Source organism: Micromonospora sp. NPDC048999 (assembly GCF_040649295.1).
Classification (GTDB): domain Bacteria; phylum Actinomycetota; class Actinomycetes; order Mycobacteriales; family Micromonosporaceae; genus Micromonospora.
On record NZ_JBEZFI010000022.1, the window covers coordinates 1 to 99719 of the forward strand.

72 protein-coding genes, 2 pseudogenes and 2 CRISPR repeat arrays are annotated in these 99719 nt (G+C 72.1%); of the genes and pseudogenes, 53 read left to right on the forward strand and 21 right to left on the reverse strand.

What is annotated here, in order from left to right; all coding sequences use genetic code 11:
* Nucleotides 1-17: 17 nt before the first annotated feature.
* The 3 genes and pseudogenes from AB0C02_RS21325 to AB0C02_RS21335 form a co-directional block, all read left to right on the forward strand.
* Nucleotides 18-134 (forward strand): annotated as a pseudogene (locus AB0C02_RS21325) (copper resistance protein CopC); the annotation flags it as partial.
* A 228-nt stretch (nucleotides 135-362) separates the two neighbouring features.
* Nucleotides 363-1481, forward strand: a complete 1119-nt coding sequence (locus AB0C02_RS21330; protein WP_357550496.1) for a CopD family protein — start codon at nucleotides 363-365, stop codon at nucleotides 1479-1481.
* A gap of 74 nt (nucleotides 1482-1555) precedes the next feature.
* Nucleotides 1556-2251, forward strand: a complete 696-nt coding sequence (locus tag AB0C02_RS21335; RefSeq protein ID WP_357550428.1) for a hypothetical protein — start codon at nucleotides 1556-1558, stop codon at nucleotides 2249-2251.
* Nucleotides 2252-2260: 9 nt separating this feature from the next.
* Here the strand turns inward: AB0C02_RS21335 and AB0C02_RS21340 are convergent, their stop codons facing one another.
* Nucleotides 2261-2389, reverse strand: coding sequence for a hypothetical protein (locus tag AB0C02_RS21340; RefSeq protein WP_357550429.1), 129 nt, complete (start codon nucleotides 2387-2389; stop codon nucleotides 2261-2263).
* A gap of 18 nt (nucleotides 2390-2407) precedes the next feature.
* On the opposite strand from AB0C02_RS21340, the gene AB0C02_RS21345 reads away from it, so the two are divergent.
* Complete coding sequence (locus AB0C02_RS21345; protein ID WP_357550430.1) at nucleotides 2408-3580, forward strand: glycoside hydrolase family 3 N-terminal domain-containing protein; 1173 nt, start codon at nucleotides 2408-2410, stop codon at nucleotides 3578-3580.
* A gap of 56 nt (nucleotides 3581-3636) precedes the next feature.
* On the opposite strand, the gene AB0C02_RS21350 is transcribed toward AB0C02_RS21345, so the two are convergent.
* Both AB0C02_RS21350 and AB0C02_RS21355 read right to left on the reverse strand, forming a co-directional pair.
* Entirely contained in the window at nucleotides 3637-4095 is a 459-nt protein-coding gene (locus AB0C02_RS21350; RefSeq protein ID WP_357550431.1) for a DUF1801 domain-containing protein, read from the reverse strand.
* Between the two features lie 59 nt (nucleotides 4096-4154).
* Nucleotides 4155-4610: a carboxymuconolactone decarboxylase family protein gene (locus AB0C02_RS21355; RefSeq protein WP_357550432.1), complete on the reverse strand. Its 456-nt coding sequence runs from the start codon at nucleotides 4608-4610 to the stop codon at nucleotides 4155-4157.
* Between the two features lie 164 nt (nucleotides 4611-4774).
* Here AB0C02_RS21355 and AB0C02_RS21360 point away from each other — a divergent pair, with 164 nt between their 5' ends.
* The 8 genes from AB0C02_RS21360 to AB0C02_RS21395 all read left to right on the forward strand — a co-directional run bounded on the left by AB0C02_RS21360 (nucleotide 4775) and on the right by AB0C02_RS21395 (nucleotide 14625).
* On the forward strand, nucleotides 4775-7039 hold the full coding sequence (locus tag AB0C02_RS21360) for a tetratricopeptide repeat protein (protein WP_357550433.1): 2265 nt from the start codon (nucleotides 4775-4777) through the stop codon (nucleotides 7037-7039).
* A gap of 93 nt (nucleotides 7040-7132) precedes the next feature.
* Nucleotides 7133-8524 carry a hypothetical protein gene (locus AB0C02_RS21365; RefSeq protein ID WP_357550434.1) on the forward strand — a complete coding sequence of 464 codons (1392 nt, stop codon included), beginning with the start codon at nucleotides 7133-7135 and terminating at the stop codon, nucleotides 8522-8524.
* A gap of 55 nt (nucleotides 8525-8579) precedes the next feature.
* On the forward strand, nucleotides 8580-9824 hold the full coding sequence (locus AB0C02_RS21370) for a MoxR family ATPase (protein ID WP_357550435.1): 1245 nt from the start codon (nucleotides 8580-8582) through the stop codon (nucleotides 9822-9824).
* Nucleotides 9821-11071, forward strand: coding sequence for a VWA-like domain-containing protein (locus AB0C02_RS21375; protein WP_357550436.1), 1251 nt, complete (start codon nucleotides 9821-9823; stop codon nucleotides 11069-11071). Before AB0C02_RS21370 ends, AB0C02_RS21375 begins: the two co-directional genes overlap by 4 nt.
* A 559-nt stretch (nucleotides 11072-11630) precedes the next feature.
* Nucleotides 11631-11990: a hypothetical protein gene (locus AB0C02_RS21380; protein WP_357550437.1), complete on the forward strand. Its 360-nt coding sequence runs from the start codon at nucleotides 11631-11633 to the stop codon at nucleotides 11988-11990.
* Between the two features lie 37 nt (nucleotides 11991-12027).
* Nucleotides 12028-13401 (forward strand): pyridoxal-dependent decarboxylase, encoded by a 1374-nt coding sequence (locus AB0C02_RS21385; RefSeq protein ID WP_357550438.1) that lies wholly within the window; start codon nucleotides 12028-12030, stop codon nucleotides 13399-13401.
* Nucleotides 13401-13793, forward strand: coding sequence for a hypothetical protein (locus AB0C02_RS21390; protein ID WP_357550439.1), 393 nt, complete (start codon nucleotides 13401-13403; stop codon nucleotides 13791-13793). Before AB0C02_RS21385 ends, AB0C02_RS21390 begins: the two co-directional genes overlap by 1 nt.
* 64 nt (nucleotides 13794-13857) lie before the next feature.
* Nucleotides 13858-14625, forward strand: coding sequence for a hypothetical protein (locus AB0C02_RS21395; RefSeq protein WP_357550440.1), 768 nt, complete (start codon nucleotides 13858-13860; stop codon nucleotides 14623-14625).
* Between the two features lie 66 nt (nucleotides 14626-14691).
* On the opposite strand, the gene AB0C02_RS21400 is transcribed toward AB0C02_RS21395, so the two are convergent.
* The 5 genes from AB0C02_RS21400 to AB0C02_RS21420 all read right to left on the reverse strand — a co-directional run bounded on the left by AB0C02_RS21400 (nucleotide 14692) and on the right by AB0C02_RS21420 (nucleotide 18494).
* Nucleotides 14692-15864: a hypothetical protein gene (locus tag AB0C02_RS21400; RefSeq protein ID WP_357550441.1), complete on the reverse strand. Its 1173-nt coding sequence runs from the start codon at nucleotides 15862-15864 to the stop codon at nucleotides 14692-14694.
* Nucleotides 15861-16391 carry a SigE family RNA polymerase sigma factor gene (locus AB0C02_RS21405; RefSeq protein ID WP_357550442.1) on the reverse strand — a complete coding sequence of 177 codons (531 nt, stop codon included), beginning with the start codon at nucleotides 16389-16391 and terminating at the stop codon, nucleotides 15861-15863. The genes AB0C02_RS21400 and AB0C02_RS21405 overlap by 4 nt, the downstream gene beginning before the upstream one ends.
* 156 nt (nucleotides 16392-16547) lie before the next feature.
* On the reverse strand, nucleotides 16548-17222 hold the full coding sequence (locus tag AB0C02_RS21410; protein WP_357550443.1) for an NADH-ubiquinone oxidoreductase-F iron-sulfur binding region domain-containing protein: 675 nt from the start codon (nucleotides 17220-17222) through the stop codon (nucleotides 16548-16550).
* 271 nt (nucleotides 17223-17493) lie between these two features.
* Nucleotides 17494-17778, reverse strand: coding sequence for a hypothetical protein (locus tag AB0C02_RS21415; RefSeq protein ID WP_357550444.1), 285 nt, complete (start codon nucleotides 17776-17778; stop codon nucleotides 17494-17496).
* Nucleotides 17779-17912: 134 nt separating this feature from the next.
* Nucleotides 17913-18494, reverse strand: a complete 582-nt coding sequence (locus AB0C02_RS21420; RefSeq protein WP_357550445.1) for a hypothetical protein — start codon at nucleotides 18492-18494, stop codon at nucleotides 17913-17915.
* A 393-nt stretch (nucleotides 18495-18887) separates the two neighbouring features.
* Between AB0C02_RS21420 and AB0C02_RS21425 the strand changes: the two genes are divergently transcribed.
* From AB0C02_RS21425 to AB0C02_RS21435, 3 genes are all read left to right on the forward strand, one after another.
* Nucleotides 18888-20693: a hypothetical protein gene (locus tag AB0C02_RS21425; protein ID WP_357550446.1), complete on the forward strand. Its 1806-nt coding sequence runs from the start codon at nucleotides 18888-18890 to the stop codon at nucleotides 20691-20693.
* Nucleotides 20694-20870: 177 nt separating this feature from the next.
* Nucleotides 20871-21419 carry a hypothetical protein gene (locus tag AB0C02_RS21430; protein ID WP_357550447.1) on the forward strand — a complete coding sequence of 183 codons (549 nt, stop codon included), beginning with the start codon at nucleotides 20871-20873 and terminating at the stop codon, nucleotides 21417-21419.
* A 205-nt stretch (nucleotides 21420-21624) separates the two neighbouring features.
* Complete coding sequence (locus AB0C02_RS21435; RefSeq protein WP_357550448.1) at nucleotides 21625-22407, forward strand: AfsR/SARP family transcriptional regulator; 783 nt, start codon at nucleotides 21625-21627, stop codon at nucleotides 22405-22407.
* A gap of 129 nt (nucleotides 22408-22536) precedes the next feature.
* Here AB0C02_RS21435 and AB0C02_RS21440 read toward each other — a convergent pair whose 3' ends face one another.
* The 3 genes from AB0C02_RS21440 to AB0C02_RS21450 form a co-directional block, all read right to left on the reverse strand.
* A complete protein-coding gene (locus AB0C02_RS21440) occupies nucleotides 22537-23208 on the reverse strand; it encodes a response regulator transcription factor (protein WP_357550449.1) in 672 nt (223 codons plus the stop codon).
* Nucleotides 23205-24290, reverse strand: a complete 1086-nt coding sequence (locus AB0C02_RS21445) for a histidine kinase (RefSeq protein ID WP_357550450.1) — start codon at nucleotides 24288-24290, stop codon at nucleotides 23205-23207. Before AB0C02_RS21445 ends, AB0C02_RS21440 begins: the two co-directional genes overlap by 4 nt.
* 92 nt (nucleotides 24291-24382) lie before the next feature.
* Complete coding sequence (locus tag AB0C02_RS21450; protein ID WP_357550451.1) at nucleotides 24383-24958, reverse strand: DUF3995 domain-containing protein; 576 nt, start codon at nucleotides 24956-24958, stop codon at nucleotides 24383-24385.
* 285 nt (nucleotides 24959-25243) lie between these two features.
* On the opposite strand from AB0C02_RS21450, the gene AB0C02_RS21455 reads away from it, so the two are divergent.
* Genes AB0C02_RS21455 through AB0C02_RS21490 form a run of 8 tightly spaced genes read left to right on the forward strand, consistent with a single transcriptional unit; the run spans nucleotide 25244 to nucleotide 32987 of the window.
* Nucleotides 25244-26452, forward strand: a complete 1209-nt coding sequence (locus tag AB0C02_RS21455; RefSeq protein ID WP_357550452.1) for a beta-ketoacyl-[acyl-carrier-protein] synthase family protein — start codon at nucleotides 25244-25246, stop codon at nucleotides 26450-26452.
* Nucleotides 26449-27570 (forward strand): beta-ketoacyl synthase N-terminal-like domain-containing protein, encoded by a 1122-nt coding sequence (locus tag AB0C02_RS21460; protein ID WP_357550453.1) that lies wholly within the window; start codon nucleotides 26449-26451, stop codon nucleotides 27568-27570. The genes AB0C02_RS21455 and AB0C02_RS21460 overlap by 4 nt, the downstream gene beginning before the upstream one ends.
* The gene (locus tag AB0C02_RS21465) at nucleotides 27548-28675 is read left to right on the forward strand and encodes a beta-ketoacyl synthase N-terminal-like domain-containing protein (protein WP_357550454.1); all 1128 of its coding nucleotides are present in this window, start codon (nucleotides 27548-27550) and stop codon (nucleotides 28673-28675) included. Before AB0C02_RS21460 ends, AB0C02_RS21465 begins: the two co-directional genes overlap by 23 nt.
* A complete protein-coding gene (locus AB0C02_RS21470; RefSeq protein WP_357550455.1) occupies nucleotides 28665-29597 on the forward strand; it encodes a beta-ketoacyl synthase N-terminal-like domain-containing protein in 933 nt (310 codons plus the stop codon). Before AB0C02_RS21465 ends, AB0C02_RS21470 begins: the two co-directional genes overlap by 11 nt.
* Nucleotides 29594-30406, forward strand: coding sequence for an alpha/beta fold hydrolase (locus AB0C02_RS21475; protein WP_357550456.1), 813 nt, complete (start codon nucleotides 29594-29596; stop codon nucleotides 30404-30406). The genes AB0C02_RS21470 and AB0C02_RS21475 overlap by 4 nt, the downstream gene beginning before the upstream one ends.
* On the forward strand, nucleotides 30403-31305 hold the full coding sequence (locus AB0C02_RS21480) for a thioesterase (protein ID WP_357550457.1): 903 nt from the start codon (nucleotides 30403-30405) through the stop codon (nucleotides 31303-31305). Before AB0C02_RS21475 ends, AB0C02_RS21480 begins: the two co-directional genes overlap by 4 nt.
* Nucleotides 31302-32021, forward strand: coding sequence for a DsbA family protein (locus AB0C02_RS21485; RefSeq protein WP_357550458.1), 720 nt, complete (start codon nucleotides 31302-31304; stop codon nucleotides 32019-32021). The genes AB0C02_RS21480 and AB0C02_RS21485 overlap by 4 nt, the downstream gene beginning before the upstream one ends.
* Before the next feature lie 21 nt (nucleotides 32022-32042).
* On the forward strand, nucleotides 32043-32987 hold the full coding sequence (locus AB0C02_RS21490; RefSeq protein ID WP_357550459.1) for a beta-ketoacyl-ACP synthase 3: 945 nt from the start codon (nucleotides 32043-32045) through the stop codon (nucleotides 32985-32987).
* Nucleotides 32988-33401: 414 nt separating this feature from the next.
* On the opposite strand, the gene AB0C02_RS21495 is transcribed toward AB0C02_RS21490, so the two are convergent.
* Entirely contained in the window at nucleotides 33402-33911 is a 510-nt protein-coding gene (locus AB0C02_RS21495) for an NUDIX hydrolase (protein WP_357550460.1), read from the reverse strand.
* Between the two features lie 196 nt (nucleotides 33912-34107).
* Between AB0C02_RS21495 and sbnA the strand changes: the two genes are divergently transcribed.
* The 15 genes from sbnA to AB0C02_RS21570 all read left to right on the forward strand — a co-directional run bounded on the left by sbnA (nucleotide 34108) and on the right by AB0C02_RS21570 (nucleotide 67770).
* Nucleotides 34108-35097 carry a 2,3-diaminopropionate biosynthesis protein SbnA gene (gene sbnA / locus AB0C02_RS21500; RefSeq protein WP_357550461.1) on the forward strand — a complete coding sequence of 330 codons (990 nt, stop codon included), beginning with the start codon at nucleotides 34108-34110 and terminating at the stop codon, nucleotides 35095-35097.
* A gap of 10 nt (nucleotides 35098-35107) precedes the next feature.
* On the forward strand, nucleotides 35108-36130 hold the full coding sequence (gene sbnB, locus AB0C02_RS21505; RefSeq protein ID WP_357550462.1) for a 2,3-diaminopropionate biosynthesis protein SbnB: 1023 nt from the start codon (nucleotides 35108-35110) through the stop codon (nucleotides 36128-36130).
* 17 nt (nucleotides 36131-36147) lie between these two features.
* Nucleotides 36148-37110 (forward strand): ATP-binding cassette domain-containing protein, encoded by a 963-nt coding sequence (locus tag AB0C02_RS21510; RefSeq protein ID WP_357550463.1) that lies wholly within the window; start codon nucleotides 36148-36150, stop codon nucleotides 37108-37110.
* Nucleotides 37107-37895: an ABC transporter permease gene (locus AB0C02_RS21515; protein WP_357550464.1), complete on the forward strand. Its 789-nt coding sequence runs from the start codon at nucleotides 37107-37109 to the stop codon at nucleotides 37893-37895. The genes AB0C02_RS21510 and AB0C02_RS21515 overlap by 4 nt, the downstream gene beginning before the upstream one ends.
* A gap of 117 nt (nucleotides 37896-38012) precedes the next feature.
* Nucleotides 38013-47216, forward strand: coding sequence for an amino acid adenylation domain-containing protein (locus AB0C02_RS21520; protein WP_357550465.1), 9204 nt, complete (start codon nucleotides 38013-38015; stop codon nucleotides 47214-47216).
* Between the two features lie 5 nt (nucleotides 47217-47221).
* Nucleotides 47222-62191: an amino acid adenylation domain-containing protein gene (locus tag AB0C02_RS21525; protein ID WP_357550466.1), complete on the forward strand. Its 14970-nt coding sequence runs from the start codon at nucleotides 47222-47224 to the stop codon at nucleotides 62189-62191.
* The gene (locus AB0C02_RS21530) at nucleotides 62188-62421 is read left to right on the forward strand and encodes an MbtH family protein (RefSeq protein WP_357550467.1); all 234 of its coding nucleotides are present in this window, start codon (nucleotides 62188-62190) and stop codon (nucleotides 62419-62421) included. The genes AB0C02_RS21525 and AB0C02_RS21530 overlap by 4 nt, the downstream gene beginning before the upstream one ends.
* Before the next feature lie 9 nt (nucleotides 62422-62430).
* Entirely contained in the window at nucleotides 62431-63168 is a 738-nt protein-coding gene (gene fabG, locus AB0C02_RS21535; RefSeq protein WP_357550468.1) for a 3-oxoacyl-[acyl-carrier-protein] reductase, read from the forward strand.
* A gap of 73 nt (nucleotides 63169-63241) precedes the next feature.
* Entirely contained in the window at nucleotides 63242-63658 is a 417-nt protein-coding gene (locus AB0C02_RS21540; RefSeq protein WP_357550469.1) for a hypothetical protein, read from the forward strand.
* Entirely contained in the window at nucleotides 63651-64130 is a 480-nt protein-coding gene (locus tag AB0C02_RS21545) for a 3-hydroxyacyl-ACP dehydratase FabZ family protein (RefSeq protein ID WP_357550470.1), read from the forward strand. Before AB0C02_RS21540 ends, AB0C02_RS21545 begins: the two co-directional genes overlap by 8 nt.
* A gap of 49 nt (nucleotides 64131-64179) precedes the next feature.
* Nucleotides 64180-64425 carry an acyl carrier protein gene (locus AB0C02_RS21550; RefSeq protein WP_357550471.1) on the forward strand — a complete coding sequence of 82 codons (246 nt, stop codon included), beginning with the start codon at nucleotides 64180-64182 and terminating at the stop codon, nucleotides 64423-64425.
* 81 nt (nucleotides 64426-64506) lie between these two features.
* Nucleotides 64507-65322: an alpha/beta hydrolase gene (locus AB0C02_RS21555; protein WP_357550472.1), complete on the forward strand. Its 816-nt coding sequence runs from the start codon at nucleotides 64507-64509 to the stop codon at nucleotides 65320-65322.
* A gap of 20 nt (nucleotides 65323-65342) precedes the next feature.
* Nucleotides 65343-65966, forward strand: a complete 624-nt coding sequence (locus tag AB0C02_RS21560; RefSeq protein WP_357550473.1) for a DsbA family protein — start codon at nucleotides 65343-65345, stop codon at nucleotides 65964-65966.
* Nucleotides 65963-66430 (forward strand): cobalamin-dependent protein, encoded by a 468-nt coding sequence (locus AB0C02_RS21565; protein WP_357550474.1) that lies wholly within the window; start codon nucleotides 65963-65965, stop codon nucleotides 66428-66430. Before AB0C02_RS21560 ends, AB0C02_RS21565 begins: the two co-directional genes overlap by 4 nt.
* Nucleotides 66427-67770, forward strand: a complete 1344-nt coding sequence (locus AB0C02_RS21570; protein WP_357550475.1) for a methylaspartate mutase — start codon at nucleotides 66427-66429, stop codon at nucleotides 67768-67770. The genes AB0C02_RS21565 and AB0C02_RS21570 overlap by 4 nt, the downstream gene beginning before the upstream one ends.
* Here the strand turns inward: AB0C02_RS21570 and AB0C02_RS21575 are convergent.
* The gene (locus AB0C02_RS21575) at nucleotides 67760-68572 is read right to left on the reverse strand and encodes a hypothetical protein (RefSeq protein ID WP_357550476.1); all 813 of its coding nucleotides are present in this window, start codon (nucleotides 68570-68572) and stop codon (nucleotides 67760-67762) included. The genes AB0C02_RS21570 and AB0C02_RS21575 overlap by 11 nt on opposite strands.
* A gap of 214 nt (nucleotides 68573-68786) precedes the next feature.
* Between AB0C02_RS21575 and AB0C02_RS21580 the strand changes: the two genes are divergently transcribed.
* Together AB0C02_RS21580 and AB0C02_RS21585 are read left to right on the forward strand one after the other, a co-directional pair.
* On the forward strand, nucleotides 68787-70385 hold the full coding sequence (locus tag AB0C02_RS21580; RefSeq protein WP_357550477.1) for an FAD-binding oxidoreductase: 1599 nt from the start codon (nucleotides 68787-68789) through the stop codon (nucleotides 70383-70385).
* Between the two features lie 23 nt (nucleotides 70386-70408).
* The gene (locus AB0C02_RS21585; RefSeq protein WP_357550478.1) at nucleotides 70409-70960 is read left to right on the forward strand and encodes a GNAT family N-acetyltransferase; all 552 of its coding nucleotides are present in this window, start codon (nucleotides 70409-70411) and stop codon (nucleotides 70958-70960) included.
* 8 nt (nucleotides 70961-70968) lie between these two features.
* Here AB0C02_RS21585 and AB0C02_RS21590 read toward each other — a convergent pair whose 3' ends face one another.
* The 3 genes from AB0C02_RS21590 to AB0C02_RS21600 all read right to left on the reverse strand — a co-directional run bounded on the left by AB0C02_RS21590 (nucleotide 70969) and on the right by AB0C02_RS21600 (nucleotide 75922).
* The gene (locus AB0C02_RS21590) at nucleotides 70969-74139 is read right to left on the reverse strand and encodes a tetratricopeptide repeat protein (protein WP_357550479.1); all 3171 of its coding nucleotides are present in this window, start codon (nucleotides 74137-74139) and stop codon (nucleotides 70969-70971) included.
* Nucleotides 74136-74585, reverse strand: coding sequence for a hypothetical protein (locus tag AB0C02_RS21595; protein ID WP_357550480.1), 450 nt, complete (start codon nucleotides 74583-74585; stop codon nucleotides 74136-74138). Before AB0C02_RS21595 ends, AB0C02_RS21590 begins: the two co-directional genes overlap by 4 nt.
* A 110-nt stretch (nucleotides 74586-74695) precedes the next feature.
* Nucleotides 74696-75922 (reverse strand): helix-turn-helix domain-containing protein, encoded by a 1227-nt coding sequence (locus tag AB0C02_RS21600; RefSeq protein WP_357550481.1) that lies wholly within the window; start codon nucleotides 75920-75922, stop codon nucleotides 74696-74698.
* 84 nt (nucleotides 75923-76006) lie between these two features.
* Here AB0C02_RS21600 and AB0C02_RS21605 point away from each other — a divergent pair, with 84 nt between their 5' ends.
* On the forward strand, nucleotides 76007-77089 hold the full coding sequence (locus tag AB0C02_RS21605; protein ID WP_357550482.1) for a ferredoxin reductase: 1083 nt from the start codon (nucleotides 76007-76009) through the stop codon (nucleotides 77087-77089).
* Between the two features lie 16 nt (nucleotides 77090-77105).
* A complete protein-coding gene (locus tag AB0C02_RS21610; RefSeq protein WP_357550483.1) occupies nucleotides 77106-78242 on the forward strand; it encodes an acyl-CoA desaturase in 1137 nt (378 codons plus the stop codon).
* An 11-nt stretch (nucleotides 78243-78253) separates the two neighbouring features.
* On the opposite strand, the gene AB0C02_RS21615 is transcribed toward AB0C02_RS21610, so the two are convergent.
* Nucleotides 78254-78967, reverse strand: coding sequence for a VOC family protein (locus AB0C02_RS21615; protein ID WP_357550484.1), 714 nt, complete (start codon nucleotides 78965-78967; stop codon nucleotides 78254-78256).
* Between the two features lie 258 nt (nucleotides 78968-79225).
* Between AB0C02_RS21615 and AB0C02_RS21620 the strand changes: the two genes are divergently transcribed.
* The 7 genes and pseudogenes from AB0C02_RS21620 to AB0C02_RS21650 all read left to right on the forward strand — a co-directional run bounded on the left by AB0C02_RS21620 (nucleotide 79226) and on the right by AB0C02_RS21650 (nucleotide 93034).
* Nucleotides 79226-80992 carry a CocE/NonD family hydrolase gene (locus AB0C02_RS21620; protein WP_357550485.1) on the forward strand — a complete coding sequence of 589 codons (1767 nt, stop codon included), beginning with the start codon at nucleotides 79226-79228 and terminating at the stop codon, nucleotides 80990-80992.
* Nucleotides 80993-81090: 98 nt separating this feature from the next.
* On the forward strand, nucleotides 81091-81492 hold the full coding sequence (locus tag AB0C02_RS21625; RefSeq protein ID WP_357550486.1) for a hypothetical protein: 402 nt from the start codon (nucleotides 81091-81093) through the stop codon (nucleotides 81490-81492).
* A gap of 450 nt (nucleotides 81493-81942) precedes the next feature.
* A CRISPR array of direct repeats spans nucleotides 81943-82722; the repeat unit is 37 nt; unit sequence CCTTCACCGACCCGCGGCGGTCGGTCTCCATTGCGGC.
* Nucleotides 82723-83037: 315 nt separating this feature from the next.
* A complete protein-coding gene (gene cas3 / locus AB0C02_RS21630) occupies nucleotides 83038-85440 on the forward strand; it encodes a CRISPR-associated helicase Cas3' (protein WP_357550487.1) in 2403 nt (800 codons plus the stop codon).
* On the forward strand, nucleotides 85437-87617 hold the full coding sequence (gene csx17 / locus AB0C02_RS21635) for a type I-U CRISPR-associated protein Csx17 (RefSeq protein WP_357550488.1): 2181 nt from the start codon (nucleotides 85437-85439) through the stop codon (nucleotides 87615-87617). The genes cas3 and csx17 overlap by 4 nt, the downstream gene beginning before the upstream one ends.
* Nucleotides 87614-88537, forward strand: a complete 924-nt coding sequence (gene cas7u / locus AB0C02_RS21640) for a type I-U CRISPR-associated RAMP protein Csb1/Cas7u (protein WP_357550489.1) — start codon at nucleotides 87614-87616, stop codon at nucleotides 88535-88537. Before csx17 ends, cas7u begins: the two co-directional genes overlap by 4 nt.
* Entirely contained in the window at nucleotides 88534-89955 is a 1422-nt protein-coding gene (gene csb2 / locus AB0C02_RS21645) for a type I-U CRISPR-associated protein Csb2 (RefSeq protein WP_357550490.1), read from the forward strand. The genes cas7u and csb2 overlap by 4 nt, the downstream gene beginning before the upstream one ends.
* Nucleotides 89956-90270: 315 nt before the next feature.
* Nucleotides 90271-91654: a CRISPR direct-repeat array (repeat unit 37 nt; unit sequence CCTTCACCGACCCGAGGGGGTCGGTCTCCATTGCGGC).
* Between the two features lie 181 nt (nucleotides 91655-91835).
* Nucleotides 91836-93034, forward strand: a pseudogene (locus tag AB0C02_RS21650) (helix-turn-helix transcriptional regulator).
* A 275-nt stretch (nucleotides 93035-93309) separates the two neighbouring features.
* On the opposite strand, the gene AB0C02_RS21655 reads toward AB0C02_RS21650, so the two are convergent.
* On the reverse strand, nucleotides 93310-94059 hold the full coding sequence (locus tag AB0C02_RS21655) for a GntR family transcriptional regulator (protein ID WP_357550491.1): 750 nt from the start codon (nucleotides 94057-94059) through the stop codon (nucleotides 93310-93312).
* Nucleotides 94060-94329: 270 nt separating this feature from the next.
* On the opposite strand from AB0C02_RS21655, the gene AB0C02_RS21660 reads away from it, so the two are divergent.
* From AB0C02_RS21660 to AB0C02_RS21670, 3 genes are all read left to right on the forward strand, one after another.
* On the forward strand, nucleotides 94330-94524 hold the full coding sequence (locus AB0C02_RS21660; RefSeq protein ID WP_357550492.1) for a hypothetical protein: 195 nt from the start codon (nucleotides 94330-94332) through the stop codon (nucleotides 94522-94524).
* A gap of 67 nt (nucleotides 94525-94591) precedes the next feature.
* Entirely contained in the window at nucleotides 94592-94930 is a 339-nt protein-coding gene (locus AB0C02_RS21665; RefSeq protein WP_357550497.1) for a hypothetical protein, read from the forward strand.
* Between the two features lie 211 nt (nucleotides 94931-95141).
* The gene (locus AB0C02_RS21670) at nucleotides 95142-95315 is read left to right on the forward strand and encodes a hypothetical protein (RefSeq protein WP_357550493.1); all 174 of its coding nucleotides are present in this window, start codon (nucleotides 95142-95144) and stop codon (nucleotides 95313-95315) included.
* A 216-nt stretch (nucleotides 95316-95531) separates the two neighbouring features.
* On the opposite strand, the gene AB0C02_RS21675 is transcribed toward AB0C02_RS21670, so the two are convergent.
* Entirely contained in the window at nucleotides 95532-96188 is a 657-nt protein-coding gene (locus tag AB0C02_RS21675; protein WP_357550498.1) for an HAD family hydrolase, read from the reverse strand.
* 196 nt (nucleotides 96189-96384) lie between these two features.
* Between AB0C02_RS21675 and AB0C02_RS21680 the strand changes: the two genes are divergently transcribed.
* Nucleotides 96385-96561, forward strand: coding sequence for a hypothetical protein (locus tag AB0C02_RS21680; protein WP_357550499.1), 177 nt, complete (start codon nucleotides 96385-96387; stop codon nucleotides 96559-96561).
* A gap of 35 nt (nucleotides 96562-96596) precedes the next feature.
* Here the strand turns inward: AB0C02_RS21680 and AB0C02_RS21685 are convergent, their stop codons facing one another.
* Complete coding sequence (locus AB0C02_RS21685; RefSeq protein ID WP_357550494.1) at nucleotides 96597-97025, reverse strand: hypothetical protein; 429 nt, start codon at nucleotides 97023-97025, stop codon at nucleotides 96597-96599.
* 309 nt (nucleotides 97026-97334) lie between these two features.
* Nucleotides 97335-99719 (reverse strand): S8 family serine peptidase (locus tag AB0C02_RS21690; RefSeq protein ID WP_357550495.1); only part of this gene is annotated, 2385 nt, incomplete at its 5' end.

The window sequence follows — 99719 nt, forward strand, 5'->3', positions numbered from 1 at the left end:
TCGGTACGCCTGGTCATGTGGAGGGGAAGGCCAACACGGCGCGGGTGAGTCTGCCCGCGGATCTGGCCGAGGGCACCTACGTCCTGGCGTGGCGGGTGACGTCTGCGGATTCGCACGTGGTGGCGGGTGCGTTCAGCTTCAGCGTGGGCCATGCGAGCGCGGTGGCGGCTCCGGTGCGGCAGGACGTCAGCCCTGTTGTCCCGGTGGTGGACGGGGTCGGCCGGGCGGTGGCCTTCCTGGGTGTGGCGCTGGCTGTCGGTGGTGCGCTGTTCGTGGTGGTGCTCTGGCCTGCCGGGCGCGGTAGCCGGCGTGGCCGGCGTGTCGTGTGGTCGGGATTCGGCGCGCTGACCGCCGGCACTCTGGTGGTGCTGCTCGTGCAGGGGCCGTACGCCGCCGGCACGTCGTTGGCCGGGGTGTTCGATCCTGACCTGCTCGGCACCACGTTGTCGACGCGGTTGGGTCATGCGTTGGTGGCGCGGCTGGTGATCGTGTTGGCCCTGGGTGTGGTCTTCGGGATCGCCGTACGTCCTTCCGATGGGGTCGGCCGTGTGGGGCGGATGGTGTTGTCCGCGGTCGCCGCGGTTGGCGTTGTTGGCTTGATGTTGACGTGGACGTTGGCGGATCACGCGCAGACCGGTGTGCAGACGTGGTTGGCGGTGCCGGCGGCGGGTTTGCATCTGTTGGCGATGGCGTTGTGGCTGGGTGGTCTGGTTCTGCTGGTGGCGTGTGTGCTGGTCCCGGGTGGGGGGAGCGTTGTCTCTTTGGAGCCGGTGCTGCCGAGGTTTTCCCGGCTTGCGGAGATCTGTTTCGCGGTGATCGCGGTGACGGGTGGGTATCTGGCGTGGCGGCAGGTGGGGTCGTGGGCGGCGTTGGGCGCGACCGTTTTTGGGTGGTTGTTGCTGGGCAAGCTTGCTGTGGTGCTTGTTGTGGTGGGTTTGGCCTCGGGTGCGCGGCGGTTTGTGCGGCGGCGTGGTGGTGGGTCGCTGGATGCGCGGCCGTCGGTGGCGGTGCGTCGGTTGCGCCGGTCGGTGGTGGGTGAGGTCGTGCTCGGGGTGGTCGTCGTGTCGATCACGGCGGTGCTGGTCAACACCGTTCCGGCCCGGACCAGCTACGCGCCGCCGGTGCACGTCACCGTTCCGGTTCCCGCCGGGGACGGGGACGGGGACGGTGCGGGCGTCGGGCTGCGGGGTGGCTCGGTCGAGGTGACGATCGAGCCGGCGAGGTCGGGTAGCAACGTGGCCGACATCTACCTCACCGGGCAGGACGGTTCACTGGTCGCGGTGCCCGAGATCTTCGGCGAACTCCAGTCGCCCGATCGCACCGTCACGGCCCTGCCCGTCAAGATTTCCGCCGCCGAACCCGGCCATTACGTGGCGTACTCGATGTCCGTCCCGTTCCCCGGGTCGTGGGTGCTGCGGCTGGACATCCGAGTTTCCGACTTCGACGAGACACCCGTGCGTGTCCCCTTCACGGCACGTTGAAAGGCTGGTTGACACACATGCGAGGCGCTGACCGCAAGGCGTCCCGGAGCCGATCGACCGCAGCCGCCGCCGGCATGCTTGCCCTCGGCGTCCTGACGGGCTGCTCCAGCGGGACTCCGGAACCCCTGACCAAGCCGCCCTACACCGTGGACTCCATCCGGCTCGGCCTCGTCCGCGCCGGCGACCTGGGCGACGGCGCGACCGAGATCAAGGACAACGGCCACTCCTCGCACGTCGTCTACACGCCCCCGAACAGCATCCCGACCTGTCCCTACAGCCAGCGCTCGGAGGACGTCGGGGCCGATGTGCAACCAGCGGTCGAGCCGGTCGGTGGGAACCCGACCGGACGAATCATCGTCGCACCAGAGCTCTTGGGGCCGTCGTCGCTCCCGGTCGTCACGCAGGGCGCGGTGGTCTTCCAAAGCTCCTCGCTCGCGGACAGCACGATGAACACCGTCGTGGCCGAGTCCGCCAAGTGTCCGGCAACGTTCAGCGTGCTCGGCGGACCGCCGTCGGTCTTGGGCGAATACACGGTCGGCAGCCGGCCGATCGAGATAGGCGGATGGAAAGGGTTTGCCCAGCATCTCGTGCACACCTCGCCCCCGGACGTGAACCCGGACACCTACGACGATCTGGTCACCGTCGTGGTGCACAAGGCGAACGCCGTCCTCTACGTCGGCTACGCGCAGATCAAGGCCGTCGGCCAGCGTGCCGACTCCGACGAGAAGGTCAAGACATTGCTGAAGACGACGCTCGCCCGCCTCGGATAGCATCGAAGATCATCCCCGCGCCCCAGCCGGTACCTCGCCGGCCGCGGCCGGTCCCGCCTCCGGCCGGTCGGCGTCGTAAAGGTGCGGGTTCCACCGACGGATGACGTCGCGCCGGTCCGCGTCCAGGGGAGAGGGCATGGGCCATAGCGTGCGGGGGTGGACAGCCTGCATCTGCCCCGCCGAGCGTTCCTAGCCGGCATCGGCTCAGCCGCCGTGGCGGCCGTGACCTCCTGCGAGTCGCCCCGTGCGACATCCGCGACGCGGACCACCACCCCGCGGCCGTCAAGTCCATCACCCGCCGGTGAAGCCGCGCTGCGGCGCAAGATCGCCAGCCTGTTGGTGGCCGGGTTCCGCGGCACCCAGGTCACCAACGACGACTGGATCGTGAAGGCGATCAAGGGTGGCCTGGGCGGTGTCATCCTGTTCGACCAGGACCTGGAAACCAAGTCGGTGCGCAACATCCAGTCACCGCAACAGGTGACCGCACTGGTGAAGAGCCTGAAAGATGCCGCCCCCGGGCCGCTCATCGTCTCCATCGACCAGGAGGGCGGAAGCACCACCCGGCTCAACCCGAGCAACGGCTTCCCGGCTTCCAAATCCCAGGCCGAGATCGGCGCGGAGAACTCCCCGTCGGCAACCCGCGACTGGGCCCGCGGGCTGGTCGCCGACCTGACGCGCATCGGAGTCAACTTCGACTACACCCCGGTCGTCGACCTGAACATCAACCCAGAGAGCAGGGCCATCGGAAAACTCGGCCGCAGCTTCTCCGCCGACCCGAACGTGGTGGTCAGCAACGCCACCGAGGAGATCCAGGCCTTCCGCGCGGCTGGCGTGAAAACCAACCTGAAGCACTTCCCCGGCCTCGGTAGCGCCGCCGGAAACACCGACTTCGAGGTCGTCGACGTCACCGACACCTGGCAGGAAGTCGAACTCGAACCCTTCCAGCGGCTGATCCAGGCCGGCCTCGCCGACTCGGTCATGGTCACCCACATCCTCAACCGCAAGCTCGACCCGACCTACCCGGCGTCGCTGTCGACCGCGACCGTGACGGACCTGCTGCGCGGCCGGCTCGGCTGGAAGGGCCCAGTGGTCAGCGACGACATGCAGGCCGTTGCGATCACCCAACGCTACTCCGCCGCGGACGCGGTCACCCTGGCCTTCCAGGCCGGCCTCGACCTGCTCGTCTTCGGCAACCAGCAGGTGTACGACCCGCAGGTCGTCGACCAGACCATCGACACGGTCGTCAATCTCGTGCACGCCGGCGGCCTCACCGAGAACCACATCGACCAGTCCGTCGCGCGGGTGAACACCCTCCGCCCGAAACGCTGACCCCAACTGGTCAGCCGGCCCGATCGATGCCGGCTGACCAGCCGTACGTCCCGTCCTCAGCTCACCGCCTGCCGCACGAGCGCGCCGATCCTCGCCTCGTCGTCGGCGGTCAGCTCGGCCAGGGCGTACGAGCTCGGCCACATGGTGCCCTCGTCGAGGTTCGCCTCGTCACTGAAGCCCAGCGTCGCGTACCGCGTCTTGAACTTCGCCGCACTCTGGAAGAAGCAGACCACCTTGCCGTTACGGGCATACGCGGGCATGCCGTACCACAGCTTCGGGGCGAGGACCGGCGCGTTGGCCTTGATCACCGCGTGCAGCCGCTCGGCGATCACCCGGTCCGAATCCGACATCTCGGCGATCTTCGCGAGCACGTCACTCTCCGGGTCGGTCTTGGCGCTCCGCCGAGCGCGCGTCTTCAGCTCCTTGGCGCGCTCCTTCATCGCATCGCGCTCCTCCTCGGTGAAACCGTCGTACTTCTCGCTGTTCGCGGCGGTGGTCTTGGTGGTGGTCGACATGAGGACTTCCTCTTTCTGAGACGGGTGGCTACGGGCGGTACCGGTCGGTGGAGCTGAGGTCACCACTTGCCGGCCTGCTGGCGGGTCGGCGCGTTGAGCCGGTTGAACGCGTTGACGATCGCGATGTTGAGCAGCAGCGCGGCGAGCTCCTTCTGGTCGAAGTGCTTGGCGGCCACGTCCCACACCTGATCCGGCACCGGGTCCGGCTGGTCGGCGAGCCGAGTCACGGCCTCGGTCAGGGCCAGCGCGGCGCGCTCCTCGTCGCTGAACCACGGCGTCTCCCGCCACGCGGCGACGGCGTGCACCTGGTCCGCGGTCGCGCCGTGCTGGCGGGCCTGGTGTGCGCCCCCGGCCACACACGGGCCGCAGCCGTTGATCTGGCTGACCCGCAGGTGGCTCAACGCCAGCAGCTTGCCGTCCACCCCGGCGCCCGCGATGGCCCGGTTGACGGCCATCAGCGCCTCCATCGCCTCGGGGATCAGAACCGCCGGGTTCGGCATGCGCTCGGTCGACATCGCTTCTCCTTGGTCGCGGGTGTTTCTGACAGGAGTCATCCGACCATCGGCGCACCGGGGACCGCGCGTTCCGTGGGACACCGTGGGACACGAAGAGCCCGGCTGAGCAGCGCAAACGCGTCGCCGATCCGTTTCCGCGGGCCGGGACGGGTACGGTGTTGCACGTGTCCAGCCCCCAGGAGCGACTGGTGGCTCAGCTCGCCCGGATCAAGGAGCTGAGCGGGCTGAGCCTGCGCGCCCTCGCCCGCGAGGCGGGTCTGAGCAGCTCGTCGCTGTCGCGGTACCTGACCGGTCAGCTCGTGCCGCCGTGGGAGGCCGTCGTGGCGCTGAGCCGGGCTGTGGGCCGTGACCCTCGGCCACTGCGGGCGGCGTGGGCCGAGGCGGCCAAAGCCGGCGCGGCACCCGCCCCGCGCCGCAACGATCTGCCGGCCGACCTGTTCGACTTCACCGGCCGGGAAGCGGAGTCCGCGCTGGTCGAAGAGCTGTTGGGCACCGCTGGCGCGGTCGCCATCGACGGCATGGCCGGCGTGGGCAAGACCAGCCTCGCCGTGCGCGTCGCCCATCGGCTCGCCCCGACATATCCGGACGGCGGGCTCTACCTCGACCTGCACGGCTTCACCCCGGGCCAGGAGCCGCTGCCACCGCACGCCGCGCTGGGCCGGCTACTGGGCGCGTTGGACGTCACGCACCCCCCGGCCGGCGGCGCCGAACGCGCAGCGCTCTGGCGGTCGGAGCTGTCCCGCCGGCGGGCGCTCGTCGTGCTCGACAACGCGGTCGACGCGGATCAGGTGCGCCCGCTACTCCCCGGCGCGGGCAAGTCCGCGGTCCTGCTGACCAGCCGCCACCGGCTGGTCAGCCTGGACGGGGTGCCACCGGTCTCCCTGGAGCCACTGGCCGACGCCGACGCGGCGCACCTGTTCGGCCGGGCGGCCGGGCTCGCGCCCACCGACGAGGAAGCGGTCGGCCAGGTGCTGCGGCAGTGCGGCGGGCTCCCGCTCGCGCTACGCATGGCGGGCGCACGGCTTCGCCACCGCCCAGGATGGACCGTGGCGGTGCTGGCCGAGCGGCTGGGCGCCACCCCCAACCGATTCGACTCCGCGTTCGGCATGTCGCTCCGGCAGCTCGACGCGGTCCAGCGCCGCATGTTCCGGCTGCTGGGCGTCCTGCCGGGCGCCGATTTCGACGCGGCGGTGGCGGGCGCGCTCACCGACATGCCAGCCGACCAGGTCGGCACGGCGCTGGAGGAGCTGGTCGACGCCCACCTGGTCCAGGAGCCCTCGCCCGGGCGGTACCGGACGCACGACCTGATCCGGCAGTACGCGGCGGACCTCGCCGCCGACGAGGAACCACAGGCTGAAGCCGCCCTGCGTCGGGTCCTGAGGCACTACCTGGCGCAGGCCGTCGCCCACGATCAGACGCTGCCCTCACCGCACCGTAAGGAACCCGCCCCGGGAGATCCGGCGAAGGCCATGGCCTGGTTCGACCACGAGTACGTCAACCTGGTCGCCGGCTTCGACGCCGCCGTGCGGCTCGGCATGGACGAGGTGGTAGCCGAACTGCCGCAGGCCATGCGGGTCTGGTTCTTCCGGCACCGCGGCACCGACGACCAGGCACGCCTGCTCGAAGCCGCCGCGGCCGCCGCGGCACGTCTCGGCCGCGACCAGCAGCGCGCTTCGCTGCTCGCGGACCTCGGCTACGCCCGTGCCGCCGCCGGACGCGTCACCGAGGCGCTGTCCGCCTACGAACTGGCCGAGCAGGCCGGGCCGGATGACGATGGCCTCGCAGCTGCTCTGGCCCTGCGCATTGGTCTCGCCCGCCGGGATCTCGGCGACCTGAAAGCGGCGCAGACGCAGTTCCGGCGGGCACGCGAGCTGTTCGAGAAGATCGGAAACCACGCCGGGCAAGCACAGGCGCTGGCCTTCGACGGATGGGTGGCACTTCACCTCGGGCAGCACGGCGAAGCCGTCGAACTCGCCCGGGCATCCGTCGCCCTGGCCAACGGGCCTGCCCAGATCACCGGGCTGGTCACCCTCGGTGTCGCACTGGCATCGCACGACCCAGCGGAGTCGCTGCGAACGCTGCAGGACGCGTTGCGGCTGTCCGAGCAGAACAATCTGCAACACAACCAGGCGTGGTGCCACAACTATCTCGGCGTCGCGCTGCGGATCATGGGTTCACCCGAGGAGGCGCTCGAACACCACCGACGCGCCTTCGAGCTGCTGGAACCGCTGGCCGAGGTGCAGCTGGAGATCGACTTCCGGCACACCTACGCCGAGACGTGCCGCGCGACGGGCCGCTACGACGAGGCGCTGGCGCTGCTCGACCGGACCATCGAGGTCGCGCGCGAGCTGGGCCGGCCGCACGACGAGAAGCGCGCCCGTGCGGCGCGGGAGACCGTGCGCGCAGCCCGCGTGGACAGCACCGGTTAATGCCCTTGGCGGAGCGCACAACGGGGCGCTACGCTCCGCCGCGATGAAACCTTCTCTCAGATTGGGGGCCCGGTTCGCGCAAGGTGAGTGCTGATGCGCTCCCCGACCGCGAATGCGGATTCCCGCCTTTCCCTCTGGCAGCACGTGCGCGCGTACGCCGTGCCGCCCTCCATGATCGAAGCCGCGACCGCTCGTCGTCGCGTCGGTGACTGGGCCGGCGCGTGTGCCGCCGCTCGCGTTGACGTCGACTTGGACCTGCGCGCCGTGGCTCGTTGTCACGGCCGGGACCTGACCGCCCGGCTGCGGGCCGATCTCCGGCACCTCGCGCCAGACCTGCTGCGCTGGCACATGCCGAGGATCGCTCCCGACGGGCTGCTGCGTCCGGGCCTGACCCTCTCGCTGGCCCGGTACGACCCGGCGGACCACGGCTGTGCCGAGCTGGTGCACCTCGTTGCCCGGACGCCACCGGCTTGGGCGGACGCGGGGCAGCGGATCAGCCTGGCGTTGTGGGCCGGCTCCCGCGACGAGGGCGGCTGCCCGCACCCGCATCCCGATCGTCGGTTCCGCCTCGACCTGCACCGCCACCTGTGGGACACCCGGAGAACCGACGAGCTCCGAAGCCGGTCGGGCGCACCGGAGTTGACCTCCGACGACGCCGCTCCGATGCACCCTGATCCGCCGTGGGACGCGCTGCGGGAACGCGGCTACGCGGCGCACCGGTGGGCGGCCGAAGCAATGCTGCTGCTCCAAGCCGAGGGCCGGACCAGCGGTGCCGTGGTGGTGCGGCTCGGGCCTCGACGTCGTCTGGTCCTGGACATCGCGGCGGCCGGAACGGACCTGCGGCCTGCGGCGCGGATCGCCGGAGCGTCGCGGGCTGGTCGTGTCGCCGGGCTGCCGGCGTTGCCCGACGCGGCGACCTGGATGGTGCCTGACCTGGAGTTGCTGCGTCGTGGGCTGATCGAGATCGACCGGCTTCACCCGTTGGTGGCCGCCGCGCTCGCGCCCGGTCATCCGGTGGCCGCCACCCCGGCATCCCCGCACCCGGCGGCAGCGCCACGTCTCGTGGCCTGCCGGGGAGTCTGGCACCGCATCGGCCTGGTGAACGGTGCGCTGACACCAATGGACCACGACCCGGCGGAAATCCGCCGGGAGGAACTGCTGGCCGCGCTGACCGGCACCCCGCTGCCCTGCCTGCGGGCGATCCGCGAGGCGCACCGCCGTCCGGAGTGCCTTCCCGACATCCGCGCCCGCCTGGACCACGGTGACACCGCCGGCGCCCTGGCCGTCGTCGAGGCCCTGCTCGGACCCGATGCGCTCCTGCGCAGCGGGAACCTGCGGGAGGAACTGGAGAACGCCGCGCTGCGGCGGGTCTCGTACGGGCTGTTCCGAGCCGGGCTGACCGGACACGGACCTGCTCCCTGCTCCCGGGACCGGCAGTCCAAGCGTGACGGCCGCTCCCACCCACGTCACGCGATCGCCCCCTGACCAGCGGGAACCCCTACCCCTCGCCCAGCCCCCACGACCACACAGGTGATCTCATATGCCTACCACCCGTACCTCGATCAACACCCTCCCGACGCCCCAGCTCGACGTCGCCGCCGAGCTGCTCGCGCTGCTGTCCGACACCACCACCGAGGCCCGACCCGACCCGCAGCTGGAAGCACTGACCCTGACCGTGGCGGCCGACCTGCCGGTCCTGCTGTGGGGCGAGCCGGGAATCGGCAAGACCGCCGCGCTGACACAGCTCGCTGCCTCGCTGGACCTGCCGCTCACGACGGTGATCGCCAGCGTCCACGAGCCGTCCGACTTCTCAGGGCTGCCGGTCGTCGGCGACGACCCGGCGACCCAGGGCGTCCCGATGGCGCCGCCCGACTGGGCCGTGCGCCTGGTACGCGTCGGTCGCGGACTACTGTTCCTGGACGAACTCTCGACCGCCCCACCGGCCGTGCAGGCCGCCCTGCTCCGCCTCGTGCTCGAACGGCGGATCGGCAATCTGCACCTGCCGGCCGGGGTCCGCATCGTGGCCGCCGCCAACCCACGATCCTCCGCCGCCGACGGCTGGGAGCTGAGCCCGCCACTGGCCAACCGCTTCGTCCACCTACAGTGGACCCACGATCAGGAAGTCGTCGTACGCGGCCTGGGCGGAACCTGGCCCCGGGCGACGCTGCCCCGGCTCGATCCGCAGCGGCTGCCGGAGGCCGTCGCCCTCGCCCGTCGCGCGGTGTGCGGGCTCCTGTCGGCGCGCCCGGGGCTCGTGCACCGACTGCCCACCGGCGAGGCCGGCCGCAGCGGGCCGTGGCCGTCGCCCCGCAGCTGGGAGATGACCCTGCGCCTGATCGCTTTCGCCACCGCGGCCGACGCCTCCCGGGAGGTCCTGTCGATGCTGGTCAGAGGCACCGTAGGCGACGGGCCGGGACTGGAGCTGCTGGCCAGCCTGGACCGGATGGACCTTCCCGACCCCGAGGCGCTGCTCGCCGACCCGGCCGCCGCCGTCCTGCCCGAGCGGGGCGACCTACGCCAGGCCGTCCTGGACGGTGTGGTGGAGGCGGTACGCCGCCGTCCGGAGCGACCCCGCTGGGACGCGGCCTGGGCGCTGTTGGTCCGGGCGCTGGAGACCGGCGCCCCGGACCTGGTGGTCGTCCCCGCGTCCACCCTCGCTCGGCTGCGCCAAGAGGACTGGGACGTGCCCGCCTCGATCGAGCAGCTCGCCGGGGCAGTCTCCCTGTCCCGGCGGGCCGACGAGACGGCGGCCCGGGTCGCGGCGGTCGCGGGGACCCGCCGATGAGCGCCGATCCCGCCGGGACACTGGATCGGGACAAGCTCTTCACCGCCCGACTGCACGCCGCCCGAGTCCGGCCCTACCTGGCGACGGCGCTGTTCGCCCTGCACGTGGTGGAGTCGCTGCGGGTGCCGACGATGGCGGTGGACCCGCACTGGCGATGCTACGTCTCACCGGTGTTCGTGGACCGGACACCCGTGGAGGAACTCGCCGGAGTGTGGGTGCACGAGGTCTCGCACCTGCTGCGTGACCACCACGGGCGCGGCGACCGGGTCGCGCGGGAACGGGGGCTGACCGGGCCGGGGGAGCGCCTGCGAATGAACATCGCCGCGGACTGCGAGATCAACGACGACGTCTTCGGCGACGGGTTGGCCCGCCCGGCAGGAGCCGTCGAGCCGAACTCCCTGCTGCTGCCCGAGGGGCAGCTGATGGAGGACTACCTGCGACAGTTCCGGCTCGGGCCGCGTACCCAGCAGCTGGCCTGGCTGGACTGCGGCAGCGGCGCCGACGGGCTGCAGCGGGAGTGGGACGTCGGACCGGACGGTGCGCACGCCCTCAGCCCACAGGAACGAGACGCGGTGCGCTTCCGGGTGGCCGAGGGCATCTCCGGCCGACCGGGAAACGTCCCACAGGGCTGGCGGCGGTGGGCGGAGCAGGCGTTCCACCCACCGCAGCCGTGGCGGGAACTCCTGGGAGCGGCAGTCCGTTCGGCGGTATCCGCGCCCGGCGTGGGCGAGGACTACACCTACGGCCGGCCGTCGCGCCGCTCCGCCGGCACACCCGGCATCGTCCTGCCGGCGCTGCGGCGCCGGCCCCCACGGGTCTGCGTCATCATCGACACCTCCGGCTCGGTCAGCGACGCCGAACTCGGCAGCGCCCTGCTCGAGGTCGCCGCGATCTCCCGGGCCGTGGGCGGCCGCCGCGACCTGGTCACCGTGCTGCCGTGCGACGCGGCAGCCCAGGTCGTACGCCCACTGTGCCGAGCCGAGGACATCCCACTGATCGGTGGTGGGGGCACGGACCTGCGCGCCGGTTTCGCCCGAGCACTGCGAGACAGACCACGCCCGGACGTCATCGTCGTGCTGACCGACGGCCAGACGCCCTGGCCGACCTCACGACCGCCCGCCCGAACCGTCGTGGGACTGTTTCCCCAACCCGGCCGGTGCGACGAGAACGATCCCCGCTACGTGCCGGACTCACCGCCCGGGTGGGCGCGGGTGGTCACCATCGGCTCAGCTTCCGCCGCTCGATAATCCCAACCCGCGTCGACAGATCGGCGGCGCTGTCAACCTTCGAGTCGACCGCCTCGCGACCGCCGGAGGCGGCTCGTGGCTTGCTCAACGCCTACTGGAAATCAACAGGCATGCCCGCACGGGCAGATCGCGGAAGGTGCGCATACTTGCCGGCATGACCAGTCAACTCCGCCAGTTGGCCAAGGGAGAGGAGTTCCCCACCGACCTGACGGGGCACTTCTGGGCTACATCGGAATACTGTCCCTCGCTCGATCGATGGGTTTTCAAGATCTTCGACTAACGTCCTCCTGAGCGGCTTGGCCTTCAGCGAGCGGCAGGCCGCAGTGATCGTCAACGCCTGGGACCAGGTGATAGCCGCATCTGACGATGAAGAGGATCCCAGCATGGACGGGGTGGACTGAAGGCGCCGGTCACCGAATCCGCGGGCCACGCAGCGTTACGTCCGATGCCATCTGTGGCAGCATCAGGATCGTGTGACGGGTGAAATCGGCATGTTTGGTGACTCGGGGCTGCGCGGGCCACGCTGCCGGGGCCAGACCTTCGTGGGAAGGAAGAACGCATGGCGCTGGGACGGGTACTGGTGGTCGGTCTCGACCCCGTCAGGATTCCAGGCTGGGATCCTGAGCCGGTCGTGGCGGCGATAACACGCGGTCAGGCCCGTTTCGGCGATCACGGTATCGAGGCCGACTTGTGCTTGGTAGCACCCGACGAAAACGCCGAAGGAGCGATCGTGGAGGCGCTGACCGGAAAGGACTACGCCTGCGTAGTGATCGGGGGCGGTATCCGCAAGCACGAGCCGTTGCTCGAACTCTTCGAGAAGGTGGTCAACCTGGTCCGGCAGCATGCGCCCGGCGCGGCCATCGCCTTCAACAGCAGCCCCGAGGACTGCGCCGATGCCGCACTGCGGTGGCTGCGGTAGCCGGGGGCGATGAAAGCCCTGGCGATAGGGTGCGCCGGTGGAGGAACTGAGCCGACTGTTTCATTTGGCCGCTGACCACGCCGCCGACTACCGGCGGTCGTTGCCGGACCGGCCGGTAGGGGTGCCGATCGACCAGGCCACGTTGGCCAAGGCGTTCTCCGGCCCGTTGCCTGCCGCGCCGTCCCCACCGGAGCAGGTGCTGGCGGATCTGGTCGCGGCGGCCGAGCCGGGCCTGGTCGCGAGCGCTGGGCCGCGGTACTTCGGGTTCGTCGTGGGTGGTGCGTTGCCGGCGGCAACCGCGGCCGACATCCTGGCCGCGGGTTGGGACCAGGTCGCGTTCAACGCCGTCATGTCGCCGGCCGCCATCGCGGCCGAGGCTGCCGCCGGCACCTGGCTGAAGGAGCTGCTGGGGATCCCGGCGTCGGCGTCGGTCGGTTTCGTCACCGGCGGCCAGGCGGCGAACACGGCAGGGCTCGCCGCCGCCCGGCACCAGGTGCTGGCGGACGTGGGCTGGGACGTGGAACGGCGCGGGCTGCTGGGGGCGCCGCCGATCCGGGTGATCGCCGGCGAGGAACGGCACGCGACCATCGACCGGTCGCTGCGTCTGCTTGGCCTCGGGGTGGATGTGGTGGAGCCGGTGTCCGCCGGGCCGAACGGGGCTATCGACCTCGGGTCGTTGCGGGAGGTGCTGCGGGCCGGCCCCGCCGGGCCCACCATTGTGTGCCTGCAGGCCGGCAACGTGAACACCGGCGCCTGCGACGAACTTCGGAAAGCGTGCGAACTGGTCCACCGGCACGGTGGGTGGGTGCACGTGGACGGGGCGTTCGGGTTGTGGGCCGGGGCGAGCCCCGCGACCCGGCACCTGGTCGACGGGCTGGAGCTGGCGGACTCGTGGGCCTGTGACGGCCACAAGTGGCTGAACCTTCCGTACGACTCGGCCTTCGCGTTCTGTTCCCGCCCGGAGGTGCAGGCGGCCGCGATGTCCTACACCGCCGCGTATCTGGTCGGTTCCGGCGGTCTGCCAGCGGGAGCGGACCTCACCGCCGAGTCCTCGCGCCGGGCCCGCGGGTTCGCCGTGTGGGCCGGGCTGCGGGAGCTGGGCCGCGACGGGGTCGCCGCTCTGGTCGACCGCTGCTGCGCGCTGGCCCGCCGGTTCGCCGAGGGCTTGTCCGCGGCCGGGTTCGAGGTGGCGAACGAGGTGGTCCTCAACCAGGTGCTGATCGGCTGCGGCGACGACGCGCGCACCGACCGGGTGATAGCGGCGGTGCAGGCGGACGGCACCTGCTGGGCCGGCGGTACGACCTGGCGGGGACGGCGACTGATGCGGATCTCGGTGTCGAACGCCACCACCACCGAGGCAGACGTGGACCGGTCGATCGCCACGATCACCCGCCTGGCCGACCTGCCATGATGCGGTTGCTGTTGCTGGTCTCCGTGCTTGCCGCTCTGGGATGGGGTGGCCAGAGGGTCGTATGGGCGTGGCGGTCGCCCGGCGGTTGGGTCCGGCTCGCCCTGGTCGCTGCCGCCTGCACCCTGCTGATTTACGGCTACGGGCTGTTCAGCGCCGCCGCCTACGACATCGGCGAGACGTGCGTCCGGGTGGGCCAGGACTACGACTCCGCCTACCAGGACGACCACTGGCAAGAGACGAGCCAGTGGTTTCCCCTGCACAATCGGTGCAACGCCAGCTACGACCTGGTCCCGGCGTACGTTAACCCGCTGGTCGTGATCCTCGCCGTCCTCAACCTCGGCGGCGCGGTCATGGCGGCGACCCTGATGATCGCCGGTCGGCGGCGGCGTTGACCGCGTCGGCCCCCCGCCGACCTCACGGCTGGGGCATACTTGCCGTTCACCTCGGGAGGCGATCATGAACGTCAAGGTGCCGGCTGTCGCAGTACTGGCCCTCGCCCTCACCCTGACCGCGTGTGGCAGCGATTCGTCCGATGCCACCGTCGCTCCAGAGAGCACGACCGCATCGGCGGCCCCGCCGTCGGCGTCGCCGAGCCCGTCGCCGCTACCGGACGCAGGGCCGGCGCTGGCCAAGGCGGTGGCCGCGACGAGATCGCAGAGCTTCTCCTTCAGCCTCACCTCCGGCAGCGACAGCCTGCCGGGAGAATACGACGCGGCCACCAAGGGCACGCGGTTGCGCTCACCCGACCCGAGCGACACCGACGAGATGGTGGCGATCGGCAACGATCTGTGGGTCCAGGTCGAGCCAAAAACCTATCTGCACTACACGGTCACCAAATTCACCAAGGACCAGGGCCTGGTGGTCCTCGGCGCGCCGGTCGCGGCGCTGGACTTCCTGACCACGGCCCGCGACGTCACCATGCCCGGCGCCGACGAGTATCGCGGCGTGCTCGACCTGACCAAGACCCCGTCGGCGAACCCGGCCTCCGCGCACCTCGGCTCAATCCTGGCGCAACGCATCGGTGCGCCGGCAGCCGAAATCGTGTTCACCGCGAAGGTGGACGCACAGGGCCGCATCGTCCAGTGTTTGCTGACGCTGCCCAACGTGGACACCGACGGCAAAGACTCCACCTACACCTTCGCCGCCTCAGACTTCGGCAAGCGGGTGTCGGTAAAGAAGCCGACCGGCAACATCGTCAAGGCACCCGCGGGGGCGTACGGCTGATCGCCGCCGTCGCCGCGCAGAACGCGGCGACGGCGGGTCATGGGATTCGCCGTACGCGACGAGGTGTTACTGGTGCACGGGCGGCCAGTTGGCCGGGTCAGCCGGATCGGGCAGCAGTTCGACGTTGGCGTAGGCCGCCAACGCGTCGCCGTCACGATTCGAGTACTCGGCCATGGAGCGGGTGTCACCGGCACCCCAGACGACCACGGCCGCGCGGTCGGCCTGCAGCCAGGCCGGGTGGCCGTTGACGGTGGTGTTGGGCTTCTGGTCGCGTTCGATGCGGCCGGACGGATCACCAGGAACGAACATGGCGTCCACGACCAGGCCCTGGTACCCGTACTGCTGGACCAGCGTCGTGCCCGCCGGGACGAGGTCGACGGTGGCCGACCACGCTTCGCCGTACATGCCGCCGGGCGTGTCGTTGATCGAGACGAGCGTTTGGGCCACCGTCATGTCCGCTAGGTTTCCCTTGAGGCGGAACGGCATCCGAACCACCTCGCCGTCCGTCAGCGTCACCGACTCCGCGACCCGGCGGGCGACCGCCGCCGCCTGCTCGGGGGTGGCGCCCGCACTGCCCGCGTAGGACACCCGGGCCCACGCGTCCGGCGCGTAGCGCCAGCGGATGGCCGAGCAGGAGCCGGGTACGGCCGGGTCGGTGAGGCATTCGGCGGCCCCCCCGTTGATGGGTTCGGTGGGCTTGGCCACCGGCTCGCGCGGCAGGCCGAGCGCACCGCTGGTGAAGTCGGTGACCGGCCGCCCCTTCGCCAGCACGGTCACGACGAGGCCGATGTCCGGGCCACCGTTGACCCAGGCCGCGTCTTGACTACCGAACGTCTGCTGCCACGGGGTGATCTCGGCCCCTTGGCCGTTGAGGCCGGACGGAATCCAGCCGACGTTCAGCGTACGGCGCAGGGGATCGAACCGGCGGGGCGCCTCGGTGGCCAGTGGCGCGGTCGCCGCGACGAGGACCGCGTCGGGCGCGACACCGGTGATCGGTGCGGCACCGGCGATCGGTGGGGCACCGACGATCGGTGGGGCAGCCGTCCGGTCCGGTCCGCTCTGCGGCTGGAGCACCCCGACCATCCCGGCTCCGGTCGCGACGGCGACCACCGCAGCACCCGCCACGGCACGTCTGGCGGCCCGCCTGCGCCGGCCTTTGGAAATCATCCCAGCCGCGTCCGGGGTAGCGGACTGTGCTGGGTAGCGGAGCGCCGTCCGCAGGTCGTCAACGGTGTTCACAGCTGCTCTCCTGTCGACACGAGTGCGGGGGCGGACAGCTCCGGCGAGATTCGGAGCTTGCCCAGCGCCCGCGCGCACGTGCTCTTGACGGTGCCCGGTGCGATACCGAGCGTGTGGGCGATGTCGGCTTCACTGAGGTCTTCGTAGAAGCGCAGGACCACGACCGCGCGCTCGCGGGTGGTGAGGGCCGCGAGCGACCGTTGGACGGCGTCGCGGCCGACGACTTCGGCGGCGTGGTCGGGTGTGACGGCGTCGGGCGGGGTCTCCGTAGGCCGCTCCCGTCCGCCGCCCCGGCGCCACCAGTCGGTGCGCGCGTTGCTGAGCGCGGTGCGGACGTACCCGAGCGGGTTGTTCTGGCGAACCCTCGACCAACGCAGGTAGGTGCGGATCAGGACGGTCTGGAGGAGATCCTCCGCCCGGCCACGGTCGCCGATGAGGAGATCCGCGAGATGCAGCAACCGGCCGTGGTTGGCCGCCACGAACTCCGCGAACTCCTCCTCCGCGCTACGCCGGCCCACCCGCGTCACGGCTGCACCCTTGCTCCGGCTCGCCGGCGGGACCCGGTGGCCCGCCGCCGATCCGCTCCTTGGTGCGGTAGTTGCGTCATCATGCCCCCCAAGACGCGGCCCGCCGCCGGCAGGTTCTGTGCCCGACGCGCCTCGATGCCCTGACCCGACCCCGGATCACTTGGCGGGCAGCGGCGCTTCCTGACGCAGGGCGAGGGCCGGGCACATGGCGATCGCCTTGCGCGCACTGCTGCCCAGCCATGGTGGGACGGGCGACTCCGGCAGGGACGGATAGCCGTTCGGGTCCAGAGTGATCAGTTCGGGTGCGAGCTGGGCGCACAGCCCGTGTCCGTCGCACCGGGACCAGTCCACCATGAGCCGGCCGGCTGTCGATTCCTCGCCGTCCGGCAGCGGCAGCACACCCCGCACCGGCGCGTCGCAACCGCCACGGGCCAGGTGCGTCGCGATGTCCTCGATGAACGTGTCGATCGCGGAAAGCGCGAATCGGGCGGTGCCGTCCGGGTGGCTGCACGCGCCCCGCCCGCGGACGCCGCCGGCCGCCGCGCGGATGCGCTCCAGCGCGGCGGCACCGCCGCTGCCGTCGCTGAGCGCGCTCATCGCCCGGGCCAGGTCGGGCAGCCCCAGCTGACACGGTCCGCACTGGCCGGCGGACTGGCCGGCGAGGTAACGCAACACCCGGACGGCCTCGCCGAGCGGGCAGGTGCCGTCGCCGAGGGGCAGCATGATGCCCGCCCCGAGCGCGCCGCCGACCTCGGTGAGGCCGGCCCAGGACACCACCGCGCGGGCGGCCGCGGTCGCGCTGATCCATTTTCCCTGGAATCCGCCCGACAACTTACTCCGGCTCAGGATCGCTTAGTTGATCTGAGACGCTCTTGCGTCCGGGCGCGTCCCCGTGCATGCCACGGATCAGCGCGCCGCTTTCACCCGAGATGAACCGGTGTGGCATGGTGACGAGCCGGGTGCTGGCCGGCATCCGGCGCTCGGCGACGGCCGCGAGTACCGAGTCGCTGTACGGCCAGGTGCGCCCGGTGGTCCAGGCGTTCGGCCCGGTCTAGGCCGGCGGTAAGGCGTGGCGGGCCGAGGTGCCGGATGACGGGTACGGTCACCGGCCGACCTCGTTGCGGATGTACGCCCAGAACTCCTCGTCGATGATCTCGGCGCTCTCATCGAGCTGGCGCGCTAGGGCGGGTTGGCGCGGCGGCTCCGGGCGGACTGTGGGCTCCGGGCCCACCGGCTCGGCGTGCTGAGCGACCGCCGGGGCTGGGCTGTGCGGCGGGGACACCGGCCGTTCCTCGCGGAGTGGCCGGTACGGCCGGTAGCCGCTCGCCCGGCTGGATCGGGACGCGGCCACGCTGGGCTCGGCCTTGGCCGTCTCGTCCGGTTCCACGTCGGCCTACTCGGTTCCGCCCAGGTTGGGGATGAGAACGTTCGTGGCCAGTGGTGTGGCGGCGACCGTCTCCGGCCGAGCTGCCGGGCGCCTACGGCGGATGCTCTGCGCCGTGGCCAGGTGTGTGCGGCGGCTCAGCACCACGAAGAGGCGTACCAGCAGGGCCAGGGTGACGAGACCGATGCAGATGCTGTAACCCGCCAGCGGCCCGGCCGTGCGCTCCCGGCGTACGAGGCACGGGTGACACCGGTCCAGGTCGCCACGATCATCAGGTAACCGGCCAGCGTGCCGAGCCCGACCTCAACGGGCCGGTGACTGGCGAGGAACGGGACCGCCGGATCCCACAGGTGGGCGTGTCCCTCGATGAGCTTCGTCGCGACGTGAATCGCCAGGCAGACCATGGCGGTGGCCGCGGTGGCCCGGTGCACGATCTGGAGCAGGATCCGGTGGCGGATCAGCAGGAGCAGGCGGTCGGTCGCGACCAACCCGATCATCACCGTGATCGAGAGGCCGACCAGGCTGAACACGCCGGTGAAGAATTCCAGAAACGAGAAGGAGCTGGCGATGGCGACCCTGCCGAACGGTGTGAAAGCCGCCGCGGCGACCGCGACCACGGCCACGCCGACGGCGAGTCGCCGGGCGTCGCTGCGGCGGGTGGGCCGGGCGGCCAGGCCAGTGGTGCGGAGCGGCGACCGGGTCGTCCTCGCACCGTCCATGTCACCTCCGATATCGCGACGCGCTGCGCCGTTGTCCCCGGCGGTCGCCGCGGTGTCGAGCGTCCCGTCGCGCAGGCGGTCGGTCGGGCGTCCGGTGGGTTTCTACCAGTGCCGGGCATAGCAGGCAACAGACCTTTATGAGAACTTAAGGTTTGCCGCGTTCTCCACACAGGAGGCCACCGAGGCAGCAACCCGCCGGCGTCACCGGCGCGGACCTACGGCTGATAGCCGGGACGCCGCCGGCGCACTTACGCTGACCGGGATTGCTTGCTGTGACGTGCCTCGGAGGTGTTCTGCACACCGCCTCCCGACCGCCGGATGCCTGGTAGGGCGCGGTCACCATGGATGTTGGCTGTTCCGGAACGAGTCGCTGCCGGAGGGGAGTCGGGCTTGATGGGGCAATCGGGCATCGGTCAGATGGTCGGGGCCGCCCCGTCCGGGGTGCGGCGCATCGACTCGGAGGCTGAGGCCGGCGAGCTTGCGTACCGGTTGTTGATGCCCGGGCGGCGGTGGCCGGTCGTGGTGCTGACGATCCCGGGGGAGCACGACGAGCCGTTCGGGGATCCGGAAGAGATCAAGGAGGCGGTCGGCGACCTGGCTGAGGTGGTGCTGATGCCCACGAGCGACATCTCGTGGGCGTTCTCAAGAGCGATGCCGTCCCTGACTCAGGTGTACGGCGGCGCGGGCCGGGTTTACCCGGTCGACCACGCCTGGGTTTCTGATCCCGGGCGCAGCCGGTTGCGGTTCGCGTACTCGTCGCATGACCGCAAACGCATCACCGACCAGTTGATCAGCGATGCGCTGCAGGCGGCCCTGGCGGCCGGACTGGTCGAACCGCGGACTCGTTCCGGGATGCAGGAGCGGTCCGGTCGGGTGCAGGGCGTCATCGGGTCGCGCGCGCTGGTCACGTTGGACGACATGTCCCTGGCCACGGTGTGGGAGGAACTGACCCTTCCCGGCGTCGCGTTGGATCGGGTGCTGGTCAAGGGGCAGACGGTTTCGGGCCGCTACGACCCTGAGTCGCGGCGGCTGGATCTCCGCGCCGCGCTGCGGTTCACCGATGCCGCTGCCGCCGGGGCCGGCATCGACCAGGCCTACGGTGTCGGCGATGTCATTCTCGCTGAGGTAGCGGCCGTGGCCGACGACGCGGTAACCGTACGGCTACTGCCCGGCCTTGAGGTCGAGGTCGGCAGGGAGGCGGTCACCAGCAACCATAAGGACACACTGGGCAACCTCTTCAGCGTCGGCGAGATCGTCGCCTGCCGCCGCGTCGCGGCCGAACCGCTGCGGTTGCGATTGGACGACGTCGACGACGAGGAGGTGCCGAGGCCGGCACCGAGTCTGCTGCCGGGTGGGCCGCCGTGGCTGCGCCCGCCCGAGCCAGAAGCGCAGCCGTCGGCTGCGGCGGCGTCCGCGCCGTCGGTGGCCCCGCGGCCACTCGTCGAGCCGAGCGTGACACCTCGCCAGCCGACGCCGTTGGACCTGGCCCGGCGCCTTCCCACGCCGCAACGACCCGCGATGGCGCGAGCTACCCCGGCGGGGGTGGACCAGGCGCACGTGTCGCAACTGAGCAATGAGTTGGTGGCCGAGCGGGCCACCCGCAAGGCCCTCGCCGATGAGCTGAGCGGTCTCCGGGATCGAGCCGCCGAACTTGAGGCCCAGCTTGCCCAGGCGACCCTCTCCATCGAGCAGCTGCAGACCCGTTACCGGGGCGCCGACCTGGCTCGGCAGCGTCTGGCCAGGCAGCTCAAGAGCGCGCAGGGCCGCGCCGACCAGCCGGCCCGCGTGGCTGGCCAGCTGTTCCTCGATCCCGAGGAACAGTTCCGCTACGAGGTCACCTGTGAGTGGGCGCAGCGCATTCCCGCCGCGGAGAAGGACGACAAGCCCCTCGCCAGGTACGTGCTGTCTCCCGACTTCCTTGATTCCGTTGAACGGCTTGAAGGCATCAGCCGGGCAAAGGTCGTAGCCGTGGTGGTTGAGGTGCTGACCGGTCAGGTCCAGCACCTCGCGGGCCGTGACCTGCACCCACTGCGTACGGGTGCCGCCGGTAGTCCCAACGTTCGTCGATCTGACGGTGCGACCTGCTGGCGGGTGGCGCTTCAGCGAGAGGCGGCCTCCGCACGCCGGTTGCACTACTGGCATACCCGCGACGGGTACGAGTTCTCCCGCGTCGCCCTCCACGACGACTACCGACCGTGACCGTCGGCGTTCGCCTGCCGGTCAGTGGTCCGGCCAGCGGTGCGGACTGCCTTCGACCTGTCATCGATGTCGCCTCGACCCGTCCGTGGTGACGTCGGTGACGGGCGGAAGCCCCGGGTACGGATCAGGCGACCGGCGCTGGCGTTGGCCAGGCCGGCGGAGCAGAGGCGGTCAGCTGTGCTGCGAGAGACACTCCGGCGATGGAATCCTCGGGTCTGGAACGCGACTCCGGAAGAGGTGGCGGCCGACTATCCGTGCGACCGCCACCTGACTGTGCCGTTCCGCTCGTTCGTTCGGGCCGTCGACGTGGCCGCGCCGGTCCCTGTGGTGTACCGGTGGCTGTGCCAACTCAAGGTCGCGCCGTACAGCTACGACCTGGTCGACAACCTGGGGCGGCGCAGCCCCCGAGCCCTCACCCCGGGTGCCGAGGAGCTGACGCTGGGCCAGAAGTTCCTCATCTTCGAGGTGGTCGACTTCGTCCGCGACGAGCATCTCACCGGCCTGATCGCGCAGCGGCACCGGCGCAGCTACGGCGAGGTGGCGGTGACCTACCGGGTGACGCCGGGTGCGGGCGGCACCCGACTGGTCGGGCGACTCGACGTCGGCGCCACGACCGTCTTCGAGCAGGCCCGCCGGGCCGCGTTGGCGGTCGGTGATGCGCTCATGGGCCGCAAGCAGCTGCTCACCATCAAGGCGCTCGCCGAAGCTACCGCGCGTACGGAGTGAGGCGCGCTGGCAGCGGCCCGCGCATTCATTTCGGCGTATGCGATACGCCGGATGGGTGCCGCCCTGGGGCGCGGTGCCGTACCTCTAAAGTTGTATCGACGGACACCTATTGAGTCGACGGCGCTCTCCTTGGACGCAGAGGTATTGATGCTGGCCGGCGAACGGTTAGCGTCTAGGCCAGATGCAGAGAGAAGAGGGTCACAAAATGCTCCGCTTCAACATTCTCGGCAGCCTGGAAGTCCGGCAGCACGCCGTTGACTGCACGCCGACCGCGCCCAAGGTCCGTGCCGTTCTCGCGTTGCTGCTGCTGCGGGCGAACCAAACGGTGAGCCAGGACGCCATTTTCGACTGGCTGTGGGGGGACCGGCCACCACGAAGTGCTGCCACCACCACCCAGACGTACGTCTACCAGCTCCGCGCGCTGTTCGAGCGGGTGGGCGTCGCCGGCTCCGCCGACCAGCTCTTGATCACCCGACCGACCGGCTACCTGCTGTCGCTCGGCGAGGAACAGCTCGACGCGACCGTCTTCGCCCGCCTCTGTGCGGAGGGCAGCGCGTTGCTGGACAGCGATCAGCCGGCCGAGGCCGCCCAACGACTGCGGCAGGCGCTGTCCCTGTGGCGGGGGCCGGTGCTCGCCGACGTCCGCGTCGAGGACTCGATGGCCGCCGACATCGCGCACCTCGCCGAACTGCGGATGCGGGCGCTGGAGCTGCGCATCGAGGCGGACGCCCGGCTGGGCCGCTACCGGGAACTCGTCACCGAGCTGCGTGGCCTGGTCGCGGCGCATCCGTTCAACGAATGGTTCCACGCCCAGCTGATCACCGCGTTGAACCGGTGCGGCCGGCGGGCCGAGGCGCTGCACGCGTACCGGAACCTCCGGCAGACCCTTTCCGAGGAACTGGGCCTGGAACCGACGCCGGAGCTGCAGGAACTCCAGCGGCAGGTGCTCAACGGCACCCCCGTGCGGCTGCTCGCGACCGTCAGTTGACCGCAGGCCAGCGCCCCCGACTCCCGACCCGTGCGAGCGGATGCCGTGGAGCGGGGGCGTCGGCCGGTTCGGGCCAGCATTCTCAGCGACAGCGACAGCGACCCGGTCACGGCCGGCCGTCGAATGTGGTTACCCGCGCAGTCGCTGGGCCCCCGGCTTCTCCGGGCTGACCAGGTTCATCGCCATGGCCTTGTTCACCGCGTCGATCCGGGACACCGCGCCCAGCTTGGCGAACACGTTGCGCAGGTGCCGCTTGACCGTGCCCTCGGTGATGTCCAGCCGCCGGGCGATCTGCGAGTTGCTGTACGCCTGCGCCACCAGACCGACGATCTCCACCTCGCGGTCGGACAGAATCCTCGCGCCGGTGTCACTGACCTGCTCGAAGCTCTCCCGGGAGATCGACAACATGATGCGGTCGGGGTCGGCCCGTACGCTCCGCAGCGTCGCGACGAGATCGTCCCGGGTCACGCTCTTCAGCAGGTACGCCCGGGCGCCGGCACTGAGCAGTTCCCGCACCACGGTCGGCTCGTCGAACATGCTCAGGATGATGATGCGGGTGGCCGGCACCGCGGCGAGGGTCCGGATGATGGTGGTGGCGGCGTGGTCGCCGGGAATGCCGACGTCGAGCAGCATCACGTCCGGCCGGTGCGCGGCGACGAACGCCACCGCCTCGGCACCGGTGCCGGCCTCGCCGATCACGGTCAGGTCCGGTTCCATCGACAGCAACTCGCGAAGGCCGTGTCGGAACAGCGCGTGGTCGTCGACGAGCAGGATCCTGGTCGGCGCGGTGGACAGTGTCATTTCGCGGCTCCGGCCAGTGGGATGAACGCTTCGATCATGGTGCCGTGCCTCGGTGCACTGTGCAGGGCGAGCTTGCCGCCGAGCAACTCGACTCGTTCCCGCATCGAAGCCAGCCCGCCTCCGCCGCTGGCCGTGCCGGCGTCCGGATCGAAGCCGATGCCGTCGTCGCTGACCCAGGCCCGGATCTCGTGCGGCGCGATGTCCACGTGGCTCAGGATGGTGTTGGCCGACGAGTGGCGGAAGGCGTTGCGCAGTGCTTCCCGGACCACCAGGAACACCTCGGCCAGCACCTCGGGAGGCACCCACGCCTCATCGCCGCGGACGGCGAGGTCGACCGTCGCGTTGCCCTCGCCCATCACGTCGAGGAAGCCGCGCAGGGCCTGCTCAAGGTTGTCGAACTTGGACTCCAGCCGCAGGTCGGTGGCCACGCCCCGGACCGCCTCCAAGGTGTGCAGGCTGGCCCGGTAGGCCACGTCCATCTTGCTCCTGCTCCGGTCGGGATCGGCTTCCGCGTAGGCACTGGCCAGTTCGAGGTTGCGGCTGACGACGCTGGCGGATCCGCCGACCCGGTCGTGCAGTTCGCGGGCGATCCGGCGCCGCTCGGCGAGCTGGGCCTCCTGGACGCGGTCGAGCAGGAACGCGACGTACATCTCGGAGGCCCAACGGATCCGGGTCATGATGCTGCGCTGCAGGGCCTGGGTGGCCGTCCGGATGATGCAGGTGGCGTCCGGCTGGCCGGCCGCGGTTTCGATCACCGCGTCGATCACCGGTTCGAACAGTTCGTTGGCGGCTCGCAGGGACTCGACCGGGTGCTGGTTGCTCTGGACCCCCGCCGCCCCGGTCTGCCAGAGAAAGGCGATCGCCGTCTCGTCGACCTGAATCTGTCCGGTTCGGACACTGTCGGTGACGTCGACCAATACCTGGCGTGCCTGGGCGATCGCCTGGCTGAGGAGGGCTTCTTCCAGTCCCAGCGGGCCGCAAATCCCGATCAGACGCTTACGGAAAGTGTCCAGAACGCTTTCGTGACGGGCCTCGAACGCGCTCGCGATAGCGATTCCCGTAGCGAGCGCGCTTTGATCCATGAGTCTCTTACCTTCCGCCGAGCCATCCCCCCGACAGGCAAGTTTCCATGGCTTCCCGGCTGGCGTGCAAGATCCGCTGGTACATGAATCAACTAGTTCACCAATTTGTGTTGTTTCGTTGTCCGTCTGGTGAGCCGTGAGTAGCGGATTGCCGTGAAGGTGAACAGTAGGCCACCGGCGAGCCAAATCGGATCCCAGAGCAGCAGGTGCCACGGTAGCGCCGCGCGGCCCAGCCCGGCGGGGACGTCGACCACCCCGGCCACGATCAGCAGATGTTGCGCCAGGTTGGCCAGAGCGTACACGGACAGCAGGGTGGCGGCGCCCCAGCCAGGAAGCAGCAACAGCCAGCGTGGCGCCCAGCGCGGCAGTTGCCGGACCAGCGCTAAGGCGAGGGCCGCGGCGATCAGCTTGAGGACCGCGGTGGCCCACAACAGGGCCACGAACGCCGGCTCCCGGGCCAACGCCGGGCCCGCGACGGCCGGGCCGATGGTGGCCGCGCCGACCAGCCCCCCGGCCGCCCAGTAGAAGCTGAGCGCGGCGAACAACAACGACCAGACACAGGCCCCGTATCCGGCCCAGGCGCCCGGCCGGACATCGCCTCGCCCCACCGGGGCGGCCGTGCCGCCGTCGCGCCGGCCATGGGTACTCGCTGCGGTACTGCGGGTCAACGGGTCCTCCCGTTTGGTCGGGTTCGTCGGGTCAGCCGGGATGGTATCGGTGGACGTCGGTCCGGTCGCGTGCGCCGGGCCCGCCACACTTGCCCGGCCCCCTCGAAGTGCCCTCTACCTTCGCTCGACCCGAGGTCGGTGTGTTCGAGGCGACATCGAGGCCGCCGCGAGGCCGCCACAAGCCGCTGCCCCGACGGTGAAAGCCCGACCACGCTGCGGATGACGGGGCGGCGCGCGGCGCTCGCCGCCGGACGCGGCCCAAGGACTCACAAAGGACTCCTGGTGATGAACCGACGGGTTGTGGTAACCGGGCTCGGTCCGGTGTCGAGCATCGGCACCGGCATCGATGCCTTCACGACGGCGCTGCGCGCCGGGCGCACCGGGATCACGCCGATCGCCAGCTTCGACACCACCGGTTTCCTCACCGATCGGGCCGGCGAGGTGCACGACTTCGAGCCGCGTCGGATGCTCCGCCGGCTCGACCCGGCGGAATGGGGCCGCAGCAGCCTATTCGCCGCCGCCGCGGCCCGGCTCGCGCTCGGCGACGCGCAGGCCACCGACATACCGGACCGGTCCGACCGGTTCGGCGTCTGCATGGGTACGACCAGCGGCGAATCCCAGGTGGTGGAGCGGCTCACCGAGCACTGGCTGGCCCACGGCTACCCGAGCACGCCGGATGCGCTGGCCCGCCAACTGCCCGCCGGACGGGTCGCCGAGGCGGTCAGCCGCGAACTCGGCCTGCGGGGTACGACGCTGACCGTCTCGACCGCCTGCTCGGCGAGCAACTACGCCCTCGGGTACGCCTTCGACGCCATCGCCACCGGCGAACAGGACTACATGATGGTCGGTGGCGCCGACTCGGTGTGCCGGTGGGCGCACGCCGGCTTCTACCGGCTGGGCGCGCTCGCCGCCGAACGATGCGCGCCGTTCGACCGGGACCGCGCCGGGGTGATCACCGCCGAGGGCGGCGTCGCGCTGTTCCTGGAGAGCCTGGACTCGGCGCGGGCCCGCGGCGCCCGCGTCTACTGTGAGGTGCTCGGCTACGGGCTCACCTGCGACGCCAAGCATCCGACCGCCCCGGACGCGGCGAGCGTGGCCCGCTGCATGCGGCTGGCCCATCGGGACGCCGGCATCAAGCCCGATGAGGTCGACTTCATCTGCGCCCACGGCACCGCCACCCCCGCAAACGACATCGCCGAGTACGAGGCGGTGCGCGAGGTCTTCGGCGACCGGATGCCGCCGATGAGTTCGGTCAAGTCGATCCTCGGCCACACGATGGGCGCGGCGAGCGGGTTCAGTGCCCTCGCCGGGGCGCTGGCCATCTCGGCCGGCTTCCTCGCGCCGACCATCAACCACGTGACCACCGACCCGGCGATGCCCGGCCTGGACGTCGTGCCGAACGAGGCACGCCCCGCGCAGCCGCGCGTCGTCCAGGTCAACGGGTTCGCCTTCGGCGGCAACAACGCCATCACGATCCTTGGACGGCCCGCATGACCGTGACCACCGAACCGCGTACCGCGACCCTTGCGCTCGGCGTCTCCGGCTGGGGTGTCCTCTCCCCATACGGGCTGGGTGCCGACGAGTTCACCGCCGGGCTGCGTGCCGGGCGGGACGGCACGGTCGAGGCGGCGAAGCTGACCGACGATCCGGTCCCGGACCCGCGGGCGTACGCCCTGGCCGGGTTCCGGGCCCGCGACCATCTGGGCCGCAAGGGCACCAGTTTCCTCGACCGACGGACCGCCTTCGCGATGCTGGCCTGCGGGCAGGCGCTGGCCGACAGTGACCTCGTCGTCGGCGACGACAACCGGGACCGGATCGGCGTGGTGCTCGGCACCGGCGTCGGAAGCCTCCAGTCGACCAGCGACTACAGCCGCGACACGCTGGTGCAGGAGAAGCCCTACCTGGTCAACCCGATCCTGTTCCCCAACACCGTGCTCAACTGCGCGGCCGGCCAAGCGGCGATCCGGCACGGGCTGCGCGGTGTCAACGCCACCCTCGCCGGCGGCCCGATGGCGACCCTCGCCGCCCTCCGCTACGCGATGACCGTGCTCGGGCGCGGCCGGGCGGACGCGCTGCTGGTCGGGGCGATGGAGGAGTACACCCCGCACATGGCCTGGGCCGACCACCGGGCCGGCGACGCGCCGACGACCGTCGGGGGCGAAGGCGGCGCGGTCTTCCTGGTCGAGGACGCCGCCGCCATGCGGGCCGCCGGCCGGGACCCGGTCGTGGAGATCATCGCGGTCGACCTCGGTCACACCGGCGGGCGGACCGACCTCGCCACGGCGCTCGCCGACCGGGTGCGCCGGGTGCTGGACCAGACCGGCGTCGCCCCCGAGGAGCTTGCCACCGTGGTCACCACCGGGGCCGCCGCCGAGCACGACGCGCTCGACGCGGCCGTCGGCCCGGACGCGAGCCGCGTGGCGATCACCGATCTGGTCGGCAACTGCCCGACCGCGGCCGGGGCGCTGCAGGTGGCCGCCGTGCTGGCGCACCACCGGGGTGAGCCGGAGCACGACGACTGCCTCTCGCTGATCGTCGCCAGCACCGCCGACGGTTCCGTCGGCGCCGCCCTGCTGAAGGGAAACGCGCGTGCCGCTCGCGATCACCGGTAGCGCGATGCGCACCAGCCTCGGCGACACCGCCGAGACGTACCAGGCGTTGCTGGCCGGGGAATCCGGCCGGCAGCCGCTGCGGTACGTCGCCCCGGAGGGGGTCAACGTCCGCCACGGCTACCACGTCGACGCGGCCGGCCCGGAACGGCCGTACCGGGCCAGCGCGTGGCTGGCCGAGTGCGTGGCGGCGGCGGCCCGGGAGGCCGGGCTCGACTGCGCCCGGCAGCGCGTCGTCGCCGTGGTCGGCACCGGGCTGCGCGAGCTGCGCGCCGTCGAGCGGTGGCGGGCCGACGGGCAGCCGGTGGACCCGGACGCACTGCACTTCGGCGCGGCCGTACGCGGGGCGCTGCCCGGGATCGAGGACGTCGTCACCGTCTCCAACGCCTGCGCGGCCTCGTCGCACGCGCTCGCCCTGGCCGCCGACCTGATCGAGCTCGACGAGGCGGACGCGGTGCTGGCCTGCGGCGCGGACGCGATGGCCGAGAGCATGCTCGCCATGATCGGGCGGGTCGGTGACGAGTCCAGCGACGCGGTACGGCCGTTCGACGCCGACCGGAAGGGGGTGCTGCTCGGCGACGGCGCGGTGGCCGTGGTCGTGCAGCGCGCCCCGGACTCCGGGGCCGCCGTCGAGCTGCGCGGGGTGGGCATGTCCTGCGACGCGTACCACGAGACCGCGCCCGACCCGGACGGCCTGCGCGCCGCGATGACCGACGCCTACCAGCGGGCCGGGCTGCACCCGGCCGACGTCGGCCTGGTGCTGGCCCACGGCACCGGCACCGCGCTGAACGACCCGACCGAGGCCGGGGTGCTGGCCGGGCTCTTCGCCGACGCCCACCCCGGGCCGCTGGTCACCGGGATCAAGGGCGCGATCGGGCACACCTCCGGCAGCGCCGGGCTGATGAGCCTGCTCGTCGCCGTCGAGACGCTGCGCCACGGCCAGGTGCCGCCGGTGGTCGGGCTGCGCACGCCGATCCCCGAGGCGGCCCCGCTGAACCTGGTCGTCGGCGAGCCGGCCGGCACCGACGCCCGGGTGGCCCAGATCAACGCGTTCGGATTCGGCGGCGTCAACGCCGTCTGCCTGGTGGAGGTGCGGCGTGAGCGGTGACCGGGTGGCGGTCGAGGCCGCGACCGTACACGTGCCGGGTTTCGCCCCGGACCGGCTGATCGCCTCGGCCACCGAGCCGGACTGCGGCCCCGACGAGGCGCACACCCTGCTCGGCCGCAAGGGGCTGCTGTTCAAGGAACCGGCGGTGCGGATCGCGCTGTGCGCCGTACACCGGGCTCTGGGACTGCCTCCCGGCCGGCCGACCGCGCCGGTGCCCGGCGCCGCCGGCACGGCCGTGGTGGTCAGCTCCAACCTCGGCAACGTCGCCACCGTCTGCGACATCGTCGACCAGGTGCGCGCGGGCGGCCTGCGCGGGGTGAGCCCGATGCAGGCGCCGAACGCGTCCAGCAACATCATCGCGAGCAGCATCGCCATCCGGTACGGCTTCACCGGCCCCAACCTGATGGTCTGCTCCGGTTCGACCGGCGGACTCGACGCGCTACGACTCGGCGCCCTGCTGGTGCGCAGCGGCCGGGCACCCCGCGTCATCGTGGTGGGTGCCGAACCGGCCGACGAGATCGCCACCACGCTGCGTGTCGCCGCCGGCCTGCCGCCCGGCCCGCCACACGGGATCGCCGCCTGCGTGGTGCTCGCCCCGGCCGAACGGCCCGGCGGGGTGCGGTTGCACTCGGTACGCCGACACCGGGCACCGGAGCCGATCCCGGCGGGCGAGCCGCCGACCATCCGGCTGGCCTGCGGCGACGCGTCGCGCAGCGGCGCCGCCGACGACCTGGCCGCCCTGATCGACGCCGGCTACGGCGCGGCCGGGGTGCTGCAGACCGCGCTCGCCACCCGGTGGCTGACCGACCCGGCCACCCGCCCGGCCGGCGTCGACGACGGCAGCGAGGCGGTGCTGACCTGCGGCTCGGCCGGCGACGGATTCGCCACCGCGCGGCTGTACCGCGACGGGAACGGAACATGACCTGGCGGCTGCTCGCCGCGCCCAGGGCCGACCCGGCACCCGGGCACGCGCGGGTGGTGGCGGCGGTGCACGGACTGGCCGACAACGGGACCACCTGGCAGGACCTGGCCGCGCTGCTCGGCGCCGGCTACCGGTGGTACACCGTGGACGCCCCGTGGAGCGGTGACCCGGGCCGATCCCTGACGGACGGCGCCAGGCCCGCCGAGTGGCTGCGGCAAGCTCTGGCGGACCTGCCGGAACCCGTCGACATCCTCGTCGGCCACTCCTTCGGCGCCAACGCCGTACTGGACCACCTGGCCACCCGGCCGGCGCCGGAGGTCCGCGCCGCCGTGCTGCTCGCGCCGCTGGTCCGCCCCGCCGAACAGGCCCCCCACCCGGTGCTGGTCGCCCGCACCCGGGCGGCGATCCGGCAGGTGGTGGCCGACGGGCTGCGGGCCCGGCTCGGCCCGCGCGCCGCCCACGTCGCCGACGACGTGCTCGCCGCGATGGTGGACAAGGCCGTCGCGCGGGTGCCCGACGGCGCCACCGAGCTGGTCCTCGACCGGCTGCTCGCGACGCCACGGCCCGCGCTGGGGCAGGTCAACACCCCGGCCCTCGTCCTAGCCGGCCGGGGTGACCAGCGACTGGCCGGGGTACGGGCCAACTCGCTCACCGTGATGCCGGCGGTGGAGGTCAGCATCCACCCGCACTACGGCCACTTCTGTCACATCACCGAGGCGGCCGAGGTGGCCGCCGAGTGTGCCGAGTTCCTCGACCGCGTCGTGCCGGCACCGTCGCCGACCGGTCCCACCCTGGAGGTTGTCGCATGACCGTTGCCCTCGACGCCCGACCGGCCAGCTACCGCGGGCGGCCGCGATACGAGGGTGCCAACATCGGCACCTGGGTCGGCTTCAAACAGTTCGTGTACCTGGCCGAGGACGCGGTGCTGCAGTACTACCGCGACCGAGGAACCGGCCCCGGCCGGCTGTTCCACGACTCCGGCGTCCAGCTGTCCATCGTGGAGCACTCGGTGCGGCTGCCCGGCCCGGTCTTCGTCGACGACGAGGTACACGCCGAGGCGACGCCCGCGCCGGGCGGCAACGACGCCGAGGACACCTTCGCCGTCACGCTAACCGTCGAGCGGGACGGGCAGCCGGTGCCGGTGCTGAAGGGGAAGGTCCGGGTCGCGTTCGTCGCGCCCGCCGGGACCCTCGACGCGCCACCGGCCGAGGTCGCCGGCCGGGTGGTGGCAGACCCCGCCGCCCTGCGCCCCCCGGCCGAGGCGCCCGCCGCGTTCCGGCCGGGCTTCCGCTGGAGCGAGACCATCCCGTACCCGCACTGCCAGTTCTCCGACCGGATGCAGCACTCCGGCTACGTACGCGACCTGGAGGAGGTGGTGCACCGGTACCTCGCCGACCGCGGCATCTCGATCCGGCGGATGCTCACCGAACGCAACTGGATCCCGGCCGTGACCCGGTCCCAGGTGCGGCTGCTCGCCGACGCGTACCTGGAGGAGGAACTGCACACCGTCTTCACCGTCGACGACATCGTCAAGGACGTCATGTTCACCGGCCGGATGGACTGCTACGTGGTGCGCGACGGCCGGATCGTGCACACCGCCACCGGCTCGATCACCCACGGGTACGGGGTGGCCAGCGGCCCGGACGCCGGCCAGGTCGCCGTCATGGACGCGCAGACGCAGGCCGCGCTGCTGTGGAGCGCGTCGTGACCGGTCGACCCCGGGTGTACTTCTCGTTCCAGAGCCCGTTCAGCTGGATGGCGCTACGCCAGCTCGAGGAACGCGTACCGGACTTCGCGGACCGGTTCGAGTACGTGCCGTTCTGGGACCCCGACGCCCGGACCCGGGCCGGCCTCGAGGCCCAGGGCGCGGACTTCCACTACACCGTGATGAGCAAGGCCAAGCACCTGTACATCCTGCACGACACCAAGCGGCTCGCCGCCGGCTTCGGCTACCGCCTGGTCTGGCCGGTGGATGTGGCGCCCTGGTGGGAGCCGTCCGCGCTGGGCTGGCTGCGCGCCCGCGAACTGGGCTGCGAACGGCAGTTCTACCGGGTCGTCACCGAGGCCCGCTGGGATCGGGGCGACAACATCAGCGACCCGGCGGTGCTGCGGGCCGCATGCGACGCCGCCGGGCTGCCCGGCGCCGAGCTGATGGCCGCCGTCGACGACGACCGGATCCGGGACATGGGCGTGTCGGCGCTGGTCAGCGCGCACCACGACGAGGTGTTCGGCATCCCGCTGTTCATCGTCGACCGGCAGCGCTACTGGGGCGTGGACCGGGTCGCCGACGTCGAGGCGGCGGTGCGGGCGCCGCGCGGCACCGACCCGGGGAGCGGGTCACCCGATCTGCTGGACAGCCTGCCGGTGGCGGCGCTGGCCACGGTCGGCTCATTCGACCACGACGAGACCGGCGGCTGCGGCTAGCCGGTAGGGAAGGAGACGACAGTGCGCACCTGGCAGGGATCCCGCATCGCCGGGCTCGGGTACTACCAACCGCCGCGGGTACTCACCAACGAGCAGCTCTCCCAACTGGTCGACACCGACGACGCGTGGATCCGCAGCCGGGTCGGCATCCAGCAACGGCACGTCGCCGAGGACCAGTCGGTGGCGGACATGGCGACCGCCGCCGCCGGCAAGGCGCTCGGCGCGGCCGGCGTGCAGCCCGCGGAGGTGGACCTGGTGGTGGTCGCCACCTGCACGTCCATCGACCGGGTGCCCAACGTGGCGAGCCGGGTCGCCGCGAGCCTGGACATGGCCGGGCAGGCCGCGTACGACATCAACACCGCCTGCTCCGGCTTCTCGTACGCGCTCGCCACCGCCGACCACGCCATCCGGGCCGGCGCCGCCGGCACCGCGCTGGTGATCGGCGCGGAACGGCTGACCGACTTCATCGACTGGCAGGACCGCAGCACCTGCATCCTCTTCGGCGACGGTGCGGGGGCCGCGGTGCTGGTCGGCGCCGACGAGCCGGGCGTCGGCCCGGTGGTGTGGGGCGGGTCAGCCCAACGCGGGCCGGCGATCCGTATCGAGGGCCGTGAGGCGCGGATCGCGCAGGACGGTCAGACCGTGTTCCACTGGGCCACCACCGCGCTCGCGCCGCTCGCCGAGGAGGCCTGTCTGCGGGCCGGCATCAAGCCGGCGGAGCTGGCCGGGTTCGTGCCGCACCAGGCGAACCTGCGCATCATCAACGCGGTCGCCCGGGACCTCGGGGTCGAGCAGGCCGTGATCGCCCGGGACATCGTCTCGTCCGGCAACACCTCGTCGGCGAGCACCCCGATCGCCCTGGCCAAGCTGGTGGAGCGGCGGGAGGTGCCCAGCGGCGCCCCGGTGCTGCTGCTGGGCTTCGGCGGCGGACTGACCTACGCCGGCCAGGTGATCCACTGCCCGTGAGGCGCCCGGACCCCCGTGATCTTGCACTTTGGTCGCCAAGAGGCGAGCTTTCCCGCCCGTCGCACGGCGGCAGGAAATGCGAGATCGCGGGGGGCGGCGAGGCGGGCCGCGCCAAACTTCCCGGGTTCCGGGGAGTTGGCGAGGACCCGGGCCGAGATCGTCGACCCCTGGTCCGCGGGCCACGCCTCGCCGCGGTGCGCACCTGGCCGGCCTCCGGTCGGGTCCCGGCCCGGGTGGCCTCTCGTGACGGCCGCCGGTGTCGCACGGAAACGAGTCTGCCCGGTCGTCCTCGAACCGCGATCGACCGCAGCTCGACGGCGGAGTTTCTGGCGGCACCGGCGGCCCCGGCCCTGCCGGGCGCGCTGGCCGGCATGGTCCAGCCGCGCCCCGCCACTGCGGCAGGGACGAACTACCTCACGGCGTCGAACACCGGGCAAGCTGGACGCCGTCCTCGAGGTACACCCCTCGCGCGTCACGCCGCGCGCCCAACGCTTCGGTGACCCTTCGAGCCAGACGAGGGATCAACACCTGCCCGAGGGCTGGAGGTTCGACGAACTCGAACCTGTCCAGTTCTTCCAGGCGCAGTCGCATCGCGGCGATTTGCTCGCCGCTGAGCACCCCACCGTCGAACAGGAACATCAGCCCGCCATCCCAGGGCGGGCTGGGCGGTACCCAGTCGACGCACAACAGGTCACCAACGGGTAGGGCCAAGCCGAGTTCCTCCTGGATCTCCCGCTCGCACGCCTGCAACGGCGACTCGTCGGGCTCCAACATTCCACCCGGAACTTCCCAAATGTCCTTGTAAGTGGGGTGCACCACGAGCACACGACCAGCCTCGTCCAGCAACAGCACACCCGCTGCAGCCCGCACCCGCGTCACGCCCGCGATGTAGTCAAGATCAGGCTCTACGGCGGCGTCAGTCATCGAGCGATCCTATGCCCGGGCCGGCGGCTCGAGCCGCCTGCTAGTTGTCCCCGATCCCGATGCGAGCACACCCCGAGGTGGGTGATCGACCGTGAGCGGGCGTCCCATCCGCCCGCCGCGTCGCCCGACGTGAGCCGCCGGGCCTTCTTCCGAGCCGGGGGAGTACGAGTGATGTTCCAGTGCGGAAGTGATAGCCGTGAGCCGTGAGGCGCTGCTGGGCAGCCTGGCCATGGTCGGGCGGGCGATGCCGCGTACCCCGCTGGTGCAGTTGCGTCACGACCGGCTGAACCTGTACGCCAAGTTGGAGTACGTCAACCCGAACGGCAGCTCCAAGGACCGCTCGGCCTACTGGATCCTGAAGCGGGCGGTCGAGCGTGGAGACATCACCGAGCAGACCACCATCGTGGAGTCCTCGTCGGGCAACTTCGCCATCTCGCTCGCCTCGTTCTGCCGTTGGATCGGGCTGACCTTCATCCCGGTGATCGACCCGAACGTCAACGCCAGCACCGAGGCGTACCTGCGCCGGCTGTGCGACCGGGTGGAGAAGGTCACCGAACCGGACACGGCGGGTGGTTACCTCTCCACGCGGCTGCGTCGGGTGGAGGAGCTGCGGGCGGAACTGCCCTCGGTCTACTGGCCCAACCAGTACGCCAACCCGGACGCCCTGGAGGCGCACGACCTGCTCACCGGCGCCGAACTCTGCCGGGACCTGCCCCGCATCGACTACCTGTTCGTCGGGGTGAGCACCGGCGGCACCATCGCCGGGCTGTCCACCCGGCTCAAGCGGCTGCACCCGGACGCCTGGGTGGTCGCCGTCGACGCCGAGGGCTCGGTCATCTTCGGCGGCCCGGCGGCCAAGCGGCGCCTGCCCGGGCTCGGCTCCAGCATCGTGCCGCCGCTGGTCGGCAAGGCCAGCGTCGACGACGTGATGCTCGTGCCCGAGGCGGACGCCGTACGCGGCTGCCACGAGCTGTTCGAGCGGCACGGACTGTACGCCGGCGGGTCGACCGGCAGCGTCTACAGCGCCATCGAGCGGTACTTCGCCGACCACCGGGGACCCCGACCGACCGTCGCCTTCCTGTGCGCCGACCGAGGCCACGGATACGCCGACACCGTGTACGACCCGGAGTGGGTCGCCCGCTTCATCGCCCAACGCGACCGCGGCCAGTCCGTGGCGCTGGTGTGAGAGGAACAGCATGACCGAGACCCAGCCGCCGACCGTCCCGCCGTTCACGGTGGTGACCGCGGCCGAGGTGGCCACGGCCATCGAGGCCGACCGGGCCGCCTGCGTGGACGCGGTACGCCGCGCCTACCTCACCCACGACGAGGAAGCCACCGCCCTACCGCACAGCAGCTTCCTGCGCTTCCCGCAGCTGCCCCGGGACCGGATCATCGCCCTGCCCGCGTACCTCGGCGGCGACTTCGACGTGGCCGGTATCAAGTGGATCGCCAGCTTCCCCGGCAACACCGCGCACGGCATTCCGCGGGCGTCGGCGGTGCTGCTGCTCAACGACCTGGCCACCGGCTACCCGTACGCCTGCCTGGAGTCCTCGCTGATCTCCGCGACCCGCACCGCGGCGTCCGCGGTGCTCGGCGCGCAGGAACTGGTCGGCGGCCGGCGGGTCGCCAGCGTCGGTTTCCTCGGCACCGGCCTGATCGCCGAGCACGTCCGCCGCTTCCTGCGCGACCTGGACTGGGAGGTCGGCGAGTACCGGCTGTTCGACCTCGACCCGGCGGCGGCCGAGCGGTTCGCCGCGACCCTGCACGCCGACGGGGTCGGCGCGGTCAAGGTGGTCCCCGAGGCGGCCGACGCGTTCGGCGCCGACCTCGTGGTGCTGGCCACCGTGGCCGGCGAGCCGCACCTGCACGACCCGGCGCTGCTCGCCCACCGACCGGTGGTGCTGCACCTGTCCCTGCGCGACCTGTCGCCGGAGATCGTGCTCGCCGGCCAGAACATCACCGACGACGTCGAGCACGCGGTCCGTGAACGGACCTCGCTGCACCTGGCCGAACAGCAGGTCGGGCACCGCGACTTCGTCGCCGGCACCCTCGCCGACGTGCTGCGCGGCCGGGTCCGCCGGGACCCCGACCGGGCCGCGATCTTCGCGCCCTTCGGCCTCGGGGTGCTCGACCTCGCCGTCGGGGCGTGGGCCTTCGACCGGGTACGCGCCGCCGGCGGCGGCCGGCCGATCGCCGACTTCTTCCCGCCGGCGAACTGACTCTGGAGGGCTGGCACGTGGACCTGACGATCGAGGCCGAGGGGCTTCGCAAGAGCTACGGCAAGCACACCGCCCTGGCCGGGGTGGACCTCGCCGTGCCGGCCGGCACCGTGCTCGGCCTGCTCGGCCCGAACGGCGCCGGCAAGACCACCATGGTGCGGATCCTGTCGACCCTGCTCGCGCCGGACGGCGGCACCGCCCGGGTCTGCGGGCACGACGTGGTCCGCCAACCGCGCGAGGTACGCCGACGGGTCGGCCTCACCGGCCAGTACGCGGCCGTGGACGAGCTGCTCACCGGCCGGGAGAACCTCGTCCTGATCGGCGTCCTGCACCACCTCGGCCGCCGGGCGGCCCGCGCCCGGGCCGACGAACTGCTGGAGCGGTTCCAGCTCACCGACGCCGCCGGTCGGGCCGCCCGCACCTACTCCGGTGGCATGCGGCGCCGGCTCGACCTGGCCGCGAGCCTGGTCGCCGACCCGCCGGTGCTGGTGCTCGACGAGCCCACCACCGGGCTGGACCTCACCAACCGCCGAACCCTGTGGACGATGGTCCGCGAGCAGGTGGCCGCCGGCTCGACGGTGCTGCTCACCACGCAGTACCTGGAGGAGGCCGACCAGCTCGCCGACCGGATCCTGGTCCTCGACGGCGGGAAGGTGATCGCCGAGGGCACGCCCGACGAGCTGAAGCGCAAGGTCGGCGACGAGCAGCTGCAGATCCGGCTGCGCGACGGCGGGCAGCGCGCCGACGCGGTGGCCGCCCTCACCGCCGTCACCACGCATCAACCGGTGCTCGACGACGACGGGGCGAGCCTGCGGCTGCCGTTGACCGACGGGCTGACCGGCATCGCGGCCGTGGCGACGGCGCTCGACGCCGCCCGGATCGACGTCGAGTCCTTCGCCAGCTGCGCGCCCACCCTGGACGACGTCTTCCTCTCCCTCACCGGACGAAGCACCACCGACAAGCCGGAGGTAACGGCATGACCACCCTGGCTGTCGAGACTTCGGCCCTGGTGGGCCGCCACCTGCGTCACCTGTCCCGGGTGCCGATGCGGCTGCTCGGCGTGACCGTGATGCCGGTCGCGTACGTGGTGATCTTCGGTTACCTCTTCGGCAGCGTCATCGAGGTGCGGGGCGGCGGCTACCGGGAGTTCCTGATGGCCGGCATCTTCGCCCAGATGATGCTCACGAACCTGCAGCACACCGGGCTGGGTGTCGTTGACGACCTGGGCAACGGCATCGACGACCGGTTCCGCTCGCTGCCCATCGCCGGGCTCGCCGTACCACTGGCCCGGGCCGTGGCCGACCTCACCCGGGTGGTGGTCGCCTGCGTCGCCATGGCGGTGGTGGGCTTCGCGATGGGCTGGCGTACGCACGCCGGGGCGGGATCGGTGCTCGCGGCCTTCGGGCTGCTGCTGCTGCTCGGCTTCGCCGCCTCCTGGCTCGGGGTCCTCCTCGGGCTGAAGCTGCGCTCCTCCGAGGCGGTCAGCGCCGTCGCCTTCCTCGTCGTCATGCCGATGACGTTCCTGTCCAACGCGTTCATCCCGTTGCACGGGCTGCCGGGCTGGCTGCGCGCGGTGTGCGAGTGGAACCCGCTGTCCGCCGTCGTCGCCGCCTGCCGGGACCTGTTCGGCAACCCGGGCTCGGCCGGTGACGCGCTACCGATGCGGCACCCGGTCGCCGCCTCGCTGCTGCTGACCGGCGTACTGCTGGTGGTCAGCGCGACGCTGGCCACCCGCACCTACCGGGCCGCCGCCCGGGGCCGCTGACCCTGTCCAGACGAGGAAGCCGCCCGCGCCGGTCCGGCCGGGCGGCCCCCGTCCGCGCACCACCCGAGCATCCAGCCACCCGCGAACACGCCGCGTCCGTAGCTCCGGAGGACTGCTGTGCCCGACCACGAGCCTGTTCACTGCCCGCTGACCACCGCGCAGTTCGGGGTCTGGCTGGCCCAGCGACTCGACCCGGACAACCCGATCTACAACCTGGCCGAGTACGCCGACCTGACCGGCCCGCTCGACCGCGCGGCGTTCGAGGCGGCGCTGCGCCGCACCGTCGCCGACACCGAGGCACTGCGGATTCGGGTCGAGGAACCCGTCGAGGGGCAGCCCGTGCTGTCGGTGTCACCGTCGCTCGACTGGACGCTGCCCGTACTCGACCTGCGCGCCGAGGCCGACCCGTACGCCGCCGCGCTGGACTGGATGCGCTCCGACGCCGCCCGGCCCGTCGACCCGGGGCAGGCGCCGCTGTTCCGGTACGCGCTGTTGCGCCTGGCCGACGACCGGACCCTGTGGTACCAGTGCTACCACCACCTGGCCCTCGACGGGTACGGCATGGTGCTGGTGGCCCGGCGGGTGGCCGAGGTCTACACCGCACTGTGCGGCGGCGACGAGCCCGGCCCGCCCCCGTTCGGGCCGCTGCGGGCACTGGCCGACGCGGAGGCCGACTACCGGGCCGGTGAACGGTTCGACCGCGACCGTCGGTACTGGACCGAGCGGTACGCCGACCAGCCCACCCCGGCCAGCCTCGCCGACCGGCGGCCGGCCACCCCGCGCCGGCTGATCCGGCGTACCGCCGGGCTGGATCCGGCGACGATGGGCCGACTGCGGGCGGCGGCCCGGGCACACGGCGTCGCCGTGCCGGCGATCGTGGTGGCCGCGGTGGCGGCCTACTACCACGGGCTGACCGGCAACGCGGACGTGGTGCTCGCGCTGCCGCTGACCGCCCGGCGGGACGCCGCGGCCCGCAGCACCCCCGGCATGGTCTCGACGATCGCGCCCCTGCGCCTCGCGGTACGCGCCGAGGCCCCCCTCGACGCGCTGGTCGCCGGCGTCTCCCGGGAACTGCACGACGTGCTGCGCCATCAGCGCTACCGGTTCGAGGACCTGCACCGCGACCTGGGCCTGACCGGCGGCGCGTCCGTGCTCGGCCCGCACGTCAACCTCCTGCTCGACGCCGGTCCCGGCGGGGCCGGCACCACGTTCGGCACCGCCACCGGCACCGACCACAACCTCGCCGGCGGCCCGGTCGACGACCTGGCCGTGGTGCTCGACGCCCGACGCGGCGACGCCGACGTCCGGCTGGACCTGGACGCCAACGCCGACCTCTACGCCGACGAGCAGGTCGGCGGGCACGCCGCGCGGCTCGCCGCCTTCCTCGACACGTTCGCCCACGCCGCCGCCGACGCGCCGGACACCCCGGTCGGCCGACTCGACCTGGCCGGCGCCGCCGAGCGCCGGCGGGTGCTGCGCGAGTGGAACGACACGGCCCGGCCGGTGCCGGACGTGCGGCTGCCCGCGCTGATCGAGCAGCAGGTGGCCCGAACCCCGGACGCCCCGGCGGTGACCTGCGGCCCCACCACGCTGACCTACGCCCAGCTCAACGCCGCAGCCAACCGGCTGGCCCGGCTGCTGGTCGCCCGGGGCGCCGGCCCGGAACGGCTGGTCGCGCTGGCGCTGCCCCGGTCGGCGCAGATGATGGTCGCCCTGCTCGCCGTCCTCAAGGCCGGCGCCGGCTACCTGCCGGTCGACCTGCGCTACCCGGCGGACCGGATCGAGTTCATGCTGGCCGACGCCGACCCTCGGCTGGTGCTCACCGTCGGCGACGCCGGTGACGCCCTGCCGGTCGGCGACCCGGACCGGCTGCTGCGACTCGACGAGCCCGTCGTCGCCGCCCTGCTCGCCGGGCAGGACGACACCGACCTGACCGACATCGACCGGCGGCGCCCGCTGCGCGGCGCCCACCCGGCGTACGTCATCTACACCTCCGGCTCCACCGGCCGACCCAAGGGCGTGGTGGTCAGCCACGACAACGCGGTCGACCTGGCCTGCTGGGCGGTCGCGGAGATCGGCCCGGCCGCGCTGTCGCGGGTGCTGGCCAGCACCTCGCTCAACTTCGACGTGTCGGTCTTCGAGATGTTCGGCCCGCTCGCCTGCGGCGGCGAGATCGAGGTGGTCGACGACCTGCTCGCGCTCGCCGAGCGGGCTGACGGCTGGTCCGGCAGCCTGATCAGCGCGGTCCCCTCGGCCTTCGCCCAACTGCTGGCCGGGGGCGCGGTTGAGGCCCGCGCCGACCTGGTGGTGCTCGCCGGTGAGGCGCTGTCGGCCCAGGCGGTGCAGGACATCGACGCCGCGTTGCCGGGTGCGCAAGTGGCGAACATCTACGGCCCGACCGAGGCCACCGTCTACTCCACCGCCTGGTACGGCGGGGACCTGGCCGACGGCGTCGCCCCGCCGATCGGTGCGCCCACCACCAACACCCGCGTGTACGTGCTGGACAGCGCGCTGCGCCCGGTGCCGCCCGGCACCGTCGGGGAGCTGTACCTGGCCGGCGCCGGCCTGGCCCGTGGCTATCTCCACCGGCCACGGCTGTCCGCCGAACGTTTCGTCGCCGACCCGTTCGGCCCGCCCGGCGCCCGCATGTACCGCACCGGCGACCTGGTCCGCTGGCGGGCGGACGGTCACCTCGACTACCTCGGCCGGATCGACCACCAGGTCAAGGTGCGCGGCTACCGGATCGAGCTGGGCGAGATCGAGTCGGTGCTGCTGGCGCACCCGGACGTGGCCCAGGCCGCGGTGGTCGCCCGCGCCGATGGCGGGGTCACCGCCCAGCTCGTCGGATACCTGGTGCCGGCCGACGCCGCGACCGCGCCGACCCCGGCCCAACTGCGCGAGCACGTCGCCGCGGCGCTGCCGGAGTACATGGTGCCGGCGGCGTTCGTGCTGCTGGACGCGTTGCCGCTGAACCCCACCGGCAAGCTGGACCGCCGGGCCCTGCCCGCACCGGACTTCGCGGCGGCGGCCGGCGCCGGACGGGCGGCGGCCGACCCGCGCGAGGAACTGCTGGCCCGGCTCTTCGCCGAGGTGCTGGGGCTGCCCGGCGTCGGCGCCGAGGACAGCTTCTTCGACCTGGGCGGGGACAGCATCGTCTCCATCCAGTTGGTCAGCCGGGCCCGGCAGGCCGGGCTGCGTCTCACCCCGCGCGACGTGTTCACGCACCGCACGGTGGCCGCCCTGGCCCGGGTGGCCGGCGAACTCTCCTCGGCCGAGGCCGAGGACCCGGACGCCGCGCTCGGGGACGTGCCGCTGCCGCCGATCGTCGACTGGCTGCGCGCCCGGGCGGGCACCACCCATTCGGTCGACGACGTCGCGCAGAGCGTCGTCGTGCGTACCCCGGCCGGGCTGCGGGAGGCGGACCTGGTGGCCGGGTTGCAGGCGCTGCTGGACCACCACGACGCCCTGCGACTGACCCTGCATCGCGAGGGCTCGGCGTGGCGGCTGACGGTGCCACCCCGGGGCGCGGTGTCCGCCGCCGACTGCCTGCGCCGGGTCGCCGCCGGGCCGACCGCCGTGACATCCGGCGGGCCGAGCGCCGCCGGTTCGGGCGCGGCGATCGACGCCGCCCGGGCGGACGCCGTGGCGGGCCTGCGGCCGGGCGACGGGCGGCTGGTGCGGGCGGTGTGGGGCGACGCCGGGGCGGAGCACCCCGGCTGGCTGGTGCTCGCCGTCCACCACCTCGCCGTGGACGGCGTGTCCTGGCGGATCCTGCTCGCCGACCTGGCCGCCGCGGTGGCGGCCAGCGCGGCCGGGGAGCCGCCCCGCCTGGCGCCGGTGCCCACCTCGTACCGCACCTGGGCCCGCCGGGTCACCGCTCCGGCGGCGGCGACCGAGCCGGCCGGGTCCGTCGTGGACCCGCCACTCGGGCGGCGCCCGGTCGGCCCGGACGACACCGAGGCGGCGGCCCGCCGCCGGACCGTGGCGCTGCCGGCGGCCCGCACCGAGGCGCTGCTGCGCACCGCCCCACGGTGGCACGCCGGCGTCGACGACCTGCTCCTGGCCGCGCTGGCGGTCAGCGTGGCCGACTGGCGACGCCGCCGCGCCCCCGCTGCCGGCAGCAGCCTGCTGGTCGACGTCGAGAGACACGGCCGCGACGGCCTGGACGGGCTCGACCTGTCCCGGACGGTCGGCTGGTTCACCCGGCTGGCCGCGGAGCGGCTCGACCTCGGCGACCTCGACCCGACCGAGGCCCTCGCGGGCGGCCCGGCCGTCGACCGGGCGGTGAAGCGGATCAAGGAACAGCTGCGGGCCACCACCGTCGCCGGGTCCCCGGCCGCGCAGATCGGCTTCAACTACCTGGGCCGGCTGACCGCCGACGACGGCGCCGACTGGTCGCTGCTCACCGTCGACGGCGAGGTCGCCACCGGTGGGGCGAGCGCGCTCCCGGCGGCCCATCCCCTCGACATCAACGCGATGCTGGTGGACGGGCCGGACGGGCCCCGGCTCACCGCCGAGTGGAGCTGGCCGGACGGGGTGCTCACCGACAGCGACGTGTGGGACCTCGCCGACGGCTGGCTCGCCACTATCGAGGCGATCACGCGGTACGCGACCCGACCCGGCGCCGGCGGTCGTACCCCCTCCGACCTGCCCCTGGTCGAGCTGGACCAGGACGAGGTGGAACGGCTGGAACAGACCTACCCGACGCTGGCCGACGCGCTGCCGCTCGGCCCGCTGCAGGAGGGGCTGCTGTTCCTGTCCGCCTACGACGAGCAGGCCCCGGACATCTACACCGTGCAGTTCGTCTTCGACCTCGACGGCGAGCTGGACGGCGCGCGGCTGCGCGGCGCGGCCCAGGCGCTGCTCGACCGGCACCCCGGACTGCGCGCCGGCTTCACCCACCACGACCTGCGCCGCCCGGTGCAGGTGGTACCGGAAACGGTCGAGGTGGACTGGCGCGACCCGGACCTGACCGGGGTCGCCCCGGCCGACGTGGACACCCGGCTCGCCGAACTGCTCGCCGCCGACCGAGCGGAACGCTTCGACCTGACCCGCCCGCCGCTGCTGCGCTTCACCCTGATCCGGCTGCCCGGCGGACGGCACCGGCTGGTGCTGACCAACCACCACATCCTGCTCGACGGCTGGTCGATGCCGGTGCTCGCCGGGGAACTCTTCGCGCTGTACCGCACGGCCGGCCGTACCGACGCGCTGCCGCCGGTCGCCGACGCGCGGGCGTACCCCGCCTGGCGGGCCCGCCAGGACGTGCCCGCGGCCGAGGCGGCGTGGCGCACGGCGCTGGCCGGCCTGACCGAGCCGACCCTGGTGGCGCCGGCCGCCGCCGAGCGCGGTCCGGTGCCGCCGGCCAAGCTGCTGCGCGAGGTGCCGGCGTCGCTCACCGAGGCCCTGACCGGCGCGGCACGGGCGGCCGGGGTCACCCTCAACACCGTCGTGCAGGGCGCCTGGGCGGTACTCGTCGGCAGCCTCACCGGCCGCGACGACGTGGTCTTCGGCGCCACCGTCGCCGGCCGCCCGGCCGAGCTGCCCGGGGTGGAGACCATGGTCGGCCTGTTCATCAACACCGTGCCGGTACGGGTCCGCCTGGACCCGGCCGAACCGGTCACCACCGTGCTGGCCGGGTTGCAGGAGCGGCAGACCGCGCTGCAACCGCACCAGCACCTCGGCCTGCCCGACATCCAGCGGCTGGCCGGGCACGGCGAACTCTTCGACACCCTGGTGGTCTTCGAGAACTATCCGGTCGACCCGTCCGTGCTCGACCTGGCCGGCACCGGGCTGGCCGTACGCGGGGTGCACGGGCTCGACGCCACCCACTACCCGCTCACCCTGGTGCTGGTCCCCGGCGACCGGCTGGGGCTGCGGCTGGAGTACCGGCCGGACCTGATCGACGAGACCGCCGCCGGGGCGCTGCTGGATCGGATGCACCGGCTGCTGGCCGACATCGCCGCCGAGCCGTCCGCCCCGGTGGGTCGGCTCGACCCGACCACCCCGGCCGAACGCCACCGGGTCCTCGCCGAGTGGAACGGCACCCAGCACCCGGTCGCGGCGGCCACCCTGCCCGACCTGCTGGCCCGGCAGGCCGCCGCCACCCCGGACGCCGTCGCGGTGCTCTTCGAGGGCACCGGCCTGAGCTTCCGTGAGCTGGACGAGGCGAGCAACCGGCTGGCCCGGCTGCTGATCGGCCACGGCGTCGGACCGGAACGGTTCGTCGCCGTGGCGGTGCCCCGCTCGCTCGACCTGGTCGTCGCGCTGTGGGCGGTGCTCAAGGCCGGTGGGGCGTACCTGCCGGTCGACCCGGACTACCCGGCCGACCGGATCGCGTACCTGCTCGATGACGCGCGCCCGGCGCTGCTGCTCACCACCCGGGCCACCGCCGCGCTGGGCGCCGGCCTGGTCCTCGACAGCGACGAGGTACGCCAGACCGTGGCGGACCGCCCCCCGGCGGCGCTGACCGACGCCGACCGGTCCGGGCCGCTGCGCCCGGCCAACCCGGCGTACATGATCTACACCTCCGGCTCGACCGGCCGCCCCAAGGGCGTGGTGGTGCCGCACGCGGGCATCGTCAACCGGCTGGCCTGGATGCAGCACGAGTACCGGCTCACCCCGGCCGACCGGGTGCTGCAGAAGACCCCGTCCGGCTTCGACGTGTCGGTCTGGGAGTTCTTCTGGGCCACCATCGTCGGCGCGACCCTGGTGGTGGCCCGACCCGAGGGGCACAAGGATCCGGCGTACCTGGCCGGGCTGATCCGCGCCGAACGGGTCACCACCCTCCACTTCGTTCCGTCCATGCTGGCCGCGTTCCTGGCCGAGCCGACCGCCGCTGACTGCACGGGCCTGCGGCGGGTGATCTGCAGCGGCGAGGCGCTCCCCGCCGACCTGGCCGAGCGGTTCTTCGCCACCCTCGACCCGGCCGGCGCGCACGGCGTCGGCCTGCACAACCTGTACGGCCCGACCGAGGCGTCGGTCGACGTGACGTACTGGGCGTGCCGGCCGGGGGAGCGGACCGTGCCGATCGGCGCGCCGGTCTGGAACACCCGGCTGTACGTGCTGGACGGGTTCCTCCGGCCGGTGCCGCCCGGCGTGGCCGGCGAGCTTTACCTGGCCGGCGTGCAACTGGCCCGCGGCTACCAGGGCCGGGCCGGGCTCACCGCGCAGCGGTTCGTCGCCGACCCGTTCGCCGCCACGCTGGCCGCCACCGACCCGTCCGTCACACCCGGCGAGCGGATGTACCGGACCGGGGACGTGGTGCGCTGGCGCCCCGATGGGGTGCTGGAATACGTCGGTCGGACCGACCACCAGGTCAAGATCCGCGGGTTCCGGATCGAACTGGGCGAGATCGAGGCGACCATCGCCGAGCACCCGTCGGTGGGGCAGTGCGTGGTCCTCGCCCGGGAGGACCAGCCGGGCGTGAAACGCCTCGTCGCGTACGCCGTACCGGCCGCCGGGCGGCAGGTCGACGCGGCCGTCCTGCGCGCGCACGTCGCCGAACGGCTGCCGGAGTACATGGTCCCGGCGGCGGTGGTGGCCCTCGACGCCCTGCCGGTGACCGCCAACGGCAAGCTCGACCGGGCCGCGCTGCCGGCCCCCGACTTCGCCGAGGCCACCACCGGCGGGCGGGCGGCGTCGACCCCGCGTGAGGAACTGCTCGCCGGTCTCGTCGCCGAGGTGCTCGGGCTGCCCCGGATCGGCGTCGACGACAGCTTCTTCGACCTCGGCGGCGACAGCATCGTCTCCATCCAGCTGGTCAGCCGGGCCCGGCAGGCCGGGCTGGAACTCACCCCGCGCGAGGTGTTCACCCACAAGACTGTCGCCGCGCTGGCTGCGGTGGCCCGGGAGGCGACCGGCACCGCCGCGACCGATCCCGATGCCGGCATCGGCGAGCTGCCGCTGACCCCGATCGCCCACTGGTGGCTGGACCGGGCCGGCCCGCTGGGCGGGTTCCACCAGTCGGTGGTGGCGCCCGCGCCGGCCGGGCTGACCGCCGACCGGCTGCGCGACGCGGTGCAGGCGCTGCTCGACCACCACGACGCGCTGCGGATACGACTGGCCGGCCCGGCCGGACAGCGCCGGCTGGTGATCGGCCCGCGCGGCAGCGTGGCCGCCGCCGACCTGATCACCCACGTACCCGCCACCGGGGATGGTCCCGACCTGGCCGCGCTGGCCGACGCGGCCCGCGCCGACCTGGACCCGCTCGCCGGTCGGATGCTGCGGGTCGTCTGGTGCGACGGCGGCGGCGAGCCGGGACAGCTGCTGATCCTGGCCCACCACCTGGTCGTCGACGGCGTCTCGTGGCGGATTCTGCTGCCCGACCTGACCACCGCCCTCGACGCCGCGCCCGGCACGGCGCCCCGGCTCACCCCGGTCGGCACGTCGCTGCGCGAATGGGCGCAACACCTGGTCCGGGACGCGCACGGCCCGGCCCGGCTCGCCGAGCTGCCACTGTGGACCAAACTGCTCGACCAGGCGGAGCCGGCGTTGGCCCGGCGCCCGCTGGACCCGGCCCGGGACACGGTCGCCACCCTCGCGCAACTGCACGTGGAGCTGCCCGCCCCGCAGACGGAGTCGTTGCTGACCGTCGTGCCGGCGCTGTTCCACGCCCGGGTCGACGATGCGCTGCTGGCGGCGCTGGCCCTCGCGGTGGCGCACCGGCGGCAGCGGCGCGGCCTGGGCGCCGACCCGGCGGTGCTGGTGGACCTGGAGCGGCACGGCCGCGCCGACGACGTACCGGGAATCGACCTGTCCCGCACCGTCGGCTGGTTCACGAGCCTGGCTCCAGTCCGCCTCGATCCGGGGACGGTGGAGTGGGACCAGGTGCGCGACGGCGACGCTGCCGTCGGAAGCGCACTCAAGCGGGTCAAGGAGCAGTTGCGGGCCGCGCCCGACGACGGCCTCGGCTACGGCCTGCTTCGACATCTGAACAGCGAGACCGCGCACGTGCTGGCGGAACTGGCCGAGCCGCAGATCATGTTCAACCACCTCGGCCGGCTGGGCGGCACCGCCGGGCAGTTCGGCGGCGGTGCGGACCCGGCGCAGCCGGTGGCGTACCCGATCGAGGTCACGAGCTGGACCACCGACACCGCCGACGGGCCGCGGCTCACCGCGGTGTGGCGCTGGCCCGGCGGGCTGCTCGACGACACCGACGTCCGTCAGCTCGCCGACGACTGGCGGACCGCCCTGGACGGCATCGTGGCGTACGCGGCGGCCGGCGGCACCGGCGGGCACACCCCGTCCGACCTGACGCTGGCCTCGCTGTCCCAGGACGAGATCGACGAGTTCGAGGACGAACTGGAAGCGGAGTGGGGGTAAACGTGGTGAAGCAGTCACGCGTCGAGGACATCCTGCCGCTGTCACCGTTGCAGCAGGGACTGCTGTTCCACGCGCTGTACGACGGAACGGCGTCGGACCTCTACACCGTCCAGTTCGCGCTGGACCTGACCGGCCCGGTCGACGGCGACCGGATGCGCCGCGCCCTCGGCGCGATCCTGACCCGGCACGCCAACCTGCGGGTCGGCATCCGGCAACGTAAGACCGGCGAATCGGTCGCGGTGGTGCCGCGCGAGGTCGCCCCGGCCTGGCAGGAACACGACCTGACCGGCCATCCGGGCCGCGACGCCGAGGTGGCCCGACTGCTCGCCACCGACCGCGCCGCCGGCTTCGACCTGGCCCGCCCGCCCCTGCTGCGTGCCGCGTTGATCCGGACCGGACCGGAGCGGGCGAAGCTGGTGCTCACCAACCACCACGTGCTGCTCGACGGCTGGTCGATGCCGCTGCTGGCCAAGGAGTTGTTCGCGCACTACGTCGCCGGCGGCCACGACCACACGCTGCCGCCGGTCACCCCGTACCGCGCCTACCTCGGCTGGCTCGACCGGCAGGACCGGGCCGCCGCCGAGGACGCCTGGCGCGGCGCGCTGCGCGGGCTGGCCGGGCCGACCCTGCTCGTACCCGCCGACCCGGCGCGACCCCCGGCCGCCCCCGAACAGCTCGCCGTGGCCCTGCCCGCGCCGCTGACCGCCGGGCTCACCGCCACGGCCCGCAAGCTCGGCGTCACCCTCAACACCGTGATGCAGGGCGCCTGGGCGCTGCTGCTGGGCACCCTCACCGGCGACGACGACCTGGTCTTCGGCGCCACCGTCGCCGGCCGGCCGCCGGAACTGCCCGGCGTCGAGTCGATGCTCGGGCTGTTCATCAACACGGTGCCGGTGCGCATCCGCCTCGACCCGGCCGAGCCCCTGGCCGCCCTGCTGACCCGGGTGCAGGACGAGCAGGCGGCGCTGATGGCCCACCAGCACCTCGGCCTCGCCGAAATCCGCCGGCTGGCCGGCACCGGCGACGGCGACCTGTTCGACACGCTGACCGTCTTCGAGAACTACCCCCTCGACCCGGCCGCGCTGGACCTGCCCGGCACCGGCCTGCGGGTCACCGCCGTCACCGGCCACGACGCCACCCACTACCCGCTCACCCTGGCCGTGCTGCCCGGCGAGCGGCTCACCCTGCGGCTGGACCACCGACCGGACCTGCTGGACGGGCCGGCCGCCCGACGCGTCGCCGACCGCCTGGTCCGCCTGCTCACCACCGTCGCCGACGCGCCACAGACCCCGGTCGCCGCGCTCGACGTGCTCGACGACGCCGAACGCGCCGCCGTCCTCCACACCTGGGCGGCCGGACCGCCGCCCGTGCCGGCGCGCACCTTCCCCGAGGCGTTCGCCGCCCAGGCCGCGGCCCGGCCGCAGGCGCCGGCCCTCATCGGCGACGACGACACCATGTCGTACGCCGAGCTGGACGCCGCCGCCGACCGGCTGGCCCGGCTGCTCGTCGCACACGGCGTCGGCCCCGAACAGGTGGTCGCCCTCGCCCTGCCGCGCAGCCCGGAACTGGTCACCGCCGCGCTCGCGGTCAGCAAGGCCGGCGGCGCCTGGCTGCCGGTCGACCCCGACTATCCGGCCGACCGCATCGCGTTCATGCTCACCGACGCCCGGCCGGTGCTGCTGGCCACGCTGACCGGGATCGACCTGCCCGACACCGACGTGCCCCGGCTGCTGCTCGACGAGCCGTCCACCGTCGCGGCGTGGGCGGCCCGGCCCGCCGGCCCGGTCACTGACGCCGAACGCGTCGCCCCGTTGCGGCCCGAGCACCCCGCGTACCTCATCTACACCTCCGGCTCCACCGGCCGGCCGAAGGGCGTCGTGGTCACCCACGCCGGCCTGGCCAGCTTCACCGCCGCGATCGTGGCCGGCTTCGACGTCAACCCCACCAGCCGGGTGCTGCAGTTCTCCTCGCCCAGCTTCGACGCGTCGGTCCTGGAACTCTGCGCCGCCTTCGGCGCCGGGGCGGCGCTGGTCGTGCCGCCGCCCGGCCCGCTGGTCGGCGACGACCTGGCCGCCGTGCTCACCAGCCAGCAGGTGACCCACGCGCTCATCCCGCCGGCCGCCCTCGCCGGCCTGCCCGACGTGGCGCCGCCGGTGCTGCGCACCCTGATCGTCGGCGGCGACGCCTGCGGTGCGGACCTCGTCGCCCGGTTCGCGCCCGGCCGGCGCATGGTCAACGCGTACGGGCCGACCGAGATCACCGTGGCCGCGACGCTCAGCCGGCCGCTGGTGCCCGGCGCCGGCGCCCCGCCGATCGGCACCCCGGTCGTGGGCGCCCGCGCCTACGTCCTCGACCGGTTCCTGCGCCCGGTGCCGCCCGGCGTGCCGGGGGAGCTGTACGTCGCCGGAACCGGGCTGGCCCGCGGCTACCTGGACCGGCCGGCGCTGACCGCCGAGCGGTTCGTCGCGGACCCGTTCGGTGTCGAGCCCGGCGCGCGGATGTACCGCACCGGCGACCTGGTTCGCTGGCGCGCCGACGGGACGCTGGAGTTCGTCGGCCGGGCCGACGCCCAGGTGAAGATCCGCGGGTTCCGGGTCGAGCCGGGCGAGATCGAGGCCGTGCTGTCCCGCCACCCGGCCGTCGCGCAGGTCGCGGTCCTGGCCCGGGAGGACCAGCCGGGCGTGAAGCGCCTCGTCGGGTACGTCGTGCCGGTCACCGGCGCGCTGGTCGATCCGGCCGCGCTGCGGGCGCACGTCGGCGCCAGCCTGCCCGAGTACATGGTGCCGGCGGCCATCGTGGGCCTCCCGGAGCTGCCGCTGACCCCCAGCGGCAAGCTGGACCGGCGGGCGCTGCCGGCCCTCGGGTTCACCGGCGCGGGCGGTGGCCGGGCCCCGGCCAACGAACGCGAGACGCTGCTCGCCGGGCTGTTCGCCGAGGTCCTCGGGCTGGACGCGGTGGGCGTCGACGAGAGCTTCTTCGACCTCGGTGGCGACAGCATCGTGTCGATCCAACTGGTCAGCCGGGCCCGCAAGGCGGGACTGTCGTTCAACCCGCGGGACGTCTTCATGCACCGCACGGTGGCCGCCCTCGCCGCCGCGGCCACCGACGACGTCGCGCCGGTGGCGGTCGACGACGGCACGGGTGAGGTGCCGCTGACCCCGATCGTGCACTGGCTGCGCGAGCGGGGCGGCCCGATCGAAGGCTTCCACCAGTCGATGCTGGTGAACACCCCCGCCGGGCTGCGCCCGGACCACCTCGTCGCCGCCGTGCAGGCGCTGGTCGACCACCACGACGCGCTGCGGCTGCGGCTGGTCCGCGACGAGCCGGGCGGCTGGCGGCAGGTGATCGGCGAGCGCGGCAGTGTGGCCGCCGCCGAGCTGGTGACCCGCCTCGACGCGACCGGCCTGGACGCCGACGAACTGCGCGGGCTCGTCGAGGAGCAGGCCAAGGCCGTCCAGGCCCGGCTGGCCCCGGGCGACGGGCGGATGCTGCGGGCGATGTGGTTCGACGCCGGGCCCGACCGCCCGGGCCGGCTGCTGCTGGCCCTGCACCACCTGGTCGTCGACGGGGTGTCGTGGCGGATCCTGCTGCCCGACCTGGCCGCCGCCGCGCGGGCCGTCGCCGCCGGACGTACCCCCGAACTGGAACCGGTGCGGACCTCGCTGCGCCGCTTCGCCGGACACCTGGTCGCCGAGGCGGCAAGTCCGGAACGCACCGCCGAACTGGCCGGCTGGCTGGACCGCCTCGCCGCAACCGAGGCCCCGCTCGCGGGACGGCCCCTCGACCCGGCGCGGGACACCGTGGACACCGGCCGGACGCTGACCGTCACCCTGCCCGCGGAGCTCACCGCGCCGCTGCTGACCCGGGTGCCGGCCGCCTTCCACGGCCGGGTCAACGACGTGCTGCTCACCGCGCTCACCCTCGCGGTCACCCGGTGGCGGCACCGGCGCGGCGAGCAGGACGCCACCGGCCTGCTGGTCGACCTGGAAGGCCACGGCCGGGAGGAACTGGCCGCTGGCCTGGACCTGTCCCGCACCGTCGGCTGGTTCACCACCATGTACCCGGTCCGGCTCGACGTCGGCCGGCTCGACCTGACCGAGGCGTTCGCCGGGGGCGCCGCCGCCGGCCGCGCGGTCAAGCGGGTCAAGGAACAGCTGCGCGCGGTGCCGGACAACGGCATCGGGTACGGCCTGCTGCGCTACCTGAACGCCGACACCGCCCGCCGGCTGGCCGACCGGCCCGCCGCGCAGATCGGCTTCAACTACCTCGGCCGGTTCGCCACCGCCGACGGCGCCGACACCGACTGGGCGGTCGCCGCCGACACCCAGGCCCTCGGCGGCGGCGCGGACGGCGCCCTGCCGGTGCCCCACGCCATCGAGGTCAACGCGGTCACCCGGGACCACGCCGACGGCCCCCGCCTGTCGGCGACCTTCTCCTGGCCGCAGAGCCTCCTCGGCGAGGCCGACGTACGCGAGCTGGCCGACGACTGGCTGGACGCGCTGGACGCCCTGGTCGAGCACACCGCGGCCCCCGACGCCGGCGGGCACACCCCGTCCGACCTGCTGCTGCGCCTGTCGCAGGAGGAGATCGAGGCGATCGAGGCCGCCCAGCCGGCCGCGAGTGACCTGCTGCCGCTCTCCACCCTGCAGGAGGGGCTGCTGTTCCACGCCCTGTACGACGGGCCGGACCGCGACGTCTACACCGTGCAGCTCTGCTTCGACCTGGCCGGCGAGCTGGACGCGGTGGCCCTGCGCGCCGCCGCCGACGCCCTGCTGGCCCGGCACGCCAACCTGCGGGCCGCGTTCCGCCAGCGCCCGTCCGGCGAGTCGGTGCAGGTGGTGGTGGACGGGCTGCGCGCCGGCTGGCGGGAGCACGACCTGCGGAAGCTGGCCGACGCCACGCAGGCCGACCGGGTCCGCGAGCTGCTCGCCGCCGACCGGGCCGAAGGCTTCGACCTGACCCGCCCGCCGCTGCTGCGGTTCACCCTGCTTCGCCTGGCCGACACCGCACACCGGCTGGTGCTCACCAACCACCACATCCTGCTGGACGGCTGGTCGGTGCCGACGCTGATGCGCGAGCTGCTGGCCCTGTATGCGGCCGGCGGCGACGACCGGCAGCTGCCCCGGGTGGCGCCCTACCGCGACTACCTGGCCTGGCTCGGCGCCCAGGACCGGGCGACCGCACAGCGGGCCTGGGCCGATGCGCTCGCCGGCCTGGCCGAGCCGACCCTGCTCGCCCCGGCCGACCCGGCGCGCGCCCCGGAGCTGCCCGAGCGGATCACCGTCGACCTGCCGGCCGACCTGACCGCCGCGCTGCAGGCGCAGGCACGCCGGCACGGCGTCACCCTCAACACCATTCTGCAGGGTGCCTGGGGCGTGCTGCTCGGCGCGCTGACCGGCCGCGGTGACGTGGTCTTCGGCGGCACCGTCTCCGGCCGCCCGCCGGAGATCGCCGCGGTGGAGACCATGGTCGGGTTGTTCATCAACACCCTGCCGGTCCGGCTGCGGCTGGACCCGGCCGAGCCGGTCGCCCGGCTGCTGTCGCGCCTGCAGGACCAGCAGTCCGCGCTGATGGCCCACCAGCACCTGCCGCTGACCGAGGTGCAGCAGCTCGCCGGGCACGGTGACCTCTTCGACACCCTGGTGGTGTTCGAGAACTACCCCCTCGACCCGAAGCTGCTCAGCCTGCCCGGCACCGGCCTGCGGCTGACCGGGGTGTCCGGGCGGGACGCCACCCACTACCCGCTCACCGTCACCGCCATCCCCGGCGAGCGGCTGCGGCTGCAACTCGACCACCGCGCCGACCTGTTCCCGGCCGACGCGGCGCAGCGCCTCGCCGACCGGCTGCTGCGGCTGCTCGACAGCGTCGCCGCCGACCTGAACACCCCGGTCGGACGGCTGGACGTCCTCGACCCGGCCGAACGCCGGCTGGTGCTGGCCGACTGGAACGACACCGCCCAGCCCGAGCCGGCGCTGGCCGGCGGGGTGGCCGCCCGGTTCGCCGCGCAGGCCGCCCGCACCCCCAACCAGATCGCCGTACGCGCCGTCGACGGCGCCGCGTTGACCTACCGGGAACTCGACGTCCGCGCCAACCGGCTGGCCCAGCACCTGGTGGCGCTCGGCGTCGCCGTCGAGGACCGGGTCGCCCTGCTGCAGGAACGCTCCATCGACCAGGTGGTGTCGGTACTTGCGATCCTCAAGGCCGGCGCCGCGTACGTCCCGCTGGACCCGCGCTACCCGGCGCACCGGCTGACCCACATCGCCACCGACACCGCCAGCTCGGTCCTGCTCACCGACCGGGCCATGACCCACCTGCGGTTCGACCACGACCTGACGGTGGTGACCGTCGACGGCGACGCCGCCGCCGAGATCGCCGCCGGACCGGACGCCGACCCGGCCCGGCCCGCCCACCCCCCACAGCTCGCCTACGTCATGTACACCTCCGGGTCGACCGGCACCCCCAAGGGCGTCATGGTCACCCACCACGACGTGCTCAGCCTCGCCGCCGACCGGGCCTGGCGCACCGACCGGCAGCGCCGGGTGCTGCTGCACTCGCCGCTGGCCTTCGACGCCTCCACGTACGAGCTGTGGGTGCCACTGCTCGGCGGCGGCGAACTCGTCGTGGCCCCGCCCGGCGAGCTGAGCATGGACGACCTGCGCACCGTCCTCACCGGCGGTCAGGTCACCGCGCTGTGGCTGACCGCCGGCCTGTTCCGGCTGCTGGCCGAGGAGACCCCGGAGGCGTTCGCCCGGATCCGGGAGGTCTGGACCGGCGGCGACGTGGTGCCCGCGCCGATGGTGCGCCGGGTGCTGGCCGCCTGCCCCGGCCTCGTGGTCGGCGACGGCTACGGCCCCACCGAGACCACCACCTTCGCCTCCCACCACCTGATGCACACCGTGGCCGAAGTGCCCGACTCGGTGCCGATCGGCCGGCCGCTGGACAACATGCGGCTGTACGTGCTGGACGACTACCTGCGCCCCACCCCGCCCGGGGTGGCCGGTGAGCTGTACATCGCCGGCGCCGGCCTGTCCCGTGGCTACCTGAACCGGCCCCGGCTGACCGCCGAGCGGTTCGTCGCCGACCCGTTCGCCGCCGGCTCCCGGATGTACCGCACCGGTGACGTGGTTCGCTGGCGGCCCGACGGCACGCTCGAATTCGTCGGCCGTGCCGACGAGCAGGTGAAGATCCGCGGGTTCCGCATCGAACTCGGCGAGATCGAGGCGGTGCTGGCCCGCGACCCCGGCCTCGGCCAGGTCGCCGTGGTGGTCCGCGAGGACCGGCCCGGCGACAAACGCCTCGTCGCCTACGTCGTACCGGCCACCGACGCGGCGGCGCCCGACCCGGCCGCGCTGCGCGCACACGCCGCGCAGGTACTGCCCGAGTACATGGTCCCCGCCGCGGTGATGGTGCTGGACACCCTGCCGCTGACCGGCAACGGCAAGGTCGACCGGCGGGCCCTGCCGGCCCCCGACTACGCGGCCGGCTCCACCCGCCGGGCACCGCGCACCCCGACCGAGGAGACGCTCTGCGCGCTCTTCGCCGACGTGCTCGGCCTGCCCGAGGTCGGCATCGAGGACAGCTTCTTCGCCCTCGGCGGCCACTCCCTGCTCGCCACCCGCCTGGTCAGCCGGATCCGCACCGCGCTGAACGCCGAACTGGCCATCCGGGACCTGTTCGAGTCGCCCACCGTGGCGGGGCTCGCCGCCCGGCTCGGCGGCGCGAAGCAGGCCCGCCGGGCGTTGGAGCCGATGCCCCGCCCGGAGCGGATCCCGCTGTCGTACGCGCAGAACCGGCTCTGGTTCATCAACCGGCTCTCCGGCGCCGACTCGCCGTACAAGATCCCGATCCTGCTGCGGCTGACCGGCGAGCTGGACGTGGCCGCGCTGCGCGCCGCGCTGCGGGACGTGCTCGACCGCCACGAGAGCCTGCGCACGATCTACCCGGACGCCGACGGCGACCCGTACCAGGTGATCCTGGACGCCGAGGCGGCCTGCCCGCCGATCACCGTGGAGACCGTCGAGCCGGCGCAGGTCCGTGAGCTGATGCTCGCCGAGACCCGGCGCGGGTTCGACCTGGCCGTCGACCCGCCGCTGCGGGCCCGGCTGTTCGCCCTCACCGCCGCCGACCAGCCGGCCGGCGAGTACTTCCTGCTGCTCGTGCTGCACCACATCGCCGGTGACGGCTGGTCGATGGCCCCGCTGGGCCGGGACTTCTCCACCGCGTACGCCGCCCGGGTCGCCGGGCGGGCGCCGGCGTTCACCCCGCTGCCCGTGCAGTACGCCGACTACGCCCTCTGGCAGCGTGCGGTGCTCGGCGACGAGTCCGACCCGGACAGCGAGATCGCCCAGCAGGTGCGGTTCTGGCGGGACGCGCTGGCCGGCGCCCCGGACGAGCTGACCCTGCCGGCCGACCGGCCCCGCCCGCCCGTCGCCAGCCACCAGGGCGGCATGCTGAGCTTCGCCATCGAACCGGCCCTGCACGAGCGGCTCAACGCGCTGGTGCACGCCACCGGGGCCAGCCTGTTCATGGTGTGCCAGGCGGCGCTGGCCGCCCTGCTCACCCGGCTCGGCGTCGGCACCGACGTGCCGATCGGCAGCCCGATTGCCGGACGCACCGACGACGCGCTCGACGAACTGGTCGGCATGTTCGTCAACACCCTGGTGCTGCGCACCGACACCGCCGGCAATCCGACCTTCCGGCAGCTGCTGGACCGGGTCCGCGAGGCCGACCTGACTGCGTACTCGCACCAGGACACCCCGTTCGAACGGCTGGTCGAGGTGCTCAACCCGCCCCGGTCGATGGCCCGCAACCCGCTGTTCCAGGTCATGCTGGTGCTGCAGAACAACGCCACGGTCGACCTGGACCTGCCCGGCCTGCGGGTCGCCGTCGACAACGTCGGCGCGCACGCCGCCCAGTTCGACCTGTCCATCGACCTCACCGAACGGCCGGCGGCCGGCGAACCGGGCTCGGCCGGCGCCACCGGCATCGACGGGCGGCTCGACTACAGCCGGGACCTGTTCGACGAGGACACCGCCGAGCGGATCCTCGCCGGGTTCGTCCGGATGCTGGAGGCCGCTGTCGCCACCCCCGACGCCCCGATCGGCGCGGTCGACGTGGTCGGCCGGGCGGACCGGCGGCGGATGCTGCACGACTGGAACGCCACCGGCCGGCCGCTGCCCGACGAGGACCCGGTGACCCTGATTCGGGCGGTGGCCGCGCAACGGCCCGACGCGGTCGCGGTGACCGACCCACGGCAGACCCTTACCTACGCCACGCTGACGGGCCGGTCCGACGAACTGGCTGCCCGGCTGCGGGCCGCCGGTTTCGGGCGGGGCTCCCTGGCCGCGCTGCTCACCGACCGGGGCGCCGACGCGATCACCGGGGTGCTGGCCGCGCTCAGCACCGACGGCGCGTACCTGCCGTTGGACCCGCGCTCGCCGGTGGCCCGCAACGCCGACCTGCTGGTCGACAGCGGCACCCGCTGGCTGCTGGTCGACCAGGCGCACGAGGCGTTGGCCGCCGAGGTGGTCGCCGCCGCCGGCGTCCCGGTCACCGTCCTGCCGCTGACCTCGGCCGGCCTGCCGGCCACCCCGGCGCCGCTGGTCGCCGGCCTGGCCGACCTGGCGTACGTCATCTTCACCTCCGGTTCCACCGGCCGGCCCAAGGGCGCGATGGTGCACCGGCGGGGGATGCTCAACCACCTGCTGGCCAAGGTGGAGGACCTGGACCTCACCGACGCGGACGTGGTGGTGCAGAACGCCGCGCTCACCTTCGACGTCTCGGTCTGGCAGATGCTCTCCTCGCTGGTCACCGGCGGCAGCGTCGACGTGGTCGACGACGACACCGCGCTGGACCCGGCCGCCCTGTTCGGCCGGGTGGAACGCCACGGGGTGACCATCCTCGAGGTGGTGCCGTCGCTGCTGCGTACCGCCCTGGACGCCTGGGACGCCGGCGCGCCCGTGCCCGAGCTGGCGCGGCTGCGCTGGCTGATGGTCACCGGCGAGGCGCTGCCACCGCAGCTCTGCGACCGCTGGCTGGCCCGGTACCCGCGGATCCCGCTGATGAACGCGTACGGCCCGACCGAGTGCTCCGACGACGTCACGCACGCGATCATCGCCACCCCCGCCGACGCCGACGGTGACCGGGTGCCGATCGGCCGGGCCATCCGCAACACCCAGCTGTACGTCCTGGACGCCAATCTGCAACCCGTGCCGCCCGGGGTGCCCGGCGAGCTGTGCGTGGGCGGCGTCGGCGTCGGCTTCGGCTACCTGGGCGACCCACGGCGCACCGCCACCGTCTTCGTCGCCGACCCGTACGCCGAACGGCCCGGCGCCCGCCTCTACCGCACCGGCGACCGGGTCCGCTACCGCCCCGACGGCCAACTGGAGTTCCTCGGCCGCAACGACGACCAGGTCAAGATCCGCGGCCAGCGGATCGAGCTGGGCGAGGTCGAGGCGGCGCTGCGCGCCGCGGCCGGGGTCACCGCCGCCGCCGTGGCGGTCAACACCGACCCGGCCGGCACCAACCGCCTCGTCGGGTACGTCGTCGGCGACGCCGACCCGGAGGCGGTCCGCGACCACGTCGCCGCCCGGCTGCCGGACGCCATGGTGCCTGCGGTGGTGGTCCGGCTGGACGCCCTGCCGTTGAGCAAGAACGGCAAGGTCGACCGCAAGGCGCTACCCGCCGTGGACTTCGGCGCAGGCGGCGGCCGGGCCGCCCGCACCCCGCAGGAGGAACTGCTCTGCGGCGTCTTCGCCGACGTGCTCGGCGTCGAACGGGTCGGCGCGGACGACGACTTCTTCGCCCTCGGCGGCCACTCGCTGCTGGCCACCCGCATCGTCAACCGGATCCGCGCGGTCTTCGGCGTGGAACTGCCGATCCGGGCGGTCTTCGAGACCCCGACCGTCGCCGGGCTGGCCGCCCGGCTGCTGGCCGGCGACGACAGCCGCCCGCCGCTGCGTCCCGGCCCCCGCCCGCAGCTGGTGCCCGTCTCCTACGCCCAACGCCGGCTGTGGTTCCTCAACCGCTTCGACGACTCCGACATCAGCTACAACGTGCCGCTGGCGCTGCGGCTGCACGGCGACGTGGACCGGGCCGCGCTGCACGCCGCGCTGGCCGACGTGACGGCCCGGCACGAGACGCTGCGCACCGTCTTCGGCGAGGTCGACGGCGAGCCGTACCAGCGGGTCCTCGCCCCGGCGGCGGCCGTGCCGGTGCTGGTCGAGCACGCCGTCACCGAGGCGGAACTGCCGGCCGCGCTGGCCGCCGCGATCGGGCACCGGTTCGACCTGGCCGGCGAACCGCCGCTGCGCGCCGACCTGTTCCGCCTCGCCGACGACGAGCACGTCCTGCTGCTGCTCATGCACCACATCGCCAGCGACGGGCAGTCGGCCGGGCCGCTCTCGACCGACCTGGCCGCCGCGTACACCGCCCGGCGGGCCGGCCGCGCGCCGGACCTGCCCGCCCTGCCCGTCCAGTACGCCGACTTCGCGCTCTGGCAGCGCGCGGTGCTCGGCGACGAGGCCGACCCGGACAGCCTGGCCAGCCGGCAGACCGGCTACTGGGCGCAGACCCTCGCCGGGCTGCCCGAGCAGCTGGAACTGCCCTTCGACCGGCCCCGCCCGGCGGTGTCCAGCCGGCGCGGCGGCAGCGTCACCTTCGACGTGCCCGCCGAGCTGCACGCCCGGCTGACCGGCCTGGCCCGCCAGCGGCAGGCGAGCCTGTTCATGGTGGCCCAGGCCGCCCTGGCCGCCCTGCTCACCCGCCTCGGCGCCGGCGAGGACATCCCGCTGGGCACCCCGATCGCCGGCCGCGTCGACGAGGCCGTCGACGGCCTGATCGGCTTCTTCGTCAACACCCTGGTGCTGCGCACCGACACCACCGGCGACCCCACCTTCGGCCAGCTGCTCGACCGGGTCCGCGCCACCGACCTGGCCGCGTACGCCCACGCGGACGTGCCGTTCGAACGGCTGGTCGAGGTGCTCAACCCGGCCCGGTCGGTGGCCCGGCACCCGCTGTTCCAGGTCGTGCTGGCGGTGCACAACCACGCCCGCCTCGACGTGGAACTGCCCGGCCTGACCATGTCCGGGCTGCCGGCAGGCACCGGCGGGGCCAAGTTCGACCTCAACGTCAGCCTCGCCGAACGGCGGGACGACGGGGGCGACCCCGCCGGGCTGGCCGGCCGGATCGAATACAGCACCGACCTGTTCGACCACCACACCGTCGAGCGGATCGCCGACCGGCTGCTCACCATGCTCACCGCCCTCGCCGCCGACCCGGACCAGCCGATCGGCTCGGTGGACCTGCTCACCGAGGCCGAACGCGAGCGGGTGCTGGTCACCTGGAACGACACCTTCGCCCCGGTGCCGGCGGCCACCCTGCCGGAACTGTTCGCCGCGCAGGTCGCCCGCACCCCGGACGCGCCGGCCCTGGTCGACGCCGGCACCGAGCTGACCTACGCCGAGCTGGACGCGTACACCAACCGGCTGGCCCGGCTGCTCGTCGAACGCGGCGTCGGCCCGGAGCGGTTCGTCGCGGTGGCGTTGCCCCGCTCGGCCCGGCTGGTCTGCTGGCTGCTCGCGGTCCTCAAGGCCGGCGGCGCGTACGTGCCGGTCGACCCGGGCTACCCGGCCGACCGGATCGCCTTCATGCTCGCCGACACCGCGCCGGCGCTGCTGCTCAGCGACACGGCCACCGCCGCCGAACTGCCGGCGGTCGAGCTGCCGAGGCTGCTGGTCGACGGGTGCGACCCGGACGGCTTCGCCGCCGCACCGGTCACCGACACCGACCGGGCCGCCCCGCTGCGACTCAATAACCCGGCGTACGTCATCTACACCTCCGGCTCCACCGGCCGACCCAAGGGAGTGGTGATCGAACACCGTTCGTTCACCGACTACCTCACCTTCGCCGGCGGCGACTACCAGGGCGTACGCGGCAGTGCGCTGCTGCACTCGTCGGTGTCGTTCGACCTGAGCGTCACCGGCATGTGGGTGCCGCTGACCGTCGGCGGCACCGTGCACGTCGCCGGCCTCGACGACGACCCGGCCACCCGGGACCGGCTGACCCGGCACGCCTGCACCTTCCTCAAGGCCACCCCCAGCCACCTGCCGCTGCTGGCCGCGTTGCCGGACGACTACGCCCCGACCGCCGAACTGCTGCTCGGCGGGGAGCTGCTGCTCGGCGAGGTGGTCGACGAGTGGCGCCGCGAGCACCCGGGCGTGGCCGTGTACAACATGTACGGCCCGACCGAGACCACGGTCAACTGCACCGAACACCGGATCGAACCGGGCGCGGCGATCCCGCCGGGCCCGCTGCCGATCGGCGGCCCGCTGGCCAACACCCGGCTGTACGTGCTCGACCCCCGGCTGCGGCCGGTGCCGCCCGGCGTGCCCGGCGAGCTGTACGTCGCCGGCGGTGGCCTGGCCCGCGGCTACCTGACCCGGCCGGGCCAGACCGCCGGGAAGTTCGTGGCCGACCCGTTCGGCGCACCCGGCACCCGGATGTACCGCACCGGCGACATCGTGCGCTGGACCGACACCGGCGAGCTGATGTTCCTGCGCCGGGTCGACGACCAGGTCAAGCTGCGCGGCTTCCGGATCGAGCTGGGCGAGATCGAGGCGGTGCTGGCCGGCCACGAGGACGTGGCGCGCTGCACGGTGATCGTCCGCGAGGACCGCCCCGGCGACCAGCGGCTCGTCGGCTACGTCGTACCGGCGCCCGGCCGGGCCCCGCAGCCGGCGCAACTGCGGGCCGCGGTGGCCGCGGCGATGCCCGAGTACATGGTGCCGGCGGCTGTGGTGGTCCTCGACGACCTGCCGCTGACTCCCAACGGCAAGCTGAACCGGGGCGCCCTGCCGGTGCCCGACGCCGCCGCCACCGGGGCCGGCACGCAGCGGCGGGCCCCGCGCAGCCACCGGGAGCGGGTGCTGTGCGGCCTGTTCGCCGAGGTGCTCGGGGTGCCCGAGGTGGGCATCGACGACGGCTTCTTCGACCTCGGCGGGCACTCCCTGCTGGCCACCCGGCTGATCAGCCGGGTCCGCGCCACCTTCGAGGTGGACCTGGCGATCCGTACCCTGTTCGAGGCGCCGACGGTGGCCGAGCTGGCCGACCGGCTCGACACCGCCGACGACGGTCGGGGCGCGTTCGAGGTGCTGCTGCCGCTGCGCCGGCACGGCTCCCGGCCGCCGCTGTTCTGCGTCCACCCGGCCAGCGGCTTCAGCTGGTCCTACTCGGGCCTGATGGGGCACCTCACCGACCGGCCCATCTACGGCCTCCAGTCGCGGGGTCTGGCCGAGCGCGACGAGCTGCCCGGCGACGTCGGGCAGATCGCCGAGGACTACCTGGCCCGGATCCGGGCGATCCAGCCGGTCGGCCCGTACCACCTGCTGGGCTGGTCGTTCGGCGGGCTGATTGCCCACGAGATCGCCGCCCGGCTGCGCGCCGACGGCGAAGAGGTGGCGCTGCTGGCGCTGCTGGACTCGTTCCCGAAGTCCGAGGCGGAACGCGCCGAACCAGCCATCCTCAACCGCACCGAGTTCCTGGCCGGCATGCTGCAACTGGCCGGCTACCCGGCCGACGCCGCCGACGCCCAGCCGGTCGACGAGAAGGCCCAGCCGGTTGACGAGGAGCGGGTCGCCGAACTGCTCAGCCGCAACGAGGGCGTCCTCGGCCGGCTGGAGGCCCGACACGTCACCGCCCTGTACGAGGTGTTCGCCAACAACTCCCGGCTGGCCCGGCAGCACCGGCCGGGGCACGTCGACCTCGACGCGCTGCTGTTCGTCGCCACCCGGGACCGGACGCCCGACACCGACCCGGTGGCGGCCTGGCGGCCACACCTGTCCGGCACGGTGCAGACGCACGACGTCGACTGCCAGCACAACGACATGACCCAGCCGGAACCACTGGCCGCCATCGGCCGGGTGCTGGCCGAGCGGCTGGGCGCGACCGACACCGAGCGAAAGGAAGAACCGCGATGAGCAGCAACCCGTTCGAGAACGACGAGGGCCGGTACGTGGTGCTGGTCAACGACGAGGGACAGCACTCGCTGTGGCCGTCGTTCGTGCCGGTGCCCGAGGGCTGGCACACCGCCTTCGGCGACGACAGCCGGCAGGCCTGCCTCGACTACGTCGAGCGCGAGTGGACCGACATGCGCCCGAAGACCCTGATCGCCGCGATGGCCGCCGACGGCGCCGGCGCGGACCGCTAGGAGGACCTGATGGAGCAGCGCACCGCGCTGGTCACCGGCGGCTCGCGCGGCATCGGCCGCGCGGTGGCGCTGCGGCTGGCCGAGGACGGGTACGACGTGGCGTTCTGCTACCGCAGCGGCGGCGACGCGGCGGCGGAGACCGCCGACGCGGTCAAGCAGCGGGGTGTCCGCTGCTTCCACGCCCCCTGCGACGTGGCCGACCCGGACGCGGTGACCGAGTTCGTCGCCGCCGCCGAGACGGACCTCGGCCCGGTGGACGTGCTGGTCAACAGCGCCGGCATCGTCCGGGACAAGCCGCTGGTGCTGATGCCGTTCGCCGACTGGGCGGCGGTGGTGGACACCAACCTCACCGGCACCTACAACTTCTGCCGGGCGGTGGCGTTCAACTACATGAAGCGCAAACGCGGCACCGTGATCAACATGTCCTCGGTCGCCGGGGTGTACGGCAACGCCACCCAGGCCAACTACTCGGCCAGCAAGGGCGGCATCAACGCGATGAGCCGGGCCCTGGCCAAGGAACTCGGCCCGTACGGCATCCGGGTGAACGTGGTGGCGCCCGGCTTCATCGAGACGGACATGACCGCCGCCCTGCCCGAGAAGGCCCGCGCGAAGGCCGTCGGCATGATCCCGCTGCGCCGGCTCGGCCAGCCGGCCGACGTGGCGGAACTGGTCTCCTTCCTGGCCTCCGACCGGGCCGCCTACATCACCGGCCAGGTCCTGCAGGTCGACGGCGGGATCGTCCTCTGAAGCCCGAGCCGACCCTGAGCCGGCCTCGAGCCGACGCCGCTGCAATGCGGACAGCGAATTGGAGAGGAGGACCATGAGCCGCAGCTTCGCCGCCCCACTGGACGCGGTCGACCAGGTGGACCCGACCGCCGACGGCATCACCGCGACCAAGCGGATCGTGGCCACCGACCCGTACCTGGAGGGCCACTATCCCGGCTTCCCCATCTACCCCGGCGTGTTCACCCTGGAATCGGTCTACCAGGCGGCCCGCCGGGCCGTCGAGGACGGCCGAGGCCCGCACGTCCGGGTGGAGCTGGCCGCGGTGCGCTCGGTGCGGTTCAAGGCGCCGCTGCTGCCCGGCGACGTCCTCACCGTCGACTGCCGGCTGACCGACGACCCGAACGACCCGCGGCGGGTCCGGGCGGTCGCCGACTGCCGCCGCGGCGACGGCGCGGCCAGCGCGAAGGTCACCCTGGAACTGCGCGTGCTGCGGGAGGCGGCCGATGCTTGAGTACGCCGACCTCACCGCGATCCTGCCGCACCGCCACCCGATCCTGCAGGTGGACCGGGTCCTTGAGGTGGAGCCCGGCCGCCGCATCGTGGCGACCAAGGCGGTCAGCGGCGCCGAGCCGTGCTTCGCCGGTCTCGCCGACGGCCTGCCGCAGTCCGCGTACGCCTATCCGGCGTCGCTGATCGTGGAGTCGCTCGGGCAGGCCGGGGCGGTGCTCTGGCTGCTCACCGCCCGAGCCGCCGGTGAGACCACCGACGGCACCCTCGTGTTCGGCGCGGCCCGGGACTTCGAGTTTCTCGGCGCCGCGTACCCGGGCGACGTCATGCGCCACGAGGTGATCGTGGAGTCGCTCAAAACCAACAGCGCGGTCATGCGCGGCGAGACCCGGGTCGGTGAGCGGCTGATCGCCGTCGTCGGCTCGATGCTCGCGGTCGCCCGGCCGGACACCGAACTCGCCGGGCCGACCGGCTGAGCCAGCAACCCCACCCCACAGAAAGGCAGACAACACGATGACTCAGGTCATGAGCAACCGGATGAACGAGTTGCGCGAGGTCGTCGCCGAGGTGCTCGAGGTCGAGCCCGAGGAGATCACCGAAACCAGCCACTTCGTCGACGACCACGACGCGGACTCGCTGCGGGCCATCGAGATCCTGGCCCGGCTGGAGAAGCTGTACAAGATCGAGATCCCGCAGACCGAGCTGCCCAAGATGGAGAACCTGCGCGCCGTATACGACGTCGTCAAGCAGTACGCCGGCTGGCAGGACTGACCCACATGACCGCCCCGGTCCCGCCGCGGGGAGCCGCCACGAGCCGGCCACCCCGCGGCGGGCGAGGCTCGGAGGTACGCCGTGACCTGGTATCCCGTCGTCGAGGTGGTGCGCGACGGCGAACGCCTCGCCGTACACCGTGGTCCGGGCAGCGGCCCGGCGCTGGTGCTCGCCCACGGCCTGGAGGACTCCTGGCACACCTGGCAGCCGTTCGTCGACGCGCTGCGCGGTGACCTCCCCTTCACCCCCTACGCCCTCGACCTGCCCTGGCGGGCCGGCGCGAAGTACGCCTGGGTGCACCACACCGGCCCGGCCGACCTGCTGCGGCACGCCCTGACGCTGCTACCCGAGCCGCCCGCCCTGCTGGTGGGCCACTCGTTCGGGGCGAACGCGGTGCTGGAACTCCTCGCCGACGCCGACCGGCCCCGGTTGGAGGCCGCCGTGCTCCTCGCCCCCTACTTCCGTCCCCCCGACGACCCGATCGACTGGCGGCTCTTCGACCGGGAACTCGCCCGGTTCCGCGCGGTGATCGGGGAGGGGGTCCGGCTCAAGCTGGGCGACCGGCGGCGCACGCTGGACGAAGACCTCGTCGACAGCATGGTCGCCAAGACCCTCGACCGCGTCGGCCCGCTCGGCTTCGTCGCCCTGCTCCGCCAGTTCATCACCACTACCGATCTCGACCTCGACACCGTCCCGGTGCCGACCCTGGTGGTCAGCGGCGCCACCGACGCGGCCCTCGCCGGCCCCCGCACCGAAGCGTTTCGCCGCGCGATGCCGGCGGCGACCGTGCACACCAGGGCCGACGGCGGCCACTTCTGCCACCTGGAGCAGGCCGCCGCGGTGACCACCGAGATCCGGCAGTTCCTCGCGGCACTGCCCGCACCGACCGTCGCCTGAACCCGAGGAGACCCCCCGACATGCGTAAGCCCCCCCGGCTCTACTTCTCGTTCCGCAGCCCGCGCAGCTGGCTCGCCGTACGCCAGCTCACGGAACGCTGGCCGGAAGCGCCGGACACCATCACGTTCGTGCCGCACTGGGTGCCGGACGACGGGCTGCGCGCCGTGTTGGCCGAGGCGGACTCGGAATTCCTGGACACCCCGATCAGCCGGGCCAAGCACGAGTACCTGCTGGCCGACACCAACCGGCTGGTGCACCGGTTCGGCTACCGGATGGTGTGGCCGGCGGACATGGACGTCGACTGGGCGGTGCCGCACCTGGCCTGGCTGCACGCCCAGCAACAGGGGCGCGGCTGGGCGTTCTACCAGGCGGCGGTGCGCGCCCGCTGGGAGCACGGCGAGAACATCAGCGACCCGGCGGTGCTGGCCGGCATCGCCACCGAGGCGGGAATCGACCCGGCCGAGGCGCGAGCCGCCGCGACCGACCCGACCCTGCGCGAGGCGGCTGTACGGGCCCTGGCGAGCGCGTACGACGACGATGTCTTCGCCGTGCCGTACTTCATCGCCGGCCGGCACCGGTTCTGGGGCCTGGAGCGTCTCGACGGGTTCCTCGACGCCCTGACCACCGCCGGGGTGCGGCGGTGACCGTGCCGGCCCCGGCCCGCCCGGCACCGGCCCACGGTGGGCGCACCGTGCTGCTCGGCACGGTCTCCTCCGACGCGCACACCTGGAACCTGGTCTACCTGCAACTGCTGCTGGAGGAGGCCGGGCACCGGGTGATCAACCTCGGTGCCTGCGTACCGGAGGAACTGTTCGTCGCGGAGTGCCACCGGCACCACCCGGACCTGGTGGTGGTCTCCAGCGTCAACGGGCACGGCTGCACCGACGGCAAACGGCTGGCCACGGCACTGCGCGCCGACCCCGCGCTGGCCGCCGTGCCGATCGTCATCGGCGGCAAGCTCGGCGTCGACGGCCAGCTGACCGGGATGCAGGTCAACGAGCTGTTCGCAGCCGGCTACACGGCCGTCTTCGACGACGGCGCCGACCGGGACCGCTTCCTGGAATACCTCGGCCGCCTCGAACTCGTGGCAGCGGGAGGACCGGGGTGAGCGCCACCGTGCCGCGCGGCCCGTTCGCCGCGGCCGTCGCCGCCGCGCGGGCCCGCGGCGAACTCGTCGTCCAGCCCCGCATGGGCTTCGGCGACCCGACCGCCATGCGGGCCGGGCTGACCGCCGTCGCCCAGGCCCGCGCGGTCACCGTGGGCACCGTCACGCTGGACAGCTACACCCGCGTCGGCGACCAGGCGGCGGCGGTACGCGCGCTCGCCGACGGAGCACCGTTGAACGGGTACCCGATCGTCGTCCACCCCGTGGAGGCGACCCGCTGGGTACTCGCCGGCGCGCAGCAGCACGGCGTGCCGGTCCAGGTGCGACACGGCTCGGCGCAGCCCGAGGAGATCTTCGCCGCGCTGCTGCGCACCGGGGTCGACGCCACCGAGGGCGGCCCCGTCTCGTACTGCCTGCCTTACAGCCGGGTGCCGCTGCGCGACGCCGTCGACAGTTGGGCACGCTGCTGCGCCGCGTACACCCGGCTACGCGACATCGGCGTCGAACCGCACCTGGAGAGCTTCGGCGGCTGCCTGCTCGGGCAGCTCTGCCCGCCCAGCCTGCTGGTCGCCGTGGCCGTGCTCGAGGGCATGTTCTTCCGGCAGCACGGGCTGCGCAGCGTGTCACTGAGCTACGCCCAGCAGACCTGCCCGGAGCAGGACGAGGAGGCCCTGGCCGCCCTGCGCCGCCTGACCGACGAACTGCTGCCCGAGCTGGACACCCACCTGGTGCTCTACACCTACATGGGGGTGTATCCGCGTACCACGCAGGGAGCCCTGCGGCTGCTCGGCGCCGCCGCCCGGCTCGCCGTACGCGGGGGAGCGGCCCGCCTGATCGTGAAGACCCCGGCCGAGGCGCACCGCATCCCGACCATCGAGGAGAACGTGGCCGCGCTGGAGCATGCCGCCCGAGTCGCCGCCGCCGAGCGCCCGGCCGCCACCGCCGTCCCGGACACCGGCATCTACGCCGAGGCGCGCACGCTGATCGAGGCGGTGCTGGAGCTCAGCGACGACGTCGGGGTGGGCCTTCGCCGGGCCTTCGCCCGCGGCCACCTCGACATCCCGTACTGCCTGCACCCGGACAACGCGGGTCAGGCGCGCGGCTACATCACCGCCGGCGGCCGGCTGGCGTGGGCCCGCGCCGGCCGGATGCCGGTGACCGTCGACCGGTCGGCCAACGGTCGGCCGGCGGAGATGACCAGCGACGGCCTGCTCACCGCGCTGTCCCACGTGGCCAACCGGTACGACTCGATGCCGGCGGCGGCGCTCAGGCCCACCGAGCCCGCGCTGAGTCACGCTCCGCTGCCGGAGCACCTTCGCGAGGTTCGACCGGTCAGTCAATGACCGACCAGACCTGGACGTCGACCGAGGGTGGGTGCCCGTCGTATCGGTTGCCGAGAATCCGGACGTAGTTCACCACCGTCGGGTCGGCCGGGTCGGGCTGGCAGTAGGTCCGCGGCTTCCGGCCCACCAGCTTCAGATCGATGGCGTCCCAACGGGTCGCCCGTGCGCTGCGGCAGCCCGCGTAGGAGAGGTCCTTCGGATCATCAGTCCACTGGTACCAGGCGAGTTGGTGCTGCTCGGGCTGGAAGATCAGGCCGGTGCCGCCGTTGCGGGTCAGCGCCGGCTCGGGCCGGAACGCGATCGAATCGTTGGCGCGCAGCGTCCACCGGGGCGCGTCAGCCGGCGGGATCCAGGGCGGATCGGTCGGCGACGGCGACGGCGACGCCTCGGTGCTGGCGGGCGGCGTGGTGGCTGGCGTGGCGGTTGCGGAGGCGGTCGGGCCGGCCTCGGCGTCCCGCCGGTCGGGTGGCCAGCGGACCACGGTCACCCAGGTCAGCACCAGCAGCAGGACGCTCAGCGCGGCCGGAAGCAACAGGCGTAGCCACCGGCGATGCGGCGGGGGAACCGGCGGGCGGCGGACCGGGCCGGTGCGGCCGTCCGGCGCGTCGGCACCCTGCCCCTCCGGCGACCCCGGCAACCGCATCGCGGTGGCGAGCGCCAGCACACCGACCGCCGCTGACACGAAGGCGGACACCAGGCCCACGAGGTCACCCGCGCCCTTGACCCCGATCACCAACGCGAGCACCGCGACCCCGAGGCCCGCGACGCCGAGAAGTATGAAGACCTTTCGCCGACCGTTCATGGCAGCCATGGTCGCCGCAGCGGCGGCGCGGCGCGGTGTCCGATACCCGACGGAGGCCCGGTTGGCAGCATGGGCCGGCACGCCGGTCAGGCCCGCGCTGGAGCTGTCGTCAAAAAGGTGAAACCAGCCAGACCGCCACGAAGGCGAGGCCTCCAGGTCGGAACATTGGCCGGGAGGCGACCCGCCTCCGGAGCGTCTTTCTAAGGGCCTAACGATGATCAACAGGCGGGACATGCTGCGGGCAGGCACCGTGGGCGCTCTGGGGACCGGGATGGTGGGCCTGCTGTCACCGCCCGCTCCTGCCGAACCACTGACCGAGGTGGCGGAGCGGGTCAGCCGACGAGACTGGGAGCGGCTGGCCCACGCACTGTCGCCGTGTTCCACCCTCTACCGGCCGGCAGACCCCGCCTACCCGCCCCTGGCGCTCCCGTACAACCATCGGTACGCCGGCATCCACCCCGCAGGCATCGTGGCCTGCGGCAGCACCAGCGACGTCCGGGAAGTGATCCGCTGGGCCCGCGCGGTGGGGCTACCCGTCGCGCCCCGCTCCGGTCTCGGCCACAACTACGCCGGCTACTCCACCACCACCGGGGTGCTGCTCAACATGGCCCGGCTGCGCAGGATCGTCGCCACCCCGCAGCCGGCCGGCCGCCCCCTGACCCGGACCTACGGACCGATCAAGGTCACCCATGGCGCGGGCACCGTTACCGTGGGAGCCGGGGTCACCAACGCCGACCTGCACCCGATGCTGGAGGACCGGGGCATGTTCGTGCCGACCGGCCGCTGCCCCAGCGTCGGGGTCGCCGGGCTGGTGCTCGGCGGCGGCATCGGCTTCAGTGACAAGATGTTCGGCCTGACCTGCGACAGGCTGGTCTCCACGACCGTGGTGCTCGCCGACGGCCGCGTCGTGGAGGCCAGCCAGGACTCCCACCCCGACCTGTTTTGGGCCTGCCGGGGCGGGGCCGGGAACAACTTCGGCGTCAACACCTCCTTCACCTTCCAGTACGAGCAGTTCCAGGGCAACGTGGGCTTCTACCAGCTGAGCTGGAGCCTTGACTCGGTGGTGCCGGTGATCGCCGCCGCGCAGCAGATCGCCGTGCACACCCTGCACGACAAGCGGTTCCACCTCCGCGTCGGCATCGGCACCCACGGGCTCACCCCCGAACAGATCCACGCCAACGCCGGCGCCAACGCCATCGGCCAGTACTACGGCCCCGTCGACGAGCTGCGTGCCATCCTGGCCCCACTGCTCGCCATCGGCACGGCGCAGGAGCGCGCCCGCAACAACGCCTCCGTCCGCGAGGTCACCCCAGGGCAGGCGAGCGTGCTGCTGAGCGCCACCACGCCGGTGGAGAAGTTCGCCGCCAAGTCGGCGGTGCTGCACTCCCGGACGCTCCTGACCGATGACCAGGTCGCTGCCGCCGCCCAGCGGCTGCTGGAATGGCCGGGCAGCGGCAACCCGGACGGGGCCGGCTTCGCGATGTTCGCCCTCGGCGGCGAGATCAACCAGGTGCCGCCGGACGCGACGGCCTTCGTGCACCGAAACGGCGTGTTCATCCTCGCCGCCGAGACCTCCTGGGCCGACTACGACGCGCCCCGCGTCGCCACGGCGAACCTGCACTGGCTCCGCGAGTTCTACGCGGCCATCTTCGGTGACACGCCGCCCCGACACTCCTACCAGAACTTCCCCGACCCGACCCTGAAGGACTGGCGGCAGGCCTACTACGGCGCGAACTACGACCGGCTGGTCCGAGTGAAGCGCACGTACGACCCGACCGACTTCTTCAGCTATCCGCAGGGCATCGACACCTGACGTTCGGTCTAGCATGGGCTGCCATGGTGCGTACCCGACCGATCGAGCCACCCACCGCGCCGCTCACCGACGGCACGGTCACGCTGCGGCCCCGGCGGGAGTCCGACCTCGACGCGCTCGCCGAGGCCAGCCACGACCCGGAGGCCCGCCGCTGGCTGGACGACGAACCGATGGACGAGCAGGCACGGCGCACCGGCGTCGCCCGGGCCGATGAAGCCTGGCGCAGCGGAACGGCCGCCCCGCTCACGATCGCGGACGCGGTCACCGACGAGCCGGTCGGGATGATCAACCTCCAGTTCTGCAGCGACACGGAGGCCACCATCGCGTACGGGGTGTTCCCGCAGTGCCGTGGGCGGGGCATCGCCCCACGGGCCGTCCGGCTGCTGGCCCAATGGGCCCTGTCCGACCTGAAACTGGAGCAGGTGATCCTGGAGGCGGACGAGCGGAACACCGCCTCGATCCGAGTCGCCGAGAAATGCGGGTTCCACGGGCTCGGCACCCGCACCGAGACGGTGGGAGACAGCGCGCAGCGGAGCATCGTCGTGTTCGCACTCCGCGACTCCAGTACGGGGTGATGCCGGCATCAGGGCTCGGGATTGCTGCTGAGGTGCTCGATGATGGCGGCGCGGATCTGCTGGGCAGTGGCCAGTTGGTCGGTGAACACCTGCGGCAACTGCCGCGCCAAGGGTTCGTAAAGACCGATCGACTCCGTGACCGCAGCCAACGCCCTCGGCATCTCCGCATCCACGTTGGCACCCACCCGTGCATATGCCAACAACGATCTTGCGAGATCGGGCAGGTTGGCGGCGGGGTTGGCCTCGGCCAGCCGTCGGTGGATCGCCACGGCTTCCTCTACCAGGGCCAGCGCCTCCTCCTGACGGCCCACCTCTGACAGCTGTACGCCGAGGTTGTTCAACGAGCCTGCGAGGTGGGGCAGGTATGCGGCCGGATTGACCTCGGCCAGCCGTCGGCAGATCGCCGCGGCTTCCTCGGCGAGGGGCAAGGCCTCCTCCCGATGGCCCACCTCCAACAGGAGAATGCCGTGGTTGTTCAACGAGTTTGCGAGGCGGGGCAGGTAGGCGGCCGGATTGACCTCGGCCAGCCGCCGATAGAGGCCGGTGGCTTCCTCGGCGAGGGGCAGGGCTTCCGCCTGATAGCCCACTTCCGACAGCCGTAGGCCGAGGTTGTTCAACGAGCTTGCGAAGTTGGGCAGGTAGGCGGCCGGATTGACCTCGGCCAGCCGCCAATAGAGGCCGGTGGCTTCCTGGGCGAGGCGCAGCGCCTCCTCCCGACGGCCCACCTCTGACAGCCGTACGCCGAGGCTGTTCAATGAGCTTGCGAGGTCGGGCAGGTGTGCGGCCGGATTGACCTCGGCCAGCCGCCGATAGAGGCCGGCGGTTTCCTCGGCGAGAGGCAGCGCCTCCTCCCAACGGCCCACGTTCGACAGCCGTATGCCGAGGTTGTTCAACGAGCTTGCGAGGTCGGGCAGGTATGCGGCCGGATTGACCTCGGCCAGCCTCCGATAGAGGCCGGCGGTTTCCTCGGCGAGAGGCAGCGCCTCCTCCCAACGGCCCACTTCCGACAGCCGTACGCCGAGGTTGTTCAACGATCTTGCAAGGTTGGGCAGGTTGGCGGCGGGGTTGGCCTCGGCCAGCCGTCGGCGGATCGCCACGGCTTCCTCTACCGGGGCCAGCGCCTCCTCCCGACGGCCCACCTCTGACAGCCGTATGCCGAGGTTGTTCAACGAGCTTGCGAGGTCGGGCAGGTACGCGGCCGGATTGACCTCGGCCAGCCGTCGGCGGATCGCCACGGCTTCCTCGGCCGGGGCCAGCGCCTCCTCCCGACGGCCCACCTTTGACAGCCATTCGCCGAGGTTGTTCAACGAGCCCGCGAGGTTGGGCAGGTGGGCGGCCGGATTGACCTCGGCCAGCCGTCGGCAGATCGCCGCGGCTTCCTCGGCGAGGGGCAGGGCCTCCTCCCGATGGCCCACCTCTGACAGCTGTATGCCGAGGTTGTTCAACGAGCTTGCGAGGTCGGGCAGGTAGGCGGCCGGATTGACCGCGGCCAGCCGCCGATAGAGGCTGGCGGCTTCCTCGGCGGCGGTCAGGGCCTCCTCCCAGCGACCGGCGTGGTCCAGCCGGAAGGCGTGGTCGGCGTGGAGGCGGGCGTGTTCGGCGGGGTCGCTGGTGGTGGCGAGGCGATGCCGGGTGAGGGTGGTGGTGATGGCTGCGGCGCCGATGTCGAGGTCGACGTGACGGCTGTCGGGGAGTAGGGCTTCGACAGCTTCCAAGACGTCGAGATCGATGTTCGGGATGGCAGCGAGGGTGGTGAGGGTGGCGCTGCCGGCGATGATCGCCAGTTGTGGCTGGGCGCGCAGCAGCGGATACAGGTGCGCGGGGCCGAGGTGGGGCCAGCGGGCTGCGGCGGCGGTGAGGAAGGTGACCGCCCGCGCGAGGTACGCCGTGGTCGCCGTGGGCGTCGCGCTTCGTCTGGACCACCAACGGCGTTTCGCTGACGGTGGCGGGGGTTGCAGTAGCTCGTTGAGCCGGGTGGGTGCCCACGGTTCGGCGGGGTGGTGGGGGCCGGGCAGGGTATGGGCGATGAAGTCTTCGGCGAGCCGGTCGGGGTACAACGGTTCGAGCGCGGTGATCTGGTTGGGGTCGGTGGGCGGGTAGCAGCGGCCGTGGTCAGTGAGGATCCGCTCGACCGGGAGCTCGTGCTCGACCCGGCGCAGCAGCGTGGTGGCCTCGGGGTGGGGTAGGGCACCGGTGAGGGCGGCGGTGAACACGGTGCGGGCCATGACGCTGTCGGGGGTGTGGTGGTCCAGCCCCCGGGTGCGGCCCTCGTACAGGCGTGTCCAGTGTTGGCGTTCGCGGTCGAGCAGGTGGCGGGTCAGCTGTTCGGGGTGGGTGGGTGGCTGGTCGCCGGTGGCATGGGCGTCGACGGCGACCAACGCGGCGACGTGCACGGTGAGGGTGAGCCCGAACTCGGGGTGGTCCAGGCCGATGGGTGGGGCGATGACGGCGGGGTTGGGGAGTTGGTAGATGGCGGCGAAGCTGTCCCGGGCGGCGGTGAACATGGCCCACCGGTCGCCGGCGTCGTCCGGCAGTGGGTTCAGATAGTGCTCGGAGGTGCCGGCCTGCACGCCGGGGTCTTCGAGGGTGGCGCGCAGCGCCGGCCATGCCGAGGCGCCGCGGGCGAGCATCAACACCCGCGCCGGCTGGTCGGGCTGGTGGAGCAGGGAGTTGCGGAGCAGCCAGATCAGGGTGGACAACGGGTACCGGTCGGCGTAGTCGACGATCAGCAGCACCCCCCGGTGCCCGTCCAGCCGCAGGTCCTGGCTGTCCTGCAGCGCCGTGGGCGTGCCGACGTGGGGCACCGCCACGACGACCTTCCAGCCGCAGGCGGCGGCGTGAGCGGCGATGTGGTCGGCAAGGCGGGTCTTGCCCTGCCCGCCCGGGGCGTGCAGCCACCGCACGGCCAGCCGTGGCCCCGCCGCGAGCCAGGCGTGCAGTTCGTCGCGCTCCCGATCGCGGCCGGTGAACGCGACCACACCGGCGCGGGCGTTGAGCATCCGCGAGGGCAGCTCCCGCAGCCACGCCCGGTCCGACACGTCATGCCGGCGGTGCTCCTCCAACAGGTACAGGGGCGTGCCGTCGCCGAAGACGTGCAGATCAGCGCCGATCACCCCGTACGCGGTGCCGGCGACCGCGTTGACGTGCTGGTGAATTTCGGCGCCCGCCGCGGTGCTCACCGCGGCGGCCCCTCACCCGTCGCCGGAGCCGGATGAGTGATGATGTTGCCGAACATCACCCCCTGGGCGGTGGCCCCTGGGGCGCTGGCGGTGATGTTCTGCACCCACTGCTGTTGCGGGGCGGGCAGCCGCGCCAGCAACTCATCCCGCAGGCTCTGCAGGGCGTCGGCCGTGGCCGGATCGTCCTCGATCAGATCGGCCAGGCGGGTCTGCCAGGCCGGCAGCAGCCGCTGGCGTACCTCTTCGCGTTGCGCCAGGGTGGCCTGTTCCACTTCGGCGGCCAGGGCGTCCAGCCGCCGCCCGGCGACGGCTTCACGTTCTCGATCGCCCCGGCCGAACAACCGGACGAACCCCGACCGCGCCACCTGCCATGCGTCCGTCGCGGCCGCCTGCACCAACACCGCCGCACCGGTCATACCCAACTGCGCCAGCCCGCCCAGATCCACGGCAACCCCTCCCCACCCACACCTGACGGCGGTTCTGATGTACCCACTGCGATCGGACTGGGCAACCCCTGTGACTGGCATGTGACAGGCAGGCCAGTCCTGCGTCCCGCTCAGCCGGCCGGGGGCGGGGCGGGCGGCACGGCCAGGGCGAGGGTGAGGTCGAGGACGGTGGCCGGGTCGTGCAGCCGCTCGCCGTACAACTCGCGCAGCTTGCCCATCCGGTAGCGGACGGTCTGCGGGTGCACGAACAGGTCGGCGGCCACGTCGTCGCGGCGGCCCTGGTGCAGCAGCCATGAGCGCAGCGTCTCGGCGAGCCGGTGCGCTGTGGCCGGGGGCAGCGAAGCCAGCGGGCGCAGCGCCTGGGCACGCAGGTCAGCCAGTCCCTCCGGGTCCATGCTGAGCAGCAGCTCGGCCAGGTGCTGCTCGGTGTCGACCGGCCCGGCGTCCGGCTCGCCCAGGCCGAGCGCCAGGGCCCGGGTGGCCCGCTGGTAGGAGGCGGCGACCCGGTGCCACGGCCGGGCCGGCCCGAGCACCGCCCGGCGCGCGGGCAGCAGCCGGGTGAGCTGGCGGCGTCGACCGCCGTGCATGTCCGGCACCAGGAGTACGGCCAGTTCCTCGGCCTGATTCATCCCGGGCAGGTCCTCGCCGCTCTCCAGGGTGTGCGGGCTGAGCAGGGCGAGCACCGCGCGCAGGTGGTGGCGGGGCAGCAGGACGACCGTCAGCGTCTGCGGCAGCGGCCACTCGGCCCGCTCGGCGCTCGGCCGCAGGATCTCCTCCGGCTCCCCGGCCAGCAGCTGCTGGGTGAGGCGTTCCAGGTCGCGTCGGCGGGCCCGCCCGGCGCTGGCCAGTTCGTCGGCGTGCCCGGCGACGCTGGCCGCCGACAGCTCGTCGATGTACGCGAACATCAGCTCGGCGAACTCGGCTACTGTTTCCGCGGCCAGCCCGCTGCGTACGGTGGTGGTGGAAACCTCCCGCCACGACACCCGCGCCCCCACCCGGTACGCGGCCAGCAGCGCGTCCATGCTCCGCCCGGAGCGGGCCTCGCCGCTGCCCAACGCGTACGCGGCCTCCAACGCGGGGGTCAGCGGGGTGCTCGGGTCGGCGGACTGCGATCCCTCGATGAGCTGCAGGAACGTGCCAAGAGCGATGCGAACCGCATTCTCGATCTTGTCGCGCATCGCGCCGGTGAGCGCGCCAGAGTAGGCGGGCACCTCGGCGATGATGGCGCTGACCGTCCGCTCGGCGACCACCGGAAGGTGGTCGCGGAGTCGGGAGGCGACCCGTTCGTCCAGTTCGAGATGGGCTGCGCGAGGCGCCGCCCACGAATCCTCCGACATCCTTGTTCTCTCCGCACAAAAAGCCGTGACCATTTCACCTTAGCCGGACAAGATGTTATGCGATCAGGTAGCCACCCTGGTCACATGACCACAATCGCCCGCCCGAAGGTCTCCTTCCGGCACCGGCTGCGGCGGCTGGCCGAGACGGTCACCACACCGCTGCTGCCGGACGACTACCTCGACATGGTCGCCCCGCTGCGCGCCGGCGCCGCGCTGCGCGGCCGGATCGTCGCGGTACGCGCCGAAACCCGGGACGCGGCGACCGTGGTCATCCAGCCCGGCCGCGGCTGGCGCGGCCACCAGCCCGGCCAGTACGTGCGCCTCGGCGTCGACGTCGACGGCGTACGCCAGTGGCGGGCCTACTCGATCACCTCCGTGCCCGGCGCGACGGACCGCCGCATCGCCATCACCGCCAAGGCGATCCCGGACGGCAAGGTCAGCAACCACCTCGTACGCGGAATCCGCCCCGGCACCCTCGTCCAGCTCGACCAGGCGCAGGGCGACTTCGTGCTCCCCGAGGCCACTCCCGAGCGGATCCTGTTCGTCACCGCCGGCAGCGGCATCACCCCGGTCATGGCGATGCTCCGCGCCGGCCTGCCCGCCCGCGCCGACGTCGTACTGGTGCACTCGGCACCCACCCGCGACGACGTCATCTTCGGCACGGAGCTGCGCGCGCTCGCCGAGCGCGGCGCGCTGCGGCTGATCGAGCGGCACACCGACACCGACGGCCTGCTCGGCGTACCTGAACTCGACGACCTGGTGCCCGACCACGCCGAGCGGCAGACCTGGGCGTGCGGGCCGGTCGGCCTGCTCGACGCGGTCGAGGCGCACTGGGCCGCCCGCGGCATAGCCGACCGGCTGCACATCGAGCGGTTCCGGCCGACCGTGATCACCCCCGGCGAGGGCGGCACGGTCACCTTCACCCGCGCCGCCGTGACCGTCGAGGCCGACGGCGCCACCCCCATCCTCGACGCAGGCGAGAACGTGGGCGTGCTCATGCCCTCGGGCTGCCGGATGGGGATCTGCTTCGGCTGCGTCGTCCCGCTGCGCCAGGGCGCGGTGCGCGACCTGCGCAACGGCGACCTCACCACCGCCGTCCCCGGGGACGGCGTGCTCATCCAGACCTGCGTGTCGGCGGCCGCCGGTACCTGCGACATCGAACTCTGACTGGGAGGCCACCGACATGACCGCGATCCAGAACAAGGCCGACAACCCGATCGCCCACCTGAGCGCCGAGGACATCGAGATCATCGGCAAGGAGCTGGACGCGATCCGGGACCGGGTCATCGCCGATCGGGGCGAGCGGGACGCGCGGTACATCCGGAAGGTCATCAAGACCCAGCGGACGCTGGAGATCAGCAGCCGGGCGGTGCTGCTCTTCTCGCTGTTCCCGCCGGCCTGGATCCTCGGCACCGCCGGCCTCGCGGTCGCCAAGATCCTGGACAACATGGAGATCGGCCACAACGTCCTGCACGGGCAGTGGGACTGGATGCGCGATCCGAAGATCCACTCCACCACCTGGGACTGGGACCACGTCTCCCCGGCCGACCAGTGGAAGCACTCGCACAACGAGCTGCACCACCGCTACACCAACGTGCTCGGCAAGGACAACGACCTCGGGTACGGCATCATGCGGGTCGACGAGGACCAGCCCTGGAGCAAGGGCCACCTCGGCCAGCCGTTCTACAACCTCCTCAACGCCTGCTTCTTCGAGTACGGCATCGCCGCGTACGACCTGGAGCTGGGGCAGAACCTGAAGGACGGCGGGCACAAGAGCCCCGAGTTCCGGGCCCGAGCCCGGGCCGTCGGCCGCAAGATCCGCCGCCAGGTGCTCAAGGACTACGTCGCGTACCCGCTGCTGTCCGGCCCGTCGTTCCTCACCACCCTGGCCGCCAACTTCACCGCCAACCTGATCCGCAACGTGTGGAGCCACTCGGTGATCATGTGCGGGCACTTCCCCAGCGGGGTGGAGACCTTCGAGAAGACCTCCATCGAGGGCGAGACCAAGGGCGAGTGGTACCTGCGGCAGATGCTCGGCTCGGCCAACATCAGCGGCAGCCGGCTGCTGCACATCATGGCCGGCAACCTGTCGCACCAGATCGAGCACCACCTCTTCCCCGACCTGCCCAGCAACCGCTACCGGGAGATCGCCCCCGAGGTCCGGGCGCTCTTCGACCGGTACGGGCTGCGCTACACCACCGGGTCGCTGCCCAAGCAGGTCGCCTCCGCCTGGTGGAAGGTCATCCGGCTGTCGTTCCCCAACCGCCGCCGCAAGAACGCCGAGCCGGTGGCACCCGCCCTGGTCTCCGCCAGCGTCTGACCGGCGCGGCCTCAGGCATCCTTCCTCACGCAGAACTCGTTGCCGTCGGGGTCGGCCAGCATGACCGCGCCGTCCTCACCGACCTCGAGCCGGGTGGCCCCGAGGGCGACCAGCCGGTCGACCTCCGCCTGCTGGTCGCCGTTGGCCGGGGCGAGGTCGAAGCGCTGCCGGTTCCGTACCTCCTTCGCGGCCACGGGCGGACCTCCCCACGCGACCTTCGTGCCGCCGTGCGGTGACTGGATCGCGGTCTCCTGATCCTGGTCCCACACCAGCGGCCAGCCCAGCACCTCGCTCCAGAACAGGCCGACCTCCCGAGTGCCGTCGCAGGCCACCTCTCCGAGCAAACCGCACCCGGCGAGGAACTTGTTGCCCGGCTCGATCACGCAGAACTCGTTACCCTCGGGGTCGGCCAGGACGACATGCCCCTCCTCGGGGCGCTGCCCGACGTCGAGGTGGCCGCCGTCGAGCCCCAGCGCCGTCGCCACCGTGTGCTGCTGATCGGCGAGGCTGGCGCTGGTCAGGTGCAGGTGCAAACGCCGGCTCGGCCCCACCTGCTCCACGCGGCCCGGGACGAACCGGAGGCCGAGTTGGGTGTCGTCGCCGGGCAGAAGCGCACCACCACCGACGTCCTCGACGACCTCCCGGCCGAGCACGCCGGCCCAGAACCGCGCCACGCGAGCGGGGTCGTGCGCATCGAAGGTCACCGCCAGCAGTCGCGAGATCATCGCATCACAGTAGACATCGGCCAGCAGGGCAACAACGTGATTTGGCCAGGTCGGACGTATCGCCGCAACGCGGCCTGCCCACCGCGGCCGGCTGACCCGGGCGAAGGACACGGGAAGATAACTAGGGGATACAAGGCCGTCGAAGATCGTTAGCGTCGATGCCTAACCAGACGGCGTCGTCTGGAGTTAGGTGGAGAACAAATGAACCTTCGGAGGAGGGTGGTGTCGCCCGTCGCGGCGGCCGGTGCACTGGCCATCATGACGAGCCTCACCGCGGGCGCGTTGCCCGCGGCGGCACAGGCCGCCCCGGCGTCCGCGACAGCTGGCGTCACCCACGAAGATAACCCACGGGTTCCCGCAGGAGCGCTGTGGACGGAAGAGTACTTCCCGTCCTCGGACGGCAGTGACGTCGAACTGCACGCCGACGTGCTCCGCCCGGCACACCTGCCGGCGGACGCGAAGACACCGGTGATCCTGTCGGTCGGCCCGTACTTCTCGCACGCCGGCCAGACCGCCCCCGAGGGGTGGAAGCAGACCGGGCCGTCTTCGCGCTTCGAGGACCTCATCGAAGGCGCGCGGCTCATGGAGCGCGGATACACCGTCGTGATGGTCGACCTGCGCGGCTTCGGCGGCAGCACCGGGTGCCTGGACTTCATCGGCCCTGGGGAGCAGGCCGACATCAAGGCGGCCGTCGAGTGGTCAGCGAGCCAGCCGTGGTCGACCGGCAAGGTGGGCATGTACGGCAAGTCGTACGACGCCAACACCGGGCTGGCGGCCAACACCCTCAAGCTCAAGCCGCTGAAGGCGATCGTCTCGCAGGAGCCGACCTGGAACAGGTACAACTACCTGTGGAGCAACGGGGTGCCACGGTCCAACCTGACCAGCACCCCGCGCAGCTACTACTCGATCGCGACCATGGCCCCGCTCGCCGGCGACAGCGACCGCTACAAGGCCAACGCGGCGTACGAGAAGACTCACCCCGAGTGCGAGGCTTACAACAGCACCAACACCCAGAACCCCGACCCGAAGTCGGACTTCTGGCGGGACCGCGACTTCGCCTCCCGTGCCGCCGGGTCCCAGACGCCGCTGTTCGTCACCTCCGGCTTCATCGAGGACAACACCAAGCCCGAGCAGCTCCAGAAGTACCTGGCCAACCACCAGGGCCCGCAGCGCGGCTGGATCGGCCAGTGGGAACACGTACGCGGCAACGAGACCACCACCAAGGGCCAGCTCAAGATGGGCCGCGCGGGCTGGTTCGACGAGGTGATGCGCTTCTACGACGAATACCTCCAGGACATCAAGCCGTCGGTGATCGACCCGGCGTTCGCCCTTGAGGACAGCCTCGGCAACTGGCGCGCCCAGCCGACCTGGCCGATGACCAGCGACGCGTACAAGGTGAAGCTGGCACCCGGGCAGTACGTCGACAACGGCGGCAAGGCGCAGGCAGCCGCCCTGTCGCTGACCGCGCCCGAGTCCCAGGGCCTGGACATCGAGTACGCGACGGAGGCCGGCTCGCTGGCGACCGAGCAGACGAGCGCGCTCGCCGCCGAGGCAATCGCCAACAGCTACTGGAACTGGTCCACCCCCGTCTCCCAGCAGGTGCGGATCACGGGCAGCCCGCAGATCCAGCTGAAGACCCGGGGCCTGGGCAACGCCTGGGTGCGGATGTGGGACGTCGCCCCGGACGGCAAGGCGACCATGTTCAACGAGAACGTCGGGGCGCTGGACCACAGCGGCGTAACCTCGTTCGAACTGAAGGCGACGGACTGGACCTTCCAGCCGGGGCACCGGCTCGGCGTCCAGATCGGCACCATCACCTCGAACGGCTGGCGGGGCGTGCCCTCGGGCGAGACGATCACGGTCACCGACGCGCGCCTCGCGCTCGAGGTGCAGGACCCGCAGTTCGACGCGCCGACCCAGGGTGACCGCTCGCCGTACCTGGACACGTACCTGAAGGCGAACACCACCACCCTCACCAACGTCGGCACCGGCACCTTCACGCTGGGCGTCACGAAGAAGGGCTGACCCAAAGCGGCTGCCCGGTATCCTCCCGAAGGGTGCCGGGCAGCCCGTCACGGGCTGCTCCACGCGTCACGGTGGCTGAATCCGGACCAGGGGGAGACATGCGCGAGCCCGCTACGCAGGCAGACTCCCAACCTCCGGCACCGAACCGCCCAGTCGCCCCGGCACTGCGGTTCGCCAGCGAACTGGTCGCCTGGGTGGCCGCCCCGTGGGCGCTGGCCGGGGTCTCGATTCCGCTGGCCGTCGCGTCGGTGCTGATCCTCATCGGGCTGCCGACCATCTTCGCGACGCCGGGCGACAAGGCGCACGTCATCGTGGCGGTACCCGGCTACGTCACGATCGGGCTGGTGCTGCTGCAGATGGTGGCTGCGGTGGTGGCGTCCTGGATTGCTTGGCCGACCGTGGTCGCGAGCATCATGTCAGCGCTCGTGGCCGCCGCCATCGTGACGGAACTGCCGCGCTGGCGCTGGCTCCTGGCCCAGCAACCCACCAAACTCAGGTGACCCCAACGCGTCCACTCACCGGTGCCACGATGACCCAGAACGCGACACGCCGAACGCCGCTGCGACCCGGCCGGCGGACCGAAGCCGACCGAGGGTACGGCCGGAAAAAGCCCCGTGCCGTCGTCGGCCCTGCTGTCCCGTCGCGACCTGGCGTCCCTGCTAACAGGTCAAGCTGTCAGCCCGACATGACGGTGCGCGTCGTCACGACTACCTGGCCCAACGGCGGCTCGTCATTCAGAATCGGCATAGCCCTAGGCCCGATCCTTGACAACTCCACAACGTATGCCCGTTTTGGGCAACCTTAGGGGCACCCGGAATTGATCTAGGAACCCTAAGCAAGCACCCCGTACGGTGTGGGTTCCAAGCTTCAAAAGGGAACAAAAGCAGCTATACGGGCAGCCTGCCAGCATGCAGCCAGCGATAGTCAGCTATTTTTGCTGTTCGCGAGCCCCTTCACCGACCCGCGGCGGTCGGTCTCCATTGCGGCGCGGGGTGCCGGCCGGGCCGATCTTGTGAGGAGGTCCTTCACCGACCCGCGGCGGTCGGTCTCCATTGCGGCCGCCCCTTGTACGTGAACTCGTCCTCGTCGTCCTGGTCGTCCTTCACCGACCCGCGGCGGTCGGTCTCCATTGCGGCCTGATCTTGCTGACTGAGGCCGACGGCCTCCACGCCGGCCTTCACCGACCCGCGGCGGTCGGTCTCCATTGCGGCGCGATCGTGATTGCGCCGACCGCCAGGATCGGACCCGTGCCTTCACCGACCCGCGGCGGTCGGTCTCCATTGCGGCCTGCCCGACGAGCGGTACGTGATCGGCAGTCGCGAGGCCTTCACCGACCCGCGGCGGTCGGTCTCCATTGCGGCGTCGATGTAGTACAGGATTGCGCTGGTAATCGCGCTGCCTTCACCGACCCGCGGCGGTCGGTCTCCATTGCGGCGGGGCGAGCGCGTCGAGCTCCCGTCGGAACACGACGCCTTCACCGACCCGCGGCGGTCGGTCTCCATTGCGGCCTGCCGAACTGTCAGGGCGTGGACCTGACGGCCACCGACCTTCACCGACCCGAAGCGGTCGGTCTCCATTGCGGCTTCGTCTGCGCCTCCGACACCTCGGCGAGCGTCACCATCTTCACCGACCCGCAGCGGTCGGTCTCCATTGCGGCTGCATCTACTCGGGCTTGGTGTTGTCCTCCCCGCACCCTTCACCGACCCGCAGCGGTCGGTCTCCACCGGGATCGGCCGCCAGGTTAGGATCGGCCTAGCATTCGCTGCCCTCCATCCGGTGCCGCGCGGCCCCGATTTGATCGCGCTGGCACTGTGCTCCATTGCAGCGATGCAGGTTGTGTGACCTGTTGTGGGTCTGGAAACTCTCATGTCCCTGGCCTTGAGCCAGGGCTCCGTTTCTCAGTGTCGCCAACCCGACAGGCATTGGATGCAGGTTGAGTGACCAGGTACCACATTCCAAAGTAGAGTCGCCTAGGTCAATCTCGCTCCGGCACACGGCGATGCGGGGGACTCCCCGCTGAGCTCTGCCCCTCGTAGGGAGTAGCGATGCCGTCCTTTGAGGCGTTTTTCCGGCAGGCGACCGGTAAGCCTCCGTACGGATATCAGGCGCGGTTGGCGCGCGACGGCCTGCCGGCGGTGGTCCAGGCACCAACCAGCTCGGGCAAGACGGCAGTGATTCTGGCCTGGCTGTGGCGTCGGCTGCACGGCCCCGAGCCGGCGGCCACGCCGCGGCGGCTGATTTTTGCCCTGCCGCAGCGAACCCTGGTCGAGCAGGTGGCTGGGGAGGCCCGCAAGTGGCTGGCCGGCCTCGGTCTCACCGACGAAGTTGCCCTGCACGTGGTGATGGGTGGCGAGGGTCGTACGCAGCGCCAGTGGCGGTTGGACATGCACCGCCCCGCGATCGTGGTGGGCACGGTCGACTCGCTGGTGAGCAAGGCGCTCAACCGGGCCTACGGCCTTGGGCGGGCCATCTATCCGATCGATTTCGCACTGGTCACCAACGGCGCGCAGTGGGTCATCGATGAGGTGCAGCTCTGCCCCGAGTCGACGACCACGTTGCGCCAGCTCGCGGCGTACGCGGCGGCGTCCGGGGCCGGGTGGCCGACGGCTGAGCCGTTCGCGTTGACCTGCATGTCGGCAACGGTTTCGGAGTCGCTCTTGGATACGGTCGACAACCCGTTGCCGGGGCCGGGTGACATCCTGCGCATCGAGCCGGGGGATCGGGTCGGTGAGTTGGCGACGCGGCTGAATGCCCGGCGGACGATCCGCAGGCTGGTGGCCGAGCCGGACGACCACAAGGCGATTGCTGAGGCGGTGCGCGAGCGGCACCGGACCGGCACGCTGACCCTGGTCGTGGTCAACACGGTAGGCAGCGCCCGGGGCGTCTACGCCGCTCTGCGCGCCACGGAGACGCCCTGCACGCTGCTGCATTCCCGCTTTCGTGGCGCCGACCGTCAGCGGCTGGTCGAACAGGTGATCGCCGAGCCTGGCGACCGGGGGCACATTGTCGTCTCCACCCAGGTCGTCGAAGCGGGTGTGGACCTCAACGCCTCGGTCATGGTCGTCGAAGCCGCTCCCTGGCCGTCGGTCGTGCAGCGGGCCGGGCGGTGCAACCGGACGGGCCGGATCGTCGACGCCGAGCTGTGGTGGCTGCCACCGGCGAAGCATCATCCCTACGAGCGGGCCGACATCGAGGCAGCCATTGAAGGGCTTATCGGGCTGGAGGGCGTCGCCGTCACCGGGGAGGACCTGCTCGCCCGGCGGGTTGAGGTCACCGAACCGGAGGTTTCGGTGATCCGCCGGGGGGACCTGCTTGACCTCTTCGACACGGCCCCCGACCTCACCGGCGCTGATCTGGACGTCTCACCGTTTGTGCGTGACGCCGATGACCTGGACGTGCAGCTCGCCTGGGCGGACTGGGCGCCAAGCGATGCATCAGGACGGCCGCCGGCCGAGGCCAAGGCCCCGCCGGCCGAGTGGCGCTGCCGGGTGCCGCTCGGCGAGCTGAAGGCGTTGCGCAAGCGTGGCGCGGTGGTGTGGCGTTTTGACCAGGCTGCCGGGCGGTGGACGCAGGTCACCGAAGGCCATCCGGCTCGGCCGGGCGAGGTGCTGCTCATGTCGGCCAAGGACGGCGGCTACGACCCGCAGGTCGGCCTCGACCCGTCGATCAAGAAGCCGGTGGCCGACTGCCCGTTGCTGGGGACCACGCCCGATCCGGCCGTCGGCACCGACCCGGCCTCGGGAAGCGAGGACGCCTACCAGCAGGACGACGCGAGTGTTGCCCAGCGCGATTGGCTGTCGCTGGATCAGCACAGCGACGACGTACGCCGGCATGCCGAGGCGCTGCTCGCCGTGCTTCAGCCGTTGCTGCCGGCCGCCGCGCAGGAGGCGGTGGTGACCGCCGGATACGCGCACGATGCCGGCAAGTGCCACGACGCCTGGCAGGACGCGCTGTGCGTGCTCGCACCGCCCGAGGAGCGGGAGCGGATCGAGGCGGGTCGGCCGTGGGCGAAGTCGAATGGGAACGGCCGTTTGATTTTCTCTCGTGGCGGTAGCTTCCGCCACGAGTTGGTGTCGCTGCTCCTGCTGGACGGCCCGCTACGCGCACTGCTGGACGGCACCGGAGACCCGGACCTGGTGCGCTACCTCGTGCTCGCGCACCACGGCAAGCTACGACTCCAGGTACGCGGACCTGACGACACCGACCCCGAGACGCTGCTCGGGCTCAAGCGCGGCGAAACCGTACGGATGCCCGACCTGCTCGGCCAGCCGGCCGGGGAGGTGACCGTCGACCTCGACCTGTTCAACCTCGGCGGCCACCGATCCTGGACCCGTACGGCGCTCGGTCTGCGCGACCGGTACGGCCCCTTCGTCCTCGCCTACCTGGAGACGCTGGTCAGGATCGCAGACTGGCGAGCCAGCGCCGACATGGAGGAGGCAGCTCGATGAGCCGCCACGTTCTGCCCGGGTTGCGTCCGACTCCGATGGCCGCCTACCTGGCCGGGCTGGGCCTGATCCGCCTGCTCGGTGAACAGGCCGACCCGAACCTCACCACCGAGTGGACCGACGACGGCCTGGTCCTCAACACCACCGTGGACGACTTTGCGGCCTGGCTGGTGGATCACTACGTCCCCACACCGGTGCTCAGCCCATGGAATGAGGGCAGCGGGTTCGGGGCCAAGGACAAGACTCCGAAGCAAACCCTCGACGCGCTCGTCGCGCACCCGTCACCCCGGCTGGACGGGTTTCGCCGTGCGCTGCCAGCGGCCACAGACGTTGGGGAACGCTATCGCTCGCCGGCAGGCTGGACGAAAGAGCGAACCATCCGCGAATTTCGCAACCGCTGCCCCGACGCACTGCTGCCGTGGATCGACGCCGCCGTGGTCCTCGCCGCCGATCAGGTGTATTTTCCTCCGTTGCTCGGCACGGGCGGCAACGACGGACGGTTGGACTTCTCCACCACCTTCCACCAACGCCTGCTGGACGTGCTCGACCCTGCGTCCAGGGGCCGTGCGCGCTCCCTCAACCAGGCCCGCGACCTTGTGGCCGGGACGCAGACCGAACGGTTGACCTCGGCACCGGCAGGACAGTTCGACCCGGCGGCGACGGGCGGCCGTAACTCCTCGCCCTTCGGCGGCGCCGATTCGGTGGTGAACCCGTGGCAGTTCGTCCTGCTGGTCGAGGGTGCCCTGCTCTTCGCGTCCAGCGCCAGCCGTCGCCACCAGCACGCGGCAAGGCGGGCGGCGATGCCGTTCACCGTGTTCGCGACGCCGGACGGCTCGGCCAGCGGCGCGGCGGGGGAGACATCCCGGGGCGAGGTGTGGGCACCGGTATGGGAGGAGCCATTCACGCTCGCGGAGGTCCGTCAGCTCTTCACCGAGGCGCGGGCATCCTGGCGAGGACAACCCGCCCGGCGTGCCATCGAGTTCTACGCAGCGACCCGAACCCTGGGCGTCGCCCGAGGATTGACCGGATTCGTCCGCTACGGCCTGCACCAGCGCAACGGCTTGGCCTTCGTGGCCGTGCCCGTCGAGCACGTCACGGTGAGCAACAGCCCGGAGGTACGGCTCGCCGCGCGCCTGGAGGACTGGGTGTCCCGGGTACGCCGAGCCGAAAGGCCCACAGCGGTCACACAGGCCGTACGCCGCTTCGACGCGGCGCATCTGGCCTTTGCCCGCGATGGCGGACCGCTGCCGCTGGCCCGCCTGCTGGCGGCAGTAACCGACCTCGAACAAGCCGTCGGGCGCAGCGGAAAGACCCGGGACGACGTCGGCGTGCGGAGGCCGCCCTCGGCGCACCACTTCCTCCCGGAGTTCAACAAGGTCGAATGCGCCGAGTTGCGGGTCGCCGTCGGCATCGCCTCCTGCGCCACCCGCGCCGGCGCGGATGGCGCTCGCCAGCCGGCCCGGAGCATGCGGCAGATCCTGCTCCCGATCGACCCCGATCAGCGGTGGCGGTCCGCACCGGTCGTCGCCGGCTTCGGCCTGCGGCCGCTGCAGGAGGTGTTGGCCGACGTGCTGACCTGGCGCAGCCGTACCGCTGCCCAGGAAGGCCACCACGGGACCAGGTTTCGAGGCGTGCCCACCTTCCGCACCGGTATTCCGGTCCCCGCCGCGGATCTGCACGCCTTCGCGCTCGGTCAACTCGACAAGAAGATGCTCGACCTGTGGCTACGCGCCTGCCTCGCCCTCGGCTGGGACGGCGTCCGCCACGACTGGGCAGACCCGGGGCGGCCCGTGGTGCCGGTGCCCACCCTCGGCCTGCTGCATCCGTTCGCTGCGGGTCTCGCTCCCGGTCAAGCCCGGAACCGAGACCCGGAGATGCCATCACTGGCGCTCGGCCCCGACTGGTCGGCACGGCTGCTCGCCGGTCACCTCACCGCCGTGCATGACGAGGCAGTCCGGCGGCTACGGCAAGCCGGCTGGCAGGCCGTACCCAGCCCGAAGCAGATCCACGCGAACCCCGTCGCCGTCGCCGCAGCACTCGTGCCCCGCTGCCGGCAGCCGCAACGCGCGATGACGGCTTGCCGCCTCGCCATGCCGATCCCGGCCAAAGAAGCCACCGACACCGAACTCCCCGACAACCAGCACGACAGTGCCGCACAACTCGAAGAGGAGATGGCATGACCACCAGCGCCCGTACGGTGCTCAAGGTCGAGCTGCGCCCGCTGCTCGGCTCCCGGTTCCAGCCGACCGGCTTCCCGGACCTCGGAGCCGCCGAGTTCGACTCGAACGAAGGCCGCGCGCTGCTCGTCGAATCGGCCCAGTCGATGGCCAACCGCCTGGAGGCCACCACCTGGGACGACGCCCGCACCGACCAGGTCGAGGCGCTGGCCGGCCTGCCGTACGTCAAGGTCGTCGACGGCTCGGGCGCGTTCCTGTCGTCGAGCCGGCTGGAAGCCCACCGGCTCGCCTCCGCGTACGTCATGGCCGGCACCATCGACGGCGTCAAGGGTGAGGACTGGATGCGCGACCGTCTCGGCCTGCAGGCCGGCCGGCCGCTGGACCACCGCGCGTTGGCGCGGGCCTGCTTCGCCCTCGACCCGCTGTCGCTCGTGCACGGCGTCTTCTATGCCCGCAAGGCCTGGCCCTGGCAGCCGAAGGTCGCCCGCGCGGTGACCAGCTTCATCGAGGCGTACGACGTGCGCCCGGTGGTCAGCGGCGGCGTCAAGCGGGACGTCGTCAACAACGAGGGCAAGGGCGGGGCCACGGCCGAGGGCTACGGCACCGTGCCGCACCACCGTGTCGAGTACACCGCCGGCCGGATCACCGCCTACTTTTCCATCGACCACGCCCAACTGCGCTCCTACGGGCTCTCCGAAGCAGGAACCGCCCTGCTGACGGCGCTGATCGACTTCGAGATCGGCAGCCTGCTCGACGGCGGGCTGCGGCTGCGTACCGCCTGCGACCTTGACGTCGTCGCGGTGCTTGGGGAGCGGCCGGACGCCGTGGAGGCCGCCGACCGAGTTGCCAAGCTCATCGGCGAATGCGGTGACGAACTCGCCCCAATCACCACCGCCACCTGGACCGGACGGGGCAAGGGATGACCGTCACCCTCGCGATCCGCTTTCCCCTAGGCCGCTACCACGCGACTCCCTGGGACCGCAGCGTCAACGAGGGGGCCGTCGAGTGGCCGCCGTCCCCATGGCGACTGCTGCGCGCCCTGGTCGCCACCTGGTACACCCGCTGGCCGGATCTGCCGGCCCCCGTGCTGGACGGGCTGCTCGACGCCCTCGGCGAACCGCCGTCATATCGGACGCCACTCGCACGGCCTGCGCACACCCGCCACTACCTGCCGGACCTCGACCACAAGAAGGGCGAGACCGGCGGAACGGACCTGACCCTCGACCCGTACCTGTCGGTGCCTGCGGACGAAGACGTGCTCGTGCGGTGGGACGCGGACCTGACCGACGAGCAACGCCAGGTGCTGGCCAAACTGGCCGAACTGCTGCCGTACCTGGGCCGAGCCGATTCGGTCTGCGAGGCCCGGCTGCTCGACAACGACCCAACGCCGGACGACACATGGTGGCGTCCGTCAGCCACCGGCCCCGAACGGATACGCCTGCTCGCGCCCGCTCGTCCGATCCGTCGGCCGATCCTTGAACTGACGACGGTAGACGTACGCAAGAACCGGCGCACCGTGCCACCGGAGACGACCTGGGTGAGCTACGCCCGCGTCCCCGCCCAAGCGGTGCCGGAATCGCCACCACCGTCGATCAGCGGCGTGACCGCAGTTCGGCTCGCCGTAATGTCACGGGCTCCGTTCAAAGCCACCGACGCGGTGCTGCTCGCCGACGAGATGCACCGCCAGGTGACGCGCGAGCTGGACGGCGGCCGCGAGGCGGTGCTGGGGCACGGCGGAGCCGCCACCGATCACCAGCACGCCCACTGGATTCCGATCCCCGAAGGTCACCACCGAGGCGCCACCGTCGATTCCCTGGTGGTCTGGGTGCGCGCGGGGCTGACGGCGACCGAAGTAGCCAAAATCATCGGGGTGCGGAGCGTCTCGGGGCAGCGCGGCGGGCGAGGAGGGGATGGGTACAAGGTCAAGGGTCTCCCCGCCATGGACCTGCTGCTGCAAGCTGCCGGGCCGGTCGAGCAGGTCGTGCCAGAGTTGTACGGGCCGGCTCGGCGGTGGCGAAGCCTCACCCCGTACCTACCCGTGCGGCACCGCAAGCGGGAGTCACTCGACGCCTACGTCACCACCGATGTGCACCGCGAGCTGGGCTACCGCGGACTGGAGGCGGCCGAGGTCACTCGAATCAACCAGGAAGAGGGACTATCCGACCGATGGGCGCTGGACTTCCGGCGCTACCGGATGACCGAGAATCTCGGGAAGGCACGGCGAGGACTCGGCCTGCGCTTGGAGTTCGCCGAGGAGGTGGAGGGACCGCTGCTGCTCGGACAACTCAGCCACTTCGGATATGGGATCTTCGTCCCCGAGCCGGACGGCGACGTGCGATGAACGGACCTGCCGACCAGAACACAGCCACCGGCGGACTGCGCGCCGCCGACCAGTAGTACGGCGCATCCGTCGGACTCCGCGTCCCTACCGATCACCCTCGCCAGGGTCGTGATCCACGATCGCGCTGCACCCTGGCCCGAACCTTGACAACTCCACAACCCTGCGCCCACCCCCCACCCAACTTGATCTAGGAACCCCAAGTGGACGCCCCATACGCTGTAGGTTCCGAGCTCCAGGAAACAACAAAGGTAGCATTTCGGGCACGGAACCAGACTCTTGGCAATGACAGGAGGCTATATCTGCTGGTCGTATGCCCCTTCACCGACCCGAGGGGGTCGGTCTCCATTGCGGCGACTTTGCGTAGGAGCGAAGAAGGCGCTTCAGTTCGGCCTTCACCGACCCGAGGGGGTCGGTCTCCATTGCGGCGAAGTACACGCAGATCGCCGGCTACCTGGCGGCGCTCCCCTTCACCGACCCGAGGGGGTCGGTCTCCATTGCGGCTTCGCCACGTCGACGTAGATCCGGGTGGTCTTGATGTCGCCTTCACCGACCCGAGGGGGTCGGTCTCCATTGCGGCGTGGATTTGCCGCCGGCGCGGAACGGCGATGTGGTTACCCTTCACCGACCCGAGGGGGTCGGTCTCCATTGCGGCGAGGGGCTGCGCGGCGTACTCGGCGGGGTCGGTAAGGCCCTTCACCGACCCGAGGGGGTCGGTCTCCATTGCGGCGCGTCCTAGCTGGACGTCAAGCCCCAAACCGGTCGATCGCCTTCACCGACCCGAGGGGGTCGGTCTCCATTGCGGCCTGCAGCCCCGCCCGCTCCCCCTGGACCCCGCACCGGCCTTCACCGACCCGAGGGGGTCGGTCTCCATTGCGGCGCGCAGGCCATCCAGGCGCATCTGATCCTGTCGTCGCCCTTCACCGACCCGAGGGGGTCGGTCTCCATTGCGGCAACCGGGCCGCGTCCAGCAGGAAGCACTGACCACAACCCTTCACCGACCCGAGGGGGTCGGTCTCCATTGCGGCCTTTCGGGTTTCGGCACGCCTTATCCAACGGCCGTCGCCCCTTCACCGTCCCGAGGGGGTCGGTCTCCATTGCGGCCGCAGCGCCTCCGCCGTCATGCTGTCCATCTCAACCCTTCACCGACCCGAGGGGGTCGGTCTCCATTGCGGCTCCGCGGGCTGAAGGTCTGAGCGCCATGCGCTACGTGGTCTTTCACCGACCCGAGGGGGTCGGTCTCCATTGCGGCATGAGCGGAGAGGCGGCCCAACAATGGCTCAGACCGCACCTTCACCGACCCGAGGGGGTCGGTCTCCATTGCGGCTCCGGGGTGTACTCCTCCGTGATCACGGAGATGTCCCCTTCACCGACCCGAGGGGGTCGGTCTCCATTGCGGCGACGCCAAGTGCGCGCTCGCCCTGGACCGGTAGACGAGGGCCCTTCACCGACCTGAGGGCGTCGGTCTCCATTGCGGCACTTGGGCACCGGTCTGACGGATGCGGTCCTCACCCCGCCTTCACCGACCCGAGGGGGTCGGTCTCCATTGCGGCAACGGCTGCGGCTTCGGGAGCACCAGCCTGGGGCTTCGCCTTTACCGGCCCGAGATGGTCGGTCTCCATCGCGACGACACCGTGAGCACATGTGGCCGCGCCCTCCGGGGCACCTTCACCGACCCGAAGCGGCCGGTCTCCGTAACGGGGTTGGCATGGCGATGTTTGAAGCCGGTTGGCGGCCGAGGTAGCGACCAGAGTTGATCGCGCTCGGATTTGACACGCTGCCATAGAGAGCCTCTGGAGGGCGCGGTGCGAGTACCGTCGACTGCGGCGGCCCGTCGGAGTAGCGGCCGGCGGCCCGCCGCCCAGACCGCTACCTGGGAGACGATGATGACTGCACCCACGACCTTCGGTGCGCGCCTTCGGGCTTGTCGCGAACGTTCGGGTAAGACGCGTCCAGTCCTCGGTGGGCTGGTAGGCCGCAGCGCCGAATGGGTCAAGGCCGTAGAGAATGGTCGGCTACTCCCACCCCGCCTACCGATGCTGCTTCGCCTGGCCGAGGTGCTCGACATCTCTGACCTGGCGGACCTGACCGGCGACCAGTCTCTGCCGGTGGCATCGGTAACCCGCGCTGGCCACCCGGATGTCGACAATGTCGCCGCTGCTATGCAGCGCGCCTCGGTTCCGGTCGGCGATCCGACGCCGGTTGACGTCCTGCGGAGCCTGGTCGATCAGGCGTGGGCGCTGTGGCACCGGTCGACCGTCGAGCGTACGGCGGTTGCCGCGATGCTTCCTGGGCTGCTGATGGACGTGCAGCGCAGCGCCCGGCGGCTGGACGGACTGGCTCGTCGGCAGGCATTGGTCGAGTTGGCGCGCGTCTACCACCTCGCGCAGTTGTACCTGGCGCACCAGCCGTATCCGGAGCTGGTGTGGCTCGCCGCCGACCGGGCGATGCTGGCCGCTCAGGACGCCGATGACCCCGCTGCGATTGCCGTGGCCGCCTGGTACTACGCCCATGTATACCGGGGCTCAAACCAGGTCGACGCCGCCGAGCAGGTGCTTGTCGACGCGGCTGGCCTGGTTGATCCGGCCGCTGGTGCTGAGCAAACGGCGCGGTGGGGGCAGGCGCAACTCGGGATCGCGCTCGGGCACAGCAAGGCTGGGCGGGCCGGGCAGGCATGGCGCGCATGGGACGCCGCCGACGAGGCCGCGAGCCGGCTCGGCAGCGGGTACGCCCACCCCTGGCTGATGTTCGGCCCGGCCGCCTGCGCGGCGTACGCGGTGACCATCGAGACGGACCTGTGCCGACCTGGTGAGGCGGTCCGGCGGGCCGACACTGCCGACTACCGCGCGCTGCCGTCGCACACCCGTCGGGCGGCCGCGCTGATCGAGGCCGCTCGGGCGCACATGCTGGATCGAGGCGAGGTCGCGGCGGTGCATCTGCTCGGCCGGGCACTGCGAGAGAGCGTGGACACGGTTCGACACCAGCCGTACGCCCGCACAGTCGCGCTAGAGCTGTCGATCCGGCCGGGCACGGTCGGGAGGACGCGCGGGAGTTGGCTCTCGCGATCGGGGTGATGGGGTAGCGCTTCCTCGGGTACACACTGTCCCCACCGCCACCCGTGGCCGCTCGTAGCGTCCTGGTCACTGGCGGCGGCGGGTGTTTTTCCGGCCCGACAACCGATAGGGGCCGGACGAGACCTCGCCGTCGCCTCCCACACGATGAGGGAGGCGGAACCAGTGGCAAGCAGGCCCGAGCTGTGCGAGTTGGTGCGGTGGCTGTTCCGGCGGCCGGAGCCGCCGCCACCCGGACATCGGGCATCGGCGCCAGGCGAGCGAGCAGCCGGCGACCTTTGGTTCGTTAGTCGATTGGGATTCGGTAGACGAGGTCGTACCGGCCGCCCGGCAGCACGATGTCCGCCGCCTCGACCGGCACGTCACCCGCGAAGTAGGTCCGCTCGATGGTGTGTACGGACGCCCGTGCGGGCAGGTGGAGCGCTTCGACCTCGTCGGCCGTCGCTGCCCGCAGGCTCACGCGCTCCACGACCTCAGTCACCCGGACGCCAATCGCGTCCATGCGGGCGACCACGCCCACAGCGGCACCGGCCTCCGGCCACTCCACAGGCGTGCCCTGCGTGATGACCAGCGGCTCGTACGAGGTGGAGAGTTGGGTCGGCTCGTCGTCAGCAAAGAAGCGGTACGCCGTGCGCATCACCGGCGCGGCTGGGGCGATGCCGAGCCGGGCGGCGATCCGATCGTCCGCCTGGTCGTGGTGGCTGTCGTGCTCCCAGGTGCCCTGTTGCCCAGCGCGAGCCGCGTCGTGGGCGAACGGCGAGGTCAGGCCGTCGCCGGCGCGTCTGTCGCGGCCTTGGGCGTGGCGGACCAGGCGGCGGGTGTCGCGGACGTAGACGCCGGACCCGGCGCGACCCTCCACGATGCCCTCGCCCTTGAGTACGGAGATTGCCCATTTGGCCACGGTCCGGCTCACGCCGTACTGCCGCATCAGGCCGGTCTCGGATGGGAGCTTCGCCCCGACGGCGAGGTCGCCGGACGTGACCGCGGCGCGTAGGTCGGCGGCGATCTTCAGGTAGGCAGGCGGGTTCGTCGGCATGCAGGTAGTACCTCCGGTCAGCCCATCCAGTCGACCACACCCAACCTGGTGCGCCAAGTTTGCGTGGCTCCCTTGCCTCGATGAAAGCTAGTGCACTAGGTTTGGTTGGCGGCCCGTTACTGCTCGGCTCCGGTCAGCAACCACGCCTCGCGGTAACGGGGCGCCCCACCGGCCGCAGGTACGTGCTCGTCCGCAAGAGCACAGGCTTGCGCCCGCCGAGGCGAGAGAGGCTCCGTGGCAATGTCCATCTGTGACATGGTCCGCAGGCTCATGCGTCGGCCCGAGTCTGCCGAGCAGAGCATCGGGCAGGTAATCCAGGAACGCGAGCAGTCGGAGGCGCGGCGGCGGCTGCTTGACCAGGCGCAGCGGTTGCGGGAAGCACAGTGGCGGGGCGAGCCGACGCAGTCGAACGTGCCGATGACGCCGGACGAGCGCACCGGCGACGGGCCGAGGGGCCACCGGTGAGTCGAGCGAGGGCGGGCTCCTCCGGCATGTCGACTCCGGGCCGGCAGCAGCGCGTCTCGTACGAGGAATATCTGCTCGCGACCGCCCTGACCCTCGCCCGAGGGCATCGGCCGGTTTGGTCCTGGCGGAGGTGGCGGCGTATTTGCCGGTGCGGTGCCGATCTGCCGTGCCGTGCCCGTCACCGGATTCCAATCAACCGGGGTCACTGGCCACAGGGGGCAGCCGAGTGAACGACGAGCAGGGGCAGGCGATCCTTGCCGTGCACGTACGAGGCCTCGACGGGATGTGTGCCGGCTGCCGGGCGTGGTGGTCACGGTTGGTGCCGTACCCGTGTTGGCAGGTGGAGTGGGCGACCAGCCGGCACGCCCGGACGATCACTGCCCGGTTTCTGGGCGGTGTGCGGTGACCACCCACGGACCGGTTTTGCCGGTCTGGAGTTGTGGTGGCTGTGGGGCGCCGTGGCCGTGCGTGACTCGGCGGCGGGAGTTGCGGGCGGAGTTTGAGGGTGCCCCGGTCTCGCTGGCGGTCTACATGGGGGCGCAGTTCGTGCGCGCCGCTGAGGATTTGGCCTGGGCGCCCGCCGGTACGCTGCATCGGCGTTTTCTCGGTTGGATGCGGTGAGCATTCTGCGGCCGGGTGACGAGAAATTCCACTACAGCGACGGCTCGCATCGGTGGATCCCGCCCGGCCCGGACTACGACCAGGAGGTCTGGGATGAGCAGGTCCGCCAGCACAAGCAGGGCCACCTGAGGAACGAGCGCTCCAAGGTGCGCATCCAGCGTCTCGTCTGACGCCAGGGGCGCAGCGGGGAGATGCCTCAGCAGGAACCGTGACGTGCGCGGGCCAGGTCGCGACCGAAACGCCGGATGGAACACAATGGTCGGATGCTCGCCGACGAGGGAGGTCGCCCGGCGATCGATAGATTCGGCATGATGCTCTGATGGATCGCCGGTGGGCTGAATCGGCGCGAAGACTGCGTGGCCTGGGCATGTGGCGCTAACGGCTTGTTAGCCGTTTGCCGCGTTGTGCTTCGCTACCAGGCTCGGGAGTTCGTCCAGCGAGTCGATGCGGAACAGGCACTGCTCGGACACGGCTGGCATGTCGAGGATGTGACCCCACGGACCGCGCCGGATCAGGCAGGTCTTCATACCGGCCTCCATGGCCGGGCGTACGTCGTTGTCGGGCCGATCGCCGACGTACAGGATCGAAGACGCATCGCCACCGCCTTCGCGAACGAGCCGCTCGAAGAAGGCCGGTGACGGCTTCTCCACGCCCCAACTGGCCGATGTGCCGATCACGTCCACGGAGAGGTCGAGAGCGCGGAGGATCGTCTCCGCATGAGCTGGCTGGTTGCCGGCCAAGCCCACGAACATGCCCTGATCCTTCAAGGAGGTCAGGCACGGTCGCGCGTCGGGGTAGAGATCCTCTTCGCCGAACGACTCCGGCTTGCCAGCGGCTGCTCGGCGTTCGAGCTCGGCCGCGAGATCGAAACCGGGCCGGAAGACCCGGAACGGTTCCTGCCAGTCCAGACCCCGGGCGATCGCCGCACCGAAGACCGCCGAAAACGTATGCCGTGGAACGCCGAGCCAGTCCGCCCAGGTTTCGAACTCGCGGGACTCGTCGAGAATCGTCCCGCCGACATCGAAAAAGACCGCGTCGATCACTTGCGTTCCTCCGTCACGGTCGCGCCGCCAGTGGATCATGGACGGGATCGTGTGGACCCCGCTCATGATCATCCTGCAGTCGAAGAGCCGACGTGACCACCAGTAGCGGGTGCGTCATTGCCGTGCGCGACGTGGCGGCGGGAGTTGCGGGCGGAGTTTGAGGGTGCTCCGGTTTCCCTGGCGCTCTATATAGGCGGTGCAGTTCGTCCGCGCCGGTGAGGATTTGACGTGGGCGTCCGCCGCTACGCTGCGACGGCGTTTCCCGCCCGGCCCGGACTACGACCAGGAGGTCTGGGACGAGCAGGTCCGCCAGCACAAGCCGGGCCACCTGAGAAACGAGCGCCCCAAGGTACGCATCCAGCGGCTCGTGTGATGTCGGCCTGCTATAGCCACTTCACGGGTCCTGCCTCACAGCCTGATCAGCGCAAGGTCCCACTGCCCGTGCGGGTCCTCCCACCCGGTCACGATCTCGCCGATCGGTAGCGGATTCCAGTCCGGATCATCGTCGCGGTCGAGGTCCCACCCCTGCTCCTCAAGGTCCTCGATCATCCGCTCGGCGTCGTCGGCCGACTCGTCGGTCACCAACCGTAGGTAGCTGACCCGCCAGTCGCCGGTCACCGCTGGTGCGAGATCGCGCCCGGACACGAACTCGCCCTCGACGGCGAACAGCGAGCGGCTCACGTCGACGCGCAGCGGCCCCTCATCGGACATCGAGACGTGCGGGTGTACGAACACCCGCTCGCCACTGAGCACGGCGGGTTCGAGCCACTCGGGAAGACGGTCGAGTTCGGCCTCGCGGAGGTAATTGCCCCATGCGTAGAGTGCGTACTCAGCCACGAGCGCCGATCGTACGCCTTCGCCACGGCAGCCTGTCGGCGCGTTCGGCGCCGCGTTCCTGAGGAGACTCGGCCGGTGGCGCCGATGCTCGACTGTCTGCCGCCGGCGGGCGCGACCGCGCTGGCGGCGCTCGACGGGCGGGTGCGGTCGGGGCGGATGCCTCAGTTCATGGATGTGTATGACTGGTCCTACGGGTTCGACTTCGCCGGGACGACTGCGGGATTTTGGACGCGAACCCGGGTGAGGGGCGCCTTTGCAGGCGCAAAGGCCCCGACGACCAAGCGGTCGCCGGGGCCCTTTATGAGGTGATCAGCGCAGCTCGTACGCCCGAATGATGGTCTGGTCGAAGGTGTTGCCCTTCGTGTCCGTGCCCGAGGCCTTGAGCGATACGAAGCCGGCCGTCTTCGGGTGGGTCACCTGCACCTGCCACGACCCGCCGTAGTGCAGCACCGGCACGTTCTTCCAGGTTTTCCCGTCGTCGTACGACACCTGCACGGTCAGCTTGTTCACCTTCCCCGAGCCTTCGGTCTGGGTGATCGTCACCGGGTAGACGGCCGTGCTGCCGGCCTTGCCGACGTTGTGGTCGTCGAGCGGCGGCGCGAAGCTGACCGCGGTCAGCGGCAGCGCCTGGGGCTTCTTGGCGTGCGCCGAGCGGAACGTCCAGCTCACGGACAGCTTGGTGGTCAGGCGCGCGTCGCGTTCCAGGCTGCCGTCGAAGCGGAACGTCGCCGCGCCCGGGGCCACGTCCTCGGCATACACGCTCGGATCCTGATCGGACTCGGCGATCAGCTTGCCGTTGCGGTAGAGCGCCCCGTGCCCGGAGGTGATATCACCGAAGCCGGCCCGTCCCTGACCGTCGCCGAGCAGGCCGGGAAAGATGTACATGGCGTCGCCCTCACGCAACGCCGGCACATGGTCGGGGAAGTACGGCGTCATGGTCGGCCCGAACACACCCTTGTTCCACTGCTCCTGGTAGGTGCGTCCGGCCTGGTAGGCGGCCAGGGCGGCGTGGTCGGAGACCGTCTCCGGCCAGTCGTCGCCCTCTACCGGCAGCTTCACCATCAACTCGTTCTGCCAGGGCGCGTCGCCCGCGTAGTACTCGGTGCGGGTGAAGGGGAGCGGAGTGTCCCAGCCGACCCCCATGCCGCCGCTGCCGACCGGTGGGGCAAAGAAGGACATCTTCAGGCCAGTGGTGCCCGGCGCCACCGCTCCGTGCGAGGCCTGGACCGTGGCGAACTCCTTTGGCTTCAGGTGCTTGACCAGCCCGCCGAGCAGGCCGTTCTTGCTGTGCCAACCGACGTTGTAGACGTACGGTAAGCCTGCCGTGTTGCCCTGCTCGTTCAACTTGGCGAGCGTGCCGCTGAGCTGCGAGCTGAGGCCCTTCGCCGGCTTGGGCCCGATCAGCTTGCTGAAGATCGAGGCGAAGTCGTCGCTCCCGACCCCAACATTGAAGCCGAAATCCGCGCCCTCGGCGAAGGTCGCGTCGAACGACGCCAGCACCGGTACCGCGGTCGGGTCGGGCACGGTGACGTCGAAGCCCTTCGCCCCGCGGGCGTCCATCGACACCGTCGTCGGCCCGCTGACGGTCAGCTTCGGATATATCAGCTGCGAGGTGCTGAGGCGACCCCCGTGCTCCTCGTCGACCCAGCTGAATGCGAAGTATTCGCCCGGCGGCAGGCGCAGGTCGTTGCTCGCGCCGAAGACCACGTCACTCCAGCTCAGGTCCTTGCGCAGCAGCACCGTCATCGCGTCCTCGGCCGGGTCGCCGTCGCGTTCGGTCGCGGTGACCTTCACCGGATACTTCAGCTCTTCGCGTACCACGCCGAAGGGCGTCTGCACCGAAACGCCCGCCGCCGTCGCCGTGACCTGGCCGCCGAGGCCGCCGGTCACGTCACCACCCTGACGGGTGTCGGCACTCAACGTCACCGACGCCTGCCCACCCGCCGGAACGGTCACCGTGTCAGCGTCGAGCGAGAAGATCCCGGCCGGCGCGCCGGTGGTCAGCCCGAGACGCAGAGTCACCGCAGCGCTGCCACTGTTGTGGTAGGTGACGGTGCTGCTGCGCACCTCGTCGTTGTCGTGCGGCCATTCCTGCAACCCGAACGTCACCGACGTCGGCGAGGTCGTGACCTGTTGGGTGATCGCTCGGGCCACGTCCACCCGGCCCGCGCCCTGCGCGAACACCCCGATACCGGTCGACGGCTTGGCCGAGGCCATCAGCGACGCCTTGAGCTGCGCCGCGCTCCACCCCGGGTGCGCCTGACTCAACAGCGCGGCCGAGCCCGCCACGTGCGGGGTCGCCATCGAGGTGCCGCTCAACGGCATGTACAGCTGACCCGGCTCGCCGAGGAAACCGTCCTTGCCGCGCGCCGCCACGATGTCCACGCCAGGCGCGGCGATCTCGGGCTTCACCGCCCACCCGTCGGCGCTGGGGCCCCGGCTGGAGAAGTCGGCGAGCTCGTCGGACTTGGTGAACGCCGCCACCGCCAGCGCCGCCTCAGCGGTCGCCGGTGAGCCGACGGTCTCGTCCTCACCGTCGTTGCCCGCCGCGATGACGAACAGCGTGCCGTGCTGCGCGGTCAGGTCGTTGACGGCCTGTTCCAGCGGGTCGACCTCAGGGCCGTTCGGCCCGCCGAGGCTCAGGTTGACCACACTCGCCCCGGACTCCGCGGCCCACTGCATGCCGGCCACGAT

Bases quoted from the DNA above. Each gene is read 5' to 3' on its own strand.
- AB0C02_RS21335 (WP_357550428.1), top strand. From the start codon at position 1,556: ATGCTTGCCCTCGGCGTCCTGACGGGCTGCTCCAGCGGGACTCCGGAA.
- AB0C02_RS21340 (WP_357550429.1), bottom strand. From the start codon at position 2,389: ATGCCCTCTCCCCTGGACGCGGACCGGCGCGACGTCATCCGTCGGTGG.
- AB0C02_RS21350 (WP_357550431.1), bottom strand. From the start codon at position 4,095: ATGTCGACCACCACCAAGACCACCGCCGCGAACAGCGAGAAGTACGAC.
- AB0C02_RS21355 (WP_357550432.1), bottom strand. From the start codon at position 4,610: ATGTCGACCGAGCGCATGCCGAACCCGGCGGTTCTGATCCCCGAGGCG.
- AB0C02_RS21365 (WP_357550434.1), top strand. From the start codon at position 7,133: ATGCGCTCCCCGACCGCGAATGCGGATTCCCGCCTTTCCCTCTGGCAG.
- AB0C02_RS21370 (WP_357550435.1), top strand. From the start codon at position 8,580: ATGCCTACCACCCGTACCTCGATCAACACCCTCCCGACGCCCCAGCTC.
- AB0C02_RS21375 (WP_357550436.1), top strand. From the start codon at position 9,821: ATGAGCGCCGATCCCGCCGGGACACTGGATCGGGACAAGCTCTTCACC.
- AB0C02_RS21380 (WP_357550437.1), top strand. From the start codon at position 11,631: ATGGCGCTGGGACGGGTACTGGTGGTCGGTCTCGACCCCGTCAGGATT.
- AB0C02_RS21390 (WP_357550439.1), top strand. From the start codon at position 13,401: ATGCGGTTGCTGTTGCTGGTCTCCGTGCTTGCCGCTCTGGGATGGGGT.
- AB0C02_RS21395 (WP_357550440.1), top strand. From the start codon at position 13,858: ATGAACGTCAAGGTGCCGGCTGTCGCAGTACTGGCCCTCGCCCTCACC.
- AB0C02_RS21420 (WP_357550445.1), bottom strand. From the start codon at position 18,494: ATGGACGGTGCGAGGACGACCCGGTCGCCGCTCCGCACCACTGGCCTG.
- AB0C02_RS21425 (WP_357550446.1), top strand. From the start codon at position 18,888: ATGGGGCAATCGGGCATCGGTCAGATGGTCGGGGCCGCCCCGTCCGGG.
- AB0C02_RS21435 (WP_357550448.1), top strand. From the start codon at position 21,625: ATGCTCCGCTTCAACATTCTCGGCAGCCTGGAAGTCCGGCAGCACGCC.
- AB0C02_RS21440 (WP_357550449.1), bottom strand. From the start codon at position 23,208: ATGACACTGTCCACCGCGCCGACCAGGATCCTGCTCGTCGACGACCAC.
- AB0C02_RS21445 (WP_357550450.1), bottom strand. From the start codon at position 24,290: ATGGATCAAAGCGCGCTCGCTACGGGAATCGCTATCGCGAGCGCGTTC.
- AB0C02_RS21455 (WP_357550452.1), top strand. From the start codon at position 25,244: ATGAACCGACGGGTTGTGGTAACCGGGCTCGGTCCGGTGTCGAGCATC.
- AB0C02_RS21460 (WP_357550453.1), top strand. From the start codon at position 26,449: ATGACCGTGACCACCGAACCGCGTACCGCGACCCTTGCGCTCGGCGTC.
- AB0C02_RS21475 (WP_357550456.1), top strand. From the start codon at position 29,594: ATGACCTGGCGGCTGCTCGCCGCGCCCAGGGCCGACCCGGCACCCGGG.
- AB0C02_RS21480 (WP_357550457.1), top strand. From the start codon at position 30,403: ATGACCGTTGCCCTCGACGCCCGACCGGCCAGCTACCGCGGGCGGCCG.
- AB0C02_RS21495 (WP_357550460.1), bottom strand. From the start codon at position 33,911: ATGACTGACGCCGCCGTAGAGCCTGATCTTGACTACATCGCGGGCGTG.
- sbnB (WP_357550462.1), top strand. From the start codon at position 35,108: ATGACCGAGACCCAGCCGCCGACCGTCCCGCCGTTCACGGTGGTGACC.
- AB0C02_RS21515 (WP_357550464.1), top strand. From the start codon at position 37,107: ATGACCACCCTGGCTGTCGAGACTTCGGCCCTGGTGGGCCGCCACCTG.
- AB0C02_RS21530 (WP_357550467.1), top strand. From the start codon at position 62,188: ATGAGCAGCAACCCGTTCGAGAACGACGAGGGCCGGTACGTGGTGCTG.
- fabG (WP_357550468.1), top strand. From the start codon at position 62,431: ATGGAGCAGCGCACCGCGCTGGTCACCGGCGGCTCGCGCGGCATCGGC.
- AB0C02_RS21540 (WP_357550469.1), top strand. From the start codon at position 63,242: ATGAGCCGCAGCTTCGCCGCCCCACTGGACGCGGTCGACCAGGTGGAC.
- AB0C02_RS21545 (WP_357550470.1), top strand. From the start codon at position 63,651: ATGCTTGAGTACGCCGACCTCACCGCGATCCTGCCGCACCGCCACCCG.
- AB0C02_RS21550 (WP_357550471.1), top strand. From the start codon at position 64,180: ATGAGCAACCGGATGAACGAGTTGCGCGAGGTCGTCGCCGAGGTGCTC.
- AB0C02_RS21560 (WP_357550473.1), top strand. From the start codon at position 65,343: ATGCGTAAGCCCCCCCGGCTCTACTTCTCGTTCCGCAGCCCGCGCAGC.
- AB0C02_RS21575 (WP_357550476.1), bottom strand. From the start codon at position 68,572: ATGAACGGTCGGCGAAAGGTCTTCATACTTCTCGGCGTCGCGGGCCTC.
- AB0C02_RS21580 (WP_357550477.1), top strand. From the start codon at position 68,787: ATGATCAACAGGCGGGACATGCTGCGGGCAGGCACCGTGGGCGCTCTG.
- AB0C02_RS21585 (WP_357550478.1), top strand. From the start codon at position 70,409: ATGGTGCGTACCCGACCGATCGAGCCACCCACCGCGCCGCTCACCGAC.
- AB0C02_RS21600 (WP_357550481.1), bottom strand. From the start codon at position 75,922: ATGTCGGAGGATTCGTGGGCGGCGCCTCGCGCAGCCCATCTCGAACTG.
- AB0C02_RS21605 (WP_357550482.1), top strand. From the start codon at position 76,007: ATGACCACAATCGCCCGCCCGAAGGTCTCCTTCCGGCACCGGCTGCGG.
- AB0C02_RS21610 (WP_357550483.1), top strand. From the start codon at position 77,106: ATGACCGCGATCCAGAACAAGGCCGACAACCCGATCGCCCACCTGAGC.
- AB0C02_RS21615 (WP_357550484.1), bottom strand. From the start codon at position 78,967: ATGATCTCGCGACTGCTGGCGGTGACCTTCGATGCGCACGACCCCGCT.
- AB0C02_RS21620 (WP_357550485.1), top strand. From the start codon at position 79,226: ATGACGAGCCTCACCGCGGGCGCGTTGCCCGCGGCGGCACAGGCCGCC.
- AB0C02_RS21625 (WP_357550486.1), top strand. From the start codon at position 81,091: ATGCGCGAGCCCGCTACGCAGGCAGACTCCCAACCTCCGGCACCGAAC.
- cas3 (WP_357550487.1), top strand. From the start codon at position 83,038: ATGCCGTCCTTTGAGGCGTTTTTCCGGCAGGCGACCGGTAAGCCTCCG.
- csx17 (WP_357550488.1), top strand. From the start codon at position 85,437: ATGAGCCGCCACGTTCTGCCCGGGTTGCGTCCGACTCCGATGGCCGCC.
- cas7u (WP_357550489.1), top strand. From the start codon at position 87,614: ATGACCACCAGCGCCCGTACGGTGCTCAAGGTCGAGCTGCGCCCGCTG.
- csb2 (WP_357550490.1), top strand. From the start codon at position 88,534: ATGACCGTCACCCTCGCGATCCGCTTTCCCCTAGGCCGCTACCACGCG.
- AB0C02_RS21655 (WP_357550491.1), bottom strand. From the start codon at position 94,059: ATGCCGACGAACCCGCCTGCCTACCTGAAGATCGCCGCCGACCTACGC.
- AB0C02_RS21660 (WP_357550492.1), top strand. From the start codon at position 94,330: ATGCGTCGGCCCGAGTCTGCCGAGCAGAGCATCGGGCAGGTAATCCAG.